Below are 98099 nucleotides of genomic sequence, written 5' to 3'. Positions count from 1 at the left end.
CGGCTGCATCGAGGAGGTGGCTTACCGCATGGGCTTTATAAATGCCGAGCAGCTGCAAAGGATCGCCGAGCCACTGCGCAAGAGCGGCTACGGCGACTACCTGCTAAGCGTGCTCAGAGAAGCCTAATGTATGCGTTTAGTTTAAAAGTAAATATTGTTTGTGGAAAGTTTAGCATCTAAAGCAAAGCATAGTTTCTTTTGGACCATAAGCCAACAGTTTGGGATAAAATTGTTAAACTTTGTGGTTCAAATCATCTTAGCAAGAATGCTAATGCCCTCTGATTTTGGAGTGTTTGCATTATTAAGCGTGTTTATTATAATAGGTAACTCTTTAGTTGACTCTGGACTTACTTCATCTCTCATAAGAACTACCAATACAAATCAAGACGACTATTCAACAGTATTCTATATAAATCTTCTAGGCAGTTTAATAATCTATTCTCTGCTATTTTACTTTGCTCCCTATTTTAGCTTCTTTTTCAAAGAACCAAAGCTTAATAGTATTTTGAAAATTTACGGACTGACATTCGTTATAAATGCGTTCATAGCCGTACAAAATTCGATTTTGATAAAAGAACTAAAATTTAAACTACAAACAATTATCGAATTGCCTTCCATGATTATAGGTGGAGTAGTAAGTGTTTTACTTGCCTTTTATGATTTTGGAGTAATGAGTATAGTAGCTTTGTATCTAACGAAGTCTATAGTATTTATGGTGTTGCTATGGCTGACGAGTGGGTGGATCCCAAGTTTAAGAATAGATGTTGCTAAACTCAGGTACCATTTCAACTATGGTTCTAAACTAACACTCACCACTATACTCAACTCTATATTTAATAATATATACAACTTATATATTGGAAAGTATTTTTCCTCAACTCTTTTAGGTTATTATAACAGAGCTAATCTTTTACAGTCATTTCCAGTAACGAGTCTTACAACAGCAATTTTCAAAGTAACTTATCCCGTACTTTCAGGAATACAAGACGACAACTTAAGGCTTAGAAAAATATATGGGAAACTAATGCAGCAAGTATTGTTCTGGATAGCTCCATTGATGACTTTTGCTATTTTGACGGCTGAGCCACTTTTTCGTGTTGTGTTAACGAGCAAATGGTTGCCAGCTGTTCCTTATTTCCAAATTTTATGTGTAGTTGGAGTTTTATTTCCTTTAGAGGATTATAACACTCAAGTATTAAGTACTAAAGGAAGGAGCGATATTTATTTAAAGTTGGAGATAATTAAAAAGATCATAATCATAGGAATAATTATGATAGCTGTACAATTCGGTATTTTTGGGCTGTTGTTTTCGCAAATAATTGTTTCCATAACAAACTTTTGTATTGGCTCACTATACAGTGGGAAATTAATAGGTTATTCATTGGTAGACCAATTAAAGGATGTGTATAGGATACTCTTGATTACAATATTCTCTGGGTTTTTGACAGCTGGCATCAATTATTTGCTTTTTGAACAAAAAAATGTAAATGATTTTCTACAGATAGCAGTTAATGCAACATGCCTTACTGGGATATATCTGGGAATAAGTTTAGTCGTTAAATCCCCTGCATTAAAGGAGTTTAATAATTTTTTCTTTAATGGAAAGTTAAAAATTAATACGTAGTAGGAATATAGTAGTTGTTACTAAATGGCTAATAGATATAAAAGATTACTTGTGAAGTTAACACCAATAGTGTTGTTCAAACTATTTTATAAAAGCGTAAGTTATTATAACCTTTTGAGAAGCTTCTTCTTTTCTAAATATTTAAAGGATTATAAGGATATACCAATAATTATCAATAATCGAAACCGTTATACGTTTTTAATTAAAATGATAAAAAGTTTGAAAGAAAGAGGGTATAGGAATATTATAATATTAGATAATGACTCTACCTACCCTCCTTTGTTAGAATACTACAAAAGTTCTGATATAAAGGTAATAAGATTAAACCAAAATTTAGGATTTAAGGCATTAGAGAAAATAGATTTATATAAAGAGGTGAGAAAGGGGTTCTTTGTATATTCTGATTCAGATGTATTACCACATGAAGACTGTCCGGGTGACTTTTTAAAGTTTTTCTTGCAGATATTAAAGAGTAACCCACTTGTACAAAAAGTTGGCTTCTCATTAAAAATTGACGATATACCAGATCATTTCAGTAAAAAAAATGAAGTTATAAAATGGGAGTCCCAGTTCTATACGCGTAAAGTTGGTGAAAATATGTTTGACGCTACAATAGATACAACTTTTGCTCTTCACAGACCTTATGCTAAAATAAGTACTTCGGGTGGTCATCTTAAGATGATAAGAGTGGGGTATCCTTATCAGGCTTATCACTTACCATGGTACAATGATTCTAAGAATTTATCTGAAGAGGAAAAGTATTATGTTAATAGTGTTGAAATAGGTACACATTGGAGTAAAGAAACTAAAAAGTAGTGTTTAAAAGGCTGAAATTAAATTGTTTATTTTAGTCTTTTAAAAATGCGCTGTTTTCCAAGGTATAATTATGAAATAATACTTTTATGAATACATTACGTCCAGAAGTTAACGTGGTAATGTTGGCCTATAATCAGGAAAAGTTTATAAGTAAAGCAATTGAGAGCGTTTTAGCTCAGAGGACAAAATTCAAATTTAATTTAATAATTGGAGAAGATTGTTCAACAGATAATACTCATGTAATCTGTGAAAAGTATGCTTATCAATTCCCCGATGTTATTCATCTTATGGATAACTCATCAAACCTAGGATTGATAAGAAACTATAAGAGATGTTTTGAGAAGTGTGAGGGGGATTTTATCGCTATTTTAGAAGGAGATGATTATTGGATTGATCCTCTTAAACTTCAAATACAATATGATGAGTTTAAAAAGGAAGAAAATATAGGTCTGGTACATACTAGTTATAAAATTCTAAAGGATAGTAGTACAAAATACGAAAAGGTATCTCATAAAGTAGTAAAGAGGAGTATAGAATGTCAAGGTGAAAACCTATATAGTGAAATTATTAAAAAAAATTTTGTATGTGCTGTAACCACAATGTTTAGAAGAAATGTGGTTGAAGAAATTGATTTTGATTACTTTATAAGTCAAGGATGTAAAACAATTGATTATATTCTGTGGCTACACATTAGTCTGAAATTCAATATAAAATATATTGAGAGAGAGACAGCGGTTTATAGAGTTTTGAATGAATCAATTAGTAATAATAAGGATTTAAATAAAATTAGAGAATTTGCTGAAACGAAGGTTCAGATTGCACATTATTACCTGTGTCGGTATCCAATAGAAGCCTTTACTATTGATGATTATAATAGCTATATTAAATTCTATTTAATTCTAAAGTCGATAAAATGTGTAGAGATTAAAGCTCTGCTAAAGCATCTTTATAAGATCAAATTTAATGAAATATACAAAGGGTATATGATTTGGAAGCAATATTTCTAACATGTACTAATGAGCCTACTTATATTCTTTGGCTATATATGCCTATGCCTGCTCTTAAGCTTTATACAAATTTCTCTGAGGAAGAATATTACTATAATAAATATTGTAGCAGTATTGCTTTATTTCTTGATAATTTCTTTTAGAGATATTAATAGTACCGCAGATACTTTGAATTATGTAGAAGACTTTAATACTGTTACACTACATGCTGTATATAACATGTCGAATGTAGATACTTTACATAACTTTGAATATGGTTATACATTGTTGACGCAATTAATAAAATTTTTTATAGGAGATAACATACCAATCTTTTTAGGAATAATAGCTGTTATTCAATCTATTTTAATTTTTTATGGTACAAGAAATTACTTAAAAGTTTTAAAAACAGATAATGTAAGAAGGATAGTGCTGTTTATGCCATTCTTTACATTATATGTTTCTATTTTTGGCTTCATGTATAATGCTGTCGTTCTTAGAGCTGGTATTGCTATTGCACTAATATATTTCGGGATTTCATTAATTATAAATAAGAGATATGTTTTAGGGATAGTGTTTACCCTAATATCTCTACTGATGCATAATACTTCTTTCTTAGGTTTTGGTGTCTTTATTTTTTTTAAAAAAACAAAAATAAAGAAGAAAGTATATTATATAGTTGTTCTGTTTACTTTTCTGCTATACCTTTTAAAGGTGCAGGAGATTATTTCAAACCTTGCAACTAGCTATATTTTGTTATTCATTGCGAATCTTGAAGATCTGTCGTTTATTAAACTCACAAGATATTTAGAGAAAGTTAGACAAGAAGTATCATCATATTCTTTTTTGATTATTGTAAATTTCATTGTGTCAATAGTTATGCTGAAGTATAGTAACATTAACACTAGCTTCAATCAGAGGTTGATAAATATAAATATTTTTTTCTTGATTTCCTTGTCACTGTTATCTGCGATTCCTACAGTCTCGAGAGCTTTGGATTTCTATATGATATTTAATTTGCTGTATTTTTATCTGTGCCTCTTTAGTAACTATGATGTAAGGAAGGGATTAGTTTTTGTATTGATAGTTCTATCATATTCTATTTATTTTTATAGACTAGCTGTGTTACCTTTTATGTAAGTGTATAAATTTAAATTGAATGAAAAAGAACTTTAGGGAAGAGTTAAAATAATGAAAATCGCTTTTATTTCATCAGGTACATTTACACATATTCAGTCTTATATAGATTTTTTTAAAGAACAGGGACATGAAGTTTACTTTATTGCATTGAGTCCTTCTCCGCAAAGGAACGTTCCCGTTTTGCAGGCTTGGATTGGCAAAGAAACGAAGTTTAATCTTGTAAGAGATAAATGGAAATATTTATTAGCGGCATTCAAAGCTAAAAAAATTGTAAGGGGCTTGAAGCCTGATATCGTACATGGACATTATGCAACAAGTGCAGGTGTTGCATTATTGGTTTGTAACTTTCAAAATAGTGTTATTACAGTTCATGGAAGCGATGTGAATAGTAGTATGAAATCAGCTACTTGGAGGTTTATATTAAAAAGAATATTTAAGTCTGTAAAGTATGTAAACGTAGTGTCTAATGAGTTAGAGCTAAAAGTACGTTCATTAGGTGTAGATGCATCAAAAATTGTTAATGTAAATGTTGGTATTGACGTTGGTAAGTACTACAAGAATATAGGTAAATCAAGTATCGGTGACAATTACAAATTAAAAATAATTTGTAATAGAAGTTTTGAGCCGGTATATGATCATTTTACTATTTTAAAAGGTTTGAAAGTTCTTCAAGAAAAAGAGATCCCTTATGAGGCTGTTTTTTTAGGAGATGGTTCTATGAAGGAGAGCTTAGAAAGGTTTACAGTAAATAATGAGCTACAAAATGTTAAATTCTTAGGAAGAATACCAAATGCTGAGCAACCTTATGTTTTTTCTAATCATAATATATATGTATCGGCATCACTTTCTGATGGAACGAGCTTAAGTTTATTAGAGGCTTTGGCCTCAGGTTTATTTCCTATTGTTTCAGATATAAAAGCAAACAGAGACATACTACAGCATAATAGGAATGGTCTTTTATTTCCAGTAGGTGATTTTACACAATTTGCTAATTGCTTAGAAGAGCTGTTCCTACAAAAGCATGTTAGTGAGGATAAATTATGTTTTAATCAACAATTAGTGAGTAAAGTGGGTGACAGAAAAGTGAATTTGAAAAAGATAGAAAGCCTTTACAGATCAATTCTTAGCTAAAGATCTTAACATAATATTCATGAAAATAGCTTACCTACATCAATATTTTGCTTTGCCAAGCTCCTCTGGTGGTACACGATCATATGATTTAGCTAAATCATTTTTGAACAAAGGACACAGAGTTGTAGTTGTGACCACCAGCTCGTTTCTTAAAAACTACAAAGAGTTTTCAGATGGATGGACAGTACTAGATTATGAGGGACTAGAGCTTCATGTATTAAAACTTGATTATAGCAATAACCTAAGCTTTGCTAAAAGAATCATCACGTTTATTCAATTTCTTGTGAAAGCTTCTCTTCGATTGATCAAGTTAAAATGTGATGTAGTGTTAGCAACCTCTACGCCTATAACTATAGCTATTCCAGCCTTTATAAAAAAACTAGTACACAAAACCCCGTTTATTTTTGAGGTAAGAGATGTTTGGCCGGAAGTGCCTATAGCGATGGGTATTATAAAGAATAATACTGTTGCGCGCTTGCTGAAGGGCTTTGAAAGGATGATATATCAACAGTCATCTCATATAGTAGCCTTGTCAGATGATATGGAGAAATCAATTTCAACAATAACTAAAATTGGTAAAAGTTTAAGTGTTATTCCGAATATTTCCGAAGTTAATCGTTTTGCTAACTGCGATCCGAATAAGAAATTAATAGCTGATCTGATAGGTGAGCAGCCAAAAAAGCTAGTTCTTTATGCGGGTACTATTGGTATGGTCAATGGGCTTAAATATATGGTAGACATCGCTATACATTTGAAGGAAGTTGACCCTGAAATAAAGTTCGTTGTATTTGGGGATGGCATGGAGAAAAAAGAACTGGTGAGATATGCCAAAAAGGAAGGGGTTTTAAATAAAACATTATTTTTTTTAGACCCGGTTTCAAAATCACAGTTACCTCAGATTTACTATGAGTCTAGTGTAGCAAGTTCTTTTGTTATACCTATACCTGAACTTTGGGCTAACTCAGCGAATAAATTTTTTGATTGCTTAGCTGCAGGAAGGCCAATAGTGATCAATCATCGTGGCTGGCAAGCTGATGTAATAGAGAGAGAGAATATCGGATTTGTACTTGATTTCAACATTGAAAATATAAAGAATGAAGCTAAAAGGTTTAGTGACTACATTAATAATTCCTCCCTGTTATCTATGCAGGGGAAGAATGCAAAGCACTTAGCTGAAACCAGATACTCTTTAGAAATCGCATCAGTGAAATATTTAAAAATATTAGATAATGTTGTATCGTAGCTTTTTAAAGCCAGCCGTTGATACCACTCTTTCCGCCTCAGCTTTTCTAATTGCTCTACCTATTTTTGCAATCGTTACTATATGCTTAGCAATTGCTAATCACGGTAAGCCCTTTTTCTTGCAGCCACGACCAGGTAAAAATGGTAAAATCTTTAAGGTCATCAAGTATAAAACCATGAATGATCTAAGAGATGCCAATGGTAATTTGCTGCCAGATGATAAAAGACTTACTGCAATAGGTAAATTTGTGCGCAAGACATCCTTAGATGAGATTCCACAATTGCTTAACGTTATCAAAGGAGATATGAGCCTCATAGGTCCACGCCCATTGCTGGTAGAGTATTTGCCTCTATATAACGAAGAGCAAAACAGACGGCATGAAGTCAGACCAGGGATAACAGGGTGGGCGCAGGTTAATGGCAGAAATACTATCAGCTGGAATGAGAAGTTTGATTATGATGTGTGGTATGTAGCTAACTGTAGCTTCCTGTTAGACTTAAAGATTATCTGGCTTACAATTATTAAAGTTTTCAGATCAGAGGGTATAAGCCAGAAGGGACAGGCTACGGTACAATATTTTACAGGCAACAATGAGTAATAAAGATATTGTATTAAAAGAACTCTATTATCAGTTTAGAAGAGCTGATAATGCTTACCAGAGTTACTTAACCGAAAGAATTTACCTTTATGCTTCGAGTATACGAAAGGCAAATAACAGAATCTATCAGCTGCTGGAGTATAATTTGGGATTATTTGATGATGAGCAAAGCCTGTGTGCTTTAGAGCTTATGGCACATTATGATGTATGGATGGCGCAGTTTGATCAGCTTGTACAGGAGATAAATCCTTCCATCTCAGCTACATTTGTCTTTGAAAGATTTCCCGGGAGTTTGTCTTTCCCAAAAGAAGCGAAGGAGGCTTTTATGAATGCCTATAAAAAATAAATATTATGAAGTATGTATTTGCAGGCGATCGAGATATTGCTGTAAATGTATTAGATTATTTAATTCAGCAGGGGCACTTTCCCTTAGCTCTACTGGTGTCAGGTGAAGAAAGAGCTTCTCATGCAGATGAGCTGATTGCTTTAAGCGGTCTTCCTGAAGAACTTATCTATAGAGGAGGAGATTTCAAGACTACAGAGGCAATTGCTTCTCTGCTAGACCTGCAACCTGATTACATAATCGGCATTCACTTCCCGTATATTATTCGCAAAGAAGTGCTGGAGATACCACAAGTCGGTTTTCTGAATTTACATCCGGCTTATTTACCTTTTAACAGAGGGTGGCATACACCTACATGGGCAATCTTAGATGGAACTCCGATCGGGGCAACTCTACACTTTATGTCTGAAGAGTTGGATGCGGGAGATATTATCCATCAGAGCGAGTTGAGAGTCTTGCCAAACGATACAGCTAATAGCCTGTACAGACGATTAAAAGACCTGGAGCTCTCAGTTTTTAAAGAGGCATTACCATTAATACTTTCATTAGAACCACTACGGAAAGTTCAGGATTTAAGTCTTGGTACTTCTCATAACCGGAAAGATCTTTTTAAGCCTGAAGTTCAAAAGATCATGCTTGAGGAAGAGTATAAAGCTAAAGATCTGCTAGATAAGCTGAGAGGTTTAACTACAAACTCACTTGCTGAAGCTGCCTACTTTGAAGAAAATGGCAAAAAGTATCGGGTACAGGTGCAAATTATTGAAGAAGAGAATACTGAAGAATAGAATAATGAACAATAAAATATGGCTCTCTTCCCCGCACATGGGAGGGGCAGAAGAGAAGTACGTTAAAGAAGCTTTTGATACAAACTGGATCGCTCCTTTAGGGCCGAATGTAGATGGTTTTGAGAAGGACCTGGAAGGCTATTTAGGCAGCGATGTACATGTAGCGGCGCTAAGCTCTGGTACAGCTGCCTTGCATCTAGCCCTGATTATACTTGATGTAAAGGCCGACGATGAGGTAATCTGCCAGTCTATGACGTTTGCAGCTTCTGCCAACCCGATTGCCTACCAAGGAGCAACACCTGTTTTTGTGGATAGCGAAGACCGCACCTGGAACATGTCACCGGAGTACCTGGAGAAGGCTATAGTTGATAGGATCAGCAAAGGTAAGCAGCCAAAGGCCATTATTGTAGTGCACCTGTACGGCATGCCAGCTGAGATGGACCAGATAATGGCTGTTGCTGATAGGTATGAGATTCCGGTAGTTGAGGATGCAGCAGAGGCACTTGGCTCAACTTACAAAGGTCGCAAGTTGGGTACATTTGGCGCCATGAGTATTCTGTCTTTCAACGGTAATAAGATCATTACTACTTCTGGTGGTGGTGCGTTGGTCTCTAAAAACGAAGAGTGGATAAAGAAAGCACGTTTTCTGGCTACGCAGGCAAGAGATAATGCACCGCATTACCAGCACTCGCACATTGGTTACAATTACCGCATGAGTAATATTTGTGCCGGTATAGGCCGTGGGCAGATGGAGGTGCTGCAGGAAAGAGTCGAAGCACGCAGGTCAAATTATAACTTCTATAAAAATGAGCTTGATGCAAGCATCTTTAAATTTGCAGATGAGCCAACAGCAGAATATTTTTCGAACAGATGGTTAACAACAGTAATAGTTGAACATCCTGAGAGAGTTATTGATCGAGAAGTGATACGTTTGGCTCTTGAAAAAGAAAACATTGAAACACGACCGCTCTGGAAGCCAATGCACTTGCAGCCTGTTTTTGAAGGTGCTCCATTCTACGGGGACGGTACCAGTGAGCAGCTGTTTGAAAAAGGACTTTGTCTTCCTTCAGGCTCTAATCTAACTTTTGAAGAAAAGAATAAAGTTATTAGTAACATTCATAAAGTGTTTGCAGCTAGTATAGCTTAAATGTCTAAGCTCCGGGAAGTATGACTTCCCGGAGAACTTCCCACCCGTCCTTCTACCCTTTTCCCTTTCCTCCTTTAGTACCTTGATCAAAGAAGTATAATAGTTAAGTTATTTTTTTGTCTAATACATGTTGGAATAGTGATAGATTTGCCTCTATTAAACATGAGAGTTATTTGGAGGTGCAAGTAAAATATCATTTTGAATGAGTCCTTCTCATACTAAGAGTTGGTTAAGAGTAGGGTGCTACAAACTGATATAGAATCGCTACTGATATTTGTTAATGGCAGTTCTTACAATAACTTAAAGAATAATTTACTCTATAGTTAGTCAAAATATGACAATACTAATATTGTGCTTGGCATTAGAAAGAAAATAAATAATTAATGTAGATTTAACTTTTGTAATATCAATACTGTACAATTTTATCCCTAATTTTGGTTAGGCGAATGACTTGCTGAATTATAAAAAATTAAAGTGTACAGTTCTTCACCCTTACATGAATTCATTCTTACTAAATAGATCATTACCTAAGAGCCTAATATTACTTGCAGATCAAGTAATAACTACTTGGGCTTTTATTTTCTCCTACTTCATTATTGCTCACTTTGAATTCTCTCAGATGTTGAGGGGACATTTCTTTATTCATGTAGGAGTGTATGCGCTTATAAACTTGAGTACGTTCTATGCGATGCGCATTCATACAGGCCTTATCCGGTACTCAAGCACGCAGGATGTAGTAAGGATTTTCTCCGGGGTGTTTGCAACAAGCATAATCTATTCCAGCTTAGTGTGCTTCCTATTAGATCCGGTGTATCACATCAACTCAGTGAATGTGTATGTTGTGCTGCTGATAAACTTCTTTATTTCCTCTTCTATTCTTGTGTTATTAAGGATAGGAGCTAAAAACCTTTTCCATTACATCAAGAGAAACACAACTGATAAAAAGGTAAATGTTCTTATCTATGGTGCGAATGGTTACTCTATACTTGTAAAGCAGGCGCTGGAAACAAGCGGTATGGGGAAGTATGTAATTGCAGGTTTTGTGGATGAAAACTCTAATAAAGTAGATAAGGACATCCATCAGAAACGCGTATACCACATCAACGATATTGAGAAGGTGATTCAACGCCAGAAAGTAGATAAGCTGGTGGTGATGAGTGAGGATCTTAGAACTGATGCAAAGAAGGAAACAATTGAGCGATGTGTTGAACTTGGAATCAAAGTAGTAACAGTGCCGCCTGCAGAGCAATGGATGTCTGGTCAGTTGAGAGCTAGCCAGATTCAGGATCTGCGAATTGAGGATCTGTTGCAAAGGCCTCCTATTGTTATCGAAAATGAACAGATATCAGCTGATCTTTGCGGTAAGCATGTTTTGATAACAGGAGCTGCAGGGTCTATCGGTTCTGAGATCGTGCGGCAGGCGCTGGCTTACAACCCGGCATCTGTCATTATATTTGACCAGGCTGAATCACCACTGCACGAGCTACAACTTGAGGTAGAGGAACAGTTTCCTGATGCAAACATTATCGTGAGCATCGGCAACATCCAAAACTTTAACAGGATGTACACGCTCTTTAAAGAGCATACACCTGATATAGTATACCATGCCGCTGCTTATAAGCACGTGCCTATGATGGAGAACAATCCTTCTGAAGCTATACTTACCAATGTGCTTGGCACTAAAAACCTGGCAGACCTCTCTATGACCTTTGATGTTGAGAAGTTTGTAATGATCTCTACTGACAAGGCGGTGAATCCTACTAATATCATGGGGGCATCGAAGCGTATTGCTGAGATCTATATTCAGTCTTTGAACAACGTAGGGAAAGAGAAACTACAGCGAATTTCTGCTGATGGGAAGCATTTGCCACAGACGAAGTTTATTACCACCCGTTTTGGAAATGTGCTTGGCTCTAATGGTTCTGTCATTCCAAGATTCAGAGCGCAGATAGAAAGGGGAGTGCCGATTACGGTTACGCACCCAGATATCACCCGATACTTTATGACTATTCCGGAGGCTGTACAACTTGTGTTGGAGGCGGGTACTATGGGTAACGGTGGCGAGATCTTTATCTTTGATATGGGTGAGCCGGTTAAAATTGTAGATTTGGCCAAGAAGATGATCAAGCTGGCAGGTTTAACACCTGGAGTTGATATTGATATTGTGTTTACTGGTCTGAGACCTGGTGAGAAGTTGTACGAGGAGCTGCTAAGCGAGGAGGAGACAACTATACCTACTCACCATAAAAAGATCAAGATCTCGAAAGTAAGGAAGTATAGCTACAATCAGGTAGTAAACGACATCAATGAGCTGATCGCGCTGAACAAGAACAACGAAGATTTTCATGCTGTGAAGAAGATGAAGGATATTGTGCCTGAGTTCCTGAGCAAGAACTCTAAGTATGAAGAGTTAGATGAACTAAAGCGTACTGCCTAACAAGTATTGAAGTATAAAAAGAAGCCCCTGCAAGTGTACACTTGCAGGGGCTTCTTTTTATACTTTCAGTATCAGTTTACAGTGCTGGCAATACTTTGCCTTTAACCTCTCCGAATCCTATACGGATGCCGTTGCGCTCGCTGTAGCCGCGCATGATCACCTCATCATAATCATTGATGAATTTTCGTTCTGTTCCGTCTGACAACTGAATCGGGTTGGTGCCGCGCCAGGTAAGCTCCAGCATCGAACCAAAAGAATCTTTTTCTGCGCCACTTATCGTGCCCGAAGCATACATGTCGCCGACCTGAATGTTACAGCCATTGCTGCTCTGGTGGGCTAGCTGCTGATTCATGTTCCAGTACATGTACTTGTAATTAGAACGACAGATGCTGTTTTCTTCGCCTCCCTCTGGCTTTAGTAGCACCTCTAGGTTGATGTCATAATTATGGTTGCCATGAAATTCCAAGTAAGGTAGTGGCTTAGGATCCTGCACAGGCCCTTTTACCTTGAACGGCTCTAGTGCATCCAGCGTAACAACCCAGGGGGAGATAGACGAACCAAAACTCTTTGCCAGGAAAGGTCCTAGCGGCACATACTCCCATGTCTGCATATCTCTGGCAGACCAGTCGTTGAACAGCACTAACCCAAATATGTATTCATTGGCCTCGTCTGGTGTTATACTTTGACCCAGCTTTGTTTCTCTGCCGGTTATAAAAGCAACCTCCAGTTCGAAATCCAGCAGGCGGCTTGGGCCAAAGGTGGGTGCGTCGGCATCTGGGGCTTTGGTCTGGCCATTAGGTCTGTGAATAGGTGTGCCAGATACTACTATAGAAGAGGCGCGGCCATGGTAGCCAATCGGGATATGTTTCCAGTTAGGCAAGAGAGCGTTTTTAGGATCGCGGAACATAGTGCCCACATTCGTGGCGTGCTCTATGCTGCTGTAGAAGTCGGTGTAGTTGGGTACTTTAACCGGCATCAGCATCTCGGCTTCGCTTTGCAACACCAGGCATTCTCTGATCATGTCGCTGTTGCCGCTGATCTCCTCGTTGTCGTTGCGCAGCAGGTGAGACACTCTATTTCGCACAGCTCTCCATACTGGTCTCCCTAGTGAAATAAAGTCATTTAAGTATCGCTTGTGAAAAACAGTGGGGTCTATGTCTATTAACTCGAAGAGGTTGTGCTGCGCCACTACACACAGGTCCAGAATGTACTCTCCAATAGCTACTCCAACACGAGGGTCTCTGGTGGGAGTCTGGAAAATTCCGAAGGGAAGGTTTTGTATCGGGAAGTCGTTGTTCGGAGCTATGTCTATCCAGGAGTGCAGGGAAGGATCGTTCGCTTTGATCATAGTGTGAGATTGTTTAATGCAGACAAATATAGCTGTTTTTAAATGGAAGGTAAAGTAGAAAGCCTATACTCATCCGTGCTAACGTAGGCAAATAGTATCCTGTTTTGATAAAGCAACAATAAAAAAAGCGGAAGCCTCTGCTGCTACAGAGGCTTCCGCTTACAAGTATAAGTTAAGTGCTTTATTACAGTGAAGGGGCAACATTTACTGCTTCCACGGCTTTAATCTCGGGCACAGCCTTCAATACAGACTGCTCCACACCTGCCTTCAGCGTCATGGTTGACATAGGGCAAGATCCGCAAGCTCCTAACAGTTCTAACTTCAGCACCATTTCATCTGTCACCTCCAACACTTTTACATTGCCTCCGTCAGCTTCTAGGTAAGGCCTGATCTGGTCGAGGGCGCTCTCGATGCGGAGCATGAAATCTTGATCTATGTTTACAGCTGCCATGTATTAATTAGCTTTTAATTTCTACGGGTTTAGTTTTGCCTAATGTGGCGTTACGAACAGATACCTGCTGCGCTACAGCCTGGGCTAACTCTTTAAAAACACCAGATGCCGGAGAATCGTTCTGTAAAACCACTGGCGTGCCGGCATCGCCGCTTTCGCGTATACTTTGCACGATCGGTACTTGCCCTAAAAGCGGCACATCATACTTGGCTGCCAGGTCTTTGCCGCCGCCTTCGCCAAAGATATAGTATTTATTCTCCGGAAGCTCGGCTGGGGTAAAGTAAGCCATATTTTCTACCACACCCAACACCGGTACATTAATCTGTGGCTGGCGGAACATCTGCAAACCTCTTACGGCGTCAGCTAAAGCTACCTTCTGTGGAGTAGTTACAATCACAGCACCTGTTACCGGTAGTGCCTGCACCATGGTCAGGTGAATGTCTGATGTGCCCGGAGGAAGATCCAGCAGCAGGTAATCCAGTTCACCCCACTCTACATCAGAAATAAACTGGCGTAGGGCAGAGCTTGCCATTGGCCCGCGCCATACCACGGCACCGTCAGCTGGTGTCAGAAAGCCAATCGACATCATCTTAACGCCGTGATGCTCTACCGGCATAATATAGTTTTTGCCGTGGTCGCCTTGTACCATGTGCGGACGCTCCTGCTCCACACCGAACATGGTCGGAATAGACGGACCGGAAATATCAGCATCGATCAGACCTACTTTTGCACCAGACTGTGCCAGGGCAATAGCCAGGTTGCTTGTTACGGTAGATTTGCCCACGCCGCCTTTACCAGATGCAATGGCAATAATATTCTTCACGCCACGCAGTACTTCAGAAGTGTCGCCACGGCCAGAAGTAACACGCGAGGTCATGTTCACTGTTACGTTTGCCTCTTTATCTACCATAGCATGCACGGCATTAACGCAGGCATTGCGGATCAGGTCTTTTAACGGGCACGCTGGCGTGGTAAGTATAACGGTAAAGCTCACATCTTTACCATTCACCTCCACATTCTCTATCATGTTCAGGGTAACCAGGTCCTTACCCAGGTCCGGCTCCTCAACATAGCTAAGTGCTTTTAATATATCTTCTTTTGTGATAGCCATAATTGAATTGAGCTGCTTTTGCAGTTCAACTGCAAAGATACGAACAAAATATTCTAATCGCACGCAAAGCCCTTGCTACTGTAAACAGGTATGACGAAGATCAGTTTTTATTACTTTAATTTCGGATCGTTCGTAAGCATTAAAAAAATAGAAAATATGAGCAAAACCGAACTAAGAGCCATAAAAGGAGACATTACTAAACAAGAGGTTGATGCGGTTGTTAATGCGGCAAATACGAGTCTGCTGGGCGGTGGAGGTGTAGATGGGGCCATCCATCGTACAGGAGGGCCGGCTATTCTGGAAGAATGCAAGCAAATTAGAGCAAAGCAGGGTGGCTGCCCCACCGGCGAGGCAGTCATAACAACTGCTGGTAACCTGCCTGCAAAGTATGTGATCCATGCAGTAGGTCCTGTGTGGCATGGGGGTAAGCAGAACGAGCAGGAGCTGCTGGCCAGCTGCTACCGCAACAGCCTCCGGATAGCCTCAGAAAAGCAACTCAGAAGTATAGCTTTCCCCAACATCAGCACCGGAGTATATGGTTATCCCAAGGGTAAGGCTGCTGAAGTAGCGGTAAGCGCTACAAAGGATTTTCTGCAGCACCACGATACTAACTTGCAAAGTATAACTTTTGTCTGTTTTGACGAGGAGAACTACGAGTTGTACAACCAGCTTTTGAATAAGGTATAAGTCTGACAAATATTCTTAACAAGGAAAAGGACTTTTGCCCCAGAGTCTTATCTTTGTTATCCGCTTATACTTTTACTCATGTCCCTGATCCCAAAAGAAACCGTTGACCAGATTCTAGCCCAGGCCGATATAACAGAGGTTGTAGGTGATTTTGTGTCTCTGAAGAAAAAGGGGCAGAACATGTGGGCCTGTTGCCCTTTCCACCACGAGAAGTCCCCATCTTTTTCTGTTTCGCCGGCTAAGGGAATTTACAAGTGCTTTGGCTGTGGCAAGGCGGGTAACTCGGTGCAGTTTATTATGGATGTGGAGGGCACCAGCTTTCCGGAGGCGCTGAAGTACCTGGCAAAGAAGTATGGCATTGATGTGCCAGAAGATAACCCAACGCCGGAGTACGCCAAGGAGCAGAGTGAGCGCGATAGCTTGTTCATTGTTTCAGATTTCGCCAACAAGCATTTCCAGGAAAGGCTGCATAAACACGAACAAGGAAGTATAGGGCAATCCTATTTAAAACAGCGTGGACTCAGCGGCAACACCATTCGTAAGTTCGAGCTGGGTTATAGTTTAGACGAGTGGACTGACCTGACAGACTCAGCGCTAAAAGCAGGCTACCAACAGAAATACCTAGAATCTACAGGCTTAACTATTGCCAGGGAAGATGGCAAAAAGTTTGACCGCTTCCGGGGCCGCGTGATGTTCCCGATCCACAACGTATCGGGTAGAGTTATCGGCTTTGGTGCCCGTACACTAAAATCCAACGACAAAAAGAGCCCTAAGTACCTCAACTCCCCGGAGTCTGATATCTACCATAAGAGCAATGTGCTGTATGGTTTATTCCAGGCGAAGCAGGCGCTGCGCATGCAGGACATGTGCTACATGGTGGAGGGTTACCTGGATGTGCTTTCATTGCATCAGGGTGGTATCGAAAACGTGGTGGCCTCCTCAGGTACGTCGCTTACCGAAGGACAGATAAAGCTGATCTCGCGCTACACCCAGAACATAACCGTACTTTACGACGGCGATGCGGCAGGTATAAAAGCCTCGTTGCGTGGTATCGACCTGATCCTGGAGAATGGGCTGAACGTGGACGTGGTTACTTTCCCGGAAGGAGAAGACCCGGACTCATACATACAGAAAGTAGGCGACACAGCTTTTAAAGCATACTTAAAAGAGCACGCGCAGGATTTTATCTCTTTCAAGACAAGCTTGTACGCTACTGAAGCAAAGGGTAATCCTGTTAGAAAAGCAGAGGCGATCCGTGAGATAGTAACGTCTATTGCTAAGATTCCTGACTCGATAAAGCGTACGGTATTTTTTAGAAGCTGCAGTCTTATCTTTGATATTGATGAGCAGGTACTGATCTCGGAGTACAATAAGATGCAACTCCAGGACAGGCTGCAGCCCAAAACCGGCAGCCCTGAAATGGACAGTATGCCGTTTCCGGAGGAGGTTGAGCCTGAGAAACCAGCCTCGGATACTGATGTACTGGTAAGGTATGAACGTGAGATAGTGCGGATGCTGCTGAATTATCCTGATAAAATGCTGGATGAGGGGATGACCACTTGCCAATATATGCTGGAGCAGCTGGAGGATGTGGAGTTCAGAACGCCGCTGTATAGCCGGTTTATGGTGCTGATCAAAGAGAAGCTTTGCGAGAGTGTGGTGCCAACTGCAGAGGACTTTATCAATTACCCGGATCAGGAGATCAGAACGGAGGCCACTAACCTTCTATCTGACCCGCACGAGCTAAGCCACAACTGGGAAACACACTCCATTTTTGTGCCCACGGAGCTAGACCTGCTGCCTTACGGTGCAGAGCGTGCCGTGCTAAGATTAAAGTGGCGCAACGTGGAGCTGCTCATGAAAAACGAGATGGAGAAGCTGCGTTTAGTAACTGATCCGCAGGAGCAGGACCGCCAACTGCAGACCATCTTTATGCTAAAACAACTTCACAGCCAACTGGGGGATATGCTCGGGATTGTAGTGAATAGGTAGGATATTGTTTCTATACTTCCTGATGCTTGATGGGTACATGCCTGGTCTTCCTTCTTCCTCTTGCTGTCATCTTGCCAATTATTCTTCTTTAAGAGAGATTAAGCAAATGCCCTGAAAGCAATCGCTCTTAAAATGTACTTAACTGTGTCTGGCCAGCTTTTCGCCTCGCCGGCTTGGCCTTACTTTTCTCCTTGATGAGAAAAGTAAGCAAAAGAATCAAGACGCTCCAAACTCGCTGAACGCTCAAACAGTGGAGCGTCGCAAAATGCACTTGGCAAATGCCCTAGCTCCGAACTAAAAATTACATTTGGACTCTATCAAAGCAAAGGCAGAAGCTAATAAGTGTTGATCCCAGTTTCTCTGTGGGGGTAGGGGCGCTCTTTAAAGAGCCGCCTTGTGAGATCCGGTGCCCGCAAGGGCAGCGCGTCAGCGCAGGAGGGAACACAGCGGTGATGCATAAAAACGAGGCCTCCCGGCCTTGAGGGCACCAAAGGCAGAGGTGAAACAACAAAGCTTGTAAAACTGAGGTAAAGACCTGGCTAGAAATAATAGCAGAAAGTATAAGTTTTAACCACACCACTTATCCAAAAACCTCGCTTCTCAACTAAATCCCATTCAAAAGTGTTACTCAAATAAAAAGGGATTGCGGTATAAACTTTATACTTTTGTATCGCTTTACTAATAAATCAACAGCCTCACCCGAAAATAGACGGAAGGCAGGTATAAAAGAAATAGTATGGAAACCAATACAACTGGTGATATCAGACCATTGGATACGATCGAGTCTGCTATTGAGGACATCAGGCAAGGCAAAGTAGTGATCGTGGTTGATGACGACGATCGTGAAAACGAAGGCGATTTTGTGTGTGCCGCAGAAATGGTAACACCAGAAATAGTAAACTTTATGGCAACGCATGGCCGTGGCCTTATTTGCGCCCCGCTAACCGAAGAGCGTTGCGATGAGCTAGGGTTGGAGCTAATGGTAGGCCGTAACACAGCTTTACATGCCACACCATTTACAATATCTGTAGACTTAATCGGGCACGGTTGTACTACCGGTATATCAGCATCTGATCGTGCTAAAACCTTACAGGCACTTGTTGACCCGAACACTGATCCTCACTCACTTGGCAAGCCAGGGCACATTTTTCCGCTTAAAGCGAAAAAAGAAGGTGTGTTGCGCCGTGCAGGCCACACAGAGGCATCTGTAGACCTTGCACGTTTAGCAGGTCTTGCACCAGCTGGTGTGCTTGTTGAGATCATGAACGAAGATGGCACGATGGCACGCCTACCGGATCTAGTAAAAGTGGCCGAGCGCTTCGACCTGAAACTTATCTCTATCAAAGATTTGATTGAGTACCGCCTGAAGCATGAAAGCCTGATCGACCGTGAGATTGCGGTGCAGTTGCCTACAGATTTCGGTGTTTTTGATCTTTATGCCTTTACACAGCGTAGCAACGAAGCCAAGCACCTGGCGCTTGTAAAAGGCACTTGGGAGGAAGGTGAGCCGGTATTAGTGCGTGTACATTCGTCTTGCGTTACCGGAGATATTTTTGGCTCTTGCCGTTGCGACTGCGGGCCACAACTACACGAAGCCATGCGCATGATCGAGAAAGAAGGCAAAGGTGTGATTGTGTACATGAACCAAGAGGGGCGTGGCATTGGCCTCATTAATAAACTAAAAGCTTATAAATTGCAGGAGCAGGGCCTTGATACCGTAGAGGCAAACCTGGAACTAGGCTTTGGCATGGATGAGCGCGACTATGGCGTGGGAGCACAGATCCTGCGCGACCTTGGCGTTACCAAAATGAGGCTGATATCTAACAATCCTAAAAAGCGCACTGGTTTGATGGGGTATGGTTTAGAGGTAGTGGAACGTGTGCCGATCGAAATCAAACCAAACGAGCACAACCAAAAGTACCTTACAACAAAGCGTGATAAACTAGGGCACGAAATATTGAAAAGTGCTACATTAGATAAGTAACAAAGCATATACTAAAAAAAGCACTTTTTCGTTTGTGCAATTTTTTTAACCCGCCTGTGGTGCCCAAAATGGCCTGCAGGCGGGTTTTGTTGTTAAAATGTGTTAAAAGGACAAAAAAGGCGAAACTTTTTAGTATTAAAAACAATACAAAAGTATATATGGTTGATTACTAAAAGGATAGGGTATGTGGTGTTTGGCAAGTAATTTCCAATTTTTAATAAATACTAACTATGAAAAAGAATCTTACAGCCCTTACTATAGTATGTGTCATTTTTATCGGATTAAGTTTTAATGCAGCATTTGGGCAGATACGTACAGCAATTGACGTACAGGAGTGGCCAAAAGGTAAAGTAGTATTAGTGAACGGCGATACACTTTACGGGGCCCTCACTTACTACAGAACTCCAGAAATCGTTAAAGTTCACCACCAGGATGGTTCCATTTCTTCTGTTTCTCCGGTAAATGTTGAATACTTTATTGCACAGGAAATGCCAAGCGGCAGATCTTTTACATTTAAATCACTGCACTGGGATTTAGGTAAGCCTTACTCTGATTTCAAAAAACCCACTTTTTTTGAAGAACTCAACCGAGGTGCGCTAACACTTATTATGCGTGAAACCTATGTAAAGCGTGATGCTGGCAGGCAAAATACAAATCTTTATCGTAACGCCCCATCATACTATGGAGGAAATAACTTTTATGAACAGGTAAAAGAGTTGTATTACATTATGCTGCCAGACGGAGAAATACTGCCTCTTAAAAACGTTCGCAAAGATTTGCACACGCTTTTCGGGGAAAAGTCTAAAAATGTTAAGTCTTATATTAAGCTAAACAAACTCGACTATGAGAAGCCGCATGAATTGATTGCCATTATCAACTACTTTAACGCGCTTTCGAGTTCTACAAGTCGCGCATTTTAAGAATGAGGTAAGACAAGAGCAGGAGTAGCATAATGTAACCAATAGAATATATGGCCGCGTTTGGTGGCGTGAGCAATTGTGTTGGTGTAGTTAGTTCATCCAGCAGGCTTTGGCCAGGCATAGGAGTAAGGCTTTTCAGAACTTTTACTGGCATGTACTTATCAATTGAGTCTGGAAGGCGCAGGTGAATAAGCGGCTCAATAACCTGTGCGTAGGCGATAAAGGCAATTATAGCCAAGCCGCTTTTTTTGATAAGTATGCCGAAGAGCAGTGCCAGCGACATGTACCCAACAGCCTGTACAAAATAATAGGCCAGAGCATCCATTTTGCCGATTATTACAGCAGCACTTGGACTAGAAGTATGGAGTAGGCCGAAGTAAAGCCCAAGCAGCAGCAAAAAAAGAGTACTTAATGTGGCCAGGCCAAGTGTAACGTAAAATTTTGCCAGCACCAGATCTGCCCGCGATAGTCCGTCTATCACCTGCTGCCTGAAGGTTCTGTAAGTAAACTCATCGGTAATAAGTACAATTATAAGTATACCAAATAGCAGGTTAAAGAAACTAGAGGTATAGGTAAGAACCTGCCAGAAGCCCGGTAGCCTGTACATTTCATTTCCTACTTCCTGGCCATTGATAGTAACTTTGCTGCTGGTATAAAGTATAAGCAGCATCAGCATAGCATAAATAGCCAGAATAACCCATACCGTGCGGTAAGGTATTATTTTGTGCAGTTCTATCCGGAGCAGGTTCATGGCGTACGGTTTTTAACGATTTCCAGAAACTGGGCCTCCAGCGATTTGCGGTGCAGCGTTAGCTGCGAGAGTGTAATGCCTGCCTCAAACATAGCCCTGTTTAGTTCTCTGCCATCATACCCTTCCTGTAATGTAACGTGTACAGTGTCACGCTCCGGCTGAAAAGATTCCACGAAAGGAATTGCTTGCAGTACCGTTACTAATCCAGGAATGTCATCGGCACTTATAACGAACTGGTCCCTTGCAGATAAAATGTTGTCTACACGCCCGTCGGCTCGTAGTTGCCCGCGCTGCAGAACGGCAACATGGGTGCACACCTTCTCCACTTCATCCAGAAGGTGGCTGGCAAGTATAATGGTTTTGCCTTCTGCGGCTATCTTAAGAATAAGTTCGCGCACTTCGGCAATGCCCTCGGGGTCCAGTCCGTTGGTTGGTTCGTCCAGCACCAGCACTTCGGGGTTATTCAGCATGGCGGCGGCAACGGCAAGTCTTTGCTTCATTCCCAAAGAGAAACCTTTAAACGTTGTGTGCTTGCGTTGTTCCAGGCCCACCATGTTTAGCATCTGTAAAATACTTTTGCTGTTAGCCCCTTTAATATCAGCTACAATCTGTAGGTTTTTGCGTGCAGTAAGGTAAGGGTAAAAATTGGGCGTCTCCAGCAGTGCCCCAATGCGGCGCTTAATCTCTTTGCCGGTATGCTGCCCGAACCAGGTGTAGGTACCCGAGCTTGGCCGCACCACATCCAGTACCATGCCGAGCGTGGTCGTTTTGCCGCTCCCGTTGGGTCCCAGAATGCCATAGATGCTCCCCGGGGCCACTTGCAACGAGAGCCTGTCTACAGCGAGTATAGAACCATAGTGCTTGGAGAGGTTATCAATGTTAAGTACTTCTGTCACAATAATAACATTATACTTTGTTTAGCAGAATCTGGCTTAAATAATGCAAATATTTATGCGCTAATGGGTTAAAATGGCCATACCAGGCTTCGTGCTCAAATTAAAAAAGAACCACAAGGCAACTTTTGGAATAGCAGGTGCATCTATGGTTTGTGGTACAGCAAAAGCAACTGTGCCATCTATGTCGCAAACAAAATAAAACCTATGAAAAAAATTATCCTGCTTAGCCTGAGCCTGTGCGCTGTTTTCTCTTTTGCCTCCGCACAAAACAACTGTAGACTTTATACTAACGAAGTAGCAGCACCGGATGGTATTAAAGTGGCTGCCAAAACACTTAAGCAGTACGAGGGCAATCTATACGATATGTCGTGGCTGGACAAAGCTGTAAAAGGTAAGAGAATGGTGATGATCGGGGAGAGCCATTGGATGACCTCGGTGCACCAGACGGCTAAAAGCATTGTGTTTCATTTAAATAATACAGATAGCTTTCCTGTGCTGATTCGTGAAATACCTTTCTCGGTAACGCCATTCATGAACGCCTACATTAATTGCGAAACCGGCAACTGCGATGAGTTGCTTACAGTTCTGAAGCCCTATGTAGGATCGCAGGAGGAGCAAAACTTTTTAAAGGAACTGCAGAAGTGGAATAGTGAGCACCCGAACAAGAAAATCACCATCGCCTGCTCCGACTTTGAGCAAGGTTTCCAGTTCCCATTACGTAATGTGTTGCACCCATATTTTACGCAGCAAGGACACACCAATTTTAAGGAAAGGCTTATGGCCGCTAACAATGATCTTGATTTGGTTTTTACTTACATAGATTCCCTGTTACAGCAGTCTCCGGAGAGCTTTCATGTAGCCGGAAAGCCGTACTTGAATAAAACCTTTGCAACACAGGTAATCGATAACCTGAAGGCGTACGCAAATGCCGAAAAAAGCAGGCAGCTCGCACAACATGCGGGTAAGAGTGCGGCAGAAGCATCAACTGCCTATTTTAATGTAAGAGGTGAAAGTATAAAGAATAACCTGACAGATGAGGCCCGTTTTGGCAAACTGCTTAAAGAGAATAAATCTATACTTTGGGGTGGGGCAGCGCATACGATAAAGTATAAATTTGATGCGCAGGACAAAGAAGCTTTTGAGGGCTCTTTTCTGTGCAACGAGTATGAGCCTACCAAGGGTAAAGTGCTTTCTGTTAAAGTGATGGCTATGAGCTACGATATACCCGAGGCATACTATACCGGCGATACTTATAAATATGGTGTTGCCCAGTTCGAGAAACTGGTAGAGGCCTACAAAAACTGCAACACCGCAAGGGCCGCAGGAACATACAGAATGATAGAGCAGACTACTGAGGTTACAAATGCCATAACAGCTAAGTTTAAAGACAATAGTAACCAGCCGGTGTGGTTGGCAGGCAACTCAGAGATGAACAAGCTGCTTAAAAAGGCGCCACATTTAAAAGAAGACAGCCAACTGAGAAGTTTTTACGCCTATGATTATGTAGTGGTGCTGCCACACACCAGATTGTACACACGCCTGAACTAAACGGCAAATTGCCCGGGCTATGCTGCAAAGTATAGCCCGGGCAATTTGCTTACTGTTTTCTAAAATCTATATTATAAGTTAGTCCAACCTGCAGCGTATGGTTGTGCTCAAATACCATACCGCTTGCTTTTTGCACAATGTGATTTAGATATCCGACCTCCAACGCCGCGGCATCGCTAAATCTGTAGCCTAGTGCCAAATAAGCTCTGTTCTGGTCAAAGATGTTCCGCTGTATGTTGTTTCCAAAACCGATAAACACTTCGTCGTAGGCTGCCAGGTATGGTTCTCTGGCCTCTATAGTGGTGCCTGCCAAAGGTAAGGTGGCTCGTAGCATATAGCGGGCACGGTTCAGGTAAGTATAATCCGATGTTATTGGCGACTGCACCCAGCGCTGCTCCAGGCGGTAGCGGTGCAAAAGGCCAACACGTGAAATGCTTCCCTTTAGCTGCAGCTGTTCGTATATGCGGTGCTCCACAAAATCATCGGCAGCCGGAAAATCTCCGTAGGGGTAGGTTTCTATAAAGCCATAGCCTAAGGTAAACATGGCATTGTCAGTAATATTATAGTTAACTCCCGTACGTATTAATAGCTGCTGCGGGTCTTTTAACAGGTTGTATCTCCTTATTTGCAGCTCGGTATGCACTCCCCACTTATCTGTGAGGCTGTGATCTCCGAAGTACATGTACCATCCATTCTGGTTAAAATCTTTAATGCGTTCGCTTTGTGCTGCGGTGGTGTTGGGTAGCAGTAGTAAAGTTAGAAATGCTAAGAGCAGGTAGTATTGTGCGGTAAATTTTTTCATACCCAAAGTTGACACCTAGGGGCTAGAAGTGCAAAGTATTCCTGCAACTCTTTTCAAATTTTAGATCAAAGTCACTAAAGATCACGTCAAAAAGCGAATTTATTTTTCTTAACAAACTTATTTTGATTTGACTAAAATCGTAGATTTAAGTTGATGCGAAAAAACTTTCTATTCGCTACCTGCGGCAATGGTTGTATTAGAAAAAGATTACCTACGTATTATAATCGACAGAAGTATAAAGCTAATGTACTCAGAATGGCTGCGACCGGTTAACAGCGAAGAGTACAGAGCAGGCAACCTGCTGTTGCTGCAACAGCTAAATGAGTACGGCATACTTAACTGGATTGCTGACTCGGAAGTCTTAGGTAATATCGATACAGCGGATGAGCAATGGACATTAGCCGAACTAATACCGGGCATAGTGCAGTCATCACTTTCAAAAATTGCCCGGATCAGCGGTTACGACAAGGCCAACTATACTAAATTCGAAGAATTTGCCAAGCGTGCAGAAGATATTTACATTGGTCAAATTCTCGTTCGCCAGTTCATGACCTATAAAGAAGCTGCCGATTGGATAGGGGAGATAATTGCTTAGCCACCTGCAATCTATCAAATAAAATAGGACAGGTGCGACCTAAAACAACCCATCAGAAAACTTGAACAAACTGAAGGCATCCAAATTTAGGCATGCAGTGTACAACAAACGACTTTATTAAGTAACTCCAACTGTGCCTAAGCTATGGTAGTTTATACTTACTTTGTAACTGGTACAGCAGAATAAAATGAAACAAGGGAGTTATATAAAGGTTGAATTATCGATGAGTGCTGCCAAGGCCAATGTGTATGCCCTTTTTTTTATAATTCCGATACTTCTGCTATATGTGCCGGCATACATACTTGTCTGGCCAGAACAGTTCAGTTTCTCTAACTTAAGAGATGTTGTTGCCGCGCACAGAACCTGGCTGCTTATCTCGCCGGCTATCATGCTGGGAGTGTTTGTGGTGGGGGCTGTAGTGCATGAGATGCTGCACGGCTTTACTTGGGCGATCTTCTGCAAGCATGGACTTAAATCGATAAAGTATGGCGTGTACTGGTCTATGCTTACGCCTTACTGCCATTGCCAGGAGGTGCTGCCCTTACGCGCGTACATATTGGGGGGCATAATGCCGGGATTGGTGATGGGCTTGCTGCCTGCTCTGGCAGGGCTGCTGATGGGTAAGATACTCATATTCCTGTTCGGACTATTTTTCTCCATAGCAGCCGGAGGAGATTTGCTGGTGCTGTGGATGCTGCGCCATCAGAAAAAAGAAGACCTGGTGCAGGACCATCCGGACAAAATCGGGTGTTATGTGCTGGTAAAAGAATAACAAACATGAAAGAGAATTTAGATAGCATCATATTTGACCTTGACGGGACCCTCTGGGATTCTACTGCGGCCATAGCCGCTGCCTGGCAGCAAGCCGTGAAAGAGGCCGACATCAAAGGCATAAGTATTACACGTGAAACAGTTCGTGGATTAGCCGGCATGCCCTTTAATGCCATTTACGATAAGCTTTTCCCTGACCTGAAAGGTGAGCAGCGCGATAAACTGCAACGCAGGTGTGCCGAATTGGAGATGGAGATGCTAAAAGAGAGGGGTGGAGAGCTTTACCCGGAGGTAAAAGAAACGCTCAGGCTACTAAAGAACAAGCATAAGCTAGCTATTGTAAGCAATTGCCAGAGTGGCTACATCGAATCTTTTCTGCAGCAGCATAACCTGCACGAGTATTTCCAGGACCACGAGTGCTATGGCAACAATGGCATATCTAAAGGCGATAACATACGGGAAGTAATAAAAAGAAACAGTTTGAAACAAGCCGTTTATATCGGCGACACAACCGGCGACTATGAGGCCAGCCTAAAAGCACAGGTGCCATTTATACTTGCAGCGTATGGTTTTGGTACCGTAGATGCTGACGTGACAAGTATAGCCAAGTTCTCTGATCTTAAAAATCTGTAACATGCAGCACAGTAGCTTTGCCTTGCCACACAATAGTTTAAAGCCGCTTATTCCAAGTATGCTTATACTTCCGGTTACGTTTGCGGCATTTTACTTTCTGCCACAGGTATTGGGTAAAACAACTGGCTACCTAGCCAGCTTTATACTTTATTGGGTGTTCTGCTGGGTGCACGGCCTGTACCTTAAAAGAGGTTCACTGGCAGAACTCTACATGTGGCCTGCTCCGAACAAGCTAAATATTGCATTAAGTATCCTCTGCTTTGTGCCAGTTGTCGGAGCGTTTGCAGGCGCTTTTATGCTAGCTTATGATCAGCTAAGCTTGCCAATATATCTTATACTTGCCGCCGTTGCTCTTATAAACGGCTTTACAGAAGAATTTTACTGGCGCGGCGCTTTTATCAGCAGGTATAAACAAAACATACTACTTGCTTATGCTGTGCCCACATTGCTATTCGGGCTGTGGCATGTATCGGTGTATGCAGCGTATGGTGTCAATTACCAAGGTGGCTTCTGGCCTCTGGTTGGCGGTGCTTTTTTTATGGGGGCACTGTGGGGCTACACGGCTTTTAAGCAGCAGCGGATTCTGATTCCAACCATAGCACACGTATTGGCTAATTTCTTCGCTTTTTCTAATCTGATCGTGGAGAACTGGATGAAGTAGCTTATACTTTGTTTGTCCAGTGTTTAAGTAGTGGGCCATCTTCTCCGGCTACAGGGTCTGCAGCAGGTAGCGACACCTGCTTTATGTTCTTTTGCTTATCGGCCATGTCCGCGTCTTCGGTGCAGATGTCGTAATTTTCCTGGCCTTCGGGGTAAGCTCCTACTACTTTAAAATCCGCCGATGCACTTTTACGGCAATGGCCAGTGCCTGCCGGCAACACTACCATATCACCTGCTTTCACTTCTACTTCTTCACCGTTGGGGCCGCCAAGTATAAGTGTAGCAGAACCAGCAGCCACTCCCAAAACCTCATGTGATTTGCTGTGGTAGTGGTGGTAATCAAACACACCGTTTACCCAGCTGCCGCCCCAGTTGTTCTGCTGAAAAGCATTTTTAAAGGCATCTACTAAGTTGCTGCTGCCTGATAGCACTTGCCTATAAAGCAGAACGGGTAGCGCAGGGTTATTAGGGATGTTGCCGTGTGGCTGTAGCAGGAGAGAAGTGATAGCCTGATGTGCCATGAGTTTAACTTAACGATAGTGAAACAATGACTAAGCTATAAACCAATTGCTTAGGAAGAACAACAGAACCAGGAGCCCGAGCAAAGCCAGTATGGTAAAAACGATGATGCGTTTCTTTTGGCTGGCCTTCATAGCCGAAATTTTACCTGATGCTTTTGTCTCGTCGTGCACATCTTCCAGCATCTCTTTTAAATCTGTTATTTGCTGGTTGTTCTGTATGCTCTGTGCTACATAAGAAATCGCAAATGCTATTGCCAGAATAATGTATGGAACGGGATCTTTTACAGGCGACTCGAGCAGTATGCTGTTGTATTTAAGGTAATAATAAAGCAAAAAACCACACAAAACCAGCAATGGGCTAGATAAAGCACTGAACAGGATAAAGCGCTTCTGAGTTGTTTGCAGGTAATTTAACTTACTGCTCAGGTTCTGCAAAACCGCATCGGTATCGCGAATGCTGCTTAGTTTTTTTATAAACATGAACTCCACCACAATCAGTAAAAGTGTAGCCGCAAAAAGTGACCAGACCACCACCTGAAAAGGGTATTGCAACACCTGTATCTGAGCCAGGTAAACAAGGCCAATCAGTACAAAGCCTTTCAGGGCGATGTCTAAAAATATGGACCAGCGTACAGACGATGATGTGCGGCGTGACCTTTGGCTTACGTAATGATGTATCGCTTCCATAGAATACTTTTTTGTTTGTTGTTCCTGTTCCCTGGATGATTTCCAGATCTCTTTTATATCAATCTTTTCCATAATGCTATCTGTTAGACGTGGCCAGTGGTTTAAGGTAGTGCTCCAGTTTCTTTTTGATCCTAACGAGCTTCACGCTGATGTTTTCTTTGCTCAGGCCAATGATGTCAGCAATTTCCTGGTAGGATTTTTCTTCCAGGTACAGTAGAATAATGGCTTTTTCAATGGGCTTTAGCTTGTCTATACCCTTGTAAAGGGCCTTTATACTAAGACTGTGCTCTGCTTCGTGGTCAGTGTCTCCGGCGGCAACTTCGGGCACATCATCAGTATACACTAACTGGCTCTTACTGGCCTTTTTACATTTAGAGATGGCAGTATTCAGGCTTACTCTGTAAATCCAGGTGGACAGTTTAGATGCGTGCTTAAACGACTGAAGGCCTTTCCACAGGTTAACCACTATTTCCTGGAACAGGTCATCTTTATCTGCCTACGTCTTGCAGTAGATATCGCACACCCTGATGATGAGTGCCTGGTGCTCATAAATTATCTTCTCAAACTCTGCTTCGGGTAATGCTGCGAACATGCTGTTTCAAGTGTTATACCTTATTAGACACCGGTGCCGGAAATAAACTACACTTTAGGCTAAATTCTTTTTATAAGTTACAGAACAAACCTTAAAAAGCCTTGCCGCAGCAGTGCAAATGGAAGTATAGCAGAAATCATTTATTCTTCTTTCCTTACTCAAAAGGTAACCCTAACTTGTAGGACTAAACTATAGAAAACTAACTAACATGCTATGAAGAGATTCCTGCTGTTTATACTCCTGGTTTCCTGCTGGGCCTGCACATCAACTAAAACAGACACCGAAGCTACTGATGTGGCACCCATGGACCAACTGGCTGAACGTTACGTTAAGACCCTGCTGAAACTGGGGCAATATGATAGTGATATAGTAGATGCTTACTATGGGCCTGAAGAGTGGAAGCCAACCGGAGAAGCTGCCGACTCATTGCCTGCTGCCGAATTTTTAGCGGAGTTTAAGGCTATACAGGAATTGTTGCAGGCACAGGATACTACAACTCTGGCGGAAGATGAGCAGCGCAGGCTGGCCATGTTTAAAAAGCAGGTGTTGGCCGCTATAACGAAAGTAGAGATGATGCAGGGCAAGAAGTATAGCTTTGATGAGGAGGCCAAGCTACTTTACGATGCAGAGCCACCCCACCACGAACTCGCACATTTCGAGGCCATCCTGAATGAAATTGATAAGCAGCTGCCGGGGCAGGGAAGTATAGCTGAGCGTTGGGATGCTTACCGTGCAAAGTTCGAAATACCGAAGACAAAGCTGGACACTGTTTTTAAAGCTGCCATTGCAGAAGCCCGCAACAGAACAAAGGCCCATTATAACCTGCCGGAGCAGGAAAATTTTAAGCTGGAGTTTGTTACTGATAAGGCATGGTCAGGCTACAACTACTTCAAAGGCAACGGCTACAGTTTAATCCAGATCAACACTGATTTTCCGATCTATATTGAGCGTGCTATTGATCTGGCTTCTCATGAAGGATACCCCGGCCACCATGTATTTAATGCGTTGCTGGAGCAGAACCTGGTAAACAAGAAAGGCTGGAAGGAATACTCTATATACCCGCTGTTTTCGCCGCAGAGTTTGATAGCCGAAGGCAGCGCCAACTATGGTATCGACGTGGCTTTTCCAGCAAATGATCGCATTAAGTTTGAGAAGGAAGTGCTGTTTCCTTTGGCAGGCTTAAACCCAGCGGAGGCAGATCGTTACTACACCATACTTGAGAAGATCGGGCAGCTGGACTTTGCCGGAAACGAAGCGGCAAGGCTATACCTTAACGGAGAGATAAGCCGCGAAGAAGCCGCAGACATGCTGGTAAAGTATAACCTGTATAAAAAGGACAAGGCACTGCAGCGTACCCGTTTTATGGATAAGTACCGCAGCTACGTGATCAACTATAACCTGGGGCAGCAACTGGTCCGGGAATACGTAGAAGCGAAGGGCGGAACAGATAATAACCCCGAAAAGCGCTGGGAAATTTTTAAAGATATCCTATCAAATCCTTACAGCGCATCCATTCTTAAATAGAAGGACAGATTTATACTTTATACACTAATGACAAAGTTAAAACTATATCAGATTGACGCTTTTACAGACAAGGTTTTTGGAGGCAACCCTGCTGCGGTTTGTGTGCTCGATGAGTGGCTAAGCGACGATACCATGCAGAATATCGGTGCAGAGAATAATCTAGCAGAAACGGCATTTGTAGTGCCACGTGGCGATGCGTATGAGATAAGATGGTTTACGCCTACCGTAGAAGTAGACCTTTGCGGCCACGCCACGCTGGCAGCTGCCTACGTGCTGTTTCGCTATTACAACTACCCAACAGATAAGATAGTACTGCACTCGCGCAACAGTGGCCAGTTGGCCGTTACAAAACAAGGCGAGGAACTTACACTGGATTTTCCGGTGGATACGCTCTCTGAGATTGAAACACCCAGAGTGCTGATCGAGGCATTGGACAAAGCACCGGTAGCAGCCTATAAAGGCAAAACAGATTTTCTGCTGCTGTTCCCGTCGCAGCAGGACATTGAGGCACTTGATCCGGATTTCAGGCTGGTTGAAAGTGCAGGTGGTAGGGGAGTGATCGTGACAGCGCCTGGTGATGGAGTAGATTTTGTGTCGCGGTTTTTCTGCCCGCAGGTGGGCATTAACGAAGATCCGGTAACAGGCTCGGCCCATACCACGCTTACTCCATACTGGAGCAGCCAATTAGGTAAAACCATACTCACGGCTAAGCAACTATCTAAACGGCAGGGCAACCTTACCTGCCAACTGGCCGGCGAAAGAGTAAAGATTACCGGCAAAGCCGTAACATACTTAACCGGAGAAATTGAAATATAAAAAGTATAGCCACCCAAGAGGTGGCTATACTTTGATCAGCTATTTTTATACTTTAATTAAGGTATTTACTTCTCTATTGCCTTAAACACAAGATCAGTCAGAAACTCTTCCAGCTGGCTTTGCTTGCTGTCGTTAATATTGGTTAACGAAGGCAGGTGCTGCGAAAAGAATATCTGGTAATGGGCACTCTCGGCCACCGTAGAAACAAGCGAGTCCGGGTATTTATAGTCAGGGTTGATCTCCTGAATAATATTGGAAATTCGCTTGCACAGGCGCTTATAGCTAAGGAAAAAGCCATGCTTATTATCCGTATCCACTTCTTTTGTAAGATACGCTTTCGCCGACTCTGCAATAACGATCCGCTGTAATGCAACTTCGCTTATATGGGCAAAATTGGCGTCATTCTCTATCTTTCCTGAAAGAATATGGATCGCGATTTTTAACCTGTCCTCTGCCGAAGCGATGTTGCTGGTGGCAAACACCAGGCGGTACTCCAGCCAGTTCCAGTACCACGAGATCAGGTAAACCAGCAGCGTATGTTTGCTCTCAAAATACCTGTAAATTGTTGCCTCTGTGGTACCTATTCTTTCAGCAAGCTTTTTAAAAGTAAAGGATTCAAGACCAAGTTCATCGATGAGAAGTATACTAGTTTGAATAATCTGCTGCCCCTTTACAGAGCTTTCAGGATCTTTCAGGTATACTTTCTCATCAACCGTAATCTTAATGTTTGCCAGCAAACTCTTCATCTAGCTTACCGTTCTTATTAAAGGTGTGCTCGTAGAAATCAACGGCACCTGTTTCCACATCATACATGCCACCAATAATGCCGATCTCGCCCTGCTCTATCATCTGTCTAAGTATGCTGCTTTTCTCCTGAATCTCGTCAAGCATTCTGTGTACATTGGCCTCGGCTACTTTTTCTACAAACGCAGCGTTAGAAGAATTTTTGGCACCTTCTGTCTCAACTGCGTTTACAGATGGCTCTATCTTTTTCACCAGACCAGTCAGGTTACCCAGTTCTACATGGTCGCAGGCACCTTTTATGGCACCGCATCTAGTATGGCCCAGCACAACAATCAACTTAGAACCCGCTACTTTGCAAGCGAATTCCATACTGCCTAGGATATCCTCGTTCACGATGTTACCTGCAATTCTGGCACTAAAGATATCTCCCAGCCCTTGGTCAAAAATAAGCTCAGCAGATGTTCTGGAATCGATACAGCTAAGTATGATAGCGAATGGGTGCTGTCCTTCGGAAGTTTCGTTTACCTGCTGCAAAAGGTTACGGTTAGCCTTCAGGTTGTTAACAAACCTCTTGTTTCCTTCTACTAGTATTTCTATTGCTTTTTGCGGCGTAAGCTCCGCCTGCATTTCTTTTGTCTGAGTTCTCATGTTGGTTGTTTTAATTAGTTAAAGGGTATTACAAAGGAGTGTGTACTTTGGCTTCTTCCTGGTCTATCTTGTGTATAGTTAATTTGATGTTTTTGGTATGGGCTGTCTCTTTAAAATCTTCGATCAGCTCCTTTACATCGTGGTCCACAATCGCTGAATTAGTATAGTCTATAACTAGTTCAGCGCCTTCAGGTACTTTTCTTAACGTGCGTAGGATATTGCCTTTGTTCAGGAAAGTTACTTCTTCTGCCAGCACCATGTGGTACAACTCTCCACCGTTTGCAGATTTTTCTTTGTGCATAAAGTGGGACACACTGTAGCTGTTCTTGAGTATAAAGAAGATTGCTACAGCCATACCTATACCTATACCTGTAAGGAGGTCAGTAAACACGATGGCAATGATTGTAACAACGAACGGAAGAAACTGCATCATGCCGCTGCGGTACATGCTCTTGAACAATGCAGGTTTAGCCAGTTTATAGCCTACCATCAGAAGTATAGCCGCCAAACTTGCCAACGGTATCATGTTAAGCACATTTGGTATGGCCATAACGCAGATAAGTATAAGCAAGCCATGTATGAAAGCAGACAACTTTGTTCTGCCACCAGACTGTATATTAGCTGAGCTTCTTACGATTACCTGTGTTAAAGGTAAGCCGCCTATTAATCCGGAAACTATGTTGCCTACTCCTTGTGCTTTTAGCTCGCGGTTAGCAGGACTGATACGCTTGTATGGATCCAGCTTATCGGTAGCCTCCAAACATAACAGCGTTTCCAAACTGGCTACTACAGCCAGTGTGCCTGCTAAAAACAAAACTTTATAGCTGAATATTCCGCTAAAGTCTGGTGTGGTAAATAAACCAAAGAAGCCACCAATGCTATCTGCTTCAGGTAATACAACTAAATGATTATCGCGAAGTGTGATCTGCGGGAAGAAATTTGCGAACACAACATTTAGTGCAATACCCATCAAAACAACTACTAAAGGGCCCTGTATCAGTTGAAACACTCTACTTTTTTTTGCCAGCACTTGCTCCCAAAAAATAAGTATGAACAGCGACAGCACGCTAATGATGACAGCCGCTGGTGTGATGTAGTTAATTGCTTTAAAGATCTCTGAGAAAGTGGTACCTCCCTGAGGCTCCAGAAAATGCATGTTACCTTGAAAGTTCTCATCATACCCAAACGCATGGGGTATTTGTTTCAGGATAATGATTACACCGATACCGGCTAGCATGCCTTTGATAACCGATGTGGGAAAGTAATACCCTATATCACCTGCTTTAAGAAAGCCGAGGGCAAGCTGAATAACGCCCGCTAGTACAACAGCAGCAAGAAAAACTTCAAAGTTTCCTAAATCCTGAATGGCATTTAACACGATTACAGCCAGGCCGGCTGCCGGTCCGCTAACCCCTAACTGTGATCCACTGATTAGAGTAACCACGATACCTCCTACAATACCGGCTATAATACCAGAAAAGAGTGGTGCTCCGGAAGCCATGGCAATGCCCAAGCACAGCGGTACAGCCACCAGAAATACCACTATTCCTGCTGGCAAATCATGTTTAATCTCTTTGAAGCTAAGCATAAATAAATCTAACAGTAATGTTTTTAATAACTATAGTAATACTATTATGTTTCAAAGTATGACATATTTTTCTATTATCCAAGCTTTAATTTAGTTAAAGGGAGTTTTCAGATAGCTAAATAAGCTGTTTCTTCTGCTCCATACTTTGATAACGTACTAGTGCGGAATAATGGGTGAGAGGGGAGAACAATAATCAATTTAATTGGGTTGTTTGCTGAACAAGTTTAAGAAAACATCGCTAACATCTGTAAAGTATAAAAGGCCACCTAATAGGTGGCCTTTTATACTTACTTGATTTATTTATAGAGGTAGCTTAACTTCTTGCATTAGCCTACCTACGGGGTACATGTTGTGTGTAAATTCGTAGTGCGGCGTGTTACGGTATACAAAATCTAACTGAGCGCGAGCACTTTTTGCGAACTGCGGATCCTGCTTTTTTCGCTCCTCCAGTCGCTTTCTTAGCTCCGGATCTTTTTTCAAGTACTCAGCAGCCAGGTCCTCAAATACATAGCTCGAGAAGTACTCTTTCTGCATCAGGATAGAGTCGAAGAAGTTCCAGGCAAAGTATGAGTCTACGGCTTGTGGCTCCAGCGTTTCTACTAAAAAGCGGTTTGCCGGTTGGTTTAAGTATACTACATAATCACCTTTCAGGAACTGCCGCGGCATCGTACGCTTCTCTACCTTCACATCAGAGTGCAGGTAGTGGCCTTCGTAAGGGCGCTGACCGGTTTTATAGTCTGTGATGTAGTAAGTTTCAACCTGCAAAGTAGTGTCACGCTTTAGTTGCTTCATCTCCACCTTATCCGTTTTAAGCTGGTCAATTACTTCGCGCCAGGCAAACGGTATAATGTAGGCGACTGGCTTTTGTACTGTAGTAGTAGGTTTAAACTCATTGTAGTAGTTTATTTTGGTGCTGTAAGGAGCACTGCGGTCATAGTAAAGGCGCTCCAGGCCACTTACCTCGCTGGGCTTATACTTGGCCGCATACCCCATAAAAGGTATTTGCTCAACCTTAGTTGTATCCAGCTGCCAGTTCAGCGCAAAGTTCTGCTGCGTTAGTATCTCCTGTTTCGCTTTTGCTCTTAGTTGGCCTATCTCGTCTGCATCGCGGTGCACTGTCTCTATCATGTTTTCCATGAGTTGGTAGGTAGCTTTTACGCGCTGATCAAAAGGCTTGAGCATGTGTGTTTCGGGTACAAAACCAATGGTATTGTAAAGTGCAGTATACCCTGTTGCGTACCTTGGCGACTCCATAAAACCTGTTATACCTTTCTCCGGCGTTTCGCCTACAGTGTTCATGTATGGCACCATCGGAAACTTGTCTTTTTTCATGCCCTCGTACAGCGATGGCAGCATTTTCCCCTTCAGGTAACCAGCTAGTGTTGGGTTGAGCTTATTGTGCTGAGTAGCGATCAAAGTCATTACGTGCTGGTAGTCGGCTCCGTTCGAAGTATGGTTGTCCATAAACACATCCGGGTCCCAGTCGCGGAAGATCAAATGGAATAGCTCTGCGTTACGAGAATCGGTTTTAATGTAGTCGCGGTTAAGGTCCAGGTTGCGAGCGTTGCCCCTGAAGCCATACTCCTCAGGTCCGTTTTGGTTGGTGCGGGTGTGGCTGTTGCGGTTAAGTGCGCCGCCAATGTTATACACCGGTATGATGGCTAGCACTACATTATCCAATTGCTTGCGTTTACTCTTATCCTGCAGGTAGTCACGCACCAGCATCATGGTGGCATCTATTCCTTCCGGCTCACCAGGGTGAATACCATTCTGGATCAGTAATACACGCTTATTCTTTTGTTTGATCGAAGCGGGATCAAAGTCTTTGTCTGTGGATACCACTACGAGGTGCAGCAGCCTTCCGGAGTCGGTGTATCCGTAGGGTACCATTTTTACTTCGTCGTAGGCTTTGTCGAGGGTGCGGTACCATTCAATGGCCTCTTCGTAAGTGGCTGTCTGGTTGCCATTGCCTTTTTCGTAAGGTGTTTTAAGGTCCGGTTTGCCTTGTGTTGGGGTACCTGTGCTAAGGAGTGCCGCCAGTAGTAAGGTGGTTAACATGATGTGCGTATGGTGTTTGGTAATGTAACTGTAATGTTAGCCATTTCTGAGTAGAAATGGTAGTGGTTAGTTGCTAATTGCTGATTGTTAATTGTTTTGCAGTGCCTTATCCAACCACCCCTGCCCCTCCTTAGCCAAGGAGGGGAGTTTCTGAAATACTCTTATTTTAGTATAAACTCTGTAGCTGTTGCTTAATCTCCCTTCTTTCAAGATCTTTTCAAAATGACAAAGTAGAAGACATCAAATATTGTGGTGAAAAGAAGAAGCAGTAGTAGCATACTCCCCTCCTTGGCTAAGGAGGGGCAGGGGTGGTTGGACCAACTGCTGAGGCAATACTGCTTGCTAATCCTGTGATTCCTGTTTCGGACAAACCTCCACCTTAAAGGCGCTAAAGCAAGGGGTGAAAGTATAAATAAGTGTGACTAAGAAACAGCAGCCGCAAGTAAGGATTACAGAAAGTATGGCATTAGCTAAATGCAAAAAGCCTTAGCTACTGCCAAGGCTTCTCAAAATATCTTATAGTAAACCTAACTATAAATCCTTCTGTTTTTCTTATCCGGGAAAAAGGTTTTGTCCAGGCTATACTTGCCGGGGCCTATAAAGTAAAGGGAAAAGAAAAGTATGGCAGACTCAAGTGCATGTGAATAGCCTCCGAATCCATCGCCGGCAACTACGTGCCTTGTAGTAGCTACGATCATTGTTACCAAAAGCAGAACGCATACCGGCCTGAAGAACAAGCCAAGCATTAGCAGAAAACCACCTACAGTTTCAGCGAAGGCAGCCATAAATCCCCAGAATACCGGAAAAAAGTCGATGCCAAATACAGCCATGTTTTTGCCAAGCATCTCCCAACGTTCTGGGCCACCGGTCATTTTAGGCCAACCATGAAGTATAAACATGATGCCAATGCCAATGCGTAGCAGCAGCAAGCCGAGGTTTCTGTAGTTATAGCGGGAGCGTAGAAGTGCCATGAGAGCAATAATACAAATTCGCCTGCTATATTACAAACGGCTAATATACCAACACGCGTTTTACCAGTGTATTGGCAGGTACAGTTTCCGGGGTAAATTTGGAAATCCGGTTCTGGGGCAACTGCGAGGTGTCCAAAACAAATGACAACCCGGATTCATTTGATACCGCAACAAAGCCACCGTCGGCAAGTGTTACAGTACTTATTGGATGATATCGCATCACTTCGCTATACTTAGAACCAATTCCGATTCCTTTGGGTGTTTTATAGCTGGAGTTCTGTACATTAATGCGCCATACATTGCAGTCCGGGTTACAGGCTTGCTCTATTAGCAAACCCTTAGCTTCGTTTGCTGGCTTTAGCAAATAAGCCGTAGCTGGAGTTCCTTCAAGGGTAAGTACAGTATCGGCAATAGTATAGCCTGCAGGCACCTGATTGCGCATGCTGTCTATAGGTTCTCCTATTTTTATACTTCCCACGCGGTCCTTCTGTATTACAAAAGTAGAAGGAGCTGGTGTGGCATTTTCGATAAGCGATTCTGTTTCGGTTAAAGCAGCAGATTGATCAGCTTCAATACCGGTTTCCTCTTCTCTCTGCGACAAGCATGCCGCCATCCCTACACCCAACAGTATTGCATAAATTATATTTCTGATCATTCTCATTAGCTTTATTTTCTATTTAACCTTGATGTGCTGCTGCAGGTTGTCGTATATTAGCACGAAATAAACATTCGTTTATTTTATCATACATTAACTAAAAATAATAGCATGGCAAGACCCTTGATCTTAGTTTCGAACGACGACGGCATTACAGCACCAGGCATACGAACACTTGTAGAGGTTGCAAGAGAAATAGGAGAGGTGGTGGTGGTGGCACCAGACGGACCTCAGTCTGGCATGGGCCACGCCATTACTATTGGAAATACCCTGCGCTTAGATAAGTCCATTGCTTTTGATGACATGGATATTGAGGCCTACGAATGTTCTGGTACACCCGCTGATTGCGTGAAACTGGCCAAGCACCACGTGTTAAAGGATCGTAAGCCTGATTTAGTGGTAAGTGGCATTAACCATGGCTCTAACTCAAGTATTAGTGTACTTTACTCCGGCACCATGTCGGCTGCCATAGAGGCGGCTATAGAAGGACTGCCGTCTATTGGTTTCTCGTTGTGCGACTACGGCCATGAAGCTGATTTCTCGCATACCAGGCCTTTTGTAAAGCAGATAATTGAACAGGCATTAAAACACCGCATCCCTGAGAACACGGCTCTGAATGTGAACTTCCCGAAGAAAAGCGGAGAAAATATAAAAGGTATAAAAATCTGCCGCCAGGCGCGTGCAAAATGGCAGGAAGAGTTTGACGAACGCCTTGACCCGCGCAACCGCAAATACTACTGGATGACGGGTAGCTTCGTGAACTTTGACAAAGGAGAGGACACCGATGAGTGGGCACTTATAAACAACTACATCTCAGTAGTGCCTTGCCAGTTCGACATGACAGCGCACCACGCTATTGGTATCCTTAATGAAGGATGGCAATTTTAATGTAAAAGTATAACAACTCAGTTATCAAAAACCTTTGTCATCTCGAACAGCGTGAGAGATCTTTACAAGATTCTATAGAGATTTCTCGCGCTGCTCAAAATGACAGGATGAAGTATAATAGCAGCTGCTATCTCCTCACTATTTATACCTGGTCACCACTACGTCCGGCTTAGCACCTGAGGTATCTGCTGGTTGTTTGCTTCCGTCGTCCGTAACAAACCTGATCACCAGGTTGTAGGTAACTGGCACTGCCTGGCCATCTACTTTGCCTGGATTCCACTTCCCGTCCATCAGTTTAACTACTTTTCTAAGCTCTTCGTGTAAAAGGTAGTGGTCTTCTTTGCTTATTTCTTTATCCGGAGACATGAAAGGGCCCACCACAGAGCCGTCCGGTTTAATAACGAAGCCTGTTTTATAATCACCTTCGAAGCTCAGGTTTTTAGGGTAACGCAGGTTCTTGGCCAGGAACTTGTTCAGTGGCCCATCCTGCAGCGTAGGCTTTACATCGGCCTCGTCATAAGCATAAGAATTTTTGGTATACTTGGTCATGGAAGGAGCTAGAAGCGTTTGCCCGACACCCTTACCACCAGTACTACTGTTAAACTGAACAGGGAGCACCACTTCAGAGGCTGCAGGCTGTCCTTTCTTTAGCGCCGGCTCCCAGTTACCTGATGTAGCCTTTACAGCTGCAACGGCTGCCTCAGAAAGCCAGGCAAGTATGGCTTTATTCTGTAGGCTAAACGTAGAGGCATCCATGTAATCCAGCTTTGAGTCGGGGCCAACGGTTTTCTTCAGTTTCGTACCATCTAACCTGATGTTGGATACATTTCCCTCCTGGTCTACATAAAACCGTACCATCACACGGGCATCCACGTTTTCCTGCTTTGCCTCGTCAGGTAGTTTCAGGTAAGAGCTCATTGTCTTTAGCATCGCTTCCTGGCCACCCTTGTACTGCGGCATTTTGTTGGCGATACTAGCTGTGGCAGTTCTTTCAGCCTCTGTTAAAGTGAAGCGGATAGGCATCGTATAATTTACCCTAACAAGCTGGCCGTTTTGCCGTCCTGCAGTCCATTGTCCGCTCATAGATTTAACAACCCGGATGGCTTCTTCATCGGTGCCATGACCAAGCTTTTTTACCGTATGTACTTCGGAGATAGAGCCGTCCTTCTCTACAATAAACTGCACCACTACCAAGCCTTCTACACCGTTGTTCTTGGCATCGGAAGGGTATTGAATGTTGCTGGCCAGGTACTTCATCATCTCAGATGCACCGCCCTTGAAAGCAGGCATCTGCTCTACGTAGGCAAATGGTTTCTCTTTGGTTTGGGCCAGAACAGCAGGGGAGGCTGCCAGCGCTATGCTTAACAGAGCAGCAGTAGTTAATTTGGTAAATATGTTTTTCTGTTTCATGGTTAGTTTGTTTATAGTTTGGAAAAGGCAATACAATTCTGGTTCAGCCAGTAAATGGCCGAAAAAAGTATGGGATTTATGTAAAGTTTAAATTATTTAAGGGTAAAGCGTACCGGCATTGTATAGCGAACCTGTACCGGAACACCATTTTGTTGTCCTGGCTCCCAACTGCCGTTCATGCTTTTTACAACGCGTAAGGCTTCTGCATCTGTGGCTTCATCCAATGATTTTAAAACTTCATAATTGGATAAAGAACCATCTTGGTTTACAACAAAACTTACTACTACTAAACCAGCTTTTCCTGCTTCCTGAGACTCTTTAGGATACCTGATGTTTTTGGCCAGATACCTGAGCATTTCTGCCTCTCCACCTTTAAAACGGGGCATCTGTTCAACATAGACAAAAGGTTTTTCAGCTTCGGATTTGCTAGTGGCTGTTTCCTCATTCGGTTCTTTTGCAGCTTTGGAAAGTGGTCTAAGATTAGCAGCTTTATCCTCCCTTAACTGTTCAGGTGCTTTATTATTTTGGGGTGTTGTCTCTGCTTTAGGAGTCTCAGCTTCAGGTTTTATTTCAGGCAAATACTGATCGGCTGCTGCAGAAGCTTCGCTGCCGGTAAACGTATTTATCTCCTGGGTAAGCCCTTTAAGTATACTAGACTGAGCATCTACCTGCTGTACCGAAAAAACAATCGCCAGGCCTGCTACAAATGGCACAACCAACAACTGCCGAAACCAATCAGGTTTGTTATTTCTTAACTGCAGCATCTGCAACCGTTTTAGCACTTGTGGCTTCTGAAAATAACTACCAACTGGCAATCCCATGTTCAGAAGAGCTTCTTTAGAGAGTAGCGAACTGTATGCCTGTGTCTGATAAGACTCCGCAACGCGGGCATCGGCCTGGTACTCGTGTACATCGCGTAGTTCCTGCTTTAGTAGCCACACTACAGGGTTAGCCCAAAGTATAGCCGTAAGAATTTCATAATATACTACGTCCCAAGTATGGCGAAGCTTCACATGAGCCAGCTCGTGTGCCAGCACTTGTTCCTGGTCGGTTTTGCTTAGGTGAGCCTGCTTACTTAAAAATATACTGTTGCCAAATGCGAACGTGGAAAGCGACTCTGAAAGCTGGTATACTTTAACTCCTTCTTCCTGTGTTTCTGCAGGTAGTTCCACAGCTTTTATTGTACTTATGTGCCAGAGTTGCTTAGCTAGTTTAAACAACAGCAGCACAATACCGGAGCCGTAAACCAGTGAAGCGACTACAGATAATGAGATGTTGTTTGCTTCTGTTGCAGGCTTCTTTGCTGTGGCGTATCCTGTTACTGTTATTTCGCTGAGTTGTATAGCCTGCAGTGCCTCTCCTACAACGTTCTCGGGAGCAAGGGCAATAGGCCACTTAAGCAGCGGCAGCACTAACGCTACCAAGGGCGTTAGTAGCAAGTATAACCTGTTAAAGGTAAAGCTATTCTGATTGCGCAATAAGCCGTAATAGAAGAGGTAAAGCGCCAGAATAACTATGGCTGATTTAAGTATGTAGCTAACTGTTAGTTCCATTGTTTTCCTCCTTTTCTTCTGAGCTAATGTCTTTGCGTACGTGCTGCATCAGTTGATCAAGTTCCTTTACATCCAGGTTGTTGTCTTTGGCAAAGAATGATACCAGCTTCTCGAAAGAGCCACCAAAATACCCGGACATAAAGCTTTTAAGAAAGTCGCTTTTATACTTGTCTTTTGGCACAAGCGGGTAGTACTGATGTGATTTACCAAAGGCCTCATGTCCTACAAAACCCTTCGTCTCCAGAATGCGCACAATAGTGGAAACGGTGTTGTAGGCTGGCTTTGGCTCAGGTAACTGCTCTAGTATGTCGCGAACGAAACCGCGCTCCAGTTTCCACAGCACTTGCATTATCTCTTCTTCCGCTCTAGTTAACTCTTTCATGTATATTTTTATGATCTATAGTACTAATATATAACTAAATACTTAGTAAACAAACTAAATGTTTAGTTATTATATACAAAAAAAATAAAAGTGGCCCTGTGTTATATCAGGGCCACTTTTATACTTCTATTAATAACCTGGGTTCTGCGTTAAACTTGGATTAACTTCTATTTGCTGAAGTGGGATTGGCCATAAATTACGGAAGGCATCTTCGCCACAAAAATCGAGTACATCGCAAGTAAGGTTGTAACGCTTAAGATCTATGAAGCGGAGACCCTCGCCAATAAACTCTAGTCTGCGCTGTTGAAGAATTTCTGTCAAAGCCTGCGCATTTGTTAAGAGCACTAAAGCAGGAAGCCCGGCTCTTGTTCTGATTCTGTTAATATCAGCGATAACCTGTGGGCTAGCCGGTGCTGATGCAATACCCTGTCTGGCTCTTGCCTCTGCACGAATCAGGTACATTTCAGCTAGTCTGATTACAGGAACATTGTCTGCATTATTAACAACGTCTTCATACTTCAACAGTCTTCTTCTACTGTTTTCGATAGCAGTAGTGGCGGCAAAACGCTCATCTCCGTTTTGTGCAGACGCTTGTAAAGCATTATAAGCTCCTGCACGCAGATAGAACTTTTGTCCTGGTGTACGTGGGTTGGATGCAGCACCTAATCCACTCTGATCATTCAGCGTAAAGTCAACCTCAAAAATGATTTCTGACCCAGACTCTGTTGTAAATATTTTTGCAAAATCTTCTTCAAGTGCAAAACTGTTGCTAGTAATTACCTGATTGGCTTTTTCCTCAGCTAGCGCATAGTTACCACGCTGTAAGTATACACGAGCCAAAAGAGCACTTGCAGCAGCACTGGTTGCACGGGTTTTAGGGTTGCTCACACCAGTGAGTTGTGTTTCAGCAGCACGCAAATCACTGATTACTGCGTCATATACCTGGCTTTCAGTTGATCTTGGCAGGTTTTGAATCTCACTTATTTCAGTAGTTGGTGTAAGGGTAACTGGCACCCCTCCAAAAACCTTTACAAGATCGAAATACGCTAAACCACGCAAAAAGAACATCTCACCTTTTATTCGCTTACGCTGCGCATCTGTGATATTGGTTAACTGATCTGCTGCGCGAAGTACAATGTTAGCTCTGTTTATTACAGTATAAATAGTAGCCCAAGTATTGGCAATTTGCAAGTTAGAAGCATTTATAACTCTTGCACTAACTTCCCTGTCTGTTGTGAAGGTACCCCGGTGCTCCAGGTTATCAGCATAAACACCCTGATACAGGAGGTATCTTAATCCATAATAGTTCGTTGACTGCATCGCACTGTAAGCACCAAGTGCAGCTCTTTGCAGTGTCGTGAAATCTGATATGGCGCCCTCAGCTTCGATAGCTGTTGTTGGCTCCACTTCTAGCACATCGTCGCAGCCCGAAAAGGTAACCAGACTGAGTGCAGTAAGTAATATGATTGAATATCTTTTCATGATCTTCTTCCTTTAGCTAATTAAAATCCAACATTTACACCAAATGTAATGGTACGTGCCTGTGGGAACGTGTAGAAGTCAACACCTAGGGTGGTGTTAGAGGTACCTGCAAAGTTTACTTCCGGGTCAAAACCAGGATAGTCAGTAAACGTGAACAAGTTCTGCGCCTGCACATAAACCCTAAGGTTTCTCATTTTTAAGCGCTCTGTTACACCTGTTGGCAGGTTGTATCCTAAGACAACGTTTTTAAAGCGCAGGTATGAACCATCGTAAATAAATCTTGATGAGTTGCTGCGGTTGTTGTTATTCGGATCTAGTGCGGTTGCTCTCGGAGTATCAGTCACATCACCCGGCTGCTGCCAGCGATTCATTACATCATCCAGCATGTTATCATCCAGGAAATCGTTACCTAAGTGTTTCTGATACTGATGACTTGGTGCCGCAATGTCGTTGCCGTAAGAGAATTGCAAGAATATGTTCAGGTCGAAACCTTTGTAGCGGAAATCGTTGGTAAAACCACCTACAAAATCAGGTTGTGCATTGCCAATAATGGTTAAGTCGTCATCAGTGATTAATCCATCATTATTAATGTCACGGAAGTTGATATCACCAGCCTGAGCACCTTGTCCTTGGCGTGATGCCGGAATCTCATCTTCTGTGCTATAAACGCCATCAGAAATAAATCCATAGAAAGTACCGATAGGCTCACCTTCGCGCAGAACTAAAGAGTTACCTCCGAAGCCGTAGAAGATATCTTGCCCCTGGTATAGTTCTGTTACTTCGTTTTCATTAAAAGCAAGGTTCAAGTCAGATGTCCAGCGGAAACCATTATCCTGAGAATCAAAATTTATTGTTCTAAGTGCAATTTCAAAGCCTCTGTTTTCTGTAGATCCTACGTTAGATTGAAAACTGCCAAAACCATTTTGTGTTGGTACAGGGCGTGCAAACAACAGGTCGTCTGTTTGCTTAATATAATAGTCCAGCGCCAGGTTTACTCTTCCATTCGCAAAACCAATATCAGCACCTACGTTAAACTGTTTTGTTTCTTCCCATCTAAGGTCAGGGTTAGGGATTTGCGTCTGTGCAATACCCGGGTTATCCAAATAGTTTGCACCGGTTACCAGGGCTAAATAGCTGAAGTTACCAATCTCCTGGTTACCCGTTACGCCATAAGATGCACGCAGCTTCAATTCGCTCAGCGCGTTTACGCCAGACATAAAGTCTTCTCCGATAATTCTCCAGCCTGCAGATATTGAAGGGAAGTAACCGTAGCGGTTGTTTTCACCGAAGCGTGACGAACCATCTGCACGGAAGTTAATACCAACAAGGTATTTATCCTGAAAGTCATAGTTTAACCTGCCAAAATATGAAACAAGTCCCCATTCTGATTCAGAGTTAGAGCCTGCATTTACAATGGCTGCACTGGCTACATAACGGAAACGCTCACCAGGGAATCCTTCACCAGTTACAAATGCTTGATTAATAACGTTCTTTTCAGTGCTTGTACCTAGAACAGCAGAAATTTCATGTACGTCATTAAAAATCTTGTTATAAGTTGTAGTGGCTTCTAATAGGCGTTTAGTAACTGTTGTACTTGCATTGGTTGCAGAGCCACCTACAGCCGTAGATGAAGAACCTGGGTAGTTAGTTGGTGTATAACGGCGCTCGTTAATATTAAGCGCATCGTATCCAGCTCTAACTTGTACATCTAAGCCAGGAATGATGGTGTATTTGCCGAAAATATTACCGATACCACGTAAGTTGATTGTCTCATCATCGTTCTCTGTGCCCTCGGCAACCGGGTTAGTATAGAAATAGTTTGGTCGGGTATACCTGCCATCTTCATAAAAAACAGGCCATACTGGTGATGCTGCCAAGGAATTTGCAAAAGGACCGTTCAAGGTGTTATCGCTAACGATACGGTTATTTTCAGAGCGGCTTAACTGAATGCTTGTACCAATTGTCATTCTATCAGAAACCTGGTGATCGAGGTTAAGGCGTGTTGAGTAACGCTGATACTGACTACCAATTACAATACCTTCCTGATCGAAATAGTTACCGGATAAGTAGTACCGGGTTTTTGCGTCGCCTCCATTTAAGGATAATTCATAGTTTTGAATAGGAGCTGTTCTTGTTACTTCTTCTATCCAATTGGTTTCTGTTGGGGTAAAATCAAGGCCACCATAGTAAAATTCAGTAAAGTCTTCGAAAGTAGCACCTGATTCTAGGAAGCCATCATTTATATAAGCTTCTGTCATTATTTCCTTATACTGTTCTGCATTTAGGAAATTAGGCTCTTTCCAGATTTTCTGAAAACCTCTGTAAGCATTAAAGTTGATCTGTGTCTTTTTAGCAGATCCGCGTTTGGTAGTGATGATAACTACACCGTTGGCAGCTCTTGATCCATAAATAGCTGCTGCAGAGGCATCTTTCAAAATGTCGATTGACTCGATATCATTTGGGTTAAGATCTGAAACAGCGTTTACGTTCTGTCCACCAAACCCTATTTGTGAAAAGTCACCGGTTGTTAGCGGTACACCATCCACAACATATAACGGCTGGTTACTGGCCGAAATTGAAGTTGCACCACGAACCCTCACACTGATACCACCGCCCGGTGTACCAGAGTTCTGAGATATCTGAACACCTGCCGCACGTCCTTGCAGTGCCTGGTCAACGCCTACAACCGGAATGTTCTTTAATTCCTCAGATGTTACTTTAGAAGTAGCACCTGTTACTTCGCGGCGTTCCTGGGTACCATACCCAACTACAACTACTTCTTCCAGCAGTTCCTGGTCAGCTACAAGCGCTACATTTATAGTAGAGCGGCCACTTACGGGAACCTCTTGTGTTGTCATGCCTATAAAACGAAAAACCAACGTAGCGTTTGGCCTAACATTGAGCAAGAATTCACCTTTTGCCCCGGTAGACACGCCGTTAGTTGTCCCTTTTTCAATCACTGTTACGCCCGGCAGTGGTTGCCCGGACTCTGCCGATGTTACCACACCGGAGACAGTTTGAGTTTGTGCTAATGCGCTGCTAACAATAGCAACTATTAGCAGAAAGCTCAATAGTAAACCTTTCTTCATAATTTCAAAACATTTTGGTGAATAGTAAAACTTCAAATAAAACCAGTAGATGATAATAAAGTTACATACTTTGATTCCTATACAGATATATAGGTATAGTTGTTGTACTTTGTCATAAATAAAAAAGTGTAAACTTAAAGCGGGGAAGCGTAATTGCTTAAAAGCCAATAATTAAGTGTAAGTTAGACTCTAGTGCAGTTTTTTCAGTAATACTTATACTGTTTAGGTGCAGCTGTGTTTCATAAAGTGTAATAAAGTTTTGGTACTGTTTTTAAAAGGATGCATACTAAGAAGTTGTGATTTGGATACGATACTCATATTATAATTGCATCACCGTTACAGAAAGATAACCATGTCCTTCATCAAGTGTTTTTTGCCAACCCATACGCTTTAACTCTCTTCTTATAAAATTGTTCAGAAGCCCATGCGCCACAAGCACAGTGGTACGGTTAGAGGCGGCATCAGAGGCTAAGGTTTGAGCACACTGGCGTGCCCTTTGCTTCGCCTCTTTAAAGGTTTCTATGTCTTTGCTGTTAAAGCCAAGAAACCAAAGTACGCGTGCGCTTAAAAGCCAGAGTTTGATGGGCATGCGCAGCAAAGGCAATGAGAAGATCCTGCGTTCAAATTCTCTAAATGATTTGTCTATTTTGAGTTGTACATCACTGCCGAAAATAGCCTTGGCAGTTAGTTGAGAGCGGGGGAGGGTACTGCAGTATACTTTATCTATCTCTTTGTAAGGAATGGCTTCATGCTCCAGCACAAATTCTTCCACTGCTGCTGTGTCGTAATCAGTTATATACTTTCTGGCAGCCTCATTACTGAACCAACCGTTTTTTGACAGGTCTGGCCGCGCATGTCTTATCAAAAAGATGCGTTTCGGAAGTATGGTTGTATCTGCAGGTGTATCCACAATAAGCTGGCAAATTTAGCTATCCTTTATACGCGTACATTTGCCAGTTTAGGTTTAGCGTTAATCAGTTTGCTAAAGTTCGGGGCGGAGCAAGGTCAGCAAAAATGCTGCTTTTGAGTTTCTCCCACTCCGGCCTTAAAATGCTGTAGTAGATGGTGTCGCGTCGGCGGCCATCATGCATTAACGTATGGCTGCGCAATACACCCTCTTCGGTTGCACCAATCTTTAGCATGGCTTTCCGGGAGCGCATGTTCAGCACATCGGTCTTAAGCTCTACCCGCTCATACTTGAGTTTATCAAAAGCATACTGTAGTAAAAGAAACTTGCATTGCCTGTTCAGGCCTGTTCCTCTGAATTCTTTGCTAAGCCAGGTCCAGCCAATTTCAAGTCGCTTGTCGGTATCGGAGATATTTCCGTAACTGGTGCTGCCGGCTATTTTTCCAGTGGCTTTGTCTATAATAACAAAAGTATAGCGAGTACCGGCTTGGTATCCCTTTATTACTGTCTGCTGCCATACTTCAAACTCGTGCTGATTGCTGATTTTCGTTGGCATCAGGCGCCAGATATCTTCATCGTATACAATGTCCTTTAACTGGTCTACGTCAGAAGGTTTATACCTACGCAGTAGTACACGGCTGTTTTCAAGTATAATGTCGCTGGTAAAGTCCATGGCTTAAGCAAGAAAGTGAGCTTTAAATATAAAAGTATGTCAGGGGTAAAATATCAAAATAAAAGGTACAACACTAAAGTATAATTTTTGAAGTAGTTACAGTTGAAAACACGTAGATAACTCCTTTACAGAGTATGATGAGGCTGATGCAGATAAAGTTGTGAAGCTGTAAGACTCGTTTGCCGGAAAGTCTTTCCCGGATAAACTTTTAGGATGTGCCATAAACATTTTTAAGCGCAGTGATATTAGTGCCGAAATGGTATCCATACTTGATATTGGCTTCTTGGGGGAGCTGCTGGTGTATTTAACTGAATATGCCGGCGCAAATTGCCATCTTTCAAATTGCCTTCTCACTGGACGTAGCCAAAGAGTGCGAAGCCGACGAAGCCATCGATATAAATGATTGCTATAAAATTATCGAAAAAGTAAAGGAACTGACCAACGGAAAGTTCTGTGAACGCGTAATAGAGTGCACCGGAAAAGAATGTCCTCTAAACCTGGCTGGTAAGCTTAGTGCCGAACGCGGCAAACTTATCATAACCGGCTTCCACCAGGATGTCATGGGACAGGTAAACATTCAACTCTGGAACTGGTGCTGACTGGATGTGATAAATGTCCACGAGCACGATTCTCAAAAGTATATAGAAGGTATAAAAGCTGCTGTTAAAGCAGTAGAGAAAGGCGTAGTAGATCCTGAAAACTCTACACCCACACTTATACCTTAGACAATATAGAAACGCGTTCGGGCGGCCGATATAGCGCCCTGACGGATTTGTGAAAGCCTGATAACATTAAACAATGCAGGAAACTATACTTGAGAACGGAACACTCCTTCCAGCTTCTTCTTCTACAGCCAAACCAAAGCTTGGCTTCTTAGGCGTTGGCTGGATTGGCAGAAACCGCATGGAGGCCATTATAAGAAAAGACGTTGGCGAGGTAACCTTCATCTCCGACACGGCTACCCAGAATGCCGAAGAGGCAGCTAAAAGTGCTCCTGAAGCAACAATGGTAAACTCACTGGAAGCCATGCTGCAGGAGCCGGAAGTAAATGGCATTGTAATCGCCACACCAAGTGCCTTTCATGCAGAGCAAAGTATACTTTCGTTAGAGGCCGGTAAATCTGTTTTCTGCCAAAAGCCTTTGGGACGCAACGTAGAAGAAACCAAGCGTGTAGTAGAAACGGCACGCAGGCAAAACAAGCTGTTAGGCGTGGATTTTTCCTATAGGTTTACTGCTGCCATGCAGGAGGTATACAAGGTAGTGCAGAGTGGCGAACTAGGGCAGATCTACGCTGTGGAATTGGTATTTCACAATGCTTATGGCCCCGATAAAGCCTGGTTTTATGAGCAGAAAATGTCTGGTGGAGGCTGTGTGATTGACCTGGGCGTGCACCTGGTAGACCTGGCGCTGTGGTCCATGAACTTCCCGGAAGTGAAGCGGGTGCAAAGCCACTTATTTGCTAAAGGCAAGCCTATCAGTATGGCAGAGGGCAAGGTAGAGGATTATGCTACGGCAAGTATAGAACTCGAAGGCAACACGCAAATGCAGCTAAGCTGTTCCTGGAATTTGCCAACTGGCCAGGAGGCCATCATCAACGCCACTTTTTATGGAACAGAGGGCGGCGTAGCCTTCAAAAACATAAATGGCTCTTTCTACGACTTTGTGGCAGAACGCTACTGCGGCACTAAAACCGAGCAACTATGCGCACCCCCTGACGAATGGATGGGCCGTGCCGGAGTTGTCTGGACAGAGCGGGTTGCCAAAGGAGAGGGCTTTGATGAGCAGGCAGAGGAGTTTATTAAAGTAGCAAAAGTATTAGATAAAATTTACGGAAGATAGAAGTATGGAAGCACATCACCCTTCAAAAATCCTGATGACGGCCGATACCGTTGGCGGCGTCTGGAATTACTCACTTGAGCTTGTTAGAGCACTGGCACCATTTAAAACTGAAGTTGCACTGGCCACCATGGGCGCGCGCCTGACAGAGGAGCAGCGTCGCCAGGCCGATGAAATAGATAACCTTACCGTTTACGAAAGCGAGTACAAGCTGGAGTGGATGGAAGATGCCTGGGAAGACGTAGAAAAAGCCGGTAAATGGTTGCTGGAGCTAAAAGACGAAGTACAGCCGGAACTGGTGCACCTGAATGGCATGGTGCATGGCGCGCTGGACTTTGGTGTGCCTACCATTGTAGTTGTTCACTCGTGCGTACTCTCTTGGTGGAAGGCAGTGAAAGAAGAAGATGCTCCAAAAGAATGGGACAAGTATAAAGAACTCGTAACGCGTGGCCTGCAGAATGCTGATATGGTAGTGGCGCCAACGCAAGCCATGATGAACCAGGCAACTGCACTTTATGGTCCGTTCAAGAAGAATGCGGTTATCTACAACGGACGTGGGCAACATGGTTTCCAGTTCGGCAAAAAAGAGCCTTTCGTGTTTAGCATGGGCCGCGTTTGGGACGAAGCAAAAAACATCTCCATGCTGGCGCACATTGCCTCTGACCTTGGCTGGCCAGTATACATCGCCGGCGACGACAAGCACCCGGCCACAGGCAAAACTGTAAATCTGGAGAATGTTCATTTCCTGGGGCAGCTGTCTGAGAAAGAAGTTTCTGACTGGTTATCCAGGGCATCTATTTACGCGTTGCCTGCCAAGTATGAGCCGTTCGGTTTAACTATCCTGGAGGCAGCTATGTCGGGTTGTGCACTAGTGGTGGGCAAAACAGAAAGCCAGGCAGAGATCTGGGGTAATGCGGCCAAATATGTTGACCCAAGCAGTGCCGATGAACTTCGCGATACGATCAATAACCTGATTGAAGATGAGTTTGGTAGAAATATCATGGCTTGCCGTGCTGTAAAACGTTCTCATGGCTATACTTCTGATCCAATGGGCCAGGACTATGATCACATCTACCGCCAGGTAATGAAGCAGACGGTAACGGTATAATTATGAATGAGTGGGTGAGTGAGTAATATTTTGTCATTTCGAGCTTAGCGAGAAATCTTTTCAGAATTCTGTAGAGATCTTTCTTTGAGATGACAGTTATACAAGATTCACTCACCCACTCATCCACAACTCTTCATTCAATCACACATTCGCTCACTCAAAATTAAACTATTGATATAGTCCTTTCATACCACTCCATACTTTCAGACTGGAACTATGGCAATGTCCACTTTTAAGAGGCGTTTTTAAGAGATTAAAAGATTGAGGACACCAGCTATTTAAATCCTGGCGATGCCGACATCGAGTAGGGCGGTTGGTTTCCAAACTTCAAAACACCAGAAGAGTTTGGTGTGGCTTTTTTACGTCGATTTAATACTAACTTGCAAACATGCCCGAGAATAAACATACTCCTACTGCAAAGCATTGGAAGGTGCTTAAAACTGAATTGGTATTTGATGAGAAATGGTACACCCTGCGCCGCGACGAAGTAGAGTTGCCAAATGGTAAGGTGATGGACGATTATTATGTGAGCGTTCGTCCTGATGTGGTACTTACCTTCCCAGTAACTGAAGACGGTGAAGTGATCTTTGTACGCCAGTATAAGCACGCTGCCGCCGGTGTTTTTATCGAGTTGCCCGGCGGTGTGATAGATGCGCATGAAGATAACCCGGAGGAGGCTGCCCGCCGCGAAATGCTGGAGGAAACAGGTTATACTTCTGACGAAATGGAACTGGTGGCCGAGGTGATTGATAACCCGACCAAAGACACGAATAAAATATACTTTTACCTGGCCCTCAATGCTCACAAAGTAGCCGAACAAGACCTGGATGAAAGTGAAAGTATAGAGGTATTCAAAGTGCCTTTACAGGAAGTAGAAAGTATGGTGCTGAATGGCGAAATCTGTGTTTCTGGTTCTGTTGCGCTTTGCCTGCTGGCACTGAGGAAGCTGGGAGCTTAGTTATTTTAGTTGTCCGTTATTCGTTTACTGGAATTTAGATACGCAAAACTGTGTGTCTCTTTTTTTAATGATGCTAAAGACCTCGCAGCGTTCGAAGGTCATGCGAGCGTCTAAGTTGCTAAACGTTCGATAATCTGTAGGTTATAGCTTCTCAAAAGACAGGTTAGACGCTCGCGGGTCATAAAGACACCGCGAGGTCTTTGTAGTTTACCTTTTTATGAAGTCTCTCTTTCATAACACATCAAAAGTCTATCTTCTACTTTAGATTTCCGATATTTATAAGTCGTTCAGCGGTATGAACAGCAGCTCATATTGCCACTTAAGTTTCTTTTCTACATCTCTCAACCTATATAACAGGAACTCCTGAAACAAAATAAGTGTTATGTTTGTACATTAAATGTATGTACATTAAATTTGTTGTGCAGATTTATCTAAACAAGTACAGATATGACACCAACTGAGAATAAAATATCCATTCATAACCTGATTGAGAAGCGTTGGAGCCCAAGAGCTTTTTCCGACACAACAGTAGAGCAGGAGCAGCTAGAGACGCTTTTTGAAGCGGCACGTTGGGCGCCTTCTGCCATGAACGAGCAGCCGTGGCGCTTTATCTATGCTACTAAAGAAGATGCGGAAGCTTATGAGCGATTACTTAGCTGCCTGGTGGAGGCAAACCAGGTTTGGGCTAAAAATGCACCGGTACTTTTCCTGTCGGTTGCTAAAACAACGTACGACTTTAACGGTAATGCTAATAAGCACGCCTGGCACGATGTAGGTATGGCCACAGCCAATCTTGTGCTTCAGGCTACGGAACTGGATTTACATGTGCACTTAATGGGAGGCTTTAGTGCAGACACAGCACGCGAAGTACTAGGCATACCAGAGGGTTTTGAACCGGTTTCCATGGGAGCAGTTGGATATGTAGGAGACCCGGAAACTCTGCCAGAGCAGCTCAAGACAAGAGAGTTGGCACCAAGGCAGCGTAAGCCTTTAAGCCAGATTGCATTTAACGGTAATTGGGAACAGAAATAAGTATAAAACTATGAGCAAGAAAGTAATTCACAAGGCAGATACACGCGGACACGCCAACCACGGCTGGTTAAACTCCTATCACAGTTTCAGCTTTGCCAGCTATTATAACCCGGAGCGCATGGGCTTTGGCCTACTGCGTGTGCTCAACGACGATACCGTAGCACCGGGCATGGGATTCGGTGCGCACCCACACGACAACATGGAGATTGTGTCTATACCTTTGGCTGGAGAACTGGCGCATAAAGACAGCACCGGTAACGAGAAGACTATCCGCACAAACGAGGTGCAGATCATGTCGGCAGGTACAGGCTTAACTCACTCAGAGTACAATCATTCTAAAACGAATGAGGTGAAGTTTCTGCAGATCTGGGTGTTCCCGAAAGAGCGTGATATAAAGCCGCGTTACGAGCAGAAATCCTTTAAACCAGAAGACCGCCAGAACCAGCTGCAAACGGTAGTATCTCCTGATAGAAATGATGAAGCCATCTGGATTAACCAGGATGCTTGGTTTACATTGGGTACGTTGAAGCCGGGCTTTTCTGAAGAGTATAAGTTGCACATGCCACACCATGGAGTTTATGCTTTTGTGCTGGAAGGTGAAGTAGAGATAGACGGTGAAAAACTGAGCAAACGCGATGGCATGGGCGTATCAGATACAGAAAGTATAACTATAAAAGCAGGCTCAGATGCAGAATTGCTGCTGATGGAAGTGCCGATGAAATAATTTCCTTTCTGATAGTTTATGAAGGCTCTGTAGCACATGCTGCAGGGCCTTCTGCTTTTGTACAGCAGCTTGTTCAACCTATGTGCCTTCCTGCCGTTAAGTAGTATTCATACATTTTAAAGCTATGGAACAGGAACAAACTACATTACTAAAGGATTACTCGAACGAAGAAAAAGGTGCTTACTTAGGAGCATTGGCTACTGTTGCCCCTGTGGATGGCCAAGCATCGGAAGACGAACTTGAGTTTCTACGCATTTTGTGCGAGGCTGCCGAGATGCCTGAAAACGTAGAGCAGGAGGTAGTGCAGATTGCCCAGAATCCCTCACAGATAAGCCTGCAAAAGTGCCTGAATGTACTAAAGCAGAGTCAGCTTCGGTTTCCATTTATTTCAGATATCATCGCTTTCGCAAAATCAGACGGGCAGTACACCCCGGAAGAGCAAAAGCACATCCAGGACATAGCCAGTTACCTGCAGGTGGATCAGAAGCAGTACAGCATACTGGAGCAGTATGTAAATAAAGCCGAAGACGCCCAGCAGCACGGAGAAGATCCAACATCCAATTCCTTTATGAACAAGAACGGTTTTGGCGACATGTTTAAGAATGCAGGCATTTCTCCGGGTATGGTGAAAGGCATGTTAGGAGTAGTGGCTCCGCTTGTAATTGCCGGCATGATGCGCCGTGGCGGCAGACGCAGAGGCATGATGGGCGGCATGGGAGGCATGGCTGCGGGCGGTTTACTAGGTGGCCTGCTTAGTGGCATGATGGGAGGCGGTGGATACCGCAGATCCAGCGGAATGGGTTCGATGGCGTCTATACTTGGCGGACTGAACGGCAGACGAGGCTATGGCAGCATGGGTTCCGGAGGGCTAGGAAGCTTGTTGGGTGGTATACTGGGCGGCAGGAAGCGAGGCTGGTAAAAGTATAAAGCTGGAGTTGGACGACTTACTCTTCCAACTCCAGTTTTATAAGCCTTCGCAGGTCCTCTTCGCGCAGAAGCCCACGCACGATTTTGTTACCGATAATAAAGGTTGGTACCGCCTGAACACCTACATCTTCATAAGCATGTTTTAGTGCTTGCTGGTGCTCTTCTTTATACTTCCGGCTTTCAAGTACCTCCCTGAATTCCACTCTGTCGAGGCCAATCTCTGCTGCCAGATCAGTTAGTACATCTATCTCCCCAATATTTAATTCCTCCTGAAAGAAGGCTCGGAACATTCTGTCTGTATATTTTTCGCCTAAGCCGTGTTTTTTGGCATACTGGTAGCCCTCAAATGCCAGGTGGGTATAGGGTTGTGGCGATACCTTGGGCAGCACAATATTTATCCCTAACTGTTCCGACATCGGATAAACTGAGTTCTTCCAAGTAGTTTGCAGATACTTTCCTTCTGGTTTAAGCGTAGGAGTGGGTTCCGGCCTTAGCTCGAAAGACATCCATTCAACATCAACTTTATCTCTCTTTTCTATTCCGGCTAATGCCCGCTCCAGCACCACTTCACCAAAAAAGCAGTAAGGGCATACAAAGTCGGAATATACTTTTATTTGTAGCATTGGCTTTACTTCTAGATCATAAGTTTTACCGCCTAAGCACCACATTTGTTTAGAACATGTGCAGCCAATTTTGTAGATTGAGCAAGTATAACACATCCTGAAAGCTATGTTTAAGAACACCGTTTTTGCCTTGGTGCTGGCGCTAGGTCTGTCAGCCTGCCAGCAGCAACCACAGCAAACCACTTCAACTGCTCAAGCGCAAACTTCCGAAAGCAAATATTATTACCCCGAAAAAGGTGACAATTGGGAGCGGAGAAAGCCGGAAGAAGTAGGCATGGATCCTGCCTTGCTGCAAGAGGCTGTGGAGTGGGCGAAGATGCAGGAAACGACCCAGATCGAAAAAGACTTCTCTACCCAAAAAGAGATATTCGGAGAACCGCTTGGCCCATTGCCAGCTACAAGAGCCAACACCAATGGCATTATTCTCAAAGACGGTTACATTGTGGCAGAGTGGGGCGATACCAAAGCCGCAGATCCTACTTATAGTGTTGCCAAGAGCTTCTTGTCTACTATACTTGGTTTGACAATAGATCGGGGAATGATCCAAAGTATAAATGACCCGGTGGCAAAGTATGTGAAAGATGGCGGCTATACTTCGGAGCAAAACAGCAAGATAACCTGGGAGCACCATGCCCGCCAAACATCGGAGTGGCAGGGTGAGATGTGGGGCAAAAAAGATGATTTTATAGGCAAAGAAGCTTATGGCCGTGGAGAACGAAAACCACGCGAGATTCAGGAACCGGGCAACTTTTATGAATACAATGACACCCGAATAAACCGCTTTGCCTTATCGTTGCTGCGCCTGTGGGAGAAGCCGTTGCCGGAGGTGCTGGAAGATGAGATCATGGATCCGATTGATGCCTCTGAAACCTGGAAGTGGGTACCGTACAGAAATTCTATCATAGAGATAAACGGAAAGCAGATGCCATCGGTGAGTGGCGGCACGCGCTGGGGTGGTGGCCTCTGGATTAGTACCCGCGATGAGGCACGCTTCGGCTACCTATTCCTGCGCAACGGCCGCTGGGAAGACAAGCAGCTTATTTCTGAGCAATGGGTTAAAGAAGCAACCACACGCGGAACAGTTGGCCCGGACTACGGTTACCTGTGGTGGCTCAATACCGAAGGTAAAGCATGGCCTGATGCCCCCACCACCAGCTATGCAGCCTTAGGCGCCGGGCAGAATACGATATGGATTGATCCAGAGCATGATATAGTTATAGTATGGCGCTGGCACGATGGCAAGCAGAATGAGTTGTTTAAAAGGGTGCTGGCAGCGGTGAAGGAGTAGTTGCTGATTGTTAGTTAATGATTGAAGTAATAAAGTAGAAATTGCGCGAGAAAAGTATGTTTTTCAAAAGCAGACTGTCCCCTTGAGGGGACTACAGGGGTGTAATCGTTCCCTAACTTTTTCCAGAGTATTTAACAATCCGAAAAGTAGTTGACCTTGACCAAAAACAGGATCATACCATACAGAGAAGACTTAAAGGCGAAGGCTCGTGAGTTGAGAAAGAATAGCACCTTGTCTGAGATCCTATTGTGGCAGGAAATAAAAGAGAGAAAGCTTCTCGGCTATCAATTCCACCGGCAGGTACCTATGCTGGATTTTATAGTTGACTTTTACTCGCACGAGCTTCAATTAGCTATAGAGATTGATGGTGATAGCCATAATCAAAACTATAAGTATGATGTAAAGCGCCAGGCTGAACTAGAGCAATATGGAGTGCAGTTTATAAGAATTGATGATAAGGAAGTAAAAAGAAATATGAATAATGTGCTGAGGGCTATCGAGCATTGGATTATAGAAAAGCAGCGAATACTTTGAAATTAATTTTCTTGTGCACGATTACACCCCTATAGTCCCCTCAAGGGGACAGTCTAGCCTCAAGGAGTATAGCTTAGGTTGTTTCATATCCTAAGTTCTCTCGCACCTATAAAAAACAAAAAGCGGCTGCCCCACTAGGAGCAGCCGCTTTTTTATACTTTAACCTCTTAATGACGGCAAGTACAATGCTCACCGGCAATACCTTCGAAGCGGGTGTCTGTACCTTCGTGCCAGTCGAATGCGGTGGCAGTGCGGCTGTTTTCCCACCAGAACTTGCCTGGTTGCTTGTTGTAGTTACCCATTTCAGCCATGGTAGCGGCATCGTACAGACGGCCATTTACCATCGTATACTTCACGTGCTCTGTATTTTGGATGCTCTCCAGCGGGTTCTGATCCAGCACGATTAGGTCGGCTAATTTGCCAGCCTCTAAAGAGCCGATTTCATTGCCCATGCCCAGGTACTCAGCACCGTTCAAAGTAGCAGCGCGAAGAGCTTCCAGGTTGGTCATGCCGCCTTGCTGTAGCATCCATAGTTCCCAATGCGCACCTAAGCCCTGCAACTGACCGTGAGCACCCAAGTTCACTTTCACACCGGCATCTGTTAACTGCTTGCAGGCTTCAGAAGTCAGGATGTGACCGTGCTTATACTCTTCGTCTGGCACAAGCGTAACTCTGCGTGAACGGCCATCGATGATAGAACGTGGCGTGAATTTCAGGAGTCGCTCTTTGTCCCAGGCGTTGGTTTTCTGGTACCAGTAGTATTCGCCGGAGTTACCGCCATAGTTCACGATCAGGGTAGGAGTATAGCCTGTTTCTGAGGCTTTCCATACTTCTACCACATCTTTGTAAAGCGGCGCAACCGGAATGTTGTGCTCAATGCCCGAGTGTCCGTCCAGAATCATGCTCATGTTGTGGAAGAACGTAGAACCGCCTTCCGGAACCACCGTCATGTCCAGTTCGCGGGCAGCCTGAATGATCTGCTGGCGCTGCTCACGGCGTGGCTGGTTGTAGCTTTTCACCGAGAACCCACCGATTGCCTTTAATCGGCGCAGGTGCGAACGGGCATCGTCAATGCCGTTTACTACGGCTTTAAAGTTGCCATCGGCACCGTAAAGGATAGTACCTGTAGAGAAGATACGCGGCCCCACCATCGTACCGGCTTTCACGGCTTCCGACTGGCTGAATACCATTTCTGTAGTAGAAGATGGGTCGTGGGTAGTAGTCACACCGTAAGCCAGGTTGGCATAGTATGACCATTGCTTCTGCGGGCTCATGCCCAAACGGAACGTGCCCAGGTGTGCGTGCACATCCACCAAACCAGGCATGATGGTTTTACCGGCAGCGTCTATCACTTTAGCGTCTTTCGGTACGGTTACGTTTTTGCCAACGGCCACAATGCGGCTGCCGTCCACTACAATCGTTCCGCCTTCAATCACTTCGTCGCCTTTCATGGTAATGATGCGGGCATTTGTGAAGGCTACTTTTCCTTCCGGCGTGTCTGTGTTCAGCACCAGACCGATCTTTGTGCCGGTGGTGTCGATTGCAGGCAGTTTATCCGGAGCGCCTTCTACAAACGTGAAACGATCTTTCAAATCGTTTGAGAAATACTCATCGCCCAGTACCCAATTCACTTTTTTGCTGTCGCCTGACCAATGCACACTGGTACCAGCGTCGCGGGTGAAGCGGGCAACCGGAACTGCTTTTGTTTCGGCACTTAGATCTAGGCCAGAGCCGTTGGCTGTGAACGGAGCCACATAACCATTGAACAGCTCCACAAACGCAATCCACTTGTTATCCGGGCTTGGGTAGAATTGCTCCGTATACTTGGAAGTATAGTGCGTCTGTTCTTCCTTTCCGTTCAGGTCTACGCTCTTAAAAGCATATTTGTCACCGGCACGTGCCGTGAAGAAAATACGATCAGAAGTAGCATTGAAAAGTGGTGAAGAACCGTTTTTCTGTACAAAAGTCGGCTTGCCGCCATCGGTAGACATGTAGTAAATACCACGCTCGTTGCCGTGCGCATAACCCATATGGTTGTTGCCGCCTTCTTTGTTGTAAACGATATACTTACCGTTTGGCGAGAACACCGGGTTTGAGTAGAATCCTTTTTCAGAAGTAAGCTTGGTTGGCTTCGGGTTCTTCTTACGGATGTCCAGCTTCATCAGCGTGCTGTAATTATCATCGTTCCAGGTGGAGTACACGATGTACTTGCCATCCGGAGAGAAGGCAGGATAAAACTCGAAATCTGTGCTGTTGGTAATGCGCTCCGGCTTCCCGTTTGGAAGTTCTTTCTTGTAGATGTGGCCGGCAGCGTTAAACACTAACAACTTACCATCCGGAGAAGTTACTGCATGGCGGATAGCCTTGGCTTCGAACTGCTTTGGCGACACACCACCGTTCTTGCTAAAGTCGTGACGCACGGCATCGGCAATGTAATGCGTGGCAGTAGCTTCGAAAGGGATGTTGGTAACTTTCTGCGAAGCAACATCTACCTTATTGATCTTACCATTAGCCCAGTACACAATGCTCTTGTTGTCTGGAGTCCAGGAGAAAGACGGATACACGCCGAAAATAGCCCATGCTTCCTGCTGGTCTTTGCTCAGGTTATCGGTGAGCGGCCATTGCTCGCCGGTTTTCAGGTCTTGCACAAACAGCACTGACTTGGTACGCACACGACGCACAAAGGCAATGTGCTTGCCATCTCTAGAGATGGTTGGGCGAACAGAACCGCCGTTACCGGTTACAATATTCTCGATCTCGCCTGTGTTACGGTCTACCCTGCGGATCACGTAGATCTGACCGTTCGGGTCTTTGTTATACTCGAAAGTAGAGCCACCACTCATGTCCTCAGAGTAGTATACATACTTTCCGTCTGGTGAAACAAACGGCTCGCCGGCATCCTGCTGGTCGTTTTTACGCTTGGTAAGCTGCACACCAGCTCCGCCTGATCTGTGGTACATCCACATCTCGCCGGCACCCAATGAGCGGGTGTTGGTATAGTGCTTACGCGCAATCAGGTACTGGCCATCCGGCGTCCAAACAGCATTGTTTAGTAAGCGGAAGTTCTCTGTTGTGATTTGTTTAGCATCCGAGCCGTCGCGCTTCATGATCCAGATGTTATCGCCTCCGCCTGCATCCGAAGTGAAAGAGATAAACTGACCATCCGGACTGAAACGTGGCTGCACTTCGTAAGCGCGGCCTGTACGTAGCAGTTTCGCTTTGCCACCTGAAATTGGCATAATGTAGATGTCGCCCAGCAAATCGAACACAATCTCCTTGCCATCCGGACTTACATCCAGGCTCATCCAGGTGCCTTCGTCGGTAGTAACGGTAATTTCTTTTTCTTTTCCGTGGGCAGTATCCACTTTCCACTTTTTGTCATCTTTTTTGTCCTGAGCTGATGCGGTGCCTAAAGGTAAGGCCAAAGCCGCCGCCAGAATCATACTCAGATAAGTACGTTTCTTCATGGTAGGGTGAAAAAGTTAGTTTAGTTGTTCCTCAAATATAAGCATTTAACTGCAGATTAAGAGGATTTTAGGGATTAAGTGTAATTTAGAGCCAGTGTGCTTTGCGTAGCCTTCGCATGCATGGTGGTGTTTATACTTGCCGTAAAGATTAAAAGGAGTATGCTTTAGAACTTCATTCGGCCATACCTATAAAAATCCGGCCCCATACCAATTACAATGTACTCATTGTTATTTACTGTATAGGCGGAGCAGGGGCGGAGGTAAAAGCCGTGAGCGCTACCTGTTTTAGTTGTGTGCAGGGGTTTTACTGTTTTGGCACCATCTGGATGTACGCTTACCATAACCGGAGTTTTCAAAGATGATCTTGGGCTGTACATAGCAATTTTATCATCAGCCTGGTTTTTAAACTCAAAGTCCAAGTAAAGTATCCGCAGGGTATCTTGTACAACAGCTGCAAAGTATGAGCGGATGGTATTTTGCATGTTAGTGCCGCTTTGGAGTTTGTTTATACTTGTTGTAAAAGCTGTAGAGCCGTTTTTTCGGAGTTTTATAACCAAAATATCATTGTTATGATACACAAAGGTACCCGCCCTGTTTTCGGTTTCGCATACTTCGCCTAGCAAGTATAAACCACCATCCGGAGTAGGAATAGCTTTATCTAAATGCAGGTTTCTAAGGCGCTGACTGTTATCGTTGTCTGGTTTTAAACGTTTATACTCGCTTATAAACTTTTTGCTAAATGGAGCATAAGATGCAAAGCGGTCCTGGAAATGACGTTTATCTATCCGATACAAAAAAGTGCCGATGGGCTCCGGATTGTGGCTGGCTACAGAGTTAGATGGTGAAACATAGCCAGTTACTGCTACTATATTACCCGAAACAGCAGCCATTTTAGCTCTTATTGGCCGATATTCCGTGTGGCCGAGCACCAGTTCGCTGCTTTTACCTGTTTCTGAATTAAACTGATAAAGATAATAAGCTGTGGTTGCCGGTGCTGCTGCCGGGGCTTTGGTTAACAAGTAGGTGGTTCCGTCTGGTTGCACGAGCAGTTCCTCTGCGTTGCCTTTGTATTTGATGGTACTTGTCCAGCGGGGAACAAGTTCGTGCGAAAATAGCGAAATAGTATGGCTGTCCTCACCATTAACGGCTACAGCAAATGCCGCATCATCCGGAGCTTTTGCCATTAAAACATTGTCTCCTTTGTTGCTTTGAGCTATCAGTTCTATGTCAGGTGCGTAATTCCCGTTATGGCTTATTTTCTGGGAGTAGACACGGGTTGAGTTGCCAGTTGTGTTGTAGGATAGCATATATAAATCTCCTTTCAGCATTTCCACGCAGTGGAATTTTGCGCTTTTGCCATCATTGGTTTTAGGAGAGAGTGCCGTTGTCCAGAAGCGTTCGTGATCAGGATTGTAATGCTCCAAGGTTATTTGGTTGTTAACTGTGTAAGTTGCAAAAAAGCCATCCTTGTCAACCCCTATTATTTCCATATTCTCTAGCTGTCCAAACTTGCGGTTTATCTTTTCTCCCCAACTAAATTGAGGTTCTTGAGAAATAACAGGTATTGAGTAAAGGAGGAATAATATATATACTATAATTAACTTCATTATACTTTATACTTTTTTTATACGAGTATAAAATTGTGAAGGATAGTTTTATTTGTTTGTAAATATGTGAATAACACTAAGTTATGGGTGAATATAATGTAAGAAAGGCGCCCTGTTAGGAGCGCCTTTATAATTTATTTCACGAATATCAGTGCAATTACTGCACTTGCGTCTTGTCTACTCTGGTTGGGGTGTCTTTACCGTTAACTACGCTTTTAGAGGCAGTGGCAATGGCTTTGATCATACTTGTCATGTGTGCCATGTCCAGTTGTTCAAACTCATCATTAACAGTATGGTAAGTTTTGTCTTTATCTATCTGCACCGAAGAGATAGTGTGAGCTGGAACGCCTAAGCGGGCAAGGGTGGCATTGTCGGAACGGTAAAAAAGATTCTGCTCCGGGTATGGGTCCGGGTGAATGCTGTAGGTAGTGCCTTGCAGGTTGTTTTGCATGAGCTCCCCTAAGTTAGATCTTTCGAATCCGGTTAAGTAAGCACTATTTGGTCCGAATTTAGAAGGTTTGCCTACCATCTCGATGTTAAACATAGCCACAATCTCTTCAGGGTTTAGTTGCTCAGAAAAATGCCTGGAGCCATAGCCGCCTATCTCTTCTGCCGCAAAGGCTACAAACAGGATGCTGCGCTCTGGCTTGCCCTGCTTTTTAAAATGTTTGGCCAGCGTCATCATGGCTGTAATGCCTGAGGCATCGTCGTCGGCGCCGTTGGCAATGCTGTCGCCGTCGGTTGGCTTCTGTATGCCTATGTGGTCATAGTGGCCCGAGAAAACAACATACTCGTTTTTACGCTTGCCTTCTATCATGCCTCCTACATTCGTCAGCTTCTTTTCTTCTATCTTATTCTCTGCAGTTACAGTAAAAGCAGGGGCTGTGCTTTGCTCCGTTAGCACAAATACTTTGCTCGTGCCTGTGCCGGTTTCTTTAAGCACAGAGCCGTTGCGCAGGTGGCGCTGGTAAGCAGTGAACATGCTCTTATGCTTTGGGTGTACCAGCACCAGTGCATCTTTCTCCAGTCTGCTAACCTGGCCAAAGGCTTTTCTGAAGTCCTCTGCCTCTGTGATCGCAACTACCTCTACTCCCTCCGGGTTTGTCCAGTTTATTTGCTGGTGGTTTGTTCTGGAAAACAGGTTCTCGGCAGGCTGCGCTTCTCCGTTAAGGCTAACGGTAATGGTAGCCGGAGACATGTGGTATACTTTAAACGTTTGCTTAAAATCTACTTCGCCAGGCAAAGGTTTAAGCTTAGTCTTCTCGAATTCATTTGCGATAAAATCAGCCGCTTTTTCACCTCCGGGCGTAAAAGAAGCACGGCCCTGCATGTCGTCTGCGCTCAATGTTTTCATCAGGCGTGTTACCTCAGGCTCTTCGATGCCCCTCAGTTTTTGGGCCTGCGCCACTTCACCCCAGGTTAAGGCCACAAGGGCAAGCGCGGCAATTTTTAGTTTAGTCATAGTAGATAGAGAAAGTGTAATTTTAAGTGTAGATGTTAACGTCTGATAATAAAGTATAAGTGTTATATTTAAACACTAATATACCTGTTTTTTATGGATAGCCAACCCAAAGTGAACTGGATAAAATTGCTGTTATTTATTGTGCTGACAGCAGTTATACTTTACTTTGGAAAGAATCTGTTTATCCCCTTAAGCTTTGCGCTTCTCATCAGCTTCTTGCTTTACCCGATCTGCAGATGGCTGGAGGCAAAAAAGGTACCCCGTTGGGCTGCCATTGCGCTGTGTCTTTTGCTATTACTTATTATTGTAGGGCTGCTGGTGTGGCTGCTGGTGCGGCAAATGTTGAGCTTTACCAAAGAATGGCCGAATGTGCATGCCAAGTTAATAAGCACCTGGGAGAAACTGAGCGAGCACATAGAAAGCACTTATGAAATAGGTGTTGGAAGGCAGAAGGAGTGGTTGGAGAGCTTTGCTGCAGATGCGGTCTCGTCTGTTTTTGGGATGGCCCAGGGGGTTCTTTATACTTCTGCTGTCAGTTTGGTGCTGCTGCTCCTGATACCCATTTACATTGCGCTTATACTTTACTACCGCGAACAGTTGGCGCAGGGGCTTTTCGTGCTGTTCGAAAAAAGCGAGCAGAAGAAGATCCGCACCATCCTGCACGAAACCATTACAACCTACTACAACTTTATTAAAGGCATGGCCATTGTGTACCTGGTGGTAGCAGTCTTAAATAGTATCGGGCTCTTGCTACTAAACATACCGCATGCTATTTTCTTCGGAATTGTGGCCTCTATACTTACGTTTATTCCTTATGTGGGTATCACCATCGGAGCCATACTGCCCATGGCCATTGCCTGGGTTACCTACGACAACATCTGGTATCCGATTGGGGTGGTGATTGTGTTTGCGGTAGTGCAGTACCTGGAGGCAAATCTTATTTTCCCGTGGGCAGTGAGTTATAGGCTGCGCGTGAATATGCTGTTTACGTTATTGGCTATTGTGGCTGGCGGTATACTGTGGGGAGCATCCGGTATGATTCTGTTTATTCCTTTCCTGGCTATACTTAAGCTCATTGCCGATAAACACGAACAGATGCGGTCTGTTTCTATCTTGTTAGGAAATGGAAACGAGGAAGGGAAAACGCAAGTATAGGAGGTGCAAAACTGTTAGCCCTGTTTGTGGTCCCACTCTTTTCGTAGCAGGCTGTATACTTCCAGATTGTGGAACTGGCCATTGCTTAATAGTTCGCCATCGCGCTCTATGCCCTCAAACGTAAAGCCTAGCTTCTTTGGAATAGCGTTGCTGCGTGTGTTACCGATGCCCACCTTTATCTGTATCCGGTTCATCTTCATTTTTTCAAAGGCATATTTTATAAGCGCAGAACAGCTGCGTGTTATGATGCCTCTGTGCTGCTGGTTTTCAGCCAGCCAATATCCTACTTCCAGTTTCAGGTTAACCGCGTCTATACTTTTAAAACCGATTATACCTGCATGCTGTCCCTTGTATAGCACGATGAACACCAGGTCGGAAATCTTACCCTCTGCCGTTACAGATTTTATGAAAGCCTCCGTGTCAGATACAGCTTTTGTGTAATCAACAAAAGGGAGCCACTTGCGCAAGTACTCTCTGTTTGAATCAATAAGCTTAAAAACTGCTGAGGTATCGTTAACAGATACCTCGCGGAGCTTTAAGTTTTCTGAAACAGGAACCTCGATGGCAGTGGTTTTCATAGTTTAGCGCAATGTGTACTTTGAAGTTTGTCAGTTTTTCTACTTTTTCTCAATAATATCATAACGTGCCTTTGCAAGTGCATCAAGTTCTTTGTTTTGTTAAAACTCCAGGCAGATATCTATTACTCTTTTTCCTTCCATTCCTTCGGCCACTTTACCTATGCGAGCCACAGAATCTAGCTGTATCTTGCTCCTTTCTGCCTTGGCCAAGCTATCAATAAAGGCTATCTCTGTGTACATATAATCTGGATAGGCACAGCTGATATCATTTCTCAAATCCAGCTTGTTGTTGTTTCCGTACTCCAGGCATTTGCAGAAGCTAGCCGTTTTAAAATCATTAATAAAAGCACTTCTTAAATTCTTTTGGTATACTTTCTCATTAACGGAACCATACTTCGTGGTGCAGGAGACCAGAGTAGTAGTAACAAGCAGGCTTAAAAGTATAGCTTAAAGCTTCATGAGGAATTTTCCTTAGTTTATCTGCTTCCGGAAGCCGCCTTTGCTGCCCGGCTTTTTGCCGCTGCTTTTACCTTTAGTGCCAAAGGTTCCAGTTCTTTTGCCTGTGGTTGATTTGGGGGCTTTAGCGGCAATTACTTTTAGCTGGGTTACCTCTTCAGGGTTAAGCTCACGGTACTCGCCTGGCTGTAATCTGCCCAACGTAAGCTGACCAATGGCCGGACGTATCAGGCGCAGGGTAGGGTAGCCAACAGCGGCTGTCATGCGGCGCACCTGTCGGTTCATGCCCTGTGAAATTTTGATCTCGAGCCAGGAGGTAGGAATGTTCTTCCGGAAACGGATAGGGGTGGAACGTTCCCATACTTGCGGTTCCTCTTCCAGAAGCTGTGCTTTTGCAGGTGAGGTTTTTGTGCCCTTGATCACTACGCCCAACCGTAAACGTGTCAGCGCCTCGTCTGTAGGGATGCCTTCTACCTGAACCCAATAAGTTTTCTCTACCTTAAACTGTGGGTCGGAGAGGCGGTGCTGCAGTGTTTTGTCATCAGTTAGCAACACCATACCCTCGCTGTCGTAATCGAGGCGGCCGACAGGATAAATGTTAGGTACAGAGACAAAATCCTTTAAGGTGGCTCTGCCGGCCTCGTCGGTAAACTGTGTGAGCACCTCGTAAGGTTTGTTTAGTATAAAGTATCTCAAGTGGATCAGGCGGTTTTAGTTAATTGCTCTGGACAGGCTGTATGGCTAAGTTCCAGGAGCTCTTTAATTGTTCGTACTCTGGCAGCAACAAAGATACCAAAACTGAGTCTTCATTTATCCCATCCACCACATAATGTCCCCTCACAGTTCCTTCGTCTTTAAAACCAAAACGCTTCAGTAACCTAACCGATGGGGTATTGTAGTCTGCTAAAAGCGCCTCAATTCTGTGTAGCTTCATCTGCTCAAAGCCATACCTGAGTATGGGACCAAGTGCTTCAGTCATCAGTCCCTTGCCTTTGTCCTGGTCGTGTAGCAGGTAGTAGCCTACTTCAGCTCTTCTGTGCTTTGGAATCCAAGTATGGTAACCGCAACTACCCAATACCCGGCCGCTTTGCTTGTCCAGCAGATGAAAGTTAGCGAAGGATACGAAGTAGGTGGTATAACCCTTGCTATACTTTTCTTTTTCAGCATTAAGTTCCTCTTCTGTGGTAAAACCGAAGTATTCTTTAATCTCCTTGTCGGAGCAGTTCGTGAAAAGGTAACCGTATACTTCCGGGGACAGCAGGCGCAGGTACATGCGCTCCGTTTCAAGTATAAAAGGAGAGGGGATGGTGGTGTTTGTCATAGTTTTATAAGTATAGTTGCAGTGGCTGTTTTTCTGTAAATATACTTATACTATTGTTTAGTTGTTGATGGGTGCTTGGTTTAATAAAGGTAGGTTACGTTGAGCTACATTGCTGGTAGTAGCAGCGTAAGCTAAAAGTTTGTGACCCTCCTGTTAAAGTATACACAAACTGCTAACTCACGCAGATAAAAAGTTTATTCAGATGCTATTAATCCTCTTTTCCGTCGTATGTAACTCTCTTGTATTCTAATCTTGGGCCATCGCACATGCTCCATTCGCCCAATACAAGCGTTATTTCAGACTGGAATTGTAGCGTTTCTGTTGGTTCTACTATGCAGTTTCCGATGATGTCGCTGTCATTTTCATAAGTCAGCTTTAAGTAATTCATGTCAGTTGTAGCATCTATCTTGTAGGTGCCGGATGCAGATGTTGTAATGCCAGCATGTTCCCTTGTTTTACAGAAAGTGCCATTAGCTTTTATAATGTAATACTCCTGCCATGCCATAGCAGCACCTGTTTGGGCAGGCATATTGGCAATATTACCAGTCATGCTTACAAGCTGCCATTTCTGCGGATACTGATCAGCAGAAAATTCAGTTGGAGTTGTGTCTAGCTCTGCTTCTTTGGAGCAGGAAGTAACTGCGTAAAGCAGCAATAGAGCAAGAAGTAAGTTTTTCATATAGCAGCGAGCTTAAGGTGTAACTATATGATCCCGGAATACATGGAATAGTTGCAGCGCTAACTCGTTTACCTTAAATATAAACCAGCACTTTAATAGCTGCCGTTATACTTCCGTATAAACCACTCGACGCAGATAAAGCCAAGCAGCAGGAAGAAGAGCCATTTAAGGTCTACCAGGTCTTTGAGTTCTTCAGAGCTGTAGATTTTAGGTTTGTGTTCGGCTTTAAGAATGTCTTGCTCCAGCTGTTGTAGTTGTGCAGGATAGTATAATTTAGAGCCGGTGTTGCTGGCCAGCTGGTAAAGCAGCGTGTGGTCAGCTACGGAATTAAGGGCTTCCAGCTGCAGTTCCTCTACCACAAATTCGCCTTTGTCTTGTTGCATTTGCCCGTTAATTCTGGCCGTAGCAGTATACGTATAACGACCCCCATCCAAAGTACCGATATTTACACCTGCCTGATTTTCGCCGTTGGCAAAGTTAAAGTTCCTGGTCTGGCCTTCGTCGTTTTTTATACTTAAGGTGATGTTCTGTCCGTAGATTGGCTCCAGTGCTTCGTTGTAGGCTTCTGCGTTAAAGCGCACTTCCTCAGAACTGGTGTATTCCGTCAGCATAGGGTAAACGTTCAGGCGCTTTTTGTTTCGTGGAGCGCTTAATAGCTGTATCAGGTTTGTGATGAGCTTATCGTATACTTCGGGCTGCTCGTTGTTGGCATTCTCGATGATGCGCCATTGCCAGATGCCTGAGGCTAGCAATGTAGCATTGCGTTTGTCTCCGGACGTTTGCACGGCCAGCATGGGCTTGTTCGTTTTTACGCGCCCTACCTGCTGGTACAGTACCACCTCCGTGTTCGGGTTAAGGCGCACATCCCCAAAAGGCACCCTTGCCGGCGGGTACTGCTGTAGGCGTTCAGGGGCAGCCTCTGGTAGCTTAAAAGTAGTAAAGTTAGCGTTTGCGATAGGCGTTACTTCGTCCTGTTGTCCGTTGCTGCTGATGTTTAGGCCCACGTTCAGACGGTTGTAGTCGTTCAGGTCGCTTTGCGGACCAAGAATGTACAGCGCAGGCAGGTTTTTCTGGCGCACCAGGTTAAGAGCCGCCTCACCGCCTGCTACACGTCCTGGTAACTGGTGCAGCACGGCTACGTCATAATCCTGTGGTTTTAGCTGCATTAAGCCGGGTATGTACAGGGTGGTTTCATAGTTCTCGTTAGACTCTATGGCAGCCCGAATGGCCTTTATGTCGGGGTGCGGAGCAGCGGCTGCAACCAATACCTTTATTTTGCCTTTTACTACATCAATGTAAGCATGTTTGGTGTTGTTGAGGGTGGTAAACTCACCTTGCAGCGGTTGCACTTCCACCTCGTAATGGCGTTTGCCAAGCCCCGATGCCAGCACCTGGAACGGCACCTGCTGCACCGGCTGACCGGCCTGCATCGAAACGGTTTTACGGGCAATTGCTTTGCCGTTTTCCTTCAGTATGACGTTTGCCTGCCTTCCTGCAAACCCTTCCTGCTGCAGTTCTACCTCTAATGGAAAGCGGTTGCCACTGTAGTTTACTTTGTTGTAACGCAGCGATGCCACCAGCACGTCTTTTTTAGGAATAGTATCACCTAGAGCCACAGGGTACAGTGTATATCCATAGTTGGCATAAGCTGGCGACATTCCCTGGTTCACGATACCATCCGACAATAATACCACACCCGCCAGGTTCTGCTCTGCATACTCCTCCTGCACCTGCGAAAGCAGCTGGCTCAGGTTTGTAGTTTCTGAGATATAGTTAAGCTCGCTTATACTTTGCTGTTGCTCGTTGGCAAGTGTTCTGATCTCAGTTTTGTAGCCGGCATCCTGTAGTTTAGAAACTATATTTTGCAAGCCCTGCTCCGCCTGTTTCAGCTGCACCGAGTCTGAGAACAGCTTTACCGACTGTGAGTTATCCAAAGCGAAAACAATAGTTGGCTCTTGTGTAGTATTAGAAACATACCGCACTAAAGGCCCCAGTAGCAGAAAGCTGATAAAGCTAACGACCACAAAGCGCAGCACTGCCAGCGCATAATTTATACTTTTAGGCCATGGTGCCCGCTTGCTGTACAGCAGCCACGCATATAGTAAGCCAACTGCCAGGCAGGCAAGTATAAGCCAGGGGGAGTAGGTCGTTATGAGTCGGAACGAGTTCAAATTTATAAGTATGAATTATAAATGCTGAAAGATGAATGGAGCCTTGTCTTTTATTTATACTAAAGATAAAAGAAAAAGACCAATGCTACTAACGTAAACGCAGGAGCATTGGTCTATATTGAATTAGTAATTATGAGTTCCGAGTTCTGAGTTACGAATTCCGAGCTAATTCTCTTTAAACAATTAAGTATCGTGTTACGTGTGTCGTATAATTTTTAACTCGGTACTCAGAACTCAAGACGCTATTAAGTCAGCATGCCACCGTCAACCTGAAGGGTCTGGCCAGTAATGTAAGCCGACTCGTCAGACGCCAAGAATACAGCTGCTTTAGCCACATCCTCCGGTGATCCGCCGCGCTTCAATGGAATTGCCTTTCTCCACTCGTCCACTACTTTCTGGTCAAGCTCTCCAGTCATTTCTGTTTCGATAAAGCCAGGGGCAATGGCATTGCAGCGGATGTTTCTAGAGCCTAGCTCCAGTGCTACAGATTTTGTAAAGCCGATGATACCAGCCTTAGAAGCTGCATAGTTAGCCTGGCCAGCGTTACCTTTAATACCTACCACAGAAGTTATGTTGATAACAGAACCAACTTTGGCGCGCATCATGTGCTTGGTGGCAGCCTTGGTCACGTTAAACACAGACTTCAGGTTGGTATTGATCACCGCATCCCACTGCTCCTCGTTCATGCGCATCAGCAGACCGTCGCGGGTGATGCCGGCATTGTTTACTACAATGTCGATCTTGCCGAACTCTTTTACTACGTCCTCTACCAGCTGCTCGGCCTGTGCCGTGTTGGAGGCATCAGAGCGATATCCTTTTGCCACACCGCCATTGGCAGATAACTCCTGCTCTAGGGCTTGTCCTTTTTCTACGCTAGACAGGTAGGTGAATGCTACCTTGGCACCAGCCTCTACAAATTTCTCTGCGATGGCGCGGCCTATTCCTTTTGATGCTCCCGTTACCAGGGCTACTTTTCCTTCTAATGCTTTCATGGAGGCCAAAGTTATAAAAAGAAATGTTTTTTGCGAAAGTAGTTTATTACTGATGCTCCAGCGTAGCCAAAAAGCATGGTTTAGAGACAGTTGCAGAAAGTATACTAAAGTTATAATAGAGCTATAACAATGCGCGTTATAGATTGCAGTGCTATATTGACTTTTGGCAAAACTATTGCAACATATTTATAATCTGATGATTATGTTGATTGATATTTTTATTTCTATCGGTTAAAGCATATTTTCGTGTCGATTTTCCAACCAAAGGTATTTTTTAGTGATGTACAAACGTAGTAAAGGGCTTGCCACCCTGCTCGCTTTGTTGCTGTTGTTTTTTATTATTGCAGCACGTGTTGTTAGCCTGAATTCCGACCAGGTGATGGCCCGCCAGAATGAGTCTAAACCTAAGCTTGATCTTGTTAAAGCAGAGAAGAAGCCAGCCCCCATTGTATATGGCATATCTACCGATACACTGGCGATTGTAGAAGATGAGGTGAAAAGTGGTGAAAATATCTCTGAAATACTGGCAGCGTATAATATCTCACCAACACAGGCGCACACTCTGGCGCAAAAGGCAAAAAAAGTATACAGTGTTCGTAGAATTGCCGCCAATAGCAGCTATACTATACTACACTCCCTAGATTCTGCCCAGACAGCCCAATACTTTATTTATGAGCCTAACCCTGTAGAGTATGTGATTTACGACCTGCGTGGGGAAACAGAGGTTACATTAGTAAAGCGCAAAATAGAAGTTGTGGAGCGTACCTTAGCTGGTGAGATTAAAAGTTCTTTGTTCGATTCGATGGTGGAGGCCGGTGGCTCGCCACAACTGGTTAACAAGTTTGCCGATATCTATGCATGGCGCCTAAACCTGAACCACCTTCAGCCCGGCGATAAATTTAAGCTGATCTATGAAGAGAAAGTAGTTAATGGCACCACCATTGGTTACGGAGAATTAAAATCAGCTGTTTTTGAGCATAATGGGCAGGAAGTATACGCCATCGGCTTTGACCAGGGCAACGGAATGGGGTATTACGATGAAAAAGGACAGAGCCTGAAAAGAGCTTTCCTGAAAGAGCCACTAGAATATAGCCGTATCAGTTCCCGCTTCTCAAAGCGCCGTTTCCACCCGGTGCAAAAGCGCTACAAGGCACACCTGGGCACCGACTTTGCCGCACCGCGCGGTACTCCAATCAGAACAGTAGGCGACGGCAAAGTGCTGGAAGCACGCTATACCCGCGGCAACGGCTACTATGTAAAGATCAGGCACAACAAGACTTATACTACGCAATACCTGCATATGTCCAGGTTTGCAAGAGGCATTCGTGCCGGTATGCACGTAAAGCAGGGCCAGACAATTGGCTATGTAGGCAGCACAGGTCTTGCCACCGGTCCGCATCTTTGCTACCGCTTCTGGAAGAATGGCAAACAGGTAGATGCGCTGCGTGTAAAATTGCCTACTGCCGAACCAATCCGAAAGAAGAACATGGATGAATTTGCTGCGCTGAAGGAAGAGACAATGCGTAGAATGGAGGCCATTGACATGAAAAATGTGAAGCCCGCCTTACTAGCTTCGGAAAAAGGAAAAGATCCGACAGATGCTTAGTCATCTTAGCGAATGATTTTATACTTAAAAAGGCGCTGATAAAGCGCCTTTTTTTTATACTACTCTTATTAGCTAGTTTGATTCCTCAGTCCTACTTGCCTAACGTTTAACTTCTTACTCTAGTGCCCCCAAGGCCGGTAAGCTTTGTCTTGGGCGTAGGCAATCGTTGACAGGTCAAAAACCCTGAGCATTGTTCAGCATTGCCGGGTCCAACCACCCCTACCCCCTCCTTGTCCAAGGCGGGGAACACTGAAGTTGCTATAGCCAAAGTATAAGCACTGTAGTTTTTCTTAACTTATCTTCCCTCAAGATCCTATCAGGATGACAAGGTGAAGAACCAAAGCTATCATGATAAGAGTTGAGGTAGTAAGTATAATTCCCCGCCTTGGACAAGGAGGGGGTAGGGGTGGTTGGACCCGGTGCTGCATAAAAACGGAGATGGAGACTCGCCAAACCAAACGGCACCCACATCAATTATTCTGGGCAATACTATTCAAACAAAAAAGGCTGGAAACTACTCCAGCCTTTCTATCATATTACATTAAGTGCTACTTGCAATACTTCTTTAGGTAAGCATCTGCCTCTTTCAAACCCAGTGACTTTGCTTTTGTCCAGTCGGCGCAGGCGCCTGCTTTGTCGCCTAGGTTATACTTAGGGGCACCGCGGTTGTAAAAAGCCTCCTCATACTTTGGATTTAAGGAAATGGCTTTGGAGTAGTCGGTAATGGCGCCGCTGTAGTCTTTTAATCCATAGCGCACCAGGCCACGGTTGTTATGTGCCTTTGCATCTTTAGGGTCGAGCTCAATGCCTTTGTTAAAGTCCAACAGGGCGCTGCGGTAATCTTTTAGGTTATACTTTGATAGGCCACGGCTCAGGTACGCTTCAGTGTACTTTGGATCGGCGGCAATAGCCCGGGTAAAATCCTCGATGGCCTCGCGGTACTCCTGCAGCCTGTCTTTGGCGATACCACGGTTGGTGAGGGTAGGGGCGTGTTTAGGCTCCTGCTTCAGAACCTGGTCGTAATCTTTTATGGCCTCAGCATACTTGCCGGTGTTAAATTTCTCGTTTCCGCTTATAAAATATTCTTTGGCAGACTTCTGAGCCTGTACCGAAAACGAAACCAATAAGAAAAGTATAGAAAGTAAAAGTTTATTCATGCAATAGGTAAAATGTGCTACAATGTGTAAAGTACAGCACTACAGCACAATCTTAAAAGATAAATTTTCATTTTCTGAAAAAATCACCTGATCATCCAACTCACTTCCTTGCATTGTACTAATGCCAAGTATAGCTAAAGCCGTTTTGTGAAGTTGGGATTATCGCTTAATTTTGCTCATCAACTTTAACTTAGATATTATGGCATCAAAATACGATTTAGTAGTGCTGGGTAGTGGCCCGGGTGGTTATGTAGCAGCTATCCGTGCGTCGCAGCTGGGTATGAAGGTAGGTGTGATCGAGCGTGAGTCGCTGGGTGGTATCTGCTTGAACTGGGGCTGTATCCCGACAAAAGCATTGCTGAAGAGCGCAAACGTATTCGAGTACATCAATCATGCAGCTGACTACGGTATCAACATTGGAGAGGCTTCTGTAGACTTCAATGCTGTAATTAAGCGTAGCCGCGGTGTGGCAGATGGTATGAGCAAAGGTATTCAGTTCCTGTTCCGCAAAAACAAGATCGATGCGATTATGGGTACTGGCAAAGTAGTAGCCCAAGGCAAGATCGAAGTTACTGACAAGGACGGAAAGAAAGATACAGTAGAGGCTACCAACATAATTCTGGCTACAGGTGCACGCTCTCGTGAGCTTCCTAACCTGCCGATTGATGGCAAAAAGATTATCGGCTATCGCCAGGCAATGGCGCTGGATAAAATGCCGGAGAGCATGGTAGTAGTTGGTTCTGGTGCTATCGGGGTAGAGTTTGCATACTTTTACAACGCTATGGGCACGAAAGTAACGGTAGTAGAGTACATGCCAAACATCGTTCCTGTTGAGGACGAGGAAGTATCAAAGCAACTGGAGAAGTCTTTCAAGAAAGCTGGCATCAGCATCATGACAAACGCTTCTGTAGAGTCTGTTGATACGAGCGGCGATATCTGCAAAGTAAAAGTGAAAACTGCCAAAGGCGAGGAGACACTTGATGCTGAGATCGTACTTTCTGCGGTTGGTATCCAGACAAACCTGGAGAACATCGGTATCGAAGAGCTTGGTATTAAAGTAGACAAAGGCCGTGTAACTGTAGATGAGTTCTACAAGACAAACGTTGATGGCATTTACGCGATCGGTGACATTGTTCCTGGTCCGGCATTGGCGCACGTAGCTTCTGCGGAAGGTATCATCTGTGTGGAGAAAATTGCTGGCCATCACCCGGAGCCGTTAAACTACGGCAACATACCTGGCTGTACGTATTGCTCTCCTGAAATCGCTTCGGTTGGTTTAACCGAGAAAGCTGCACGTGAGCAGGGCCTGGAGATCAAAGTTGGTAAATTCCCATTCTCTGCATCTGGTAAGGCAAGCGCTGCCGGTGCAAAAGATGGCTTTATCAAAGTTATCTTCGATGCCAAGTATGGCGAGTTCCTGGGCGCGCATATGATTGGTGCCAATGTAACAGAAATGATTGCTGAAGTGGTAGTTGCCCGTAAACTGGAGACAACAGGCCATGAGATCATCAAGTCTGTTCACCCGCACCCAACCATGAGCGAGGCTATCATGGAGGCAGCAGCAGCAGCTTACGACGAGGTAATCCACCTATAATTTATCAGGCTCTCAGGAGCTTATAGCAAGTATAAAACGGGGTTAGTCGAAAATTCGGCTAACCCCGTTTGCTTTGCGATTTGTAACTCGCAGAAAGCTATTTACTTTATGTCAGATTATGCCGCAGCATAACCATGAACGAACCTGATTCTAAACTATGAAAACACTCCTGCAACTGCTGGCTGTGCTAATAAAAAGCATGTATACTGACCATACTTTATTTGACATCGTGCAACTATGGGAGAAGATTATGGGTCTGTCTCTTAGAGTTGTCTGATCAGTGATCTGATAATTTATTACTATACTTATACCTAAAAACTATGAAAAAAATGTTTACGCTTGCGCTGCTTGCGCTAGCCTTTACCTCCTGCGACAAAGAGAAGGAGAGCGAGGTAGAGCCTCTGACTATTGTCCACAAGCAAATTAACTCTTCCTTTAAGTATACTGTCCCGATTCAGGTAGACGTAAACAGCGATGGCAGAAATGACTTCACTTTTGGCAATGTGCTGGTATCAGACTCCCAGGGAAGCCATAACCTCTTTTATGTTCGTCCGCTGGAGAACAACCAGGTGCTGCTAAACCTGCAACAGGATATCTCTATTGGCAATTGGGCTGCCCCTTTACAGTTAAACGATGTAGTGCAGGAAGATCAGAACAGAAATTATCAGTTTATAAGAGCAAATGGTTATGTTCTGGATCTGCGTCAGCCTAGTGGAGCACAGACGCTGGCCGAAGGGCCATTGGGAAACAGCAGTACAGTTTATGTCGGATTCAGGTTAAAAGAGGGAGATAAGTATAAAGCAGGTTGGGTTAAACTTACCTACACAGCTGGCACTGATAAAGTAGATGTAACGGAGGCCGCGTTTCACACATCCACTAAAATAACCTTAGAAGCAGGACAGCGCTGATAGCTGAAAAGTATAATTTCTAAACAGAAAAGGCAGGTTTAATACCTGCCTTTTCTGTTTAGAAAACTAAATGTAATTAGCGTATTGATGCTGCTTTTGTCGGAACTTATACTTAAATTGTTGGCTTGTATTAGTACCTGCCCATGCTTTTTATCTGAAAATCCTAAGGTTTTTGTAAATTAGTCGAGGCCGATTCTACAGACCTTAAATAGCATCCCATATGAAGCCCAAAAGCAAAATCAAGTTTGTATCTAAAGACAGGAATCTCTTCTTTGCTACGCTCCGCAAAAGAGTAGACGCATACTTTGCTGAGAATAATATCTCCAAAAATGCAAATACCGAAATGGTGGTAAAGAGCGTGGTGCTGTTAGCTTGCTACGTACTTCCGTTTATTTACCTGCTGGCGTTTCAGCCGTCTTTCCCGCTTAGCCTTACCCTGTGGTTTATTATGGGCTTAGGTGTGGCAGGTATTGGTATGAGCGTTATGCACGACGCAAACCACGGAGCATACTCCAACAACAAGCGAGTGAATTTTCTGATGGGCCATACTTTAAACCTGGTAGGAGGCTCGGCTTTTAACTGGAAACTGCAGCACAACATTCTGCACCATACCTACACCAATGTGGTAGATATGGACGAGGATATTCAGGACAGACTGGTGCTGCGCTTTTCACCGCACACTAATGTTAAGTTCTACCATAAACTGCAGTGGCTTTACGCTTTCTTTTTCTACGGTTTACTAACGCTTTACTGGGTTATTGCCAAAGACTTTGTGCAGTACTTCCTGTTCATTAAAAACGGGGTTAACTCAAACTCTGACAAAGAGAATAAAAAGATGCTGCTCAAGATCATCGCCATGAAAGTTTTATACTTTGCTGTCATGCTGGTGCTGCCGGTAGTAGCTTTCGGCATCCCGTTTATACAGGTGCTGTTGGGCTTTTTGTTAATGCACTTTGTAGCAGGTATTGTACTTACGGTAGTGTTCCAGTTGGCACATACTGTTGAGGGCACTACCCATCCACGCCCTGACGAGAACGGTACGATCGAGAATGATTGGGCAATCCACCAGATGCATACTACCGTTAATTTTTCGCGCGATAATAAATTTATAAACTGGTATGTAGGAGGTTTGAATTACCAGATCGAGCACCACCTGTTTCCGCGCGTATGCCACGTACATTATCCTGCCATTTCTCATATCGTGAAAGAGACTGCTGAGGAGTTCGGGATTCCTTACATGGAGAATAAAACGTTCTGGCAGGCCCTGCGCTCGCACATTAACACGCTACGCCGCTTTGGAAAGCTGCCAAGTTTGAACGAAGCTATTGGCTAAGATTTAGATATCTAAAATATAAAAGTGGGTAGTGTTCTGATAAAGGATGCTACCCATTTTACTTTTGTAGGAATAGGTAATAACCTTATACAAGCAACTAAAGGCGAGACGTTCGCAGTTTGTCATCTCGAACACTGTGAGAGATCTAATTAGGATTAGCTATGAGGGAGTTCTATAGAGATCTCTCCCAAAGGTCGAGATGACAACTTAAATCTTTTATTAAGGTCTTTAGGTCGGAGTATATAAGCCTTCGCTCTGAATATCGAATACAGCTTAAACCTTAAGTATAAATTTGCTCCGTCGCGGCCCTTAAATCGTGCCCCAAAACTAAATATAGGAACTGACCATACTTACGGCTACCTTTGCACAGTTATTATCCATACTTTAATCTTTAAAAGAACCTTTGTTCTCTTTTATAAGTTAAGGGTGGAAAGGATGAGCAAGAACACGCATTGTGTTATACTTTCAGATGAAAGCGCTTGTTCATCAAAGCTTAGCTGAGCCGGCTATAAATTTACTGCACGGCCAGCCTTTCATACTGAAAAATCAATTAATGACATTCGAGAATTTAAATTTGATAGAGCCTATCCTAAACGCTCTTAAAACAGAAGGATACACTAAACCAACTCCCATCCAGGCACAAGCTATCCCTTACATACTGCAGCAGCGCGACATCTTAGGATGCGCACAGACAGGTACCGGTAAAACAGCCGCTTTCTCTATTCCAATACTTCAGTTGTTGCACGCGCAGCCTCAGAACGGACAGAAGAAGATTAAGGCACTTGTGCTTACGCCTACCCGCGAACTGGCTATCCAGATCGGGGACAGCCTGAAAGCCTATGGCAAGAACACTGGCCTGAAGCATACAGTGATATTTGGTGGTGTGCCGCAGCGTCCGCAAACCGATGCCCTTAGAGCTGGAGTAGACATACTGGTGGCGACACCTGGTCGTTTATTGGACCTGATGGCACAGAAGTATATTAACCTGAGCTACCTGCAGATGTTCGTGCTCGATGAGGCGGACCGCATGCTGGATATGGGTTTTGTGCATGATGTGAAGAAGGTGCTGAAAGTGATACCGGAGAAAAGGCAGTCATTGTTCTTCTCGGCTACCATGGCTCCGGAGATTATGAAGCTTGCCGATACTATTCTGGTAGATCCTGCCAAGGTAGAGGTAACGCCTGTATCATCTACAGCCAACACCATTCAGCAGAAAGTATACTACGTAAAGAAATCAGACAAGAAGAACCTGCTGATACACCTGCTTAAAGACGGGGAAATTGACCGCGCGCTTGTATTTACCCGCACCAAGCATGGTGCCGACAGAGTAGCTCGCGACATGACCAAAGCTGGCGTTCAGGCTGAGGCCATACATGGCAACAAGTCGCAGAATGCGAGAGTACGTGCCTTGGATAACTTCAAGAAGAGCCAGACACGTGTACTGGTAGCCACTGATATTGCCGCCCGCGGTATTGATGTGGACGACCTGAGCCATGTGATCAATTACGAGCTTCCAAACGAGCCCGAAACTTACGTGCACCGCATTGGCCGTACAGGTCGTGCCGGAGCAAGTGGTACAGCCTTATCGTTTTGCGATGCCGAGGAAACTGCATATTTAGTAGGTATTCAGAAACTGATCTCGAAAGCGGTGCCAGTAGTGGATAACCACCCATACCCAATGACGGCAAAAGACTTTGCCGAAGCGGCCAGCACTGTAAAAGAGCAGAAGAAGCGTGGCGGCGGCGGCGGTGGCAGAAGCCGCTGGGGCAACAAGCCTGCCGGGAGCAGCAACGCTTCGGGTAGTGCAAACTCTAACAGACCAGCCGGTGGGCCTCGCAACGGAGGTGGTAATAACGGCGGCAACAGAAGCCAGAATGGTGGCGGAAATCGTCGCTGGAGCAGCAATAAACCAAAAGCTAACGCATAGTTCGCTTAAAGTATAAATCTAAAGTCCTGCCGGAGATGATCTGGCAGGACTTTTTTGTTTGAATAAAGGCTTACAGGATTGATAGGGGGAACAGGAGGTGAATATCCCTTAGTGCGTGCAGCTACTGTAAGACTTGGGGAGCTACTGACACAGGTGCTCATAGATTTCTTGAACGTAGGTTAATTAAGCAACTGTCCTCAAAAGAAAAGAGACGCAAAACTTTGCGTCTCTTTTCTTTTGAGGACTAAGATTACCTGTTATCGTTCTGTTCTTTGTTTTTGTATCTGTCGTAACGTTTTTTATCTTTCTTCTTGTCTTTTTTGCGGCCAATGGCACCACCGGCTACGGTACCTGCCGCCGCACCTACCACGGCGCCTTCGGTGCCACCCACTGCACCACCAACGGCAGCGCCTGTTGCCCCGCCAATAGCAGCGCCTTTTGCTTTGCGGCTCCAGCCTTCTCCTGTGCAACTACCTAGTAGAAACACAGTCAATAACATAAATATAGATGCTCTTAAATTTCTCATAGTTGTACAGAAGTTAATATATGTAATACGATTGTAAATAACTGTAGTTTAGGTTGTTGGGGTATATATTTTGCGTAGTCATGCTGCAGTATAAGTTTGTGTTTAAGCTTAAGTGTTTGCCTCCCTAATACAATAAATATGTAGAAAAGTACTCTAAAACAGTGCAATCTTAAGCATCAGCATCAGTTAAAGTAATTGCCTAACTTGCAGTCTCAAACTTTTCCGCAAATTTTAGCTCTTTAAAGCTAATTAATGGAAAGCCTGTTCATAATTCAGAAGAATACTTACAGCACATGCCAAGCATAAAAATCACACCCTGCACTACAGCAGATATTTATACTTTACAGGATATCGCCATTAACTCCTACGGCGACCATTATTTATACTTATGGCACGACGGTGGCATGTGGTACCTGAACCGCTGCTTTAGCGAGGATGCCCTCAAAAAAGAGTTGGAAGACGCTAACGCCGCTTTTTTTCTTATTTATGCGGAGGAAGAGCTGGTTGGCTTTTTAAAGTTTAACATCAGCAAAGAAATAGAAGGCTACAGTGCGGAGGAGGCAATGGAACTGGAGCGCATTTACCTCACCAAATCAGCATCTGGTAAAGGCATTGGCAGGGCGGCAGTAAACTTTACAAAACAGGTTGCACAGGAGATGGGCAAAAAAGTTATCTGGCTAAAAGCTATGGACAGCAGCAGGTCAGTGAACTTCTATGAGCAGAATGGCTTTGAGAAATGCGGCACTTATAACCTGGATTTCGAACAAATGAAAGAAGAGTACCGCGGCATGTACGTCATGAAGCTTCCTCTATAGCCCAATTAAACTTTACCAGGTCATCCAACTATTAATAAATAGATAGTTGAACATTTAATGTACATACATTATTATCTTTGCGGTCGGAACGTAACAGTTGCAGGAGAAGTAAACGCAGGATAGATTTAGAAGTATAGTAGTGAAAAGCGCTTTACAACAAGCTATCAGATAGCGCAAAATATAGGTGGCAGGCCTGAGTCCTACTTTGGTCTGCTTTCTTTTTTATAGCCGTAATAGGGCTAAGCCATAATGGATAAAAAACAACAAAACGTAATCATACTTATACTAGGCGCACTGGCTGCCCTGGGTCCTTTTGCCATTGATATGTACCTGCCGGGCTTTCCGGCCATTGCCAAAGACCTGCGAACCGACATCTCGCACGTGGCATTGTCGCTTACGAGTTACTTTATCGGTATTTCGGTAGGGCAATTGATTTATGGGCCACTGGTAGACCGGTTTGGGCGCAAAAAGCCATTGCTGATTGGCCTGAGCCTATTTATACTTGCCGCTATTGGTTGTGCCTTTGTACCAACCGTAGAGTGGCTGATAGCATTGCGCCTGTTGCTTGCTTTAGGCGGTTGTGTAGGGATGGTGGCCAGCCGTGCCGTGGTGCGCGATGTATTCCCGGTAAAGGATATCCCAAAGGTGTTTTCAATGCTGATGCTGGTGATGGGGGTGGCCCCTATCATTGCCCCTACAGTGGGTGGTTTTGTTACGGCACACTTAGGCTGGCGGTATATCTTTGCTGTACTGTCGGCCATAGGCCTTGCGGTGATGCTCCTGATCATATTCCTGTTGCCTGAAAGCAGAGGTGCAGACCCAAGCATGTCGCTAAAACCGAAGCGTGTGCTCGGAGAGTTTTTAGGTGTGCTTAGAAGCCCTGTTTTTCTTACGTATGCTTTTGCAGCCAGCACGGCGCAGGCAGGTTTGTTTGCCTATATTACAGGGTCGCCTTTTGTGTTCATGGAGATTTTCGGACTATCCGAGACGCACTACGGCTGGGTGTTTGGTATGAATGCCTTCGGCTTTATTGCAGGTAGCCAGTTTAACAACCTGATGCTGCGTAAAAGAACCTCGGCGCAGATTACCTTAGGAGCCGGAGCAGTGCAGTTTGTGGCAGGCATGCTGTTGCTGTTCGGTAACTACGCTGGTTTTTTAAGTGCATCGGTCTCGCTCATACTTATCTTTAGCTACCTGTTCTGCCTAGGCGTGTTGTCTCCCAATGCTTCTGCGCTGGCTCTGGCGCCTTTTGCACGAAACGCAGGCAGTGCCTCTGCTTTAATGGGCAGCGCGCAAATGGCAGTAGGTGCTATTGCCTCTGCTGTAATAAGTACATTTCATAACGGAACAGCTATGCCTATGATGGGTGTAATGGCAGGAACAACAATTATCAGCTTAAGCCTGTTAGTAGGCTTTAAGAGGTACAGCGAGCGCACCCTTATGATCACTGCCCAGGACAAGGTGTAGAATCAATCTTGGGGGCAAACATTGTGCTCAGTAAAAGAACCGGCAGGAACACAAAGTATAAGATCTAAAGTAACAGGAGATTTGGAAGAGCTACTGGACGTATTGATAGTAGGAGGAGGGCCCATAGGCTTAGCCTGTGGTATTGAGGCAAAAAAAGCAAACCTGAGCTACACAATCATTGAGAAAGGGTGCCTGGTTAATTCCCTGTTCAACTATCCCCTGCACATGACCTTCTTTTCTACTGCCGACAGGCTGGAGATCGGGGGCTATCCTTTTCCCTCTATCCATCCAAAACCAAACCGCATGGAGGCGCTGGAGTATTATCGTAGAGTAGCCGACGTTAGTGATCTAAATTTACGGCTGTTTGAGGAGGTGCAAAGTATAAAGCCCGGTACAGATGAAGTATACTTGGTAAGCACCAGCAAAGGCAAGTATAAAGCAAAGCACATTATCATCGCTACCGGCTTCTACGACATCCCAAACCTGCTGAACATACCCGGCGAGGATCTGCCAAAGGTAAAACACTACTACTACGACCCGCACTTTTACTACAAGCAAAAGATAGTAGTAGTGGGAGCTAACAATTCGGCGGCCGACGTAGCCTTGGAAACATGGCGCAGAGGAGCCGAAGTAACCATGGTGGTGCGCGAACCGGAGCTGCAAAGTATAAAATACTGGGTAAAGCCCGACCTGCAGAACCGCATCGACGAAGGTTCTATTAAAGCATACTTCAGCTCTGTTTTAACAGAAGTGCGCGAATCAGAAGTGGATATCTTGACACCACAGGGCAAAGTAACGCTAGCCAACGACTATGTAATGGCCATGACGGGTTATCAGCCAAACTTCGATTTCCTGAAGAGCATAGGGATTGAGCTTTCACTCGACGAAAAGCGCCACCCAACACATAACCCCGAAACCATGGAAACCAACATGCCCAGCATGTACCTGGCAGGCGTAGTTTGTGGCGGCATGGATACACGTGTTTGGTTTATTGAGAACTCCAGAATACATGCTGTAAAAATTGTGGAGCATATTCTACAGGCAGCGGAGCAGGAAAAAGCTTTTTAGTAAAGAGGCTGCTTTGGGTATAGAGTTGTAGCAGTCCATTTTGTTGCAGATAGTTTTTGCCTCAATCCATCCTCTTTTGAGACTTACTAAGCATTTAGATTTTCGGAATTGTACGTAAATAGCCATTGATGTAAAGTGTATCTATGGTATTAACTAGCTAATTAATAGTATTTTATATAAGTAAAAGCGTATAACATAAGACACTCCATTACTGCTGGTTCAGTAGCGCTTGTTGCTAAATGGTTTTTTACTTTCCTCCTGTTATATGCTATGTTACTTTTATACTTTCAGATACCTCGTACGGTAACAGTTTTAATCATATTTTTAATAGCGTATCTGCCACTCTCCGGGCAGCAATTGCTTTCTCCGGCTGCTGTTCCCAAATTTGTTAACCCGCTCCCGCTCGTTAGGCCTGTTCCCGGTCCGGGGGTTATTGATGCACGGGCAGGTGGCAATCCCCTTGAAATTTCAATTACACAAATTGAGCAGGACCTTGGTCTTGGCTTAGGTGTAAAAACTAAAGTGTGGGGTTATAATGGCCAATATCCAGGTCCAACTATTGTTGCAAGAAAAAATGTGCCGGTGCAGGTGTATTGGCTTAACCAGCTAACAACGGGTAACAACGGTACTGGAGCCTATCTGCCTCACCTGCTGCCTGTTGATGTAAGTATACATTGGGCACTCAGAGATTACATTGACGAAGAAGATATTGACGATTGGGAAACCGAGTTAGGAGTGCCCATTGTAACCCACTTACACGGAGGGCATACTGAGTCTGCTAGTGACGGCCTGCCTGAGGCATGGTATACTCCGAACGGCGCAGTAGTGGGTCCTCATTATGTTAAAGGTTCCAACATCCCTTATCGCTATGATAATGATCAGGAAGCGGCCACGCTATGGTACCATGATCACGCCCTTGGCATAACCCGTTTAAACGTGTACGCCGGTCTGGCTGGATTTTATCTTCTGACGGATGATAATGAGCAAGACCTAAAGGCAAGAAACATACTACCTGCCGATGAATATGATATTGGCCTGGCTATTCAGGACCGCATGTTCACTACCGATGGGCAGCTGTTTTATCCGTCTGAGGCAGAAGGGGAAATGCACGGCATGGAGATGGACGATGCGCCGGAGCCAAGTATACTTCCTGAGTTTTTTGGTGATATCATACTGGTTAATGGCAAAGCCTGGCCTAAGCTTGAGGTAGAGCCAAGAGAGTACCGTTTTCGTTTACTAAATGGCTCCGACTCCAGATTCTATAACTTAAAACTAACTGAAGAAGTGAAGATATGGCAGGTAGGATCAGACAATGGCCTGCTTCAGGTACCCGTTAAGCAGACGGAGATACTGATTGCACCTGGTGAACGAAAAGACATTGTGATCGATTTCTCTGATCCTGCTTTGTGGGGAAAACAGATTATTTTCACAAACGATGCAAACATACCTTTCCCTGACGGGGATCCGGTAGGAGAAGGAGCTTCTCAGATCATGGCTTTCGAAGTAACCAAATCCCTTAACACAAATTATTCGCTTTCAAAAGTAAGAGGCCTCTTGGCTAAAGGGTTACAACCTGTGCCTACTGAAATAAACACAAAGAATCTGAAGGTACGAAAGCTTATCTTATTTGAGGGTGAGGATGAGTATGGCAGGCTTAAGCCTATGTTAGGAACCTTTGAGGAGGGTGCCCTGGACTGGCACGAACCAATCACAGAGAATCCGGCGCTAAACGCGACGGAAGTTTGGGAAATTTACAACTTGACACCAGACTCGCATCCTATTCACCTGCACCTGGTTTCGTTCAGGGCAATTAACTCCCAAAAGTTTGTGCCTGTTTATGGAAGCCCTGAAGATGAGGCAATAGGTAAGTTATCTGGGGTTAATTTTACAAGTGTACCTTTACGTCCGGAGCGCGGACAGCAGGGAAGAAAAGACACTTACCCGATAGCACCCGGTGAGGTTACCAGGCTGATCGCTACTTTTGACAGGCCAGGGCGTTATGTGTGGCACTGCCATATACTTTCGCATGAGGACCATGAAATGATGCGGCCATACTATGTAGGTGCCATGCCGGCAAATATGGTAGCCAGCCACAGCCAGCAAGTTAAGAAGGCAAGTGAAGTTGCTTTTGAAAATGGAGCTTACCAGGTTTATCCGAACCCGTTCTCTACTGCTGCCACTGTGCAGCTAGATATAAAAGAGACAGTTGCTGTAGCAGTTCGCCTGATCGACTTAAGTGGCCGTGTTGTTAGGGAGGTGCCGTCAAAACAGCTATCAGTTGGCAGTCATAAACTTGAGATATTTGCCGAAGACATGCAATCCGGTATGTATATCTGCGAAGTTGAAGTTAACAACAAATTACATCGCAGCCGGTTGGTGCTTGCCAGATAATATTTTAGGATGGAAACAGAAAGCCCTGCCTATAGCAGGGCTCTTTGTTTAAGATACCTGCTTTGCAGGCAGCCGCTGCTTGGTTCGGCTCACCAGGTATACTCCTGCAAAAATAAGTAAGGCATACAGTGCCTTCTCCAAGGTAAACACATCTTTGCCCAAGCCTACAGCAGTAAGTATAGCCATAACCGGCTGCAGGTAAATATAAGCCCCCACCAACGACGGATTGGCATAACGCAACGCCCAGGTGTTTAACAAATAGGCAATGATGGTAACGGCAAACACCATAAAAAGTATAGCCAGCCAGATTGTGGTCGGAAAACTGCTGTAATCGGGAGTTAGAAGCTGATTAAAGCCAAACGGTACTACCAGCACAGAGCCCACTGTAAAAATGCGGCTCACGATGGTAATGGCTTTATACTTCTGCATCAGTGGCTTTACCAGCACCAGGTATAAACCAAAAGAGGTAGCGTTTAAGATGATAAGCATATCGCCCCAGATGTTGCCTGTGGTAGCCTCACCGCGTGAGTTGTAGATCAGCAAAAGGGCTCCAGTGCAGGCTATCACTATACCGCTTACTTTTCGTTTGCTTACCCGCTCTCTCAGAAGTATAGCTGAAAACAAAAGCACCACCACCGGCACAATTACCATCAGCAGGGCCGCATTAATTGGTGCTGTTAAGTTGAGTCCTGCAAAAAAGCAAAGTTGATTCACGGCCACGCCTGTAACGCCACAAAGTATAACGCGCAGGTTATCTGCCTTGCCCACTATCTTCTCCTTTGTCACCATCCTCGAAAAGATCCCAAAAAACAGAGCCGCCGACACTACCCGAATCACAATCAACCCAAACGGACCAACGTAAGTGGGCATTACTTCTTTCGCGATGCTGTAGTTGCTGCCGTAGATCAATGCCACCAAAAACAGCGCCCCATGCACCTGTACTTGCTTATTCATGGTGCAAAGGTACGTGCTTATTTCCTTTGCTCCGTATAAGAGTTGAAAAACAAACAGACAATCGATATATGAATTCTTTCTACAGTTTGCCTATTACAGTGCGTCGTGCCATAGAGGTAATGGGGCTATTCTTCCTGGGATGGATAATTGTGCTGGGCAATGGTATACTGGCCCCAATATTCATGGCATTTTTCATCAGCATTATGCTGCTGCCGCTTCTCCAGTTTCTCTGCCGGCTTAAGTTTCCGGAGATGCTGGCCATTGCGGTTAGCTTGCTGGCACTAATTGTGGTATTAGGGTTAGTTGTCTGGTTCTTTTCTTCACAAATAAGCAACCTGGTGCGCGATTTCCCTACAATACAGCAAAACGTGATGGGCCATTTAAACTCGCTTAGCACCTGGGTAGAGGAGCATTCTCCATACTCTTCGGAGGAGCAAATGGAGTTTATCCGAACCCGCAGCAGTACCATATTGAACTATGCAGGTAGTTTTCTGAGTGGTGCGGCCTTGTCTGTTACATCCATCTTCGTATTTGTCGGCTTGCTGCCGATTTACATTTTCCTTATGCTTTTTTACCGTAACCTGCTGTTGCGCTTTGTGTTTCTTTGGTTCCCGGAAGAGATGCACGGTAGAGTGGGAGAGGCCCTGCACGAAATGCAGATCATTATCAAAAGCTACCTTTTCGGACTGCTTATACAGGTAAGCTACATGACAGTGCTGGTAGGAGGTACGCTGTTAATCATCGGAATTAAACATGCCCTGCTGATCGGGGTGATTTTTGCCTTCCTAAACCTGATACCTTATGTAGGAGCCTTGTTGGGTAACATCATCGGTGTGCTGTTAACGCTTGCTTCGTCGTCTGAGCTGTGGCCGATAATTACAGTTCTGGGTGTAATTGCAGGTGCGCAGTTTCTGGATAACAACATACTTATGCCGCGCATTGTGGGTTCTAAAGTAAAAATAAACGCTATGGCAACCATTGTAGGGGTGCTCGTGGCCGGAGAGATTGCGGGTATTGCAGGCATGTTTCTGTCGCTACCGATTATTGCCATACTTAAAATTGTATTTGATCGGAGCCAAAAATTCAGGCAATGGGGTGTGTTGTTTGGTGATGAAAGACCTGAAAGAAGCCCAATGAGAGTACCTGCTCTTCGCAAAAAAAGCGAGGCAGTGCATGAGCAGCTAAAAAGGCAGAACGAAATAGAACCGCCGCATGAGGATGTATAGAATGCCTTTAGATATAAAAAATCTTAACTACATTTTGAGTTCTTAGCGTTTAGTTTTAACCGCAACGTGCGCTAAGGTGCAAAGGGTGTAAGAAGAGTAGTCTTTTGTCCTCAATTTTGTAGCTTTGTTAAGTACCGAATCCGGAGAAAGTATAGAGCAGATGAATCATCCGAACATACCCTTGGCCGAACGCATGCGGCCGCACAACTTAGATCAGTATTACGGACAAAAGCACCTGGTTGGGCCAGATGGTATCCTGCGCCGCTACATTGAAGGAGGCGTAATACCAAGTATGATTTTATGGGGGCCTCCGGGGGTAGGAAAGACCACGCTGGCTAACATCATAGCCAACCAGATGAAGGTGCCTTTTGTGGCGCTGAGTGCGATCAATTCCGGTGTAAAGGATATCCGCGAAGTTATAGACCAGGCCAAAAAGCGACAGGGTACGGTGCTGTTTATCGACGAGATTCACCGCTTTAACAAGTCGCAGCAGGATGCCTTGCTGGGAGCCGTGGAGAAAGGCATTGTTACGTTGGTTGGTGCCACTACCGAGAATCCGTCTTTTGAGGTGATATCGGCTTTGCTGTCTCGCTGCCAGGTATACATCCTGAAGCACCTTACCAAAGATGAACTGATAGAACTAGTGGATAAGGCGCTGGAGCAGGATGAGTGGATGCAGCACCGCAAAGTACGCATAGAAGAATATGAAGCGCTGCTAACGATTTCGGGTGGGGATGCGCGTAAGCTCCTGAACCTGCTCGAGATTGTAGCCGAAGGAGTAAAAGCCGACGAAGTTGTAGTAACCAACGAGCTGGTAAAGCAGGTAGCGCAGCAGAACATCGTAATGTACGACAAGTCCGGTGAAATGCATTACGACCTTGTATCGGCCTACATCAAATCTATTCGTGGCTCTGATCCCAATGCGGCTGTGTATTGGTTGGCACGTATGATAGAGGGCGGCGAAGATCCCAAGTTTATTGCACGTCGCCTGCTTATTGCCGCTTCTGAAGATATCGGCCTGGCAAACTCTAACGCTTTACTTATGGCTACTTCCTGTTTTCAGGCGGTGCAAATGATTGGGTACCCGGAGGCGGAGATCATACTTTCGCAATGTACGGTATACTTGGCTACATCCCCTAAAAGCAACGCCTCCTACAAGGCAATCAAAACGGCAAGGCAGCTGGTGCAGCAAACCGGTAATTTGCCTGTGCCCTTGCACATTCGCAATGCCCCAACTAAGCTGATGAAGGAGATCGGCTACGGCAACAACTACAAATATGCCCACGACTATGAAGGCAACTTTGTGCAGCAGGAGTTTATGCCGCAGGAACTAAGCAACACGGCTCTTTACCAGCCCGGCAACAACGCCCGCGAACGCGACCTGCTAAAACAACTGCAGGCACAATGGGGGAAGAAGTATAAATATTAATTGCGAAATACGAAATACATCTCCTTAAGCAACAAAGACACCGACAAGTATAAATCCTAAGTATAAACCAAACTCAGCACTCAGAACTCATAACTCAGAACTCTTTAAATTTGGTCTATACAATAGCTGCGTTTGTCGAGAAGGCGGTATTAGCTTGAACTATATGCACTATTTTTGTTTATTGTAGAGTGGGGCTACGTATAGCATCCTTTTAATCCAAGTATAACAAACACTAAAAACCTATATGTTAAACTTCTTAAAATATGTGTTGGCTACTATTGTAGGCTTGCTCATATTTGGCTTCATCAGTATACTGATAATGGTTGGCATTATAGCCAGCGCTGCCTCCGACGATGAGGTTAAAATTACAGAAGGCTCTGTGCTGGAGTTAAAGCTGGATAAGCCAATTCTGGAACGAGATCCTAAAAACCCATTTGCTGAACTAGGCTTTTCGTTTGGCTCCCTCAGCAGCTCTGACGGCCTGGACCAAATAAAAGCGGCCATCCGTAGAGCAAAAACCGACGACAACATCGAAGGCATTTTCCTGAACATGTCTTTTGTAGATGCCGGAATGGGTAAGCTGGAAGAGATTCGCAACGAACTGATCGACTTTAAGAAGTCAGGTAAGTTTGTGGTATCTTACACCGATCTGTCGATGGAGAAAGCATACTATGTCTCGTCTGTAGCCGATAAGATTTACCTGAACCCGATGGGCACAATCGAGTTTAATGGCATGAGCTCTGAGATGTTCTTCTTTAAAAAGTTGTTGGATAAACTCAACATCGAGGCCCAGATTTTTAAAGTGGGTACCTACAAAAGCGCTGTAGAGCCTTTCTTCCTGGAGAAGGCCAGCGATGCTAACCGTGAGCAGCTAAACTCTTTCCTAAACTCTATTAACGATTACCAACTGCAGAACATTGCCAAAGCCAGAAACGTTAGCGCGTCTGAGCTTAAAAATGTGCAGGACAACCTGCTGGTACGCGACCCTAAAGATGCAAAACGTTACAAGCTGATCACTGACGTCGGTTACTACGACGAAGCCATTAGCTACATGAAGTCTAAAATAGGCAAAGAGGAAAAGGACAAGCTGGAACTGGTGCAGCTTTCGAAGTATAAGAAAGTAAAGGATAAAGACGGCAGCACTTCCAAAAACCGCATTGCTGTAATTTATGCCGAAGGTGACATTGTAGACGGTGATGGTGACGATGACAACATTGGCGGCCGCAAGTATGCTGATGCTATCCGTAAGGCCCGCATGGACGAGAACGTGAAGGCAGTAGTGCTTCGCATTAGTTCTCCGGGTGGCAGCGCACTAGCCTCTGATATTATGTGGCGCGAGATACAGCTAACCAAAAAAGTAAAGCCGGTAATAGCTTCTATGTCTGATGTGGCTGCCTCTGGCGGTTACTATATGGCCATGGGCTGCGATACCATTGTGGCGCACCCTAACACCATCACCGGAAGTATAGGCGTGTTTGGCGTAATTCCTAACATTCAGGGCTTCCTGAACGAGAAAATGGGCATCACAGTAGACCACGTAAGCACAGGCAAGTTCTCTGAGGCGCCAACCATTACCCGCCCTATGACAGCCGAGGAAAAGCAGATCGTGCAGAATCAGATAAACCAGATCTACGAAACATTTACCAGCAAAGCCGCACAAGGCCGTAACATGACACAGGACAAGCTGAAAGAATATGCATCAGGCAGAGTATGGTCAGGTGCCGAGGCAAAGCAACGTAACCTTGTAGATGTACACGGTGGCCTGGAGACAGCCATTGCCATCGCCGCTAAAAAAGCTGGTATCGAAGATGACTATCGTCTGAAAGAACTGCCGGCACGAAAGTCTTTCCTGGATGAGATGTTTGGAGACATGGGATCGCAGGTGAAAGAGCAGTCTGTAAAAGCTGAGCTGGGCGAGCTTTACCCATATTATAAGCTATACAAAAAAGTGGAGCACTTGAAGGGTGCGCAGGCGCGTATGCCATACGAACTCATCATTCAGTAATACGCTTAATGGCTAAAGTGTGTGCTATAGGAACACCGCAATAGCATTAAAACTGCCTTTGGATTATGCATCCAAAGGCAGTTTTGTTTTTAGGGCATCCTATTTTTTTGCAACTTGCCAGTCTATATGTTCGGTCTCTTACCAGAGCTGGTAAGTATAACTGCAGCACAAAGTACAAGGGATGATGAAAGTCATTTTAACTGATAAGGTAAGCTTGTTACTTCGCGCTTGCAAAACATAAAACGTTATTCACCTATTCACTCAACAACTCATTCAACATTAATAATATGATGCAACTATTACAGGAGTCTGCCAGCTATCTGCAACACCGCATTGGTGGCTTCGCTCCGGAATTCGGTATTATACTTGGCACTGGCCTTGGAGCGCTTGTAAACGATGTAGAGGTGGAGCACAGCATACCGTATTCCGAGATTCCTAACTTCCCGGTGTCTACGGTAGAGAGCCACTCAGGTAAGCTTATTTTTGGTAAACTGGCAGGCAGAGCGGTAATAGTAATGCAGGGCCGTTTCCATTATTACGAAGGCTACAGTATGGAGCAGCTGGTTTTTCCGGTGCGTGTAATGAAGCTAATGGGCATCAGGAAACTGTTCGTGTCCAATGCATCAGGTGGTTTGAACCCTGCCTTTAACACCAGCGACCTGATGGTGATCACAGACCATATTAACCTGCTGCCAGGAAACCCGCTTATCGGCAAAAACCTGGATGAGCTGGGGCCACGCTTCCCGGACATGAGTGATGCTTATGATGAGGAGATGGTGCGCCAGGCCATGGTTATAGCCGAGGATCTGGGTTTTGAACTGCGCGAGGGTGTGTATGCCAGTGTACAGGGCCCAATGTTGGAAACACCAGCAGAGTATAATTATATTCGTATTATTGGTGCCGATGCTGTGGGCATGTCTACGATACCGGAAGTAATTGCTGCGCGCCACATGGGTATGCCTGTATTTGCTATCTCTGTTATCACAGACATGGGTACGCCAGACAGAATCAAGAAAGTTGTGCTTAAGGATATATTAGAGGCGGCAGCCGTTGCCGAACCTAAAATGACAAAAATTATCAGAGAGCTGGTAAGGATACAATAATAGCTTTTGGCAGAGTATAAAATAAGGGCGGGATTAAACCTCGCCCTTATTTTTTTGCCCATAAGTTATCAGCGTAGTATGTTTAGAATTGAAAATAGTCTTTGTCAAAAATGTAAAGTTTTAAATTTGGATAACAACATGTGCCCTCCTTCTCTCAACTTATAGTCGGTTGTTATATTGTCGTCATGGCGTCAAGGAATAGAATCAATTGTCTCGCCATCGTTATAATCTGCTAATGCATGTTTTACCTTATTTACTCTGCCTTTAACACTTTTACAGGTTCAACATGCGCCGCTCGAATGGTTTGGGATAGGACAGTCAGTAACCCGACTATGGCAACCAAACCAAAGCCTACGCTTACATTTTTAAAACTTAAATCAACAAGCCTGCTGCCTAAATCTTGTCTGATTAAATCACCGCCAAACAAGCCAGCCGGAACACCAATAAGTCCGGCAAGCAGGATAAGAATGCCAAAATTTTTCGTAGCTATCCATACCAATTCTTTGTTGCTTGCTCCCAATACTTTTCTTATGCCCAATTCTTTAGTGCGTGTTTCTACGGAGTAACTAGCTATGCCTAAAATGCCCAGACCAGCTATTATCATGACGATAAGGGCTAAGCCTCCAATAGAACCTAATCTATCTCCAATTCTTAAATAACCAGCCTTTAAATTTTGAAGATTTGCTGTTTTTTCAGGAAAATGGCTTTCCCATATGGATTGAATAGCTTTGGTTGCTTCCAATTCTGTATTCGGATTTATTTTTATAGTCAAGGTGGCTATTTCATTTGGCAAATACCTATATAGTAAAGGATTTGTTTCGCCAATAATTTCATTGGGCATGATGCCAATGACTTGTACATAGGCAGAGTCCAGTAATAGCGTTTGCCCCACTAAATTTTCCGATTCAGATTCCAATAATTTTGCGGCAGCTTCATTCACCAACACATATTGCTCACTATTCTGGGACATATTTTCGGGGAAATTTTGTCCAGATTTTAAGCTGATACCTTCTGTTTCGATTGTTTTTGGGTCAATACTTACGTAATACATTTCCAAAACTTTATCATTTAATGTTACAGAAGATTTGCCCTTTTTCATCGGTTTATAGTACCAATTAGTCGCCAAAGTCGTCTCTACCTGGCTTAGCTGGCTTATTTCGTTTTGCAGGTTTTCATATTTTTCACCTCTTAAATCAAGTGTCAGCACATTAGGTGACACGGTTGAGTTAATGACTGCAAGATTTTTCATTTCATAATCGGCTACTATGACAACCACTATCATCAGCATGATGGTCACTGAAAACTGTACGACAATTAAAGCTTTGTAAATAGCAATACTCCGGAACAGCTTAATATTCTTCATTTTACGCAAAACCTGTATGGGCTGAAACGCTGACAATAGCCATGACGGAAATGCCCCAGCGACTAAGCCTGTGATAACGGCGTAGGTTAACAAGCCTAAGATTAAGGTTGGATCATAAGAAAACGCCACATCCATTTCGGGTATATAGTGGGTTAAAACTTCAACACATGGCACTGTAAACAACAAAGCAAACAGGGAAACAAGAGTCGATTCCATTAAAAACTGACCGATAATCTGCCCTCTTGTGGCGCCTAGCGTTTTGCGAATACCTACTTCTCGCGCTCGGGAGAAGGCACGCGCCAATGTCAAACTGATATAGTTGAAAGCAGATAAAAGGGTTAAGGCTAGAATTAAAAACAGCTGCGTATTTATACCCGTCCAATCTGTGCCCGCATCGTGGTCATTTTTGATGTCATTGTTTCGAGGGGTAATAGACTCTAGGGGTTGTGCCAAAAATTGAAGATTACTTTTTTCCAATTTCTGGTTATAGTTTTGGAGCGTTATATTGAGCTGCTTTAAATGATCTTCTGATTTTAGACGTGCATAAATTGCTGAACTCTTGAAGTCTCCCCAATTTTGTGAAATACTACTGATTGCTCCATTTTTTTCAAGCATTTCAGCAGCATCAATAGAAAGCATTGCCTCAATGGGTAGGTGTGTTTCTAAAGGTGGGTTCTGGATAATTCCCCCGACGGTATAAGATCCTAATTTTTCAAATCGAACCGTCATCCCTAAAGGATTGGCGTTGCCAAATATTTTTTCTGCTGTTTTTTCAGTTATAAAAAGGATGGTGGGATTAGTGCTAAGACTTTGTGCATTACCTGACAACAATTTAAAGCCAAAAACATCAAAAAAAGAAGGCTCTGAAAATTTTATGTCAATAGGCACATCACCTCCGTCGGTTTGCAAGTTATGTTTTCCTGCCAGGCGTACTTTTACCGTTTTTTCGACAGAGGAGATGCTATCTATCTGAGCAGCCAATGGCAATGGAGCTGTTGCCCATTTGGCTTGTTCCACCGCATTTGTTTCCTGCGTGAGTATCCGTACTATTTGATTTAATTTTGGATGAAAATGGTCTGTATCGTGAGTGGCTTTTATGAATGTAAAAAGAATAACACCAACCGCCATACTCAACGACAAGCTCAGTATATTGACCAATGAAAAAAGTTTGTTTTTCCAGAGTATCCGTATGGCGATTTTTAGATTATTCTTTATCATAATTTAAAGTGCTGACTATTATTGAAAAAGAAGCCAAATACTGAGGAATAATCCCCCTCTACTCTATTGGCAAAGTTTGGGTTAATTCTATAAGCTTACCTCACTAATATTATACTTTATGCCCCTTAATTCTTAAGGAAAGGGTTTATAGAAGTAAGAATATGGATGATTTAGAAAAGCAACAACTAAATGTGATTAAATGGCCTAAAGATGTGATGAAACCGATGAATGTTCAGGATCAAAGAAGCACAGATGGCAAAACAGACTAAATGTTGCATATAGCTGATAATGTGCCACTCACTTCTGTCTCAATGGGGGTTTGCCTCAAAGATTATTGGTAGGATTCTCAAACGTTTCTTTGTTGTCTGGGAGTATTTGCCGATTTATACGGAAGGACATTGTCACTAACGGTTGAGTAAATGCTGGCTAGGTTTAATAAACCGTTACCTTTGGATTAAGCTTTTCGAGTAGCGGACCTCGGAGACTGGCAAGAACCAACACATCCTCGCTTGCATTTACTTTTTTTAGCCACAGCCTTTATTTATTGAAGATATTCTTATCCCAATTACGAAATTCATAGTATTTGCTTTTTGGTTCTCCTGTCCAACCGTTTATACCTTTTTTCTTGGGCAAATAAAATGCATGAATGTAAAGCAATGGAATAATGAAAGCTGCAAGAAATATCATCGACACCTCTCTACCAATATAAATGGAGATTCCACAAACTATAAAAAGCGTCAATATATATTTGCCTACTCTTCGAATTTTTGGAGTCCTTTCCTCAAAATGTCCCATTAGTATATTGCCTACTGCATATATGATACTTACTATTGCTATTTCAAACCAAATAGATTCAGTTGTCCACATCTGGGTTAATAATTTATTTCTGTTATTAATTTAGAACTAAAGTTCTTCTCTGGCAAGAGACATGGAATTTTAGCTGATTGTAAATCACATAATAGTAAAATATTCACAATCTTATAGCAGTTACTTTGATTGAAGCATTAACTTGGTTCTTTTTATTGATATAATAAGCTTTTTCTTCGTTCTAGTTGTGGCTAACGGATTGGCTGTACCCGATGCTGCGGCAAGTAAAGGTAGTTTCCTTTCTGCCTATAGTATGCTAACGTAATGAATAGCCGTTAGAATTACAACAGAACCAGCAGTTTTGGGTACAGCATGTTAGTGGCAGGCATCATTCATTCTTCTCCAAGAGGAGATTTGGTTTCCAGGCCTAATGCTCTTTCCAGGTTTTCGTTTGTGTTTAGTTTCCTTAAAGGCAGAATCTATATTATCTCTAGCTTATCTTTCGTTGGGTTGAATGTCCTTGTTTCTGTGTAACAATGCAGAAAACCTTTCTATGTCTACAGGCTTAGAATACTTGTCTTTCATAGCAGGATACTTAAGTAACTTATCTTTAGGTCTTATAGGTCGTTTTTCGAAACCTCCGCCACAATTAGGACAGACATTATGTAAAATTTCATCAACGCAATCTTTGCAGAATGTACACTCGAAGGTACAGATCATTGCTTCTGTACTATCATTAGGTAGGGCTTTCTCACAATTTTCACAAATGGGTCTTAATTCAAGCATTTTTAGTTGATAGGAATTTGGTTTAATTTTCTTTTCAGGTATGCTGTCTGAATTGTTGGGCTTGCCACCAACGTCTTGTGCAGCAGAAGCCCGAAGCGTAGCAAGGGTTAAGGCTGAACTGGGTTACCTATTCGTTGTTCTTTTATTAGTCCACGAAGGTTTCTTTAATCACACTTTTACAGGCAGCTATTTCGGAAGGGGTTAGGTTTCCTAACACTTTGACAATACGGACTTTATCAATAGTCCGTATCTGGTCAATCACTACCCACCCAGCTTGGTTGTTGTGCTTCACTTTCACACGAGTAGGGTAGCTACGACTCTTGGTGGTCATCGGCGCGATAACTACTGTTCTTAGGTTATGATTAATTTCATCAGGGGATATCACTACACATGGTCTTGTTTTCTGTATTTCACTTCCTACAGTAGGGTCAAGATTCACCAAGACAATTTCGTACTGGCTTATTTCCATTCGTCAAAGCTTTCATCGCCAAACACATCATCCAGTAAAAGCTGGTCATCTCCGTTTTCATGCATTTTCCTGAAGGCCTTGTCCCAGCCTTTTCTTGGATGCTCAACTGGCTTTAAAATAATCTGCCCTTTTTCCAGAATAAGCTCAACTTTATCCTTGATGTTATACCTGTCCAGAATAGACTTGGTCAGCCGAAGCCCTTTTGAATTCCCTATTTGGATGATTGATACTTCCATAGTACTTCTATTTAATGTAATTACAAAGTTATTACATTAACGCTTGATTCCAAGACAAAGTTCTATAGATTACTATGATAGGTAACGTAAAAGGCCATTAGACGGTGAAGCTTGTCCGACTTAGTTCACTGTCTTATGGGTGTTGTTGGCCGGGGTTGTTTTTCCCTTTTTCTCCCGGTACTGCGAGTGTAAAAACAAGGGAAAAA

At 44.0% G+C, this 98099-nt stretch carries 87 protein-coding genes and 1 pseudogene; 47 read left to right on the top strand and 41 right to left on the bottom strand.

Annotation, left to right across the window (positions count from 1 at the left end; genetic code table 11):
* The 12 genes and pseudogenes from H8S84_RS20170 to H8S84_RS19595 all read left to right on the top strand — a co-directional run.
* Positions 1 to 127: pseudogene (locus H8S84_RS20170) on the top strand (glucose-1-phosphate thymidylyltransferase); the annotation flags it as partial.
* A 33-nt stretch (positions 128 to 160) separates the two neighbouring features.
* Positions 161 to 1624, top strand: coding sequence for a lipopolysaccharide biosynthesis protein (locus H8S84_RS19645; protein WP_187069115.1), 1464 nt, complete (start codon positions 161 to 163; stop codon positions 1622 to 1624).
* A gap of 114 nt (positions 1625 to 1738) precedes the next feature.
* Entirely contained in the window at positions 1739 to 2440 is a 702-nt protein-coding gene (locus tag H8S84_RS19640; RefSeq protein WP_222621715.1) for a glycosyltransferase family 2 protein, read from the top strand.
* An 86-nt stretch (positions 2441 to 2526) separates the two neighbouring features.
* Positions 2527 to 3447, top strand: coding sequence for a glycosyltransferase (locus tag H8S84_RS19635; protein ID WP_187069111.1), 921 nt, complete (start codon positions 2527 to 2529; stop codon positions 3445 to 3447).
* Between the two features lie 9 nt (positions 3448 to 3456).
* A complete protein-coding gene (locus tag H8S84_RS20390; RefSeq protein ID WP_187069109.1) occupies positions 3457 to 4566 on the top strand; it encodes an EpsG family protein in 1110 nt (369 codons plus the stop codon).
* Positions 4567 to 4617: 51 nt separating this feature from the next.
* The gene (locus H8S84_RS19625) at positions 4618 to 5697 is read left to right on the top strand and encodes a glycosyltransferase family 4 protein (protein ID WP_187069108.1); all 1080 of its coding nucleotides are present in this window, start codon (positions 4618 to 4620) and stop codon (positions 5695 to 5697) included.
* A gap of 19 nt (positions 5698 to 5716) precedes the next feature.
* Positions 5717 to 6940: a glycosyltransferase family 4 protein gene (locus H8S84_RS19620; RefSeq protein WP_187069106.1), complete on the top strand. Its 1224-nt coding sequence runs from the start codon at positions 5717 to 5719 to the stop codon at positions 6938 to 6940.
* A complete protein-coding gene (locus H8S84_RS19615; protein ID WP_187069104.1) occupies positions 6927 to 7538 on the top strand; it encodes a sugar transferase in 612 nt (203 codons plus the stop codon). The genes H8S84_RS19620 and H8S84_RS19615 overlap by 14 nt, the downstream gene beginning before the upstream one ends.
* Positions 7531 to 7884, top strand: a complete 354-nt coding sequence (locus tag H8S84_RS19610) for a hypothetical protein (RefSeq protein ID WP_187069102.1) — start codon at positions 7531 to 7533, stop codon at positions 7882 to 7884. Before H8S84_RS19615 ends, H8S84_RS19610 begins: the two co-directional genes overlap by 8 nt.
* A gap of 5 nt (positions 7885 to 7889) precedes the next feature.
* Positions 7890 to 8666: a formyltransferase family protein gene (locus H8S84_RS19605; protein WP_187069100.1), complete on the top strand. Its 777-nt coding sequence runs from the start codon at positions 7890 to 7892 to the stop codon at positions 8664 to 8666.
* A 4-nt stretch (positions 8667 to 8670) separates the two neighbouring features.
* Complete coding sequence (locus tag H8S84_RS19600; RefSeq protein WP_187069099.1) at positions 8671 to 9813, top strand: DegT/DnrJ/EryC1/StrS family aminotransferase; 1143 nt, start codon at positions 8671 to 8673, stop codon at positions 9811 to 9813.
* Positions 9814 to 10483: 670 nt separating this feature from the next.
* Positions 10484 to 12250 (top strand): polysaccharide biosynthesis protein, encoded by a 1767-nt coding sequence (locus H8S84_RS19595; protein WP_230407270.1) that lies wholly within the window; start codon positions 10484 to 10486, stop codon positions 12248 to 12250.
* A gap of 76 nt (positions 12251 to 12326) precedes the next feature.
* Here the strand turns inward: H8S84_RS19595 and fahA are convergent, their stop codons facing one another.
* From fahA to H8S84_RS19580, 3 genes are all read right to left on the bottom strand, one after another.
* Positions 12327 to 13598, bottom strand: a complete 1272-nt coding sequence (fahA, locus tag H8S84_RS19590) for a fumarylacetoacetase (RefSeq protein ID WP_187069096.1) — start codon at positions 13596 to 13598, stop codon at positions 12327 to 12329.
* A 184-nt stretch (positions 13599 to 13782) separates the two neighbouring features.
* Positions 13783 to 14049 carry a NifU family protein gene (locus H8S84_RS19585; protein WP_187069095.1) on the bottom strand — a complete coding sequence of 89 codons (267 nt, stop codon included), beginning with the start codon at positions 14047 to 14049 and terminating at the stop codon, positions 13783 to 13785.
* Between the two features lie 7 nt (positions 14050 to 14056).
* Complete coding sequence (locus tag H8S84_RS19580) at positions 14057 to 15160, bottom strand: Mrp/NBP35 family ATP-binding protein (RefSeq protein WP_187069093.1); 1104 nt, start codon at positions 15158 to 15160, stop codon at positions 14057 to 14059.
* 156 nt (positions 15161 to 15316) lie between these two features.
* Between H8S84_RS19580 and H8S84_RS19575 the strand changes: the two genes are divergently transcribed.
* From H8S84_RS19575 to H8S84_RS19560, 4 genes are all read left to right on the top strand, one after another.
* The gene (locus H8S84_RS19575) at positions 15317 to 15847 is read left to right on the top strand and encodes an O-acetyl-ADP-ribose deacetylase (RefSeq protein WP_187069091.1); all 531 of its coding nucleotides are present in this window, start codon (positions 15317 to 15319) and stop codon (positions 15845 to 15847) included.
* Between the two features lie 78 nt (positions 15848 to 15925).
* On the top strand, positions 15926 to 17839 hold the full coding sequence (gene dnaG / locus H8S84_RS19570) for a DNA primase (RefSeq protein WP_187069090.1): 1914 nt from the start codon (positions 15926 to 15928) through the stop codon (positions 17837 to 17839).
* 736 nt (positions 17840 to 18575) lie between these two features.
* A complete protein-coding gene (locus tag H8S84_RS19565; RefSeq protein ID WP_187069089.1) occupies positions 18576 to 19823 on the top strand; it encodes a bifunctional 3,4-dihydroxy-2-butanone-4-phosphate synthase/GTP cyclohydrolase II in 1248 nt (415 codons plus the stop codon).
* A 230-nt stretch (positions 19824 to 20053) separates the two neighbouring features.
* The gene (locus H8S84_RS19560) at positions 20054 to 20743 is read left to right on the top strand and encodes a hypothetical protein (protein WP_187069087.1); all 690 of its coding nucleotides are present in this window, start codon (positions 20054 to 20056) and stop codon (positions 20741 to 20743) included.
* On the opposite strand, the gene H8S84_RS19555 is transcribed toward H8S84_RS19560, so the two are convergent.
* Positions 20724 to 21494, bottom strand: coding sequence for an ABC transporter permease (locus H8S84_RS19555; RefSeq protein WP_187069086.1), 771 nt, complete (start codon positions 21492 to 21494; stop codon positions 20724 to 20726). The genes H8S84_RS19560 and H8S84_RS19555 overlap by 20 nt on opposite strands.
* Entirely contained in the window at positions 21491 to 22390 is a 900-nt protein-coding gene (locus tag H8S84_RS19550; protein WP_187069085.1) for an ABC transporter ATP-binding protein, read from the bottom strand. Before H8S84_RS19550 ends, H8S84_RS19555 begins: the two co-directional genes overlap by 4 nt.
* Before the next feature lie 204 nt (positions 22391 to 22594).
* Here H8S84_RS19550 and H8S84_RS19545 point away from each other — a divergent pair, with 204 nt between their 5' ends.
* Entirely contained in the window at positions 22595 to 23938 is a 1344-nt protein-coding gene (locus tag H8S84_RS19545) for a TraB/GumN family protein (protein ID WP_187069083.1), read from the top strand.
* Between the two features lie 49 nt (positions 23939 to 23987).
* Here H8S84_RS19545 and H8S84_RS19540 read toward each other — a convergent pair whose 3' ends face one another.
* Positions 23988 to 24740, bottom strand: a complete 753-nt coding sequence (locus tag H8S84_RS19540) for a DUF2490 domain-containing protein (RefSeq protein WP_187069082.1) — start codon at positions 24738 to 24740, stop codon at positions 23988 to 23990.
* Positions 24741 to 24927: 187 nt separating this feature from the next.
* On the opposite strand from H8S84_RS19540, the gene H8S84_RS19535 reads away from it, so the two are divergent.
* The 4 genes from H8S84_RS19535 to H8S84_RS19520 all read left to right on the top strand — a co-directional run bounded on the left by H8S84_RS19535 (position 24928) and on the right by H8S84_RS19520 (position 27400).
* Positions 24928 to 25335, top strand: coding sequence for a hypothetical protein (locus H8S84_RS19535; protein ID WP_187069081.1), 408 nt, complete (start codon positions 24928 to 24930; stop codon positions 25333 to 25335).
* Positions 25336 to 25558: 223 nt separating this feature from the next.
* Complete coding sequence (locus H8S84_RS19530; protein ID WP_230407269.1) at positions 25559 to 26107, top strand: DUF3267 domain-containing protein; 549 nt, start codon at positions 25559 to 25561, stop codon at positions 26105 to 26107.
* A gap of 5 nt (positions 26108 to 26112) precedes the next feature.
* Positions 26113 to 26739, top strand: coding sequence for an HAD family hydrolase (locus tag H8S84_RS19525; protein WP_187069078.1), 627 nt, complete (start codon positions 26113 to 26115; stop codon positions 26737 to 26739).
* A 1-nt stretch (position 26740) separates the two neighbouring features.
* On the top strand, positions 26741 to 27400 hold the full coding sequence (locus tag H8S84_RS19520; RefSeq protein WP_187069077.1) for a CPBP family intramembrane glutamic endopeptidase: 660 nt from the start codon (positions 26741 to 26743) through the stop codon (positions 27398 to 27400).
* Between the two features lies 1 nt (position 27401).
* Here H8S84_RS19520 and H8S84_RS19515 read toward each other — a convergent pair whose 3' ends face one another.
* From H8S84_RS19515 to H8S84_RS19505, 3 genes are read right to left on the bottom strand one after another with little or no spacing between them, the layout of a single operon-like run.
* A complete protein-coding gene (locus H8S84_RS19515; protein ID WP_187069076.1) occupies positions 27402 to 27920 on the bottom strand; it encodes a cupin domain-containing protein in 519 nt (172 codons plus the stop codon).
* 30 nt (positions 27921 to 27950) lie between these two features.
* A complete protein-coding gene (locus H8S84_RS19510; protein ID WP_187069075.1) occupies positions 27951 to 28679 on the bottom strand; it encodes a hypothetical protein in 729 nt (242 codons plus the stop codon).
* A gap of 4 nt (positions 28680 to 28683) precedes the next feature.
* The gene (locus H8S84_RS19505) at positions 28684 to 29088 is read right to left on the bottom strand and encodes an RNA polymerase sigma factor (RefSeq protein ID WP_262890250.1); all 405 of its coding nucleotides are present in this window, start codon (positions 29086 to 29088) and stop codon (positions 28684 to 28686) included.
* 324 nt (positions 29089 to 29412) lie between these two features.
* On the opposite strand from H8S84_RS19505, the gene H8S84_RS19500 reads away from it, so the two are divergent.
* Together H8S84_RS19500 and H8S84_RS19495 are read left to right on the top strand one after the other, a co-directional pair.
* Positions 29413 to 30723 (top strand): DUF885 domain-containing protein, encoded by a 1311-nt coding sequence (locus H8S84_RS19500; protein ID WP_187069072.1) that lies wholly within the window; start codon positions 29413 to 29415, stop codon positions 30721 to 30723.
* A gap of 27 nt (positions 30724 to 30750) precedes the next feature.
* Positions 30751 to 31539 (top strand): PhzF family phenazine biosynthesis protein, encoded by a 789-nt coding sequence (locus H8S84_RS19495; RefSeq protein WP_187069070.1) that lies wholly within the window; start codon positions 30751 to 30753, stop codon positions 31537 to 31539.
* A 65-nt stretch (positions 31540 to 31604) separates the two neighbouring features.
* On the opposite strand, the gene H8S84_RS19490 is transcribed toward H8S84_RS19495, so the two are convergent.
* The 6 genes from H8S84_RS19490 to H8S84_RS19465 all read right to left on the bottom strand — a co-directional run bounded on the left by H8S84_RS19490 (position 31605) and on the right by H8S84_RS19465 (position 38203).
* Positions 31605 to 32285 (bottom strand): TetR/AcrR family transcriptional regulator, encoded by a 681-nt coding sequence (locus tag H8S84_RS19490; RefSeq protein WP_187069069.1) that lies wholly within the window; start codon positions 32283 to 32285, stop codon positions 31605 to 31607.
* On the bottom strand, positions 32260 to 32931 hold the full coding sequence (locus H8S84_RS19485) for a carbonic anhydrase family protein (RefSeq protein ID WP_187069067.1): 672 nt from the start codon (positions 32929 to 32931) through the stop codon (positions 32260 to 32262). Before H8S84_RS19485 ends, H8S84_RS19490 begins: the two co-directional genes overlap by 26 nt.
* A 28-nt stretch (positions 32932 to 32959) precedes the next feature.
* The gene (locus tag H8S84_RS19480; RefSeq protein WP_187069065.1) at positions 32960 to 34519 is read right to left on the bottom strand and encodes a SulP family inorganic anion transporter; all 1560 of its coding nucleotides are present in this window, start codon (positions 34517 to 34519) and stop codon (positions 32960 to 32962) included.
* Between the two features lie 300 nt (positions 34520 to 34819).
* Entirely contained in the window at positions 34820 to 36577 is a 1758-nt protein-coding gene (locus H8S84_RS19475) for a M14 family metallopeptidase (RefSeq protein ID WP_187069064.1), read from the bottom strand.
* Between the two features lie 527 nt (positions 36578 to 37104).
* Positions 37105 to 37548 carry a DoxX family protein gene (locus H8S84_RS19470; RefSeq protein WP_187069062.1) on the bottom strand — a complete coding sequence of 148 codons (444 nt, stop codon included), beginning with the start codon at positions 37546 to 37548 and terminating at the stop codon, positions 37105 to 37107.
* A 40-nt stretch (positions 37549 to 37588) separates the two neighbouring features.
* On the bottom strand, positions 37589 to 38203 hold the full coding sequence (locus H8S84_RS19465) for a mechanosensitive ion channel protein MscS (RefSeq protein WP_187069061.1): 615 nt from the start codon (positions 38201 to 38203) through the stop codon (positions 37589 to 37591).
* 111 nt (positions 38204 to 38314) lie between these two features.
* Here H8S84_RS19465 and surE point away from each other — a divergent pair, with 111 nt between their 5' ends.
* Positions 38315 to 39091: a 5'/3'-nucleotidase SurE gene (gene surE, locus H8S84_RS19460; protein ID WP_187069060.1), complete on the top strand. Its 777-nt coding sequence runs from the start codon at positions 38315 to 38317 to the stop codon at positions 39089 to 39091.
* A 138-nt stretch (positions 39092 to 39229) separates the two neighbouring features.
* On the opposite strand, the gene H8S84_RS19455 is transcribed toward surE, so the two are convergent.
* The 7 genes from H8S84_RS19455 to H8S84_RS19425 form a co-directional block, all read right to left on the bottom strand.
* Positions 39230 to 40501, bottom strand: a complete 1272-nt coding sequence (locus tag H8S84_RS19455) for a TonB family protein (protein WP_187069059.1) — start codon at positions 40499 to 40501, stop codon at positions 39230 to 39232.
* A gap of 92 nt (positions 40502 to 40593) precedes the next feature.
* A complete protein-coding gene (locus H8S84_RS19450; RefSeq protein ID WP_187069058.1) occupies positions 40594 to 42054 on the bottom strand; it encodes a M56 family metallopeptidase in 1461 nt (486 codons plus the stop codon).
* On the bottom strand, positions 42038 to 42436 hold the full coding sequence (locus H8S84_RS19445) for a BlaI/MecI/CopY family transcriptional regulator (protein ID WP_187069057.1): 399 nt from the start codon (positions 42434 to 42436) through the stop codon (positions 42038 to 42040). The genes H8S84_RS19450 and H8S84_RS19445 overlap by 17 nt, the downstream gene beginning before the upstream one ends.
* A gap of 129 nt (positions 42437 to 42565) precedes the next feature.
* Positions 42566 to 43918: a RagB/SusD family nutrient uptake outer membrane protein gene (locus H8S84_RS19440; RefSeq protein WP_187069056.1), complete on the bottom strand. Its 1353-nt coding sequence runs from the start codon at positions 43916 to 43918 to the stop codon at positions 42566 to 42568.
* Positions 43919 to 43938: 20 nt separating this feature from the next.
* Positions 43939 to 47007: a SusC/RagA family TonB-linked outer membrane protein gene (locus tag H8S84_RS19435; RefSeq protein WP_187069055.1), complete on the bottom strand. Its 3069-nt coding sequence runs from the start codon at positions 47005 to 47007 to the stop codon at positions 43939 to 43941.
* 319 nt (positions 47008 to 47326) lie between these two features.
* Positions 47327 to 47917, bottom strand: a complete 591-nt coding sequence (locus H8S84_RS19430) for a histidine phosphatase family protein (protein ID WP_187069054.1) — start codon at positions 47915 to 47917, stop codon at positions 47327 to 47329.
* Between the two features lie 64 nt (positions 47918 to 47981).
* Positions 47982 to 48587: a GNAT family N-acetyltransferase gene (locus H8S84_RS19425; protein WP_187069053.1), complete on the bottom strand. Its 606-nt coding sequence runs from the start codon at positions 48585 to 48587 to the stop codon at positions 47982 to 47984.
* A gap of 314 nt (positions 48588 to 48901) precedes the next feature.
* On the opposite strand from H8S84_RS19425, the gene H8S84_RS19420 reads away from it, so the two are divergent.
* From H8S84_RS19420 to H8S84_RS19390, 7 genes are all read left to right on the top strand, one after another.
* On the top strand, positions 48902 to 49186 hold the full coding sequence (locus H8S84_RS19420) for a zinc-binding dehydrogenase (protein ID WP_187069052.1): 285 nt from the start codon (positions 48902 to 48904) through the stop codon (positions 49184 to 49186).
* A gap of 199 nt (positions 49187 to 49385) precedes the next feature.
* Entirely contained in the window at positions 49386 to 50426 is a 1041-nt protein-coding gene (locus tag H8S84_RS19415; RefSeq protein ID WP_187069051.1) for a Gfo/Idh/MocA family protein, read from the top strand.
* 4 nt (positions 50427 to 50430) lie between these two features.
* The gene (locus H8S84_RS19410) at positions 50431 to 51531 is read left to right on the top strand and encodes a glycosyltransferase (RefSeq protein WP_230407268.1); all 1101 of its coding nucleotides are present in this window, start codon (positions 50431 to 50433) and stop codon (positions 51529 to 51531) included.
* Positions 51532 to 51919: 388 nt separating this feature from the next.
* A complete protein-coding gene (locus H8S84_RS19405) occupies positions 51920 to 52489 on the top strand; it encodes an NUDIX hydrolase (RefSeq protein WP_187069050.1) in 570 nt (189 codons plus the stop codon).
* Between the two features lie 447 nt (positions 52490 to 52936).
* Positions 52937 to 53521 (top strand): nitroreductase family protein, encoded by a 585-nt coding sequence (locus tag H8S84_RS19400; protein WP_187069049.1) that lies wholly within the window; start codon positions 52937 to 52939, stop codon positions 53519 to 53521.
* Positions 53522 to 53531: 10 nt separating this feature from the next.
* Positions 53532 to 54245, top strand: coding sequence for a pirin family protein (locus H8S84_RS19395; RefSeq protein ID WP_187069048.1), 714 nt, complete (start codon positions 53532 to 53534; stop codon positions 54243 to 54245).
* Between the two features lie 124 nt (positions 54246 to 54369).
* Complete coding sequence (locus H8S84_RS19390) at positions 54370 to 55164, top strand: tellurite resistance TerB family protein (RefSeq protein WP_187069047.1); 795 nt, start codon at positions 54370 to 54372, stop codon at positions 55162 to 55164.
* 25 nt (positions 55165 to 55189) lie between these two features.
* On the opposite strand, the gene H8S84_RS19385 is transcribed toward H8S84_RS19390, so the two are convergent.
* Positions 55190 to 55795, bottom strand: a complete 606-nt coding sequence (locus H8S84_RS19385) for a DsbA family oxidoreductase (protein WP_187069046.1) — start codon at positions 55793 to 55795, stop codon at positions 55190 to 55192.
* Positions 55796 to 55901: 106 nt separating this feature from the next.
* On the opposite strand from H8S84_RS19385, the gene H8S84_RS19380 reads away from it, so the two are divergent.
* Entirely contained in the window at positions 55902 to 57083 is a 1182-nt protein-coding gene (locus H8S84_RS19380) for a serine hydrolase domain-containing protein (RefSeq protein ID WP_187069045.1), read from the top strand.
* Between the two features lie 156 nt (positions 57084 to 57239).
* The gene (locus H8S84_RS19375; RefSeq protein ID WP_187069044.1) at positions 57240 to 57617 is read left to right on the top strand and encodes an endonuclease domain-containing protein; all 378 of its coding nucleotides are present in this window, start codon (positions 57240 to 57242) and stop codon (positions 57615 to 57617) included.
* A gap of 167 nt (positions 57618 to 57784) precedes the next feature.
* On the opposite strand, the gene H8S84_RS19370 is transcribed toward H8S84_RS19375, so the two are convergent.
* The 3 genes from H8S84_RS19370 to H8S84_RS19360 form a co-directional block, all read right to left on the bottom strand.
* Positions 57785 to 61084, bottom strand: coding sequence for an amidohydrolase family protein (locus H8S84_RS19370; protein ID WP_230407267.1), 3300 nt, complete (start codon positions 61082 to 61084; stop codon positions 57785 to 57787).
* Between the two features lie 164 nt (positions 61085 to 61248).
* On the bottom strand, positions 61249 to 62574 hold the full coding sequence (locus tag H8S84_RS19365; protein ID WP_187069043.1) for a hypothetical protein: 1326 nt from the start codon (positions 62572 to 62574) through the stop codon (positions 61249 to 61251).
* A gap of 274 nt (positions 62575 to 62848) precedes the next feature.
* Positions 62849 to 64153, bottom strand: coding sequence for a M20/M25/M40 family metallo-hydrolase (locus H8S84_RS19360; protein WP_187069042.1), 1305 nt, complete (start codon positions 64151 to 64153; stop codon positions 62849 to 62851).
* Positions 64154 to 64246: 93 nt separating this feature from the next.
* On the opposite strand from H8S84_RS19360, the gene H8S84_RS19355 reads away from it, so the two are divergent.
* Entirely contained in the window at positions 64247 to 65308 is a 1062-nt protein-coding gene (locus tag H8S84_RS19355; RefSeq protein ID WP_187069041.1) for an AI-2E family transporter, read from the top strand.
* 14 nt (positions 65309 to 65322) lie between these two features.
* On the opposite strand, the gene H8S84_RS19350 is transcribed toward H8S84_RS19355, so the two are convergent.
* The 7 genes from H8S84_RS19350 to fabG all read right to left on the bottom strand — a co-directional run bounded on the left by H8S84_RS19350 (position 65323) and on the right by fabG (position 71505).
* On the bottom strand, positions 65323 to 65886 hold the full coding sequence (locus H8S84_RS19350; protein ID WP_187069040.1) for a GNAT family N-acetyltransferase: 564 nt from the start codon (positions 65884 to 65886) through the stop codon (positions 65323 to 65325).
* 99 nt (positions 65887 to 65985) lie between these two features.
* A complete protein-coding gene (locus H8S84_RS19345) occupies positions 65986 to 66126 on the bottom strand; it encodes a hypothetical protein (RefSeq protein ID WP_187069039.1) in 141 nt (46 codons plus the stop codon).
* Positions 66127 to 66357: 231 nt separating this feature from the next.
* Entirely contained in the window at positions 66358 to 67038 is a 681-nt protein-coding gene (locus H8S84_RS19340) for a pseudouridine synthase (RefSeq protein ID WP_187069038.1), read from the bottom strand.
* Between the two features lie 19 nt (positions 67039 to 67057).
* On the bottom strand, positions 67058 to 67663 hold the full coding sequence (locus H8S84_RS19335; protein WP_187069037.1) for a GNAT family N-acetyltransferase: 606 nt from the start codon (positions 67661 to 67663) through the stop codon (positions 67058 to 67060).
* 208 nt (positions 67664 to 67871) lie between these two features.
* A complete protein-coding gene (locus H8S84_RS19330; RefSeq protein WP_187069036.1) occupies positions 67872 to 68342 on the bottom strand; it encodes a hypothetical protein in 471 nt (156 codons plus the stop codon).
* Between the two features lie 92 nt (positions 68343 to 68434).
* A complete protein-coding gene (locus H8S84_RS19325) occupies positions 68435 to 70513 on the bottom strand; it encodes a vWA domain-containing protein (RefSeq protein WP_187069035.1) in 2079 nt (692 codons plus the stop codon).
* A gap of 245 nt (positions 70514 to 70758) precedes the next feature.
* Positions 70759 to 71505 carry a 3-oxoacyl-[acyl-carrier-protein] reductase gene (gene fabG / locus H8S84_RS19320; RefSeq protein ID WP_187069034.1) on the bottom strand — a complete coding sequence of 249 codons (747 nt, stop codon included), beginning with the start codon at positions 71503 to 71505 and terminating at the stop codon, positions 70759 to 70761.
* Between the two features lie 280 nt (positions 71506 to 71785).
* Between fabG and H8S84_RS19315 the strand changes: the two genes are divergently transcribed.
* Positions 71786 to 73111 (top strand): peptidoglycan DD-metalloendopeptidase family protein, encoded by a 1326-nt coding sequence (locus tag H8S84_RS19315; RefSeq protein WP_187069033.1) that lies wholly within the window; start codon positions 71786 to 71788, stop codon positions 73109 to 73111.
* A 548-nt stretch (positions 73112 to 73659) separates the two neighbouring features.
* Here H8S84_RS19315 and H8S84_RS19310 read toward each other — a convergent pair.
* Positions 73660 to 74268: a tetratricopeptide repeat protein gene (locus H8S84_RS19310; RefSeq protein WP_187069032.1), complete on the bottom strand. Its 609-nt coding sequence runs from the start codon at positions 74266 to 74268 to the stop codon at positions 73660 to 73662.
* A gap of 199 nt (positions 74269 to 74467) precedes the next feature.
* Between H8S84_RS19310 and lpdA the strand changes: the two genes are divergently transcribed.
* The 4 genes from lpdA to H8S84_RS19290 all read left to right on the top strand — a co-directional run bounded on the left by lpdA (position 74468) and on the right by H8S84_RS19290 (position 80030).
* Positions 74468 to 75862 carry a dihydrolipoyl dehydrogenase gene (gene lpdA / locus H8S84_RS19305; RefSeq protein WP_187069031.1) on the top strand — a complete coding sequence of 465 codons (1395 nt, stop codon included), beginning with the start codon at positions 74468 to 74470 and terminating at the stop codon, positions 75860 to 75862.
* 320 nt (positions 75863 to 76182) lie between these two features.
* Complete coding sequence (locus tag H8S84_RS19300) at positions 76183 to 76770, top strand: hypothetical protein (protein WP_187069030.1); 588 nt, start codon at positions 76183 to 76185, stop codon at positions 76768 to 76770.
* A 220-nt stretch (positions 76771 to 76990) separates the two neighbouring features.
* On the top strand, positions 76991 to 78103 hold the full coding sequence (locus H8S84_RS19295; protein WP_187069029.1) for a fatty acid desaturase family protein: 1113 nt from the start codon (positions 76991 to 76993) through the stop codon (positions 78101 to 78103).
* A gap of 553 nt (positions 78104 to 78656) precedes the next feature.
* Positions 78657 to 80030, top strand: a complete 1374-nt coding sequence (locus H8S84_RS19290) for a DEAD/DEAH box helicase (protein WP_187069119.1) — start codon at positions 78657 to 78659, stop codon at positions 80028 to 80030.
* 250 nt (positions 80031 to 80280) lie between these two features.
* Here the strand turns inward: H8S84_RS19290 and H8S84_RS19285 are convergent, their stop codons facing one another.
* On the bottom strand, positions 80281 to 80556 hold the full coding sequence (locus H8S84_RS19285; protein WP_187069028.1) for a glycine zipper domain-containing protein: 276 nt from the start codon (positions 80554 to 80556) through the stop codon (positions 80281 to 80283).
* A 293-nt stretch (positions 80557 to 80849) separates the two neighbouring features.
* Between H8S84_RS19285 and H8S84_RS19280 the strand changes: the two genes are divergently transcribed.
* The 4 genes from H8S84_RS19280 to H8S84_RS19265 all read left to right on the top strand — a co-directional run bounded on the left by H8S84_RS19280 (position 80850) and on the right by H8S84_RS19265 (position 86297).
* Positions 80850 to 81371, top strand: a complete 522-nt coding sequence (locus tag H8S84_RS19280; RefSeq protein ID WP_187069027.1) for a GNAT family N-acetyltransferase — start codon at positions 80850 to 80852, stop codon at positions 81369 to 81371.
* Between the two features lie 249 nt (positions 81372 to 81620).
* Positions 81621 to 82838 (top strand): multidrug effflux MFS transporter, encoded by a 1218-nt coding sequence (locus H8S84_RS19275; RefSeq protein ID WP_187069026.1) that lies wholly within the window; start codon positions 81621 to 81623, stop codon positions 82836 to 82838.
* Between the two features lie 81 nt (positions 82839 to 82919).
* The gene (locus tag H8S84_RS19270) at positions 82920 to 83906 is read left to right on the top strand and encodes a YpdA family putative bacillithiol disulfide reductase (RefSeq protein WP_187069118.1); all 987 of its coding nucleotides are present in this window, start codon (positions 82920 to 82922) and stop codon (positions 83904 to 83906) included.
* 270 nt (positions 83907 to 84176) lie between these two features.
* Positions 84177 to 86297 carry a multicopper oxidase domain-containing protein gene (locus H8S84_RS19265; protein ID WP_187069025.1) on the top strand — a complete coding sequence of 707 codons (2121 nt, stop codon included), beginning with the start codon at positions 84177 to 84179 and terminating at the stop codon, positions 86295 to 86297.
* A gap of 48 nt (positions 86298 to 86345) precedes the next feature.
* Here H8S84_RS19265 and H8S84_RS19260 read toward each other — a convergent pair whose 3' ends face one another.
* Positions 86346 to 87251 carry a DMT family transporter gene (locus H8S84_RS19260; protein WP_187069024.1) on the bottom strand — a complete coding sequence of 302 codons (906 nt, stop codon included), beginning with the start codon at positions 87249 to 87251 and terminating at the stop codon, positions 86346 to 86348.
* 68 nt (positions 87252 to 87319) lie between these two features.
* On the opposite strand from H8S84_RS19260, the gene H8S84_RS19255 reads away from it, so the two are divergent.
* From H8S84_RS19255 to H8S84_RS19240, 4 genes are all read left to right on the top strand, one after another.
* Positions 87320 to 88477 (top strand): AI-2E family transporter, encoded by a 1158-nt coding sequence (locus tag H8S84_RS19255; protein ID WP_187069023.1) that lies wholly within the window; start codon positions 87320 to 87322, stop codon positions 88475 to 88477.
* A 160-nt stretch (positions 88478 to 88637) separates the two neighbouring features.
* Complete coding sequence (locus H8S84_RS19250; RefSeq protein WP_187069116.1) at positions 88638 to 89906, top strand: replication-associated recombination protein A; 1269 nt, start codon at positions 88638 to 88640, stop codon at positions 89904 to 89906.
* 244 nt (positions 89907 to 90150) lie between these two features.
* A complete protein-coding gene (gene sppA / locus H8S84_RS19245) occupies positions 90151 to 91911 on the top strand; it encodes a signal peptide peptidase SppA (protein ID WP_187069022.1) in 1761 nt (586 codons plus the stop codon).
* Between the two features lie 287 nt (positions 91912 to 92198).
* Positions 92199 to 93014, top strand: a complete 816-nt coding sequence (locus H8S84_RS19240; RefSeq protein ID WP_187069021.1) for a purine-nucleoside phosphorylase — start codon at positions 92199 to 92201, stop codon at positions 93012 to 93014.
* A gap of 253 nt (positions 93015 to 93267) precedes the next feature.
* Here H8S84_RS19240 and H8S84_RS19235 read toward each other — a convergent pair whose 3' ends face one another.
* The 5 genes from H8S84_RS19235 to H8S84_RS19215 form a co-directional block, all read right to left on the bottom strand.
* On the bottom strand, positions 93268 to 95595 hold the full coding sequence (locus H8S84_RS19235; protein ID WP_187069020.1) for an ABC transporter permease: 2328 nt from the start codon (positions 95593 to 95595) through the stop codon (positions 93268 to 93270).
* Between the two features lie 537 nt (positions 95596 to 96132).
* A complete protein-coding gene (locus tag H8S84_RS19230; RefSeq protein WP_187069019.1) occupies positions 96133 to 96462 on the bottom strand; it encodes a hypothetical protein in 330 nt (109 codons plus the stop codon).
* 435 nt (positions 96463 to 96897) lie between these two features.
* Positions 96898 to 97188 carry a DUF1272 domain-containing protein gene (locus H8S84_RS20385; RefSeq protein ID WP_187069018.1) on the bottom strand — a complete coding sequence of 97 codons (291 nt, stop codon included), beginning with the start codon at positions 97186 to 97188 and terminating at the stop codon, positions 96898 to 96900.
* A gap of 145 nt (positions 97189 to 97333) precedes the next feature.
* Positions 97334 to 97657 (bottom strand): type II toxin-antitoxin system PemK/MazF family toxin, encoded by a 324-nt coding sequence (locus tag H8S84_RS19220; RefSeq protein WP_187069017.1) that lies wholly within the window; start codon positions 97655 to 97657, stop codon positions 97334 to 97336.
* Positions 97648 to 97893, bottom strand: a complete 246-nt coding sequence (locus H8S84_RS19215; RefSeq protein WP_089320658.1) for an AbrB/MazE/SpoVT family DNA-binding domain-containing protein — start codon at positions 97891 to 97893, stop codon at positions 97648 to 97650. The genes H8S84_RS19220 and H8S84_RS19215 overlap by 10 nt, the downstream gene beginning before the upstream one ends.
* Between the last annotated feature and the right edge of the window lie 206 nt (positions 97894 to 98099).

Source organism: Pontibacter cellulosilyticus (assembly GCF_014306105.1).
In the GTDB taxonomy this organism is placed as follows: Bacteria; Bacteroidota; Bacteroidia; order Cytophagales; family Hymenobacteraceae; genus Pontibacter; species Pontibacter cellulosilyticus.
Note: the sequence above shows the minus strand (reverse complement) of the source record. Positions and strands in the feature narration are given on the sequence as shown.

Bases quoted from the DNA above. Each gene is read 5' to 3' on its own strand.
- H8S84_RS19295 (WP_187069029.1), top strand. From the start codon at position 76,991: ATGAAGCCCAAAAGCAAAATCAAGTTTGTATCTAAAGACAGGAATCTC.
- H8S84_RS19635 (WP_187069111.1), top strand. From the start codon at position 2,527: ATGAATACATTACGTCCAGAAGTTAACGTGGTAATGTTGGCCTATAAT.
- H8S84_RS19545 (WP_187069083.1), top strand. From the start codon at position 22,595: ATGAAAAAAATTATCCTGCTTAGCCTGAGCCTGTGCGCTGTTTTCTCT.
- H8S84_RS19255 (WP_187069023.1), top strand. From the start codon at position 87,320: ATGAATTCTTTCTACAGTTTGCCTATTACAGTGCGTCGTGCCATAGAG.
- H8S84_RS19515 (WP_187069076.1), bottom strand. From the start codon at position 27,920: ATGGCACATCAGGCTATCACTTCTCTCCTGCTACAGCCACACGGCAAC.
- H8S84_RS19390 (WP_187069047.1), top strand. From the start codon at position 54,370: ATGGAACAGGAACAAACTACATTACTAAAGGATTACTCGAACGAAGAA.
- H8S84_RS19585 (WP_187069095.1), bottom strand. From the start codon at position 14,049: ATGGCAGCTGTAAACATAGATCAAGATTTCATGCTCCGCATCGAGAGC.
- H8S84_RS19615 (WP_187069104.1), top strand. From the start codon at position 6,927: ATGTTGTATCGTAGCTTTTTAAAGCCAGCCGTTGATACCACTCTTTCC.
- H8S84_RS19475 (WP_187069064.1), bottom strand. From the start codon at position 36,577: ATGTTAACCACCTTACTACTGGCGGCACTCCTTAGCACAGGTACCCCA.
- H8S84_RS19405 (WP_187069050.1), top strand. From the start codon at position 51,920: ATGCCCGAGAATAAACATACTCCTACTGCAAAGCATTGGAAGGTGCTT.
- H8S84_RS19350 (WP_187069040.1), bottom strand. From the start codon at position 65,886: ATGAAAACCACTGCCATCGAGGTTCCTGTTTCAGAAAACTTAAAGCTC.
- dnaG (WP_187069090.1), top strand. From the start codon at position 15,926: ATGTCCCTGATCCCAAAAGAAACCGTTGACCAGATTCTAGCCCAGGCC.
- H8S84_RS19540 (WP_187069082.1), bottom strand. From the start codon at position 24,740: ATGAAAAAATTTACCGCACAATACTACCTGCTCTTAGCATTTCTAACT.
- H8S84_RS19555 (WP_187069086.1), bottom strand. From the start codon at position 21,494: ATGAACCTGCTCCGGATAGAACTGCACAAAATAATACCTTACCGCACG.
- H8S84_RS19560 (WP_187069087.1), top strand. From the start codon at position 20,054: ATGAAAAAGAATCTTACAGCCCTTACTATAGTATGTGTCATTTTTATC.
- H8S84_RS19410 (WP_230407268.1), top strand. From the start codon at position 50,431: ATGGAAGCACATCACCCTTCAAAAATCCTGATGACGGCCGATACCGTT.
- H8S84_RS19625 (WP_187069108.1), top strand. From the start codon at position 4,618: ATGAAAATCGCTTTTATTTCATCAGGTACATTTACACATATTCAGTCT.
- H8S84_RS19365 (WP_187069043.1), bottom strand. From the start codon at position 62,574: ATGGAAATAATAGGGGTTGACAAGGATGGCTTTTTTGCAACTTACACA.
- H8S84_RS19520 (WP_187069077.1), top strand. From the start codon at position 26,741: ATGCAGCACAGTAGCTTTGCCTTGCCACACAATAGTTTAAAGCCGCTT.
- H8S84_RS19470 (WP_187069062.1), bottom strand. From the start codon at position 37,548: ATGGCACTTCTACGCTCCCGCTATAACTACAGAAACCTCGGCTTGCTG.
- lpdA (WP_187069031.1), top strand. From the start codon at position 74,468: ATGGCATCAAAATACGATTTAGTAGTGCTGGGTAGTGGCCCGGGTGGT.
- H8S84_RS19415 (WP_187069051.1), top strand. From the start codon at position 49,386: ATGCAGGAAACTATACTTGAGAACGGAACACTCCTTCCAGCTTCTTCT.
- H8S84_RS19500 (WP_187069072.1), top strand. From the start codon at position 29,413: ATGAAGAGATTCCTGCTGTTTATACTCCTGGTTTCCTGCTGGGCCTGC.
- H8S84_RS19465 (WP_187069061.1), bottom strand. From the start codon at position 38,203: ATGATCAGAAATATAATTTATGCAATACTGTTGGGTGTAGGGATGGCG.
- H8S84_RS19535 (WP_187069081.1), top strand. From the start codon at position 24,928: ATGGTTGTATTAGAAAAAGATTACCTACGTATTATAATCGACAGAAGT.
- H8S84_RS19380 (WP_187069045.1), top strand. From the start codon at position 55,902: ATGTTTAAGAACACCGTTTTTGCCTTGGTGCTGGCGCTAGGTCTGTCA.
- H8S84_RS19525 (WP_187069078.1), top strand. From the start codon at position 26,113: ATGAAAGAGAATTTAGATAGCATCATATTTGACCTTGACGGGACCCTC.
- H8S84_RS19215 (WP_089320658.1), bottom strand. From the start codon at position 97,893: ATGGAAGTATCAATCATCCAAATAGGGAATTCAAAAGGGCTTCGGCTG.
- H8S84_RS19620 (WP_187069106.1), top strand. From the start codon at position 5,717: ATGAAAATAGCTTACCTACATCAATATTTTGCTTTGCCAAGCTCCTCT.
- H8S84_RS19445 (WP_187069057.1), bottom strand. From the start codon at position 42,436: ATGAAAGAGTTAACTAGAGCGGAAGAAGAGATAATGCAAGTGCTGTGG.
- sppA (WP_187069022.1), top strand. From the start codon at position 90,151: ATGTTAAACTTCTTAAAATATGTGTTGGCTACTATTGTAGGCTTGCTC.
- H8S84_RS19495 (WP_187069070.1), top strand. From the start codon at position 30,751: ATGACAAAGTTAAAACTATATCAGATTGACGCTTTTACAGACAAGGTT.
- H8S84_RS20385 (WP_187069018.1), bottom strand. From the start codon at position 97,188: ATGCTTGAATTAAGACCCATTTGTGAAAATTGTGAGAAAGCCCTACCT.
- H8S84_RS19235 (WP_187069020.1), bottom strand. From the start codon at position 95,595: ATGATAAAGAATAATCTAAAAATCGCCATACGGATACTCTGGAAAAAC.
- H8S84_RS19395 (WP_187069048.1), top strand. From the start codon at position 53,532: ATGAGCAAGAAAGTAATTCACAAGGCAGATACACGCGGACACGCCAAC.
- H8S84_RS19510 (WP_187069075.1), bottom strand. From the start codon at position 28,679: ATGGAAAAGATTGATATAAAAGAGATCTGGAAATCATCCAGGGAACAG.
- H8S84_RS19425 (WP_187069053.1), bottom strand. From the start codon at position 48,587: ATGGACTTTACCAGCGACATTATACTTGAAAACAGCCGTGTACTACTG.
- H8S84_RS19250 (WP_187069116.1), top strand. From the start codon at position 88,638: ATGAATCATCCGAACATACCCTTGGCCGAACGCATGCGGCCGCACAAC.
- H8S84_RS19360 (WP_187069042.1), bottom strand. From the start codon at position 64,153: ATGACTAAACTAAAAATTGCCGCGCTTGCCCTTGTGGCCTTAACCTGG.
- H8S84_RS19420 (WP_187069052.1), top strand. From the start codon at position 48,902: ATGCCGGCGCAAATTGCCATCTTTCAAATTGCCTTCTCACTGGACGTA.
- H8S84_RS19330 (WP_187069036.1), bottom strand. From the start codon at position 68,342: ATGAAAAACTTACTTCTTGCTCTATTGCTGCTTTACGCAGTTACTTCC.
- surE (WP_187069060.1), top strand. From the start codon at position 38,315: ATGGCAAGACCCTTGATCTTAGTTTCGAACGACGACGGCATTACAGCA.
- H8S84_RS19370 (WP_230407267.1), bottom strand. From the start codon at position 61,084: ATGAAGAAACGTACTTATCTGAGTATGATTCTGGCGGCGGCTTTGGCC.
- H8S84_RS19285 (WP_187069028.1), bottom strand. From the start codon at position 80,556: ATGAGAAATTTAAGAGCATCTATATTTATGTTATTGACTGTGTTTCTA.
- H8S84_RS19480 (WP_187069065.1), bottom strand. From the start codon at position 34,519: ATGCTTAGCTTCAAAGAGATTAAACATGATTTGCCAGCAGGAATAGTG.
- H8S84_RS19310 (WP_187069032.1), bottom strand. From the start codon at position 74,268: ATGAATAAACTTTTACTTTCTATACTTTTCTTATTGGTTTCGTTTTCG.
- H8S84_RS19565 (WP_187069089.1), top strand. From the start codon at position 18,576: ATGGAAACCAATACAACTGGTGATATCAGACCATTGGATACGATCGAG.
- H8S84_RS19240 (WP_187069021.1), top strand. From the start codon at position 92,199: ATGATGCAACTATTACAGGAGTCTGCCAGCTATCTGCAACACCGCATT.
- H8S84_RS19355 (WP_187069041.1), top strand. From the start codon at position 64,247: ATGGATAGCCAACCCAAAGTGAACTGGATAAAATTGCTGTTATTTATT.
- H8S84_RS19400 (WP_187069049.1), top strand. From the start codon at position 52,937: ATGACACCAACTGAGAATAAAATATCCATTCATAACCTGATTGAGAAG.
- H8S84_RS19610 (WP_187069102.1), top strand. From the start codon at position 7,531: ATGAGTAATAAAGATATTGTATTAAAAGAACTCTATTATCAGTTTAGA.
- H8S84_RS19490 (WP_187069069.1), bottom strand. From the start codon at position 32,285: ATGAAGAGTTTGCTGGCAAACATTAAGATTACGGTTGATGAGAAAGTA.
- fahA (WP_187069096.1), bottom strand. From the start codon at position 13,598: ATGATCAAAGCGAACGATCCTTCCCTGCACTCCTGGATAGACATAGCT.
- H8S84_RS19605 (WP_187069100.1), top strand. From the start codon at position 7,890: ATGAAGTATGTATTTGCAGGCGATCGAGATATTGCTGTAAATGTATTA.
- H8S84_RS19385 (WP_187069046.1), bottom strand. From the start codon at position 55,795: ATGCTACAAATAAAAGTATATTCCGACTTTGTATGCCCTTACTGCTTT.
- H8S84_RS19530 (WP_230407269.1), top strand. From the start codon at position 25,559: ATGAGTGCTGCCAAGGCCAATGTGTATGCCCTTTTTTTTATAATTCCG.
- H8S84_RS19280 (WP_187069027.1), top strand. From the start codon at position 80,850: ATGCCAAGCATAAAAATCACACCCTGCACTACAGCAGATATTTATACT.
- fabG (WP_187069034.1), bottom strand. From the start codon at position 71,505: ATGAAAGCATTAGAAGGAAAAGTAGCCCTGGTAACGGGAGCATCAAAA.
- H8S84_RS19450 (WP_187069058.1), bottom strand. From the start codon at position 42,054: ATGGAACTAACAGTTAGCTACATACTTAAATCAGCCATAGTTATTCTG.
- H8S84_RS19230 (WP_187069019.1), bottom strand. From the start codon at position 96,462: ATGTGGACAACTGAATCTATTTGGTTTGAAATAGCAATAGTAAGTATC.
- H8S84_RS19300 (WP_187069030.1), top strand. From the start codon at position 76,183: ATGAAAAAAATGTTTACGCTTGCGCTGCTTGCGCTAGCCTTTACCTCC.
- H8S84_RS19260 (WP_187069024.1), bottom strand. From the start codon at position 87,251: ATGAATAAGCAAGTACAGGTGCATGGGGCGCTGTTTTTGGTGGCATTG.
- H8S84_RS19485 (WP_187069067.1), bottom strand. From the start codon at position 32,931: ATGAGAACTCAGACAAAAGAAATGCAGGCGGAGCTTACGCCGCAAAAA.
- H8S84_RS19220 (WP_187069017.1), bottom strand. From the start codon at position 97,657: ATGGAAATAAGCCAGTACGAAATTGTCTTGGTGAATCTTGACCCTACT.
- H8S84_RS19600 (WP_187069099.1), top strand. From the start codon at position 8,671: ATGAACAATAAAATATGGCTCTCTTCCCCGCACATGGGAGGGGCAGAA.
- H8S84_RS19435 (WP_187069055.1), bottom strand. From the start codon at position 47,007: ATGAAGAAAGGTTTACTATTGAGCTTTCTGCTAATAGTTGCTATTGTT.
- H8S84_RS19315 (WP_187069033.1), top strand. From the start codon at position 71,786: ATGTACAAACGTAGTAAAGGGCTTGCCACCCTGCTCGCTTTGTTGCTG.
- H8S84_RS19580 (WP_187069093.1), bottom strand. From the start codon at position 15,160: ATGGCTATCACAAAAGAAGATATATTAAAAGCACTTAGCTATGTTGAG.
- H8S84_RS19275 (WP_187069026.1), top strand. From the start codon at position 81,621: ATGGATAAAAAACAACAAAACGTAATCATACTTATACTAGGCGCACTG.
- H8S84_RS19265 (WP_187069025.1), top strand. From the start codon at position 84,177: ATGTTACTTTTATACTTTCAGATACCTCGTACGGTAACAGTTTTAATC.
- H8S84_RS19575 (WP_187069091.1), top strand. From the start codon at position 15,317: ATGAGCAAAACCGAACTAAGAGCCATAAAAGGAGACATTACTAAACAA.
- H8S84_RS19455 (WP_187069059.1), bottom strand. From the start codon at position 40,501: ATGAAACAGAAAAACATATTTACCAAATTAACTACTGCTGCTCTGTTA.
- H8S84_RS19345 (WP_187069039.1), bottom strand. From the start codon at position 66,126: ATGTACACAGAGATAGCCTTTATTGATAGCTTGGCCAAGGCAGAAAGG.
- H8S84_RS19290 (WP_187069119.1), top strand. From the start codon at position 78,657: ATGACATTCGAGAATTTAAATTTGATAGAGCCTATCCTAAACGCTCTT.
- H8S84_RS19440 (WP_187069056.1), bottom strand. From the start codon at position 43,918: ATGAAAAGATATTCAATCATATTACTTACTGCACTCAGTCTGGTTACC.
- H8S84_RS19335 (WP_187069037.1), bottom strand. From the start codon at position 67,663: ATGACAAACACCACCATCCCCTCTCCTTTTATACTTGAAACGGAGCGC.
- H8S84_RS20390 (WP_187069109.1), top strand. From the start codon at position 3,457: ATGAGCCTACTTATATTCTTTGGCTATATATGCCTATGCCTGCTCTTA.